This is a genomic window from Algoriphagus sp. (assembly GCF_039969895.1).
In the GTDB taxonomy this organism is placed as follows: Bacteria; Bacteroidota; Bacteroidia; order Cytophagales; family Cyclobacteriaceae; genus Algoriphagus.
On record NZ_JBDVMZ010000021.1, the window covers coordinates 230,687 to 346,029 of the forward strand.

96 protein-coding genes (2 of these 96 running past the window's edge) are annotated in these 115,343 nt (G+C 41.8%); 46 read left to right on the forward strand and 50 right to left on the reverse strand.

What is annotated here, in order from left to right:
* Positions 1 to 466, forward strand: the end of a protein-coding gene (locus ABJH64_RS15700) for an AAA domain-containing protein (protein WP_348274408.1). The gene continues 3,416 nt to the left of window position 1, outside the view; 466 of the gene's 3,882 nt are visible here — the last part of the coding sequence; its start codon lies beyond the left edge, outside the window; the stop codon is at positions 464 to 466.
* Here the strand turns inward: ABJH64_RS15700 and ABJH64_RS15705 are convergent.
* Both ABJH64_RS15705 and ABJH64_RS15710 read right to left on the reverse strand, forming a co-directional pair.
* Positions 455 to 1,582, reverse strand: coding sequence for an ATP-binding protein (locus tag ABJH64_RS15705; RefSeq protein ID WP_348299023.1), 1,128 nt, complete (start codon positions 1,580 to 1,582; stop codon positions 455 to 457). The genes ABJH64_RS15700 and ABJH64_RS15705 overlap by 12 nt on opposite strands.
* Positions 1,583 to 1,685: 103 nt before the next feature.
* Positions 1,686 to 2,456: a YdcF family protein gene (locus tag ABJH64_RS15710; protein ID WP_348274009.1), complete on the reverse strand. Its 771-nt coding sequence runs from the start codon at positions 2,454 to 2,456 to the stop codon at positions 1,686 to 1,688.
* Between the two features lie 176 nt (positions 2,457 to 2,632).
* Between ABJH64_RS15710 and ABJH64_RS15715 the strand changes: the two genes are divergently transcribed.
* A complete protein-coding gene (locus ABJH64_RS15715) occupies positions 2,633 to 5,578 on the forward strand; it encodes an FAD-linked oxidase C-terminal domain-containing protein (RefSeq protein WP_348274010.1) in 2,946 nt (981 codons plus the stop codon).
* 89 nt (positions 5,579 to 5,667) lie between these two features.
* Here ABJH64_RS15715 and hutG read toward each other — a convergent pair whose 3' ends face one another.
* Entirely contained in the window at positions 5,668 to 6,624 is a 957-nt protein-coding gene (gene hutG / locus ABJH64_RS15720; RefSeq protein WP_348274011.1) for a formimidoylglutamase, read from the reverse strand.
* Between the two features lie 122 nt (positions 6,625 to 6,746).
* Here hutG and ABJH64_RS15725 point away from each other — a divergent pair, with 122 nt between their 5' ends.
* The gene (locus ABJH64_RS15725) at positions 6,747 to 7,367 is read left to right on the forward strand and encodes a Uma2 family endonuclease (RefSeq protein ID WP_348274012.1); all 621 of its coding nucleotides are present in this window, start codon (positions 6,747 to 6,749) and stop codon (positions 7,365 to 7,367) included.
* A 6-nt stretch (positions 7,368 to 7,373) separates the two neighbouring features.
* Here the strand turns inward: ABJH64_RS15725 and ABJH64_RS15730 are convergent, their stop codons facing one another.
* The 3 genes from ABJH64_RS15730 to hutH form a co-directional block, all read right to left on the reverse strand.
* Entirely contained in the window at positions 7,374 to 9,374 is a 2,001-nt protein-coding gene (locus ABJH64_RS15730) for a urocanate hydratase (protein ID WP_348274013.1), read from the reverse strand.
* A 160-nt stretch (positions 9,375 to 9,534) separates the two neighbouring features.
* Entirely contained in the window at positions 9,535 to 10,767 is a 1,233-nt protein-coding gene (gene hutI / locus ABJH64_RS15735; RefSeq protein WP_348274014.1) for an imidazolonepropionase, read from the reverse strand.
* A 149-nt stretch (positions 10,768 to 10,916) separates the two neighbouring features.
* Complete coding sequence (hutH, locus tag ABJH64_RS15740) at positions 10,917 to 12,482, reverse strand: histidine ammonia-lyase (protein WP_348274015.1); 1,566 nt, start codon at positions 12,480 to 12,482, stop codon at positions 10,917 to 10,919.
* Between the two features lie 101 nt (positions 12,483 to 12,583).
* On the opposite strand from hutH, the gene ABJH64_RS15745 reads away from it, so the two are divergent.
* Both ABJH64_RS15745 and ABJH64_RS15750 read left to right on the forward strand, forming a co-directional pair.
* Positions 12,584 to 13,450 carry a LysR family transcriptional regulator gene (locus ABJH64_RS15745; RefSeq protein WP_348274016.1) on the forward strand — a complete coding sequence of 289 codons (867 nt, stop codon included), beginning with the start codon at positions 12,584 to 12,586 and terminating at the stop codon, positions 13,448 to 13,450.
* A 371-nt stretch (positions 13,451 to 13,821) separates the two neighbouring features.
* A complete protein-coding gene (locus ABJH64_RS15750) occupies positions 13,822 to 14,625 on the forward strand; it encodes a hypothetical protein (protein ID WP_348274017.1) in 804 nt (267 codons plus the stop codon).
* Between the two features lie 167 nt (positions 14,626 to 14,792).
* Here ABJH64_RS15750 and ABJH64_RS15755 read toward each other — a convergent pair whose 3' ends face one another.
* The 5 genes from ABJH64_RS15755 to ABJH64_RS15775 all read right to left on the reverse strand — a co-directional run bounded on the left by ABJH64_RS15755 (position 14,793) and on the right by ABJH64_RS15775 (position 18,694).
* Entirely contained in the window at positions 14,793 to 15,134 is a 342-nt protein-coding gene (locus tag ABJH64_RS15755; protein ID WP_348299026.1) for a DHHA1 domain-containing protein, read from the reverse strand.
* Between the two features lie 98 nt (positions 15,135 to 15,232).
* Complete coding sequence (locus ABJH64_RS15760) at positions 15,233 to 15,670, reverse strand: PIN domain-containing protein (RefSeq protein ID WP_348274019.1); 438 nt, start codon at positions 15,668 to 15,670, stop codon at positions 15,233 to 15,235.
* Positions 15,667 to 15,870 carry a hypothetical protein gene (locus ABJH64_RS15765; RefSeq protein WP_348274020.1) on the reverse strand — a complete coding sequence of 68 codons (204 nt, stop codon included), beginning with the start codon at positions 15,868 to 15,870 and terminating at the stop codon, positions 15,667 to 15,669. Before ABJH64_RS15765 ends, ABJH64_RS15760 begins: the two co-directional genes overlap by 4 nt.
* A gap of 108 nt (positions 15,871 to 15,978) precedes the next feature.
* Positions 15,979 to 17,322 carry an ATP-binding protein gene (locus tag ABJH64_RS15770; protein ID WP_348274021.1) on the reverse strand — a complete coding sequence of 448 codons (1,344 nt, stop codon included), beginning with the start codon at positions 17,320 to 17,322 and terminating at the stop codon, positions 15,979 to 15,981.
* Positions 17,312 to 18,694, reverse strand: a complete 1,383-nt coding sequence (locus ABJH64_RS15775; protein ID WP_348274022.1) for a sigma-54 dependent transcriptional regulator — start codon at positions 18,692 to 18,694, stop codon at positions 17,312 to 17,314. Before ABJH64_RS15775 ends, ABJH64_RS15770 begins: the two co-directional genes overlap by 11 nt.
* A 182-nt stretch (positions 18,695 to 18,876) precedes the next feature.
* On the opposite strand from ABJH64_RS15775, the gene ABJH64_RS15780 reads away from it, so the two are divergent.
* Positions 18,877 to 19,302: a peptidylprolyl isomerase gene (locus tag ABJH64_RS15780; RefSeq protein ID WP_348274023.1), complete on the forward strand. Its 426-nt coding sequence runs from the start codon at positions 18,877 to 18,879 to the stop codon at positions 19,300 to 19,302.
* A 121-nt stretch (positions 19,303 to 19,423) separates the two neighbouring features.
* On the opposite strand, the gene ABJH64_RS15785 is transcribed toward ABJH64_RS15780, so the two are convergent.
* The 4 genes from ABJH64_RS15785 to rsfS form a co-directional block, all read right to left on the reverse strand.
* Positions 19,424 to 20,254, reverse strand: a complete 831-nt coding sequence (locus tag ABJH64_RS15785; protein WP_348274024.1) for a hypothetical protein — start codon at positions 20,252 to 20,254, stop codon at positions 19,424 to 19,426.
* Positions 20,251 to 21,027 (reverse strand): UDP-2,3-diacylglucosamine diphosphatase, encoded by a 777-nt coding sequence (locus ABJH64_RS15790; RefSeq protein WP_348274025.1) that lies wholly within the window; start codon positions 21,025 to 21,027, stop codon positions 20,251 to 20,253. Before ABJH64_RS15790 ends, ABJH64_RS15785 begins: the two co-directional genes overlap by 4 nt.
* A 63-nt stretch (positions 21,028 to 21,090) precedes the next feature.
* Complete coding sequence (gene ftsH, locus ABJH64_RS15795) at positions 21,091 to 23,163, reverse strand: ATP-dependent zinc metalloprotease FtsH (protein WP_348274026.1); 2,073 nt, start codon at positions 23,161 to 23,163, stop codon at positions 21,091 to 21,093.
* 65 nt (positions 23,164 to 23,228) lie between these two features.
* Positions 23,229 to 23,576: a ribosome silencing factor gene (rsfS, locus tag ABJH64_RS15800; protein WP_348274029.1), complete on the reverse strand. Its 348-nt coding sequence runs from the start codon at positions 23,574 to 23,576 to the stop codon at positions 23,229 to 23,231.
* A 63-nt stretch (positions 23,577 to 23,639) separates the two neighbouring features.
* On the opposite strand from rsfS, the gene ABJH64_RS15805 reads away from it, so the two are divergent.
* Positions 23,640 to 24,398 carry a biotin--[acetyl-CoA-carboxylase] ligase gene (locus ABJH64_RS15805; RefSeq protein ID WP_348274027.1) on the forward strand — a complete coding sequence of 253 codons (759 nt, stop codon included), beginning with the start codon at positions 23,640 to 23,642 and terminating at the stop codon, positions 24,396 to 24,398.
* An 83-nt stretch (positions 24,399 to 24,481) separates the two neighbouring features.
* Positions 24,482 to 25,801, forward strand: a complete 1,320-nt coding sequence (gene ahcY / locus ABJH64_RS15810) for an adenosylhomocysteinase (protein WP_348274028.1) — start codon at positions 24,482 to 24,484, stop codon at positions 25,799 to 25,801.
* A 75-nt stretch (positions 25,802 to 25,876) separates the two neighbouring features.
* Here the strand turns inward: ahcY and ABJH64_RS15815 are convergent, their stop codons facing one another.
* The 9 genes from ABJH64_RS15815 to ABJH64_RS15855 form a co-directional block, all read right to left on the reverse strand.
* Positions 25,877 to 27,280: a tagaturonate reductase gene (locus tag ABJH64_RS15815; RefSeq protein ID WP_348299027.1), complete on the reverse strand. Its 1,404-nt coding sequence runs from the start codon at positions 27,278 to 27,280 to the stop codon at positions 25,877 to 25,879.
* Between the two features lie 20 nt (positions 27,281 to 27,300).
* Positions 27,301 to 28,335, reverse strand: a complete 1,035-nt coding sequence (locus ABJH64_RS15820; RefSeq protein ID WP_348274449.1) for a LacI family DNA-binding transcriptional regulator — start codon at positions 28,333 to 28,335, stop codon at positions 27,301 to 27,303.
* Between the two features lie 40 nt (positions 28,336 to 28,375).
* A complete protein-coding gene (locus tag ABJH64_RS15825) occupies positions 28,376 to 29,161 on the reverse strand; it encodes a gluconate 5-dehydrogenase (RefSeq protein ID WP_348274450.1) in 786 nt (261 codons plus the stop codon).
* Between the two features lie 96 nt (positions 29,162 to 29,257).
* Entirely contained in the window at positions 29,258 to 30,103 is an 846-nt protein-coding gene (gene kduI, locus ABJH64_RS15830; RefSeq protein ID WP_348274451.1) for a 5-dehydro-4-deoxy-D-glucuronate isomerase, read from the reverse strand.
* Between the two features lie 46 nt (positions 30,104 to 30,149).
* Positions 30,150 to 31,313 carry a DUF4861 domain-containing protein gene (locus tag ABJH64_RS15835; RefSeq protein ID WP_348274452.1) on the reverse strand — a complete coding sequence of 388 codons (1,164 nt, stop codon included), beginning with the start codon at positions 31,311 to 31,313 and terminating at the stop codon, positions 30,150 to 30,152.
* Between the two features lie 45 nt (positions 31,314 to 31,358).
* Positions 31,359 to 32,525: a glycoside hydrolase family 76 protein gene (locus ABJH64_RS15840; protein WP_348274453.1), complete on the reverse strand. Its 1,167-nt coding sequence runs from the start codon at positions 32,523 to 32,525 to the stop codon at positions 31,359 to 31,361.
* Positions 32,526 to 32,591: 66 nt separating this feature from the next.
* Complete coding sequence (locus ABJH64_RS15845) at positions 32,592 to 34,097, reverse strand: RagB/SusD family nutrient uptake outer membrane protein (RefSeq protein ID WP_348274454.1); 1,506 nt, start codon at positions 34,095 to 34,097, stop codon at positions 32,592 to 32,594.
* Between the two features lie 19 nt (positions 34,098 to 34,116).
* The gene (locus tag ABJH64_RS15850; protein WP_348274455.1) at positions 34,117 to 37,149 is read right to left on the reverse strand and encodes a TonB-dependent receptor; all 3,033 of its coding nucleotides are present in this window, start codon (positions 37,147 to 37,149) and stop codon (positions 34,117 to 34,119) included.
* A 316-nt stretch (positions 37,150 to 37,465) separates the two neighbouring features.
* Positions 37,466 to 37,642 (reverse strand): hypothetical protein, encoded by a 177-nt coding sequence (locus ABJH64_RS15855; RefSeq protein ID WP_348274456.1) that lies wholly within the window; start codon positions 37,640 to 37,642, stop codon positions 37,466 to 37,468.
* 121 nt (positions 37,643 to 37,763) lie between these two features.
* Between ABJH64_RS15855 and ABJH64_RS15860 the strand changes: the two genes are divergently transcribed.
* The 3 genes from ABJH64_RS15860 to ABJH64_RS15870 all read left to right on the forward strand — a co-directional run bounded on the left by ABJH64_RS15860 (position 37,764) and on the right by ABJH64_RS15870 (position 40,312).
* On the forward strand, positions 37,764 to 38,147 hold the full coding sequence (locus ABJH64_RS15860) for a VOC family protein (RefSeq protein ID WP_348274457.1): 384 nt from the start codon (positions 37,764 to 37,766) through the stop codon (positions 38,145 to 38,147).
* Between the two features lie 114 nt (positions 38,148 to 38,261).
* On the forward strand, positions 38,262 to 39,275 hold the full coding sequence (yiaK, locus tag ABJH64_RS15865) for a 3-dehydro-L-gulonate 2-dehydrogenase (protein WP_348274458.1): 1,014 nt from the start codon (positions 38,262 to 38,264) through the stop codon (positions 39,273 to 39,275).
* Positions 39,272 to 40,312, forward strand: coding sequence for a Gfo/Idh/MocA family oxidoreductase (locus tag ABJH64_RS15870; RefSeq protein WP_348274459.1), 1,041 nt, complete (start codon positions 39,272 to 39,274; stop codon positions 40,310 to 40,312). The genes yiaK and ABJH64_RS15870 overlap by 4 nt, the downstream gene beginning before the upstream one ends.
* 252 nt (positions 40,313 to 40,564) lie before the next feature.
* On the opposite strand, the gene ABJH64_RS15875 is transcribed toward ABJH64_RS15870, so the two are convergent.
* On the reverse strand, positions 40,565 to 42,211 hold the full coding sequence (locus tag ABJH64_RS15875; protein ID WP_348274460.1) for an altronate dehydratase family protein: 1,647 nt from the start codon (positions 42,209 to 42,211) through the stop codon (positions 40,565 to 40,567).
* Positions 42,212 to 42,589: 378 nt separating this feature from the next.
* Between ABJH64_RS15875 and ABJH64_RS15880 the strand changes: the two genes are divergently transcribed.
* The 7 genes from ABJH64_RS15880 to ABJH64_RS15910 all read left to right on the forward strand — a co-directional run bounded on the left by ABJH64_RS15880 (position 42,590) and on the right by ABJH64_RS15910 (position 48,289).
* Positions 42,590 to 43,576 (forward strand): TRAP transporter substrate-binding protein, encoded by a 987-nt coding sequence (locus tag ABJH64_RS15880; protein WP_348274461.1) that lies wholly within the window; start codon positions 42,590 to 42,592, stop codon positions 43,574 to 43,576.
* 23 nt (positions 43,577 to 43,599) lie between these two features.
* Complete coding sequence (locus ABJH64_RS15885) at positions 43,600 to 44,088, forward strand: TRAP transporter small permease (RefSeq protein ID WP_348274462.1); 489 nt, start codon at positions 43,600 to 43,602, stop codon at positions 44,086 to 44,088.
* Positions 44,088 to 45,383 carry a TRAP transporter large permease gene (locus ABJH64_RS15890; RefSeq protein WP_348274463.1) on the forward strand — a complete coding sequence of 432 codons (1,296 nt, stop codon included), beginning with the start codon at positions 44,088 to 44,090 and terminating at the stop codon, positions 45,381 to 45,383. The genes ABJH64_RS15885 and ABJH64_RS15890 overlap by 1 nt, the downstream gene beginning before the upstream one ends.
* Before the next feature lie 118 nt (positions 45,384 to 45,501).
* Positions 45,502 to 45,729, forward strand: a complete 228-nt coding sequence (locus tag ABJH64_RS15895) for a hypothetical protein (RefSeq protein WP_348274464.1) — start codon at positions 45,502 to 45,504, stop codon at positions 45,727 to 45,729.
* A gap of 79 nt (positions 45,730 to 45,808) precedes the next feature.
* Positions 45,809 to 46,357, forward strand: a complete 549-nt coding sequence (locus ABJH64_RS15900; protein ID WP_348274465.1) for an RNA polymerase sigma factor — start codon at positions 45,809 to 45,811, stop codon at positions 46,355 to 46,357.
* A complete protein-coding gene (locus ABJH64_RS15905) occupies positions 46,344 to 47,714 on the forward strand; it encodes a hypothetical protein (protein WP_348274466.1) in 1,371 nt (456 codons plus the stop codon). Before ABJH64_RS15900 ends, ABJH64_RS15905 begins: the two co-directional genes overlap by 14 nt.
* A gap of 194 nt (positions 47,715 to 47,908) precedes the next feature.
* Positions 47,909 to 48,289 (forward strand): VOC family protein, encoded by a 381-nt coding sequence (locus ABJH64_RS15910; RefSeq protein WP_348274467.1) that lies wholly within the window; start codon positions 47,909 to 47,911, stop codon positions 48,287 to 48,289.
* A 190-nt stretch (positions 48,290 to 48,479) separates the two neighbouring features.
* Here ABJH64_RS15910 and ABJH64_RS15915 read toward each other — a convergent pair whose 3' ends face one another.
* Complete coding sequence (locus tag ABJH64_RS15915; protein WP_348274468.1) at positions 48,480 to 49,154, reverse strand: DUF4397 domain-containing protein; 675 nt, start codon at positions 49,152 to 49,154, stop codon at positions 48,480 to 48,482.
* Between the two features lie 351 nt (positions 49,155 to 49,505).
* Here ABJH64_RS15915 and ABJH64_RS15920 point away from each other — a divergent pair, with 351 nt between their 5' ends.
* Entirely contained in the window at positions 49,506 to 50,312 is an 807-nt protein-coding gene (locus tag ABJH64_RS15920; protein WP_348274469.1) for a helix-turn-helix transcriptional regulator, read from the forward strand.
* Here ABJH64_RS15920 and menD read toward each other — a convergent pair.
* Genes menD through ABJH64_RS15935 form a run of 3 tightly spaced genes read right to left on the reverse strand, consistent with a single transcriptional unit; the run spans position 50,290 to position 53,611 of the window.
* Positions 50,290 to 51,975, reverse strand: a complete 1,686-nt coding sequence (menD, locus tag ABJH64_RS15925) for a 2-succinyl-5-enolpyruvyl-6-hydroxy-3-cyclohexene-1-carboxylic-acid synthase (RefSeq protein ID WP_348274470.1) — start codon at positions 51,973 to 51,975, stop codon at positions 50,290 to 50,292. The two genes, ABJH64_RS15920 and menD, sit on opposite strands and share 23 nt — an antisense overlap.
* Positions 51,972 to 53,189 carry a chorismate-binding protein gene (locus ABJH64_RS15930; protein ID WP_348274471.1) on the reverse strand — a complete coding sequence of 406 codons (1,218 nt, stop codon included), beginning with the start codon at positions 53,187 to 53,189 and terminating at the stop codon, positions 51,972 to 51,974. The genes menD and ABJH64_RS15930 overlap by 4 nt, the downstream gene beginning before the upstream one ends.
* Positions 53,189 to 53,611: a hotdog fold thioesterase gene (locus tag ABJH64_RS15935; RefSeq protein ID WP_348274472.1), complete on the reverse strand. Its 423-nt coding sequence runs from the start codon at positions 53,609 to 53,611 to the stop codon at positions 53,189 to 53,191. The genes ABJH64_RS15930 and ABJH64_RS15935 overlap by 1 nt, the downstream gene beginning before the upstream one ends.
* Before the next feature lie 52 nt (positions 53,612 to 53,663).
* On the opposite strand from ABJH64_RS15935, the gene ABJH64_RS15940 reads away from it, so the two are divergent.
* Complete coding sequence (locus ABJH64_RS15940) at positions 53,664 to 54,284, forward strand: histidine phosphatase family protein (RefSeq protein WP_348274473.1); 621 nt, start codon at positions 53,664 to 53,666, stop codon at positions 54,282 to 54,284.
* Here ABJH64_RS15940 and ABJH64_RS15945 read toward each other — a convergent pair.
* The 3 genes from ABJH64_RS15945 to ABJH64_RS15955 form a co-directional block, all read right to left on the reverse strand.
* Complete coding sequence (locus ABJH64_RS15945) at positions 54,271 to 54,684, reverse strand: hypothetical protein (protein WP_348274474.1); 414 nt, start codon at positions 54,682 to 54,684, stop codon at positions 54,271 to 54,273. The genes ABJH64_RS15940 and ABJH64_RS15945 overlap by 14 nt on opposite strands.
* Positions 54,685 to 54,790: 106 nt before the next feature.
* A complete protein-coding gene (locus tag ABJH64_RS15950) occupies positions 54,791 to 55,579 on the reverse strand; it encodes a C4-type zinc ribbon domain-containing protein (RefSeq protein WP_348274475.1) in 789 nt (262 codons plus the stop codon).
* A 3-nt stretch (positions 55,580 to 55,582) separates the two neighbouring features.
* The gene (locus tag ABJH64_RS15955; protein WP_348274476.1) at positions 55,583 to 56,683 is read right to left on the reverse strand and encodes a Nif3-like dinuclear metal center hexameric protein; all 1,101 of its coding nucleotides are present in this window, start codon (positions 56,681 to 56,683) and stop codon (positions 55,583 to 55,585) included.
* Positions 56,684 to 56,876: 193 nt separating this feature from the next.
* Here ABJH64_RS15955 and lpxK point away from each other — a divergent pair, with 193 nt between their 5' ends.
* The 12 genes from lpxK to ABJH64_RS16015 all read left to right on the forward strand — a co-directional run bounded on the left by lpxK (position 56,877) and on the right by ABJH64_RS16015 (position 72,030).
* Positions 56,877 to 57,932, forward strand: a complete 1,056-nt coding sequence (gene lpxK, locus ABJH64_RS15960) for a tetraacyldisaccharide 4'-kinase (RefSeq protein WP_348274477.1) — start codon at positions 56,877 to 56,879, stop codon at positions 57,930 to 57,932.
* Complete coding sequence (locus tag ABJH64_RS15965; protein ID WP_348274478.1) at positions 57,933 to 59,897, forward strand: putative porin; 1,965 nt, start codon at positions 57,933 to 57,935, stop codon at positions 59,895 to 59,897. It begins immediately after the preceding gene.
* Position 59,898: 1 nt separating this feature from the next.
* A complete protein-coding gene (locus tag ABJH64_RS15970) occupies positions 59,899 to 60,510 on the forward strand; it encodes a tRNA-(ms[2]io[6]A)-hydroxylase (RefSeq protein WP_348274479.1) in 612 nt (203 codons plus the stop codon).
* A gap of 106 nt (positions 60,511 to 60,616) precedes the next feature.
* Positions 60,617 to 61,861 carry an ABC transporter permease gene (locus ABJH64_RS15975; RefSeq protein ID WP_348299722.1) on the forward strand — a complete coding sequence of 415 codons (1,245 nt, stop codon included), beginning with the start codon at positions 60,617 to 60,619 and terminating at the stop codon, positions 61,859 to 61,861.
* A 479-nt stretch (positions 61,862 to 62,340) separates the two neighbouring features.
* The gene (locus tag ABJH64_RS15980) at positions 62,341 to 62,589 is read left to right on the forward strand and encodes a Rho termination factor N-terminal domain-containing protein (protein WP_348275241.1); all 249 of its coding nucleotides are present in this window, start codon (positions 62,341 to 62,343) and stop codon (positions 62,587 to 62,589) included.
* Positions 62,582 to 63,469, forward strand: a complete 888-nt coding sequence (locus tag ABJH64_RS15985; RefSeq protein WP_348275243.1) for an SDR family oxidoreductase — start codon at positions 62,582 to 62,584, stop codon at positions 63,467 to 63,469. The genes ABJH64_RS15980 and ABJH64_RS15985 overlap by 8 nt, the downstream gene beginning before the upstream one ends.
* A 104-nt stretch (positions 63,470 to 63,573) precedes the next feature.
* Positions 63,574 to 64,344 (forward strand): Ku protein, encoded by a 771-nt coding sequence (locus tag ABJH64_RS15990; protein ID WP_348275240.1) that lies wholly within the window; start codon positions 63,574 to 63,576, stop codon positions 64,342 to 64,344.
* Positions 64,344 to 66,767 carry a DNA ligase D gene (ligD, locus tag ABJH64_RS15995; RefSeq protein ID WP_348275239.1) on the forward strand — a complete coding sequence of 808 codons (2,424 nt, stop codon included), beginning with the start codon at positions 64,344 to 64,346 and terminating at the stop codon, positions 66,765 to 66,767. Before ABJH64_RS15990 ends, ligD begins: the two co-directional genes overlap by 1 nt.
* A 135-nt stretch (positions 66,768 to 66,902) precedes the next feature.
* A complete protein-coding gene (locus ABJH64_RS16000) occupies positions 66,903 to 68,231 on the forward strand; it encodes a sorbosone dehydrogenase family protein (RefSeq protein ID WP_348299720.1) in 1,329 nt (442 codons plus the stop codon).
* 145 nt (positions 68,232 to 68,376) lie between these two features.
* Positions 68,377 to 68,877: a DUF6789 family protein gene (locus ABJH64_RS16005; RefSeq protein WP_348275237.1), complete on the forward strand. Its 501-nt coding sequence runs from the start codon at positions 68,377 to 68,379 to the stop codon at positions 68,875 to 68,877.
* Complete coding sequence (locus ABJH64_RS16010) at positions 68,874 to 70,175, forward strand: M23 family metallopeptidase (RefSeq protein ID WP_348275236.1); 1,302 nt, start codon at positions 68,874 to 68,876, stop codon at positions 70,173 to 70,175. Before ABJH64_RS16005 ends, ABJH64_RS16010 begins: the two co-directional genes overlap by 4 nt.
* Positions 70,176 to 70,338: 163 nt before the next feature.
* Positions 70,339 to 72,030, forward strand: coding sequence for a GMC family oxidoreductase (locus tag ABJH64_RS16015; RefSeq protein WP_348275235.1), 1,692 nt, complete (start codon positions 70,339 to 70,341; stop codon positions 72,028 to 72,030).
* Positions 72,031 to 72,246: 216 nt separating this feature from the next.
* Here the strand turns inward: ABJH64_RS16015 and ABJH64_RS16020 are convergent, their stop codons facing one another.
* The 5 genes from ABJH64_RS16020 to mtaB all read right to left on the reverse strand — a co-directional run bounded on the left by ABJH64_RS16020 (position 72,247) and on the right by mtaB (position 77,623).
* Positions 72,247 to 72,873: a YdeI/OmpD-associated family protein gene (locus ABJH64_RS16020; RefSeq protein WP_348275234.1), complete on the reverse strand. Its 627-nt coding sequence runs from the start codon at positions 72,871 to 72,873 to the stop codon at positions 72,247 to 72,249.
* Positions 72,874 to 72,895: 22 nt separating this feature from the next.
* On the reverse strand, positions 72,896 to 73,570 hold the full coding sequence (locus ABJH64_RS16025) for a hypothetical protein (RefSeq protein ID WP_348275233.1): 675 nt from the start codon (positions 73,568 to 73,570) through the stop codon (positions 72,896 to 72,898).
* A gap of 114 nt (positions 73,571 to 73,684) precedes the next feature.
* A complete protein-coding gene (locus tag ABJH64_RS16030; protein ID WP_348275232.1) occupies positions 73,685 to 75,694 on the reverse strand; it encodes an alpha amylase C-terminal domain-containing protein in 2,010 nt (669 codons plus the stop codon).
* A gap of 195 nt (positions 75,695 to 75,889) precedes the next feature.
* On the reverse strand, positions 75,890 to 76,243 hold the full coding sequence (locus tag ABJH64_RS16035) for a DUF805 domain-containing protein (RefSeq protein WP_348275231.1): 354 nt from the start codon (positions 76,241 to 76,243) through the stop codon (positions 75,890 to 75,892).
* Between the two features lie 60 nt (positions 76,244 to 76,303).
* Positions 76,304 to 77,623 (reverse strand): tRNA (N(6)-L-threonylcarbamoyladenosine(37)-C(2))-methylthiotransferase MtaB, encoded by a 1,320-nt coding sequence (gene mtaB / locus ABJH64_RS16040; RefSeq protein WP_348275230.1) that lies wholly within the window; start codon positions 77,621 to 77,623, stop codon positions 76,304 to 76,306.
* A 232-nt stretch (positions 77,624 to 77,855) separates the two neighbouring features.
* On the opposite strand from mtaB, the gene ABJH64_RS16045 reads away from it, so the two are divergent.
* The 5 genes from ABJH64_RS16045 to ABJH64_RS16065 all read left to right on the forward strand — a co-directional run bounded on the left by ABJH64_RS16045 (position 77,856) and on the right by ABJH64_RS16065 (position 88,266).
* Complete coding sequence (locus ABJH64_RS16045; protein WP_348275229.1) at positions 77,856 to 80,021, forward strand: glutamine synthetase III; 2,166 nt, start codon at positions 77,856 to 77,858, stop codon at positions 80,019 to 80,021.
* Between the two features lie 670 nt (positions 80,022 to 80,691).
* On the forward strand, positions 80,692 to 83,817 hold the full coding sequence (locus tag ABJH64_RS16050; RefSeq protein ID WP_348275228.1) for a SusC/RagA family TonB-linked outer membrane protein: 3,126 nt from the start codon (positions 80,692 to 80,694) through the stop codon (positions 83,815 to 83,817).
* A 31-nt stretch (positions 83,818 to 83,848) separates the two neighbouring features.
* On the forward strand, positions 83,849 to 85,414 hold the full coding sequence (locus ABJH64_RS16055; RefSeq protein ID WP_348275227.1) for a SusD/RagB family nutrient-binding outer membrane lipoprotein: 1,566 nt from the start codon (positions 83,849 to 83,851) through the stop codon (positions 85,412 to 85,414).
* A gap of 133 nt (positions 85,415 to 85,547) precedes the next feature.
* Positions 85,548 to 86,405, forward strand: coding sequence for an ROK family protein (locus tag ABJH64_RS16060; RefSeq protein ID WP_348275226.1), 858 nt, complete (start codon positions 85,548 to 85,550; stop codon positions 86,403 to 86,405).
* A 16-nt stretch (positions 86,406 to 86,421) separates the two neighbouring features.
* The gene (locus tag ABJH64_RS16065; RefSeq protein WP_348275225.1) at positions 86,422 to 88,266 is read left to right on the forward strand and encodes an FAD-dependent oxidoreductase; all 1,845 of its coding nucleotides are present in this window, start codon (positions 86,422 to 86,424) and stop codon (positions 88,264 to 88,266) included.
* 37 nt (positions 88,267 to 88,303) lie between these two features.
* On the opposite strand, the gene ABJH64_RS16070 is transcribed toward ABJH64_RS16065, so the two are convergent.
* From ABJH64_RS16070 to ABJH64_RS16085, 4 genes are all read right to left on the reverse strand, one after another.
* Positions 88,304 to 88,801, reverse strand: a complete 498-nt coding sequence (locus ABJH64_RS16070) for a nuclear transport factor 2 family protein (protein WP_348275224.1) — start codon at positions 88,799 to 88,801, stop codon at positions 88,304 to 88,306.
* Between the two features lie 203 nt (positions 88,802 to 89,004).
* The gene (locus tag ABJH64_RS16075; protein WP_348275223.1) at positions 89,005 to 90,333 is read right to left on the reverse strand and encodes a vanadium-dependent haloperoxidase; all 1,329 of its coding nucleotides are present in this window, start codon (positions 90,331 to 90,333) and stop codon (positions 89,005 to 89,007) included.
* Positions 90,330 to 93,617 (reverse strand): VCBS repeat-containing protein, encoded by a 3,288-nt coding sequence (locus tag ABJH64_RS16080; protein WP_348275222.1) that lies wholly within the window; start codon positions 93,615 to 93,617, stop codon positions 90,330 to 90,332. The genes ABJH64_RS16075 and ABJH64_RS16080 overlap by 4 nt, the downstream gene beginning before the upstream one ends.
* A gap of 21 nt (positions 93,618 to 93,638) precedes the next feature.
* Positions 93,639 to 94,880 carry an ROK family transcriptional regulator gene (locus tag ABJH64_RS16085; protein WP_348275221.1) on the reverse strand — a complete coding sequence of 414 codons (1,242 nt, stop codon included), beginning with the start codon at positions 94,878 to 94,880 and terminating at the stop codon, positions 93,639 to 93,641.
* Between the two features lie 217 nt (positions 94,881 to 95,097).
* Between ABJH64_RS16085 and ABJH64_RS16090 the strand changes: the two genes are divergently transcribed.
* Positions 95,098 to 95,619, forward strand: coding sequence for a phosphoheptose isomerase (locus ABJH64_RS16090; protein ID WP_348275220.1), 522 nt, complete (start codon positions 95,098 to 95,100; stop codon positions 95,617 to 95,619).
* A 184-nt stretch (positions 95,620 to 95,803) separates the two neighbouring features.
* On the opposite strand, the gene ABJH64_RS16095 is transcribed toward ABJH64_RS16090, so the two are convergent.
* The 6 genes from ABJH64_RS16095 to ABJH64_RS16120 form a co-directional block, all read right to left on the reverse strand.
* The gene (locus tag ABJH64_RS16095; protein ID WP_348275219.1) at positions 95,804 to 95,965 is read right to left on the reverse strand and encodes a Lacal_2735 family protein; all 162 of its coding nucleotides are present in this window, start codon (positions 95,963 to 95,965) and stop codon (positions 95,804 to 95,806) included.
* Positions 95,966 to 96,004: 39 nt separating this feature from the next.
* Positions 96,005 to 97,579, reverse strand: coding sequence for a hypothetical protein (locus ABJH64_RS16100; protein WP_348275218.1), 1,575 nt, complete (start codon positions 97,577 to 97,579; stop codon positions 96,005 to 96,007).
* Positions 97,580 to 97,699: 120 nt separating this feature from the next.
* On the reverse strand, positions 97,700 to 98,254 hold the full coding sequence (locus ABJH64_RS16105; protein ID WP_348275217.1) for a hypothetical protein: 555 nt from the start codon (positions 98,252 to 98,254) through the stop codon (positions 97,700 to 97,702).
* Positions 98,255 to 99,253 (reverse strand): beta-ketoacyl-ACP synthase III, encoded by a 999-nt coding sequence (locus tag ABJH64_RS16110; RefSeq protein WP_348275216.1) that lies wholly within the window; start codon positions 99,251 to 99,253, stop codon positions 98,255 to 98,257.
* A gap of 84 nt (positions 99,254 to 99,337) precedes the next feature.
* The gene (locus ABJH64_RS16115) at positions 99,338 to 100,036 is read right to left on the reverse strand and encodes an SOS response-associated peptidase (protein ID WP_348299680.1); all 699 of its coding nucleotides are present in this window, start codon (positions 100,034 to 100,036) and stop codon (positions 99,338 to 99,340) included.
* A 28-nt stretch (positions 100,037 to 100,064) separates the two neighbouring features.
* Complete coding sequence (locus ABJH64_RS16120) at positions 100,065 to 101,024, reverse strand: alpha/beta fold hydrolase (protein ID WP_348275098.1); 960 nt, start codon at positions 101,022 to 101,024, stop codon at positions 100,065 to 100,067.
* Positions 101,025 to 101,144: 120 nt separating this feature from the next.
* On the opposite strand from ABJH64_RS16120, the gene ABJH64_RS16125 reads away from it, so the two are divergent.
* The 6 genes from ABJH64_RS16125 to ABJH64_RS16150 all read left to right on the forward strand — a co-directional run bounded on the left by ABJH64_RS16125 (position 101,145) and on the right by ABJH64_RS16150 (position 108,665).
* A complete protein-coding gene (locus ABJH64_RS16125) occupies positions 101,145 to 102,785 on the forward strand; it encodes a pyruvate dehydrogenase complex dihydrolipoamide acetyltransferase (protein WP_348299678.1) in 1,641 nt (546 codons plus the stop codon).
* A gap of 141 nt (positions 102,786 to 102,926) precedes the next feature.
* Positions 102,927 to 103,469, forward strand: a complete 543-nt coding sequence (gene hslV, locus ABJH64_RS16130; protein WP_348277259.1) for an ATP-dependent protease subunit HslV — start codon at positions 102,927 to 102,929, stop codon at positions 103,467 to 103,469.
* Between the two features lie 769 nt (positions 103,470 to 104,238).
* On the forward strand, positions 104,239 to 105,414 hold the full coding sequence (locus ABJH64_RS16135; protein WP_348277257.1) for a DUF4221 family protein: 1,176 nt from the start codon (positions 104,239 to 104,241) through the stop codon (positions 105,412 to 105,414).
* A gap of 4 nt (positions 105,415 to 105,418) precedes the next feature.
* Positions 105,419 to 106,459: a hypothetical protein gene (locus ABJH64_RS16140; RefSeq protein WP_348277256.1), complete on the forward strand. Its 1,041-nt coding sequence runs from the start codon at positions 105,419 to 105,421 to the stop codon at positions 106,457 to 106,459.
* Positions 106,460 to 106,676: 217 nt separating this feature from the next.
* Positions 106,677 to 107,342: a TetR family transcriptional regulator C-terminal domain-containing protein gene (locus ABJH64_RS16145; protein ID WP_348277255.1), complete on the forward strand. Its 666-nt coding sequence runs from the start codon at positions 106,677 to 106,679 to the stop codon at positions 107,340 to 107,342.
* Positions 107,343 to 107,345: 3 nt separating this feature from the next.
* Positions 107,346 to 108,665: a lipopolysaccharide core heptose(II) kinase RfaY gene (locus tag ABJH64_RS16150; RefSeq protein ID WP_348277254.1), complete on the forward strand. Its 1,320-nt coding sequence runs from the start codon at positions 107,346 to 107,348 to the stop codon at positions 108,663 to 108,665.
* 39 nt (positions 108,666 to 108,704) lie between these two features.
* On the opposite strand, the gene ABJH64_RS16155 is transcribed toward ABJH64_RS16150, so the two are convergent.
* Positions 108,705 to 109,901 carry a PQQ-dependent sugar dehydrogenase gene (locus ABJH64_RS16155; protein ID WP_348277253.1) on the reverse strand — a complete coding sequence of 399 codons (1,197 nt, stop codon included), beginning with the start codon at positions 109,899 to 109,901 and terminating at the stop codon, positions 108,705 to 108,707.
* A 93-nt stretch (positions 109,902 to 109,994) separates the two neighbouring features.
* Between ABJH64_RS16155 and ABJH64_RS16160 the strand changes: the two genes are divergently transcribed.
* Both ABJH64_RS16160 and ABJH64_RS16165 read left to right on the forward strand, forming a co-directional pair.
* Entirely contained in the window at positions 109,995 to 111,923 is a 1,929-nt protein-coding gene (locus ABJH64_RS16160) for an ABC-F family ATP-binding cassette domain-containing protein (protein ID WP_348277252.1), read from the forward strand.
* A 40-nt stretch (positions 111,924 to 111,963) separates the two neighbouring features.
* Positions 111,964 to 113,241, forward strand: coding sequence for a type IX secretion system plug protein domain-containing protein (locus tag ABJH64_RS16165; RefSeq protein WP_348277251.1), 1,278 nt, complete (start codon positions 111,964 to 111,966; stop codon positions 113,239 to 113,241).
* A 360-nt stretch (positions 113,242 to 113,601) separates the two neighbouring features.
* Here ABJH64_RS16165 and cas6 read toward each other — a convergent pair whose 3' ends face one another.
* Positions 113,602 to 114,498, reverse strand: a complete 897-nt coding sequence (gene cas6, locus ABJH64_RS16170) for a CRISPR-associated endoribonuclease Cas6 (RefSeq protein WP_348277249.1) — start codon at positions 114,496 to 114,498, stop codon at positions 113,602 to 113,604.
* Positions 114,499 to 114,595: 97 nt separating this feature from the next.
* A protein-coding gene (ychF, locus tag ABJH64_RS16175) for a redox-regulated ATPase YchF (RefSeq protein WP_348277248.1) crosses the window boundary here: on the reverse strand, positions 114,596 to 115,343 show its 3' portion. It continues 350 nt past the right edge of the window; only the last 748 of its 1,098 coding nucleotides appear in the window; its start codon lies off the right edge, out of view — the gene reads right to left on this strand; the stop codon is at positions 114,596 to 114,598.

The following is a 115,343-nucleotide window of genomic DNA, read 5'->3' on the forward strand; positions in this document are numbered from 1 at the left end:
AGCTGGTGCTGAAAATCGACTGAATGTTGCGATCACTCGTTCTCGAAAGATGATGCATGTGATCTCAAGTATTGAACCATCCGATTTCCAGCCAAATCAACTCAAAAACCCGGGTTTAGTATTGTTGAGGGAGTTCTTAGCTTTTGCTCAAGAACAAAGTATAGCCCCTTCAATTCATTCTCCAGAGGTTAGAAGTAAGGGGTATCAGATTGATTGGAGTTTAAAAAACAGCTTGTGTGAGCGTGATGAATCTTATTCCAAAGAAATTCCTTCAACTGTAATGGATTTGATTTTTATGGTTTCAAATGCTGAGCAGAAAGCTATTTTGACCGATGATCAGCGATTTTTCAACGCATCAATTGCAAAAGCTGCTTTAGCCTATCATCCTATTTTGTTGGAGCAAAAGGGATGGAACTACGAGTGGAAGTGGAGTAGAGATTGGTTTATGAATGGTTCAGATACCTAGAGTTGCCATCCACCTCGCCAATTGAACTTCGTGAACCAAATAATTTCCTTCGTCTTTGATGACCAATTCTAATCTTTCCAGTGCTTTCAATGCTGTGCTTACGGTACTCGCTGCGCCTAAATTATGCTTTGTAAGGAAGTCTTTACTGAGTGGGTTCTGTAGGGGTTCTTCCTTTGCAATTGCGCGAAATACATTCCACTGAGTCCTAGTCAGCATTTTCTGAAAATTAGCATAAATCGCCTGTTGTTGAACGAGTATTTGATTGAAGACAATGTCCACATCCGAATCCATTACTTTTTTATTGTTGGCAAAAAGATGATTACAAACCAACTGCACGGTGTAGGTTTGACCACGACTCCATTTATAAATTTTTTCAATTGAAGCTGGCTCTATCTTCTTTTTTGCATTTTGAAAATGCTGAGTAATAAATTCTGTATATGCTTCTAGTGAGATGGGCTGAAGTGATTCCAACATCGAACTTTGATAGAACGGCCTTTTCTTCTCCGTAAACATGGCCTCCATCAGCGTGCGATGACTCCCGCAGAAGATGAATCTGACTTCAGGGATCTGCTGCACCCAGGCCCGAAAGATTGCCTCGGCGTTCGTTCCTTCGTAGTCCGTAATTTGTTGAAATTCATCTATGGCGATTACGATTCGCTTTTTTCTGGATAGCAAAAAATCTCCTAAAGCCGCGAGCGACTGGCTAGGTTGATCGGATTTATTGACCCCTAGCGTGAGCTCGGGTGTTCCGGATAAGGCATTGAAACTGATCGTTGCTCCAATAGCCGCCAGTAATTTCTGGATGCTTGCAGAGATTCCACTGCTGGTTTTTCCATACTTTTCATAAATGGCGGAGGAGATTGCCTGAATGGCTTCGTCAATATTTTGAGTAGCAAGTAGATCGATATAGAGCGTTTCGTAGTCTTTGGAAGTTTCTAATTCATCAAATAATCGATGAATAAGTGCGGATTTTCCTAGTCTTCTCCAGGCATAAAGCACCACATTTCTATCATTTTCTATATGAGAAATGAGCATTTTTAGATCATTTTCTCTGTCACAGAAGTAATCTTTTCCTTGATAGGTGTTGATTACGAATGGATTGAAGGGTTCTTTCATGATTTCTCTATTTTTCCATTACGCATTATGCGTTACGCAAAGTACGTTACGTAAAGTACGTAATAAGATTAGAGAGTTACAAACCTTAAGTAGGGTTTTTGATTTACAGGTAGCCAACCATTTTATAGACTAAGATCCCGATCCACTCCTTAGCAAGTTTATGCCACATGAAAATCGAATAAGGGTCGGGGAAAAATAGGGTAGGAATATCAAACTTGGTGTCTGTTGAGTAGTAATCTGTAGGGAAAGTAACTGTCTGCAAACCTACTTTATCGAAGCATCCCTTGGACCTCTGCATATGAAAGGCAGAAGTGATCAAAATGAATTCCTGATTGATATCAATTCCTTTTTCTTCCAAAAAGACCTTAGTAAACATCGCATTTTCACGGGTGTTTTTAGACTGATCCTCGATCATGATATCGGATTGAGGAACTCCCGTCATCAGAAGAAATCGTTGCAACACCTCTGCTTCGGATTGAGGGTTGACAGGATTCAGCCCTTGGCCGCCTGTGATCAGGATTTTCTTGATTTTCCCTTCTTGGTAGAGTTGAAGTGCATGAGTGATCCTATCTGCACCCTTGTTGAAAAAGGTTCGGTCAAAGGCTGTTTTACTCAAGTTGGTTACTCCGGTAAGTACGATCCCAATTTCGTGATCCTCAATATCATTGAAAGGCTTAAAATCAGGTTCCCAAGCTTGCATCGCTTGATTGGCGATAAACTGGTTGGAGAAAAACCAGAGCAGAAATATCCCTATCCAAAGACATCTTGTTCCCCATTTTTTTTTCACATATAAAGCTCCAATTACGATCAACAAACTGATGATGGTTAGCGGCATGGCCAAAAAACTTAGAAACTGTGAGAGGTAGAAGAACATGGATAGAGAAGGTTTGGGACAAAGAAAAGGGGGAAAGCTTAATTTTCAAATTCAAGCTTTCCTAGTCAAGTAGGCAAAACCTTGGGGATTGAGCATTGATTATGTTCCATGGTTCATTTATAAATTCTTTTCCCTCAACATTTCCTTAAATCCATCTCCTCGGGTTATTTTTGAGCATGAGTTCAAACCTACCTAACCTATTGCCTTTGCTTCAGGAGCTTTCTGCCCAGTTGGAAGGAACACTAAAAGTTGATTCTTTAACTAAGACTCTTTACGCCACCGATGCATCCGTATATCGCGAGATGCCTTTGGCGGTTGCTTTTCCAAAAACAGAGTCAGATATCCGGAAACTAATACTTTTTGCTTCTAAAAATGGCACCTCATTGATTCCTAGAACTGCCGGTACTTCCCTTTCCGGGCAGTGTGTAGGTAACGGAATTGTCGTGGATGTCTCCAAGCATTTCACCCAAATATTGGAATTAAATGTAGCTGAACGATGGGTTCGAGTACAGCCAGGTGTGGTGCGTGATGAACTCAATCGCTATCTCAAGCCTCATGGACTTTTCTTCAGCCCGATCACTTCCACTGCTAATCGAGCAATGATCGGCGGGATGGTTGGGAATAATTCTTCAGGCACCACCTCGATTGTCTATGGAGTAACACGCGATAAAGTGATTTCATTGGACACCGTTTTGAGTGATGGAAATGCTGTGAAGTTTGAGGCACTTACCAAAGAGGAGTTTAAAGAAAAGGCAAAACTTCAATCCCTTGAAGGTGATATTTACAGGAAAGTTCTGGAGGAATTGAGTGATGCAGAAACTCGTGAGGAGATTCATGCGCAGTTTCCTAAGAAGTCCATTCACAGAAGAAATACAGGTTATGCAGTAGATGAGCTGTTAAAATCTGAAATTTTTGAAGGGGAGGAAAAATTTAACTTTTGTAAGCTTTTGAGTGGCTCAGAAGGCACTTTAGCTTTTACTACAGAGATCAAAATCAGCCTTGATCCGCTTCCCGAACCTATAGAAATCGTGGTGGCAGCGCACTTTGCCACCATCCATGAAAGTATGGTTTCCGCTCAGACGGCTATGAAGCATCCAGCTACTGCCGTAGAGTTGATGGACAAAATCATCTTGGACTGTACCAAAGAAAGTATTGAATATTCCAAAAACCGCTATTTCGTAGAAGGAGATCCCGAGGCTTTACTGATGGTTGAGTTTCGTGGTCATTCCCTGGAAGAAGCTATGGCAAAAGGGGAGGCCTTAGTTGCAGACCTTAAAGCTGCGGATTTGGGATATGCTTATCCTATCATCGAGCCAGAGAAAGTAGCTTCGGCTTGGGCACTACGTGCAGCTGGTTTGGGACTTTTGGGGAATATTCCTGGCGATCCCAAGGCTGTTGCTTGTATTGAGGATACTGCGGTCGATATTGAAGACTTGGCTGACTACATCGATGAAGTTGATGAGATGATGGCTGGTTTTAATCAGAAGCCAGTGCATTATGCGCATGCAGGAGCAGGAGAGATTCATTTGCGGCCAATTTTGAATTTGAAAAAGTCCAAAGACGTAGAGGAATTCTACCAGATTTCAAAAGCTTCAGCTGAGTTGGTGAAGAAATATCAAGGTTCGCTTTCCGGCGAGCATGGAGATGGTCGAGTGCGTGCGGCTTTTATTCCGCTGATGGTTGGGGAAAAGAATTACCAGCTTTTTCGAAGGATCAAATATACCTGGGATCCCAAGAATATCTTCAATCCAGGCAAGATCGTGGATGCTGCGCCGATGAATAAATTCCTACGCTATGAGCCAGAAATGGAAACCCCAACTCATGACACCATGCTGGATTTTTCCAATGTCGGCGGTATTCTTCGCTTGGCAGAAAAGTGTAACGGTTCGGGCGATTGTCGCAAACTTCCAGAATCAGGAGGTACTATGTGCCCAAGCTACATGGCCACACGAAATGAAAAAGATACTACGCGTGGTCGAGCGAATACCCTTCGTGAGTTCCTGACGATGGACAAAAAGGAAAATGCTTTTGATCATCCTGAGATCAAAGAAGCATTGGATTTATGCCTTTCCTGTAAAGGCTGTACCGCTGAGTGTCCATCCAATGTGGACATGTCCAGTATGAAAGCTGAATTCTTGTATCAATATCAAAAAACGAACGGCATTCCCCTTCGCTCCAAGGCTTTTGCCTACATCAATGAGCTAAATGAGGTAGGTTCAAAAACTGGTGGGCTGGCGAATTTTATGCTTGGCAATAAACTGACAGGTGGGATGATGAAGTCTATTTTGGGAGTAGCTCCGCAAAGAAATCTTCCAAAAATAGCTAAAGTCAGTCTTCGGAAATGGTTTAATAAAAATTACAAAGCTCTTCCCGGAGCAGAAAAGCAGCTTAAATCTGTTTACTTTTTTATCGATGAGTTTACAAATTTCAACGACACCGAGATTGGGATCAAGGCAATTTCACTTCTGAAAAAACTGGGATACGATGTGAAAGTGGTGGCGCATGAGGAAAGCGGACGCTCGGCACTTTCGAAGGGACTTTTGCCGAAGGCGAAAAAACATGCCGAGGCCAATGTGCGCATCTTTGACAAATTAATCGATGGAAACACTCCTTTAATTGGGTTGGAGCCTTCGGCAATTTTGAGTTTCCGAGATGAATACCCACGTATAGTGAAACCTGAGCTGGTTGATGCAGCAAAGAAATTGAAATTCCATGTGAAGCTGATTGATGAGTTTTTAGCTCAGGAGATTGCTGCCGGCAATATTTCTGCTGACTCCTTCACTACCAAAACTCAGAAAATCAAACTTCACGGACATTGTCATCAAAAGGCTCTTTCTTCTATGACTTGGACGCAGAAGCTATTGTCTTTGCCGGCAAATTATACAGTAGAAACGATTCCTAGTGGATGCTGTGGTATGGCTGGGAGCTTTGGCTATGAAGCTGAGCATTACGAGGTTTCGCAGCAAGTGGGAGAGTTGGTGCTCTTTCCAGCGGTGAGAAAAGCAGAAGCAGAGACGATAATTGCAGCTCCTGGAACCTCCTGCCGTCATCAAATCGCTGATGGGACAGGCAGAAAAGCCAAGCATCCCGTGGAGATTTTGTGGGAGGCGCTGAACTCTTAATTGAATTCAGTAGTAAGATTTATATCGCACTTCTCGTTCTTTTGAAAGGAAAGTAAAAACCACTCGTGAGTTTGGGTGGTTTTTTTTGATTATTTCAAAACCTTCCTAGCCACATACTCGGCACATCTCGCTGCCAATCTGGAAGTTGCCTGGTCATGGTCGAAAGCCGGGTTGAGTTCCGCCACATCCATAGAAATAAGCTTTTTGCTAGAAGCAATTAATTCAAATACTTTGAAGGCAAATTCGGGCCTGTAACCCATGGGAGATGGTGCTGAAACTCCGGGAGCAAAAGCCGACGAAAATCCGTCCATATCCACACTGAGGTAGATTTTATCCACTGAATCCAAAAACCAAAGGATTTTTTCCTGAATTACTTCCCAATTATTCATTCTGAAATCTTCCATCACCATCCATTTTGCGCCTATTTTATCAGCAGTCTGGAAAAGAGATTTTGGGTTGACGGAGCGCTGTACGCCCAGGCACAGGTAGTTGAATTCACTAGCATTTTCCTCGGCAAGTTGGAGAAAAGGTGATCCAGAATGCCCCTTCCCGTCCAAAGTAGGGCGAAGGTCAAAATGTGCATCCATGTTAATGATGCCTAGGGTTTGATTTTTGGTATCTAAATGCTTGTATATTCCTCTTCCGTGGGCCAAAGCCACGTCATGACCACCACCCAAAAGAATTGGAAAATGCTTAGTTTCGAGCAAATTATAGACAGTCTCAGAAATCAATTTATGGCTAGACTCTAAATCATCATTTTCCGTGTAAACATCCCCATAATCGAATATTTTGGTGTTTTCAGGAAGGTGAAAAGCCAAGGTTCCTAGGTTTTTACGAATAGCATTTGGACCTTCTGCGGTTCCCAGGCGTCCTTGATTTCTTTTAACCCCCTCTTCGCCTGCGTATCCTAAAATTCCAACTTTAGGAGTTTGCTGATCTTTGTCAAGTTTGAGATCCCTAACCGAAATTGTTGCTTGATGCCAGTATTCAATTTCTTCAGATTTTCTACCAGACCAAAGGGAGGGGTTTGGATTTTGATGGAGCATATTGAGTATAGTGTTATTTTGTAGTAACTTAAAAACAGTGCTTTGATAGATTTAATATCAGAAACAATGTATCCTGTTTTCAGGTAAAATTCAAAGTTCATTTGGGATCAAATTATATGGTTATGAAAGAATATAGAATTCCACAGAAAGAGAATATTAATCTCGATGCATTTGAAGAGCCAAGTAGTTCCTTCGCAGGGTATTCCTATGCAGACTATCTCAAATGGGATTATGAGGAAATTGTAGAATTGATCAAGGGAAAGATTTTTGCCAAAGCAGCAGCGCCTAATCGAAGGCATCAGGAGGTTTCAGGGAATATATTTTATAAGATCTTTAGTTTTTTGAAACTACACCCCTGCAAAGTTTATTCAGCACCATTCGATGTCCGATTATCCAGAAATCCTGAGTATTCCAAAACAGACTCGGTAGTTCAGCCGGATATTTCTGTGATTTGTGATCTCAGCAAATTGGATGATAAAGGTTGCTGGGGAGCTCCTGATTTAATTGTAGAGATTCTTTCACCGGGGAATAGCCGAGTGGAAGTTCAGAATAAATATGACTTGTACGAGGAATATGGTGTGAGAGAATATTGGGTGGTTCATCCTACCGACTGTACTCTTTTGATCTATACCCTGGTCGAAGGTAAATTCCAGCCTTCCCGACTTTTTACTTCGGGAGATAAAGTCCGGTCTATTGTTATTGAAGGCTTTGAGTTGGATTTGGAAGAAGTATTTAACTCGTAAGATCTCTTAACCCAACTCTTTCAAAATATCCTCATCAACCAAATTGGGTATCGTTACTTTCAATCCTGGGCTGCGCTCCATTTCCCGCTGAATAGCCTCCAAAGAACCTGAATTTCTTGCCCACGCTCTTCTCGCTATTCCATTAGTTACGTCGTACAAAAGCATAGACTTCAGCTTTCTATCCGCGTCTTCTGAGCCATCTAGCACCATCCCAAATCCTCCATTCATCACTTCGCCCCAGCCTACGCCGCCACCATTGTGGATAGAAACCCAAGTGGCACCTCGGAAGCTATCACCGATCACATTGTGAATGGCCATATCAGCCGTGAACTTACTTCCATCGTAGATATTGCTTGTCTCGCGGTAGGGGGAATCCGTACCGCTGACATCGTGATGATCGCGTCCTAGGACGATAGGGGCAGAGATTTCGCCCGATGAAATAGCATCGTTGAATGCCTGAGCAATCTTTGCTCGACCTTCTGCATCCGCATAGAGAATTCGAGCCTGAGAGCCAACTACTAACTTGTTTTTCTCTGCTTCTTCTATCCAAGTGATATTATCCTGCATTTGTTGCTGAATAGAAGCAGGAGATTTTTGCATGATTTCTTTCAAAACCCGAGCAGCGATCTGATCTGATTTCCTTAAATCTTCCGCTTTTCCAGAAGTACAAACCCAGCGAAAAGGACCAAATCCATAATCAAAGCACATGGGGCCTAAGATGTCCTGTACATAGGAAGGATATCGGAAATCAATCCCATTTTCTGCCATGACATCCGCTCCAGCTCGAGAAGCTTCCAGCAAGAACGCATTTCCATAATCGAAAAAGTAGGTTCCTTTTGCCACATGCTTGTTGATTGAATCAGCTTGGCGTCTTAAGGTTTCCTGAACTTTAGCCTTGAACTCGGCGGGATTTTCTGCCATCAGTTGGTTGGATTCTTCGAAAGAAATCCCAACTGGATAATAGCCTCCAGCCCAAGGATTATGAAGGGAAGTCTGGTCAGACCCTAGTTCCACGAAGATGTTTTCTTCGTCAAATCGCTCCCAGACTTCTACAATATTTCCAATGTAAGCGATGGAAACTATCTCCTTATTCCGCTTGGCCAGATGAGTTCTGAAAATCAATTCATCTATATTTTCGATCAACTCATCTACCCAGCCTTGTTTATGTCTTTTCCTTGCGGCAGCAGGATTCACTTCAGCACAAATGGTAATGCACCCAGCGATATTTCCGGCTTTCGGCTGTGCGCCACTCATTCCGCCAAGACCTGCCGTCAAAAAAATCTTACCCGCTGGATTTTCTCCAGCTTTCAGTTTTTTGCGAAAAGCATTCATTACCGTAATCGTAGTTCCGTGCACAATTCCCTGAGGACCGATATACATAAATGAGCCCGCAGTCATCTGTCCGTATTGCGTCACTCCCAGTGCATTGAATTTCTCCCAGTCATCAGGCTTGGAATAGTTCGGGATCATCATTCCGTTGGTTACTACCACTCGTGGAGCTTCCGCAGAAGATGGAAAAAGTCCCATGGGATGACCGGAATAAATGTGCAAGGTTTGCTCTTCAGTTATCTCCGAGAGGTATTTCATCACCAAAAGGTATTGCGCCCAATTCTGGAAAACTGACCCGTTTCCACCATAAGTAATCAACTCCTCGGGATGCTGAGCTACAGCCGGATCTAAGTTGTTTTGGATCATCAGCATAATGGCGGCTGTCTGCGGGCATGTGGAAGGGTATTCTTCTATGCCTCTTGCGTACATCGCATAATCCGGCATAAATCTGTACATATAGATTCTGCCAAATTCCTTCAGTTCGGCTGAAAATTCCTCCGCTAATTCAGCATGCCATTCCTTGGGGAAATAGCGTAACGCATTCTTAAGAGCCAGTTTTTTCTCCTCAGTACTTAGGATATCCTTGCGCTTGGGAGCATGGCTCAAAGTTGTATTTCTGGCTTTTGGTTTAGGAAGTTGAGTAGGAATGCCTTGGGATATTTGCTCTTGGAAAGTCATGGGATTTACGAATGTTTGATTATCTCGCGGCGGCGCAGAAATGCAGCGAAAAAGGGATTTTGACAGATGATTTTAAAATTTTCCTGCAAAATGGCTTAGGCGTAAAGTGTCTTGATTCATGGGGCTAACATCTTATTTCTACTATTTTGTATCTAAAAGCTCAAGTCTTTTTTCCTCTTTTCCACACTTGCTCAGGCTTCAATTTGCCCTGCTGATAAAGTATTTCTTGATAATTTTCAGTTGGGAAAAGGTTGAAATCTGCTAGAAAACCTGCTTTCAATTTTCCCCGATCCTCTAAGTCTAATGCAGCAGCTGACCTGAAAGTCAAGGCAGAGAGGACTTCGGCGGTACTGAGTTTTTCGAAGGTTGCTAAAATGGAGGCTTGAGTCACCAAGTCACCCATAGGAGCGGAGCCTGGGTTCCAATCGCTTCCAATGGCCAATGAACCGCCCAGATCTAAGATTTTTCTTGCTGGCGTAAAGGCACAACCCAAACCTAGAGAAGCACCCGGAAGAGCGACAGCTATTGTTTCAGATTTGGCCAAAAGTTCAATTTCCTTCTCACCGGAAACTTCCAAATGATCCGCTGACTTTGCGCCATATTTCACTGCAACTTTAGACCCTCCAGCTGTGAATTGATCTGCATGAACGGTCAGTTCAAATCCTTGGTCTTTAGCTTTTTGATAATAAGGTTCGATTTCTTCCGGTGAAAAAGCACTTTTCTCAATGAAGGAATCGATTCTATTTGTGAGACTCTCTGACTTCAAAATCGGAAAAAGTTCCTGAGCAATCAATTCCAGGTACGCTGCATTTGTTCCTTCAAAATCGCGGGGCTTCATGTGAGCGGCTAGGCAAGTTGGGATCAAATCGGCTGTAGTTTTCTGGTCGGCTTGCTTGATGGCGCGAAGCATTTTTAATTCCTCTTCAACAGTCAATCCGTAACCACTTTTCACTTCAATGGTAGTCACACCTTCACTGAGATGCCGATTAGCATTTTCAACAGCTCTATTTGCAAGTTCTGTTTCAGTAAGTTTCCGAGTTTGAGTTACTGTATCCCAAATCCCGCCACCAGCTTCGGCGATTTCCAGGTAGGTTTTCCCAGCATTTCGCATTGCAAAATCTCTAGCTCTAGTGCCTCCAAAGCAACTATGAGTATGACAATCGATCCAACCGGGAAGAGCTACAAAATCACCTTTTAGTTCGATGATTTCAGCATTGAGCGCCTTGGCTTTTTTCAAAAGTTCAAGAAAACTTCCAACTTCTAGAATTCTTTCTTCTTCAATCAGAATCCCAGCGTTCTCCAGAATTTCCAATTTCTCATCTTTCAAGGCACCTTTGAGTAGGAGGTTATCTAGTGTTAGAAGTTGAGTTATTGGGCCGATTAACTTTTGCATGATTTGGTTTTTATAACAGTTTCCTATGATTTCCCGCAGCATTTCGATGATAAGGGCGCAGATAAAAACGCAGCTTTAATTTGCTGATGTTAAGAATTAATCTTTGACTTTCAGCGTACTTTTTCTTCGTAAAGCTGCGGGCTACTTATTTAACAGGTAAATAGTTCACTCCACTCCGTCTCAAAAGGCAATCCTTCTTCTATTGCAACGCGATTTGCTAGCTCAATCAATTCACCACTTTGGATCATCTCGATCGCTGCTTCCATGTCTTCGGTCATCACACGGTCGTTTATAACAGGTGTTATACTTTTTCTAACATGTTCATGAATTGCAGTCATCACCTTTCCTGATTTCAGCGGAGCATGGAAATCCATCGCCTGGGCTGCATAAAAAAGCTCAATTCCCAGGATTTTCTCCACGTTTCCAATCACCTGCAGAGCTTTCCTCGCACCTATAGAACCCATACTCACATGATCTTCCTGACCCAGTGAAGTAGGGATGCTATCCGCAGATGCAGGGAAGCAAAGTCCTTTGTTTTCCGAAGCCAAAGCTGCGGTCGTGTACTGTGGAATCATCAAGCCGGAATTCAAACCGGTCTCTTTCAAAAGCAATTTTGGTACGCCCGGCGTGTCACCCTCAAGGGAAAGATAGATTCTCCGGTCTGAAATATTCCCCAATTCTGAGGCGGCGAGGCAAGCATAATCCAATGGCAAAGCGATAGGCTGACCGTGAAAACTTCCTCCCGAGATCGTATGATCTTCGCTAAAAATAACAGGGTTATCTGTAACCGAATTGATCTCGGTTTCGATGGCGTCTTTCAGGTGTAACCAAGCATTACGCGAAGCACCATGAACCTGCGGCATGCAGCGCAAAGAATAAGGGTCCTGTACGCGAGCGCAATCCAAATGTGAATTGACTATTTCTGATTCATGAAGTAAGTTTAAAATCGTCTGAGCTACATGCTGATTTCCTTTAAACCGTCTTAGCTGATGCAATTCAGGCGAAAAAGGTTTGATCGAACCCATCAAGCCTTCGATCATCATGGCTCCGGTGATGTCTGCATGAACTAGCAGATTATGCAGGCGATCCACGATTTTCACTCCGTAGGCAGCCATAAACTGAGTTCCGTTTATCAAGGCCAAGCCTTCCTTTGGGCCAAGGGTAAGGGCTTCCATTCCAAGCTTTGCGAATACTTCAGCAGTTTTGACGATGCTTCCTTCATAATGCACTTTTCCTAGGCCCAATAACGGCAAGAACAAGTGTGAAAGTGGAGCCAGATCACCTGAAGCACCTACCGAACCTTGAATAGGCACTACAGGAATCACCTCGTTTTCCAGCATCCAAAGCATTCGCTCCAAGGTTTCCAGTTTAATTCCTGAAAATCCCTGAGCTAGTGCCTGAAGTTTCAGTACTAGCATAAGTTTGGAGATTTCTATGGGGACAGGTTCGCCCAAACCTACAGCATGACTCTTCAAGAGGTTTTCCTGTAAAGTTTGGGTGTCAGCCGCCGAGATTTTGCTGGTACAAAGTGGGCCAAATCCTGTATTAATTCCATAAACAGTTTTTTCTCCTTTGGCGATGTTTGCAACTGCCAAAGCAGAAGCTTTTATTTTTTCTTGGGTATCAGTATTGAGAATTCCTTTAATTTCTTTCCGCGCTAGCTTTAAAGCTATTCCAGAAGTCATGTGGTCTTCGCCGTAATTGAATGTGTCCATTACTATTTGGGTAAACTATTCTAGGGTCTTCACAAAGATACCAAGCCCTAATGATAATTTTTGATATCAATATTGTCAATATGTGATACCTTTTAGGCATCATGGAATTAAGACATTTGAATTACTTTAAAGCTGTAGCTGAGGAGTTAAATTTCCGAAAAGCAGCTGAGCGCTTATATATTTCGCAGCCGGGCTTGAGTAGGCAGATCAAGCAATTGGAGGAAATGCTGGAGGTCAAACTTTTTGATCGGGATCAGAAGCATGTGGAGCTGACTGCGGCTGGAGCCTTTTTTAAAAATGAAGTGGAGTTCGTGTTGAATCACCTGGATCTGACTAGAAGTCAGTTGAAGTTAATCGCAGCAGGAAAAATAGGGGAATTAAGAGTAGGGTTTTTAGGGTCGGCATCGAATCAGATTCTGCCAGATTTGCTAGGGAAGCTTAATGCAAGTCATCCCTTGATTAGCACGAGTTTGGAAGAACTGAGTAATGCCGTACAGGTGGAAATGATAGAAAAGGACAAGTTGGACTTGGGCTTTGTCCGCTTGGCTTCCGTGCCCAATGACCTGGAAATGAAGGTGGTTTTGAGGGATAGTTTTTCCCTGGTGGTGCCAAAAAATCATGCTATTCAGGAAAACGATTTTACTTCTGTAAATCAGTTTAAGGACGAGTCCTTTGTTCTTTTTTCCTCAGATTACAGCAATCTGTATTATGAGCAGATTATCGGTATTTGTAGAGATGCTGGATTTTCACCCAAGATCAGACATAAATCTGTCCATGCTTTGACGATTTTCAAACTGGTGGAAAACGGGTTAGGCGTGGCTATTGTACCGACTTCTTTGAAGGAAGGCTACGAACTGAATGTACGTTTTATGGAGATACCAGACATCGGGCAGTTCACGGAATTATCAGCGATTTGGAAGGGGGGAAATCGTAATCCAGCACTGAAGCAAGTTTTACCTTTATTATAATCAAAAATTTTTGGGCTAAGATTAGCTACTTTAAGTACTTGTTTTTCCATTTCGCTTAAATGAAAACGAGTCGTAAAAAGCTCTTAGATCCCCATTTTGGGAATATATTACACGTTTTAAGGAATTAGAATTTGTTATTTTACCTTTTTTCAGGTGAAGTACTGACTTGGGGGTAGAGGTGATTTGTATCCTAACTTTCCTGACTTTAAGCGTTGAAGACACTTATGGAGGATTTTGCGGCTAAATCTACCTGATTGGCTCGTTGAATCTTTGATGATATGCATACCTTTGTGTATCAATTTCACCGCGATTTGGGTTGGAATGGCATTTGAAGCACTATAAAATAAACTATTACACAAAATCTGAAAATTATGAACTTTAGAATAGTAGGAACAGCTGCATTGGCACTTATGATTGCGGTAAGCTGCCAGCCGAAAAAAACAGAGGAGCAAGAGGTAGTGGTGGGCGATACTGAAATGGTAGCGAAGGAGGTAATCTCGCTTGAGAAATTCACAGACTCCCCAGCGTATGCGTCTTCCTCTTTGACGATGAAAAACCCAGCCAACACCACTATTGCGAAGGCTGGAGAAGTTGATTTTGCCTTTGAAGTGAAAGATTACAACTTGGGTGAAGTAACCGAGCGTATGGGCATGGCTGAGAAATTGGCTAACTCAGACAAAGGTCAACATATTCACTTCATCCTTGATAATCAGCCTTACTCAGCGCACTATGAGTCAGAATTCAAAAGAGAAATGCCAGAAGGAACGCATTATTTGGTTGCTTTCTTGAGCAGATCTTATCATGAGTCTGTTAAAAACGCTAACTCATTTATCGCTAAGAAAATGGTTGTTGGTAATGCTAGTGATGACATTAATGTTGACTTTGATAAGCCAACGATGATCTACAGCCGTCCAAAGGGAGAATATACAGGGGCGGATACAGAGAACTTATTACTTGATTTCTTTTTGCTAAATACTACGCTATCTGAAACAGGGAATAAAGTAAGAGCTACGATTAACGGTCAAGAGTTTATGATCACTGAATGGGCGCCTTACGTAATCAAAGGCCTAGTGAAAGGTGAAGTGACTATTCAATTGGAATTGCTTGATGCTGATGGAAATCTGATTCCAGGTGATTTCAATGACGTAACCAGAACAGTGACTTTGAAAGACTAAGTAAGAGTTAAAAACCACCAAAGAGTTAAACTCCGTGTGATTGATTTCATACGGAGTTTTTTTAACCACTGAGCGCACAGAGGGAGTCGCAGAGGGCGCAAAGTAAGTTGACTTGTTTTAAGTTGTCCTGCTTCTCCAGAAGCCGGACAAAATCTAGGGTTTATTGACTAATAGGATGGAAAATACTCAGCCACGAGCCGTCTCATTTTATCCAGAGTTTCTGATATAGAGAGTTCACTCATTCCTCCAGCAGCATTTGCATGTCCGCCGCCATCGAAGTGGGTTGCAGCTAACACATTGACAGGTTTGTCTTTTCCTTTGGAGCGGAAGGATATTTTGATGATTCCATCACGCTCGGAAAGTACAATTGCTGCTTTTATTCCTTTGATGGATAGGGCAAGATTTGCCAGACTATTGGTATCCCCTTTTTTATAATCATATTTTTCCAACTCTTCTTTAGTCAGAGATATTTCCCGTTCACTGATGTCATCTATAGATTCTCTCCCCAAAATCACATTTTTGATTTCTCGACTCAGATCTATCCAATTGACATAGTATGCAACACGGCTAAGGCCTACAATTGTTTGGATTAGGTTTAATGTTTCGATTATGCTTTTCTTAAATCTAGAAGTTCAGCCGTATTGACGAGTTTATTGAAACCTTGACTTTTCAATCCTTTATATAATACCTTATCTCCAGTCCATAAAACTGCTTCTAAAAATTCTGCTAGAGCCACAAAATCGATATCGTCAGGATCGATTTTTTCAAGCGTTTTTTCAGAGGCTAGCCATGTTTCCACTGGTATAATTTCTTCATTTATGAACTTCAGTGAGGAGAGAACCAGTGTAAACGAAGTTTGTAATTGATCTTCTGAAAGGTTTGAGATCTTTTTAAGTTTATCCCAATGAGTTCGTATTTCGTTACGCATGTAAGCACAACTATAGAATTCAAATTTTCTCTGAGAGTTGAAAATCAGGTCACCAATACTGCTTTCTGAGTTTAAGAGAACGCTAAAAATTATATTGGTATCAATGACCACTTTCATTTAATGAGGCGGCCCTTGTTTTTTTTCCACCAACCAGCTTTTACTTCCTTAGCCAAGGCATCCACATCTGTCTGTTTAGCATTTGAATTGGCAGTAGCTTCCTTGTAGGTCAAGTAATCAATAAGATTTTGAAGACCTTCTGTATTTACATTGGATGGAAGTCTGATAATTACCTCGTCATCTGTTCTTTCAATGATCATGGTTAATATTTTTAGATTAAAGGAAGTTACTAATTTTTGGTTAAATGAAAATCATTCTTTTAATCCATTTAAGACTGTTTTTCAAAAATGATTTGTTTCCAATAAGTATCACCCATTAAATATCAACTTGAAAGTAGTTCCTTCGCCTTGGGTAGTTCGCACTTGTATATTGCCCTTATGGCGGCGCATGATTTGTTTGGAGAGGCTCAGGCCGATTCCAGAACCTTTCTTTTTGGTGGTGAAGAATGGAATGAAAATCTTACTTAAGGCTTCCTCGTCGATTCCTTTTCCGGTGTCAGCCACTTCCAGGATGATTTTACCTGCCTCATCGATGAATGCTCGCAGGATAATTTGCTTCACTTCAGAATCCTCCACCGCCTGAATTGCGTTTTGAGTTAGATTGATGAGCACCTGTTCGATCTGAGTTTGGTCACCAAATAGAATCAGTTCTTTTGGGCTTATTTCTTTGATCAGGGCTATGTCTGAGGTTTCTAATTGATGATGAAGCAAAACCTCTAATTGGTCGAAGAGCTTTGCGATGGCAATACTGCTGAACTTCGGCGCTGGAATATGTGCCAAGCTTCTGAAGTCAGACACAAAACTGATCAATCCCTGACTACGCTTTTCGATCGTGCTGATTCCCATCAGGTAATCCTCCATTTCCGAAGGCGAGATTTGCTCCACGTTTTCTATTTTGCTTTCCATTTCTCCTTGGATAGTTCCGGCCAAAGAGGAAATAGGAGCGATGGAATTCATGATTTCATGTGTCAGGATTTTGACTAGATTTTGCCAAGCTTCCATCTCTTTTTCTTCCAGTTCGGACTGGATGTTTTGAAGGGAAACAAGCTTAAATTTTTCACCTCGCATCAGCAATTCAATCACATAGACAGAGATTTGCATTATTCCGTCTGGATGGGCAATTTTGATCAATTCAGATCCGCCCGTACGAAGATTGTTGATCGCCAGGTGTAATTCCTTGTTGATGCTTTCTATATCGCGAATGTTCTTTAGCTCTTCTACATCGAGAATACGTTTGGCAGCGGTATTTACAATTTGAATTCCACCATTTTCCCCAAACGTGATCAAGCCAATACTCAGGTGTTTGAACACTGAGCGAAAGTACTGGTAATTAGCCTCCTTTTCCGCTTGATCTTCTTTCAGTTTGGCGAGGATAGCATTGAATTCTATATGCAGATCGTCTGTTTCGGTGCCATCAAACTTCACAGGGTAGAGCTGAGAGTAGTTGTCTTGCTTGATATTGTCAAGAAAAACACGCACTTTATTGAATGAGCCTTCTGAATAGCGTAGCAAAAATATGATCTGAAATACGACTAGAATGATGAAAAGGGAAGTCATAAATACTCCCCAACTATCGATGATAGCGTATGCAAGAAGAAAGAGGGATGCTGCTAAAAAGGCAATCCGCCCGAGTAAACCAACTTTATAATCCATATTTTTCCAGCCTTCTGTAGAGTGAAGCTCTAGTGAGGCCAAGCTCCTTAGCTGCTTTGGAGATATTTCCTCCGTTTTTGTCAATGGCGCGCTGAATGGTTGTTTTCTCCATGTCATCTAGGTTCAGAGTGACAGCAACTGGTGCCTTGTCCGAAGCAGGTTTGGCAGATAAAAAGAAGAAATCTCGCGAATCTAACTCCTCACCTTCGGCCATGATGATGGCTCGTTCGATGGCATGCTGAAGCTCTCGGATATTTCCAGGCCAGGCATAATGTTGCAAGAGATCCATGCCTGTACTCGTGAAGCCGGTGAAGTTTTTGCGGTACTTCTGGCTATAAATTTTCAGGAAATGCTTGGCTAAAAGCGGTATGTCATCCTGTCTTTCACGAAGTGGCGGAAGGAAAATCTCCACGGTATTGATTCTGTAAAGTAGATCTTGACGGAAATTATTGTCGGCTATATTCTCGTGGATTGGCATATTGGTGGCGCAGATGAGGCGAATGTCCACCGGGATCGCTTTATTGGTGCCTATTCTGGTTACCTCTCTTCGTTGCAAAACCGTCAACAGTTTTGATTGTAGCGGGAGAGATAAGTTTCCGATTTCATCCAGAAAAAGCGACCCTTGATCTGCCACTTCAAACCTTCCCGCTCGGTCATCTTTGGCGTCTGTGAAGGCTCCTTTTTTGTGACCAAAAAGCTCTGATTCAAACAGCGTTTCTGTGATGGCACCCATATCCACACCTACAAAAATCTCGTCTTTGCGTAGCGATCTATCATGTATCGCACGCGCTATCAATTCTTTACCCGTACCGTTTTCCCCCAAGATTAACACGTTTGCATCGGTCTGAGCCACCTTGTCTATGATAGAAAAAATATTTTTCATGGAAGCACTATGGCCTATGATGTCCGTGTAGGGCTTTTTCATGTCCGTCTGCATCTGCTTTTGCTTCTTCTGCAGCTTGTCCACTTCATTGTAGCTCTCCTTCAATCTAATAGCTGACGAAAGTGTAGCGATCAACTTCTCATTCTGCCATGGCTTTAGGATGAAATCCGTAGCTCCCTCTTTTAGTGCTTGAACGGCCATTTCCACATCTCCAAAGGCCGTGATTAAGATGACCACAGCTTTAGGATCGATCTCTTTGATTTGCTTTAGCCAGTGAAAACCTTCTTTGCCTGAGGTGGTGTCCTCTCTGAAATTCATATCGAGGAGGATCACATCGTAGTTGTTATTATTGATCAAAAAGGGAATCCTTCTAGGGTCCTTTTCTATCATGACTTCTTTGGCGTGCTTTTTTAAAAGCATTTTGGCGGCAAATAATAAGTCTTCGTTATCGTCGATAATAAGGATCTTGCCTAATTCTTGAGTTTCCATGGTTGAGTATTTGGACGTGTTTACAGCAAAATGATGCCAACCCAAATATAGCCTTTAAACGCATGATTTTGAACCGAAAATGTTCGAAAGTGTACGGTTTTATACTAAAATCGGACAGTCTTGTTGAGGTTTTCTCCCTTGATAGATTTTTGTACCTTTGAGCTTTACTAAAACGAATGACTATGCAAGCTAAAAAAGGGGATGCAGTTCAAGTGCATTACACTGGAAAATTAGAGGATGGAAGTGTGTTTGACTCTTCTGCAAACCGCGAACCGCTAGGATTTACCGTAGGCGATGGCAATATGATTAAAGGTTTTGATACAGCCGTAGATGGAATGAAGCTTGGTGAAAAGGTCACGGTGACTATTCCGGCTGCGGAAGCATATGGAGAGCGTCGTGATGATATGATGATCGATGTGCCTATAGATCAGGTGCCTGCAGACATCAAGCCTGAAATCGGTTTGAATCTGACTCTTCAGGGAGGTAACGGTCAGCCTATGCCAGTGACGGTAGTAGGTGTGGACGCAGAAAAGATCACCTTGGATGCCAATCATCAGCTAGCAGGTAAAGATTTGATCTTTGATATTGAGTTGGTGAAAGTCAACTAACGATCGCAGTTTCTATTCATTTGAAGAGGCTATTTCAGAGATGAAGTAGCCTTTTCTTTTATCGGTACTTGGAATGAAGAAAAGCCATAGCATTGCCCCGCGATGAGGTTGATTTTTTAGCTTACCTCCAAGCCTTCAGCCAGTCTGGAGTGACAAAGAGGCTTACCTTGTCTCCAGAAACTATCCCTAATCTTTCTTGCCCTATTTGTAAATAAGAAGCGTTTGGAATAGCTAGCTGGGCTAGGGTAGAGGTTTCGTTGGTGGTTAAGGATAGCGCCATTAGCTTTTGCCCATCTATCCAAAGCAGATGCTCGTTATAATAGCATAATTTTTTGATGCCTGTCACATCTATTTTTCGCATCAGATTACCTTGATTGTCAAAAATATAAACACCTGACTCCGGCACGTTCATGAATAATCGGTTTTTGAATTCCCTGATTTCAGAAACATTCAGATCTTCAGAATTCACAATCAAATTGAGTGGCTGAGACTGAATAACTACGTTACGCAGATAATCCATTGATTTCAGACTCAGGTCAGATTCATCCCAAACCCAAACCACGTTATTGTTGCCCATGGTGGCGGCTTTGGCTAGGTTGATTTCAGCTAAGTTAAATCCTTCTTCGGCTAGAGGGTTTAGGAAGCGGTCGAGGATTCTATACTCTTGGAGATCTGCCGAAAAGCTGAAAATTGTAACCGTCCAGCTCGCTTCCAACTGTGCTAATCTTCCCTGACGAGCTGGAGAAAATACGTTGATTTGCTTGCCATTTTGGCTGTAGAGATAGATATCACCTGCTATCGTACTGGCGAAGAGCTGGTCTTTGGTGTCAAAGGAAATTAGGTCAAGATTATCGAGTGTGATTTCTGCAAGTGGATTACCTAGTTTTCCAGCATCTTGTCCTGGTGCTAAAAATGGAAAAAAGATAAGTACCAAAAGTGCGAACGTTCTCATCCTTCGAAGGTGGCAAGAGTGGCTTTTTTCCCATCAAAGGACAAAAAGGTGTTTTGTGTCACCCATTCCCCAAGGTTAAAATACGTGGAATCACTAGCTACTGCCAGCTCCAGAGGCAAATGGCGATGACCAAAAATATAGAAATCGTGGTGACGCTTTTCTTCCAACTCTTTGCAGTACGCCCAGAGCCATTCGTCTTCGCCTAAGAAGCGATTCTCATCTTTCGCCAGATTGGTGATTCGACTATGCCCTGACCAAGATTTTGCGATTTTGACACCTAGGTCTGGATGAAGCCACCTGAAAAGCCACTTGGCAATGGGGTTAGTAAATAGTTTTTTAAGGAATTTATACGAGTTGTCGCCTGGCCCAAGCCCATCGCCGTGGCCTACCAAAAATGATTTCCCCTCTACTTTCAATTCTATAGGATGCGTATAAACTGGAATTCCAAGCTCCTTGGTAAAGTAGTCTTTCATCCATAGGTCATGGTTGCCCGTGAAAAAGATAATGGGAATGCCACGCTCTCTCAACTGATGAATTTTTGAAATAAATGGAATGAAACCCTTCGGGATTACTTGGCCATATTCAAACCAAAAATCAAAAATATCCCCTACTAACAAAATGGCAGCGGCATCGCCCGCTATGGAATCTAGCCAGCGGATGATACGTTTTTCGCGAATTTTGCTTTCTGAATCAGTTGGTGCTCCCAGGTGAAAGTCAGACGCGAAATAGAGTTTTTTTCCATTCAGTGGAAAATCCAACGGGGTTGATTGCATGACTAAAGATAAACGTGCAGAAGTAAAATCAAAAAAAGCCCCGAGCTGTTCGGGGCTTAATTTTTAGATGATTCGGTTATCAGAATTGGGCTCCGGAATAGGATCTTTTAAGGGATCAGAAGATTCTGGATTAGATTCTTCCTCTTTTTTTGAGATCAATTCTGGCTCCTGCAATTTGTCTTTTTTGTTGGTGAAAGCCTGATAAGTAGTTTCTTTATCGAATGGTCTTTTACCTATCAATCTTTCCAAATCAGCCTGGAATAGAATTTCTTTTTCCAGAAGTTCCTTCGCCAGAATATCAAGTTCTTTGATCCGGTGGGTAAGCAATTCTTTGGTTCTTTCATACGCTGATGCAATTAGCTTTCTAACTTCATCATCGATGACTTCTGCAGTAGTTTCTGAATAAGGCTTGGTCATTTTATAACCGTCCTGTTTAGAATCGTAGAAAGAAACATTACCAATTTTATCGTTCATACCGTAAACGGACACGATAGAATAAGCCATTTTGGTCACACGTTCCAGATCGCTTAATGCTCCTGTGGAGATTTTCTTGAAAATGATCTCCTCCGCGGCACGACCTCCAAGAGTCATGCACATTTCGTCCATTAGCTGTTCAGTTTGATATAAGAACTGCTCTTTTGGAAGGTATTGGGCATAGCCCAAAGCTGCTACTCCTCGTGGCACTATGCTCACTTTTACCAAAGGATCAGCGTGCTCCAAGAACCAGCCAGCCACTGCGTGACCTGCTTCGTGGAAGGCAACGATTTTCTTTTCCTCAGGAGATATGATCTTGTTTTTCTTTTCCAAACCACCAATTACACGATCTACAGCGTCTTGGAAATCCTGCATATCCACAGCTTCCTTATTTCTCCTAGCGGCTATCAAAGCAGCTTCATTACATACGTTAGCGATCTCCGCTCCTGCAAAACCCGGGGTCTGTGCAGCGCATTTCTTAGGATCTACGTCGTCAGCTGTTTTGATAGGCTTCAAGTGAACTTTAAAAATAGCTTCTCTGCCGACTATATCTGGTTTGTCAATAGAAATCTGACGGTCGAAACGTCCCGGTCTCAACAATGCGCTATCCAATACGTCTGGTCTGTTGGTAGCAGCTACCACGATAACACCAGTATCAGTACCGAAACCGTCCATTTCTACAAGTAGGGAGTTGAGCGTATTCTCTCTTTCGTCATTTGAGCCTGGCATTTGGCCTTTGCCTCTAGATCTACCGATGGCGTCTATTTCATCTATGAAAATGATACAAGGTGCTTTTTCTTTAGCCTGCTTAAACAAGTCACGCACTCTGGCTGCACCTACTCCGACAAACATCTCTACGAAATCAGAACCCGAAAGCGTAAAGAAAGGTACGCCAGCTTCTCCTGCTACAGCCTTAGCTAAAAGGGTTTTGCCTGTACCTGGAGGTCCTACAAGTAGTGCGCCTTTAGGTATTTTACCGCCTAGTTTGGTGAATTTTCCTGGGTTTTTGAGGAATTCAACTATTTCCTGAACTTCTTCTTTAGCCTCATCTAAGCCTGCCACATTGTCAAACGTAATTTTGACTTTGTTTTCAGCATCGAACAATTGAGCCTTAGATTTACCAACGTTGAATATTTGTCCGCCTGGGCCTGAAGGGCCAGCCATTCTTCGCATCATAAACCAGAAGAGTACGAAAAGTAGGATTAGAAAGCCGAAACTGCTGAAATAGCTACCCCAGTTTTCTTCAGTAGCTACAGACAGCTCAATTCTATTCTCTTGGGGAACTTGCTCCTTTAATGCGTCAAAGTCATTGGCGAATTTCTCTACCGAAGCCACTTGAAATGAGTAATGCGGGCCTTGTGGATTGAAGAAGGTGGAATTTGCTTCTAATTCGGTCTTGTACTTCTCAGTGGACAAAGAAGTGGATTTCAACGTGACATCCACTCGCTCCATGTTTTTCACCATGGTTACTTTGGAGACATCTCCTGCCAAATACATGTCCTCAAACCTCTTTTGGGTGATATCAACTACAGCATTCCGGTTTTGGATCCAAGTAAGACCTAGCAGAACAGCTACCGCAGCAATAATCAACCAAAGTTGAAAATTGGGTTTTTGAGGGGTCTTTGGTGTAAACTTTTTATTCTTATTTGTGGTGTCGCTCATTTCGTGTTAGGGTATTTTCATAAACTTTAGGTAAAACGGAGTGTCAAGCTGAAAGTTCAAACCTTTTAGCCTATACGGGTAACTTTTGCATCGCCCCATAGATCTTCCAATCCATAAAAAGCTCTCTTGTCCTTAAGGAAAATATGAGCAACAACGTTCACATAATCCACCAAGATCCACTGTCGGCTACTTTTGCCTTCGCTTTTCCAAGGATTTCCTTGCCCGCTTTTAAAAACCTCTTCCTCAATAGAATCGGAAATAGCATCAAGTTGTGTATCAGAGTTGCCCGAGCAAATCACAAAAAAATCGGTCACTGTATTTTTTATGTTTCTTAGATCCATCACTACAATGTCAGAAGCTTTTTTCTCCTGCATCCCTTTTATTATTACTTTGCTCAGCTCTTCTGCTGTCATATTATTCATTTAATTTTGCAATGTCTAGGATAAAAACCTCCTTTTTAGACGAACTCAAAATTTATGTATAAAATTCTTGCCAACACGATTTTTTTAGGGAAAGATGTTCATTTCCTGTCAGAGTGTCACTCGACTAATGACATCGCTTTAAATCTGGTCAGGCAGGGTAAGGCTTCGGAGGGCAGTGTAGTGATCTGCTCTAATCAAACTAGAGGCAAGGGCCAACGAGGGAATGTATGGCAATCCGAGGCAGGTCAAAACTTAACTTTCTCTCTGGTGCTTCGGCCTGATTTCTTGGATATTTCTGAGCAGTTTTACCTGAACATGGCTGTGTCTAATAGTCTCAGGCGTCTGCTCCAAGACTACGTTCCTGGATTACAGGTGAAATGGCCAAACGATTTGCTCGTGCCAGGATATGGCAAAATAGGCGGAATATTGATTGAAAATACGTTTTCGGGCAAGGAATGGGAGTATGCGGTAGTCGGTATTGGGTTAAATATCAATCAACTTAGTTTCGGTTCTTCCCTCGCTTCCTCCATCCGAGCTATCACCGGGAGTAAATTTGAATTGGAAGAAATATTCAGACTTTTGATCACGCAGCTTGAGCAAGGGTATATTCAGTTGAAAAAAGGAAAATGGAAGGAGATCAAGGCCGAGTATATGATGCATTTATACCAAAATCATTGTTGGGCAAATTATTTAAGTAATGAGGAACAATTCTTGGGAAAAATAGTTGGAATCAGTGCGGAAGGGAAATTGGAAATGGAACTTGAGACAGGTGATTGCGTTGTTTTTGGATTGAAAGAGATATCATTTCTCTAACTACGTACTATTTTCGATTCCAAATTTTATACGGTACCTTTGCACAAGTTTTAAGTGAAATCAATACATTAACTATCAATATTATGTCAGAAATTAAAGCTGAAAAGTACCTTCAGTACAAGGTAAAGGACATTTCCTTGGCAGAGTGGGGAAGAAAAGAAATTAAATTAGCGGAAGCTGAAATGCCAGGCTTGATGGCTCTTCGTGACGAATTCGGAGATGCTCAGCCACTAAAAGGTGCTAGAATTGCAGGTTGTCTTCACATGACTATTCAAACTGCTGTTCTGATCGAAACGCTAGTTGCTCTTGGAGCAGAAGTGACTTGGTCTTCTTGCAATATTTTTTCTACGCAGGATCATGCTGCTGCTGCAATCGCTGCCGCTGGCATCCAAGTATATGCTTGGAAAGGTCTGAATGAGAAAGATTTTGACTGGTGTATCGAGCAGACGCTATTTTTCGGAGAAGATCGTCAGCCATTGAATATGATCTTGGATGACGGAGGTGATTTGACCAACATGGTTTTGGATCAATATCCTGAGCTTGTAGGTGGCATCAAAGGTCTATCTGAGGAGACTACTACTGGCGTGCACAGATTGTATGAGAGAATGAAAAAAGGCACGCTTCCAATGCCTGCTATCAATGTGAATGACTCTGTGACTAAATCCAAATTTGACAACAAATATGGATGTAAGGAGTCATTGGTAGATGCGATCAGAAGAGCTACCGACGTGATGATGGCTGGCAAAGTAGCTGTAGTGGGCGGATATGGTGATGTTGGGAAAGGTTCTGCTGCTTCATTAAGAGGCGCAGGAGCTCGAGTGATTGTCACCGAAATCGATCCAATCTGTGCGCTACAAGCAGCAATGGACGGTTTTGCAGTGAAGAAAATGGTAGATGCGGTAAAAGAAGCTGATATCGTAGTGACTGCTACAGGTAACAAAAACATCATTACTGAGGAACATTTCCGTGGAATGAGAGACAAGACAATCGTCTGTAACATCGGTCATTTCGACAATGAAATCGACATGGCGTGGTTGAATGGAACTTACGGAAGCACTAAAGTAGAAATCAAACCACAGGTCGATCTATACAATGTAGATGGAAATGAGATCATCATTTTGGCTGAAGGCCGTTTGGTGAATCTTGGTTGCGCTACAGGTCATCCTTCTTTTGTGATGTCCAATTCATTTACGAATCAAGTGCTTGCGCAGCTTGAACTTTGGAACAATACAGATGATTACAAGCCAGGTGTCTATGTGTTACCTAAGCATTTGGATGAGAAAGTTGCAGCTTTGCACCTTGCCAAATTGGGCGTAGATCTGGAAGTTCTTTCGCAGGATCAAGCTGAATATATCGGTGTTACGGTAGAAGGGCCATTCAAGCCTGACTATTACAGATATTAATAGACTTTAAAAAGTCGAACATAGAGCCCCAGTTTTTACTGGGGTTTTTTTTGGTTTCAATTAAAAATGATTTTATTAGTCCTTCAGTAGGTCATCTACCGCCTCAGTCACCGCAGCCACCAAGCCTTCATAACCTATCAGGTCTTCTCCCCAGTAGCTTCTCGAACTCAGCAATTTTTCTACAGTTTCAGCAGTAGAGCCAAGTGCCCAAGCCGATTTGAATTCTTCTTTGATCACCGCATTGTCATTGACTGGAGTTTCTACGCCCTGGTAGTTTCCTTTATAAAACACTAAAAGTGCTGCAAAAGAAAGAATCAATTTTTCCGGCCATTCCTTTTTCAAATCATGATAAGCCAAAAGAGATGGAAGCACACGAACTTTGAATTTGGAGATGCTATTCAGCGCGATCGACTTAAGCTCGTGGACTATAAATGGATTGGCAAAGCGCTCCAATACGTCAGCTGCAAACCGATTCAATTCCTCCTGAGACATATCAAGCGTAGGAATTATTTCCTCGTAAATCGCAGCTTTCAGAAAAGCCCCGATCTCTGGGTTTTCTACAGCTTCTCTTACCGTTCTCAATCCTTTTAAATAAGCATATGGAACCATGGAAGTATGGCCTCCATTTAGGATTCTTACTTTTTGAGTACGGGAAGGTGTAAGATCACTTACGAACTTTACGTTTAGGTCTGCTTTATCTAGTGGGAATTCCTCTTTAACTACTTCGGGTCCTTCGATTGCCCAGAAATGATACGGTTCTACCATTACAGCCATGTCATCTTTGTAACCGACTTTTTCCTGAATCTCCTCGATAGAGCCTTTTGGGAAACCAGGCACAATTCTATCCACTAGCGTATTGCAAAAAGTGTTTTCCAAATCAATCCAGTTGGAGAACTCCGCCGGCAATTGCCAATAGGAGATGTATTTCTGAATGCATTCTTTCAGTGCTGCCCCGTTTTCCTCAATTAATTCGCAAGGAAGAAATACAAGTCCTTTGGATGCCTCACCCTGAAAGGTTTTGAAGCGATGAAGAAGCAAGGTGGTCAGTTTGCCGGGAAAAGTATTGGGAATGCGATCAGGAGAAGAATCACTGGGGTCAAAAACAATCCCAGCCTCAGTTGTATTCGAAACAACAAACCTTAAGTCTGGATTTTCGCCCAACTTCAAGTAAGCCTCATAGTCCTCAAAAACATTTGTAATGCCAGCTACACAGGCAACTAATGTAGTTTCTTGTATTAATTCACCTTTTTTCAACCCTTGCTCTATCACATGAAAAAGACAATCCTGATCCATCATGGGATTATTAGCTGACTTACTGTGAACCTGCACGATGTGTATGTCGCCATCAAATACTCCCGCTTGATTTGCTTTTTCTATCATCCAATCCGTAAATCCCCGAAGAAAATTTCCATTTCCAAACTGAAGTATTTTAACAGGACGAGAGGCGGAAGTTCGGTTCGATCTGGAGAGGAGTTGCATTACATCGGAAGGGGCTAGAATTATTGTTTTTTTATATTGACTGAGGAGTTGCGAATAATTAACTCAGGTTTGAGAATGGTTTTCTTCGGGATATTAGTGGCATTATTTTTTTGATTTAGAATTTCAAAAAAGGTCTCTGCTGCGATTTTTCCCATAGGAATACTCTTTTGATCTACCGTGGTGAGTGTTGGCTCTGTGAAAGATGTGAATGGCTCATCGCCAAAGCCGACCAGTTTGACATCTTGGGGAATTTTAAAGTTATTTTCTTTCAAAACCTGCATGGCGCCCATGATCGAATAGTCGGATGCAGAAAATACAGCATCAAATGGTATTCCTGCATCAAGCACCTCTTGCATCGCTTGTCGTCCATCTTCCAGTTGAAGTTTACTGAACTTGATTAGTTCTGGATCTATAGTTAGGCCATATTTCAATAATGCGTCTTCGTAGCCTCGTTTTCGTTCTTTGTAGATATTGATGTTTTGAGAGTTGGAAAAATGGACAATTCTTTTGCATCCTTCATTGATCAAGTGCTCAGTTGCCTGGAAGGCGCCGTAGTAATCGTCAATTACCACCTGACTGACATCCAGTTCATTTGTAACCCTATCAAATAGAACTAGCGGAATGCCTTTCTTCAGTATTTTTCTATAGTGATCTATGTCCTCAGTGGTTTTACCGATAGAGGCAATTACCCCATCTACTTGCACATTTAGCAGTGCTTCTATGGTTTGCATTTCCTTTTCGTAGTCGTCATAGGACTGAGATATGACTACTTTGTAATTCAACGAATTAGCGATTTCTTCAATGCCTCGGATTACGGAGGAAAAGAAATTACGATTTGCCGTAGGTACCACTACTCCTATCAGTTTACTTTTTCCACTTCTCAGTGCAGAGGCAATATTGTTTGGTTGGTAATTGAGTGCTTTGGCTGCCTTTTGTACTCTTTTCTTGGTGGCATCGGAAATTCTCGGGTTATTATTAAGCGCTCTAGAGACAGTGGAAGCTGTTATTTGAAGTTTTTCAGCTATGTCATGAATGGTTGTTTTTCCATTTCTCATTGATATTTGGTAGGGTTAAAGATTGAAAAGGCAATACTAACTATTCTCCTGTAGGCTTTCCTATTGTTGCTAAAATACCCCCGTCAACATAGATAATCTGCCCGTTTATAAAATTACTTGCTTCACTTGCCAAGAATACTACCGTTCCGCCCAGATCATTGGGATCACCCCATCTTCCTGCAGGAGTTCTGTTGATGATAAACTCATTGAATGGGTGGCCGTCCACCCGAATCGGTGCTGTCTGTTCTGTAGCGAAATACCCGGGGCCAATGCCATTGACCTGAATATTGTATTTGGCCCATTCGGTAGCTAGGTTTCTGGTTAGCATTTTCAATCCGCCCTTTGCTGCTGCATAAGCACTGACGGTATTGCGGCCAAGCTCGCTCATCATGGAGCAAATATTGATGATTTTTCCTGAACCATTTTTCACCATGGTCTTGGCTACTCGCTGCGAAACGATGAATGGAGATACAAGATCAATGTCAACAACTTTGCGAAAGTCTGCGGGATCCATCTCCAATGCAGGAACACGCTGGATCATTCCGGCATTATTTACCAAAATATCAATTGCCCCAATTTGTTCTTCGATGTTAGTGATGGCTTCATCCACTGCTCTCGCATCGCTGACATCAAACAAGTAGGGATGTGCCTCTATATTCTCTTCTGAATAGTATTTGATTGCAGCTTCCATTTTGGCAGGCGTATGGCCATTGATGACCAATTTAGCACCTTGGTGAGCCAATGCTTTTGCCATAGCCATACCCAAACCATGAGTGGCGCCTGTGACCAAAGCGATTTTTCCTTTCAGTTCAAAATTTGGTTTCATTTCTGTAGTTGTTTTCTTTTTTACGCTTCGGTCACCCTGCCTAAGCTATCATGACTAGTTCTCTGCCTTAGCGGTTAGTCGCTACTCGTGTTGTATTTATCTTAGTTCTGAAGGAGCCACTACGTCCATGTCTCCATAGTCCAGGTTTTCCCCAGCCATACCCCAAATGAAGGTATAGCTCGCGGTACCTGCTCCGCTATGGATAGACCAAGGCGGAGAAAGCACGGCTTGCTGATTTTTTATCCAAATGTGTCTGGTCTGTTGAGGATCACCTAGAAAGTGACATACCCGCTGCTCGGCCGGAAGGTCAAAATAGAGATAAACTTCCATTCGCCTATCGTGGGTATGCGCTGGAAATGTATTCCAAACACTCCCGGGTTGAAGTTCTGTCAAACCCATTTGAAGTTGGCAAGTTTGCACTACTGAGTTGACAATTAGCTTTCTGATTTTTCTATGATTAGATGTTTCTTGTGCTCCTACCACTACTTTTTCCGCATCGCTTTCACTGATTTTTTTGGAAGGATAGGAGGCATGAGCAGGAGCAGAGTTGAAATAGAATACAGGCTGCGCCTCGCCGTCAGAAGCTTTGAAAAGCACAGATTTGACTCCTTTACCTAAGTATAATGCTTCTTTGTTGTCCAGTGTGTAGGTGACTCCGTCGGCAATTACTTCACCCGTGTCCCCTATATTAATTATTCCTAATTCCCTTCTCTCCAAGAAATAATCTGATTTCAGTGGATCAATGGTATCGAGACTAAGGTCTTGATGAACCGGTAAAGCTCCACCTACAATCACTCGGTCATAATGCGTATAATTCATGTTAATCTTATCTTCTCCGAAAAGATTTTCCATCAAAAAAGACGCTCGTAATTCCTCCGTGTCCAATTTTTTAAATTCCTTGGGACTTATAGCGTATTGACTGGTGTATGATTGGTGCTTCATAAAATTGGGGATGTATTTTCCAATAAAATGGAAATGAAATTTTTATTTAATTAAATGTTACAGTTAGTGGGGAAAGTAACTTTCTGGAAAACTGTGTAAGGTGCAGATTCCATTCAGCTGCCGACGAAAATTCTCCCGCCTTCTCCCATCCAAATCCTGCAAAGTAGCTTACTTTTTTTCTGGGATCTAGACTTAAGTAGCTATGGCTTTGATCTTTTGTAAGAGATTTATGCTCAAACTGCTCCAGAATATGCGCTGGATAAGTCACTATGCCCGTGCCAAGCTGAGCATCGTCTATAGTCTCCCAGTAGCTGATCCACCCAGAAGTGGCATCAGCATAAGCCTTACCTTTGCCTTCATGCAATGTAATTCCTGTTGTTACATTCGGGAGAGGCTCATCGCTTTCCAGAAATTCTTCCATATGATAAAACTGAGAGCCAAGATCTATGGATATTTTTTTGGTTTCCTTTACTGTAATAGTTCCTGCTTTCCAGGGAGCATAGTTTAGTTGGATGATAGTCCTCAATGGCCCATTTGCCAAGATTTTATATTCGGTGAAGTTTCTGGAGACATAGAGGGAGTCGTCCAGCCAGACACCTATTCCTCCTATTCCTCTACTATCACCCACATGGTAAGGATCATATCCCTCTCCAGTATCTTGATGATAGCTTCCGCCAGCTACATGTTTTTGGTACCATTTGTCTATAATAGGATAGCTGACGCGCTTTAACCAGGCATCTATTCCACTGGTGAGGGTTCCGCCAGGCTTTTTCTCAACTACTATTCTTTCTGCTTCTGGACCATAGGTTCTGAATGCAACCTTGTCGTTTTCCCAAGCGATGTCGTCAATTCGCTCTGGAACAAATCTGGCAAAAGTTCTCTCATCGGGTTCAGAAGTTTGAGTAGGAGTAAGGCTTAGACTTATCTTATAGCTCTTGATTTCATTCTCTTTCAGGTTGGCCCAGAAAAGCATTTCTTCCATTTGGCCATCTTGATTCTCATCTACCCACTGGATGAGGACTTTTTGGTTAGAAGTCTTGTCTTCCAACAAGACCTTAGCTGGATCTGTTTTTTCACCAAGGATCTGTTCTATTTTCTCCATGGGAATACTGACCACTTCCTGTCTGGGAAGATCCAGTTTATTCTCGATTGAGAATGTTGCACTGGTTTGGAGTACCTGAAAAGCAACTACTACAAATTGAAGGATCATATTGGGTCTTTTGGTTGGAGTTTGCTTTACGCAAATCGTAGGGGATTACTGGTTGAGCATTTTATACCTTAGCAAAGCCTCCAGGTAATAGTAGTCAGCGTAGTTGATAGCCGTATCTATCTCAGAGTCTTTGGGCAAATGCCCTGTGCTATGCATCAGAATGAATCCTTGATTGGTATTAGGTTTGGCGAGATATGCCGGGCTGCTAAGGCTGATGAGGATTTTCTCAGCAGCATCAAAGTAAGTAGAGCCAGTTTTAGAATATCTGCCTAGTTCCAGCAGGGCTGATGCTGTGATTGCGGCGGCGGAAGCATCTCGAGGTGCATTTGGAATGTTAGGGGCGTTAAAATCCCAATACGGCACCATGTCTTCCGGTAGATTTGGGTGATTTAGAATAAAGGCAGCAATTTTTTCTGCAAGATCTAAGTATTTTTCATCCCCTGTCTCTCTATACATCATGGTGAACCCATACAATCCCCAAGCCTGACCGCGTGACCATGCTGACTCATCGGAGTAGCCTTGATGCGTTTTTTTGGCTTTGATTCCACCTGTGAGTGTATCGTAATCCACTACATGGTAGCTGCTATAATCTGCCCGGAAATGATTCTTCATAGAGGTGTCTGCATGCTTCACGGCAATGTCGTAGAAAGTAGAATCTCCAGAATATTTGGTTGCCCAAAAGAGCATTTCGAGATTCATCATATTGTCTATGATCACTGGGTATTCCCATGGTGCAAAATCCCAAGAGCGGATACTTCCGATTTTAGGATCAAATCTTTTAATCAATGTTTGAGCTCCTTGAAGGAGAATTTGTGCGTATTCGGGGTTTTCGGTCAGTTTCAGTCCATTTCCAAAAGAGCAATAAAGTACAAAACCAAGGTCATGGGTATGGGTATTGAACTTCACACTTTCCAGACCGGCATTCCTAGCGGCTGCGGTATCAGCCCAACTTTGATCATTGGTATAGCTATACATATACCACATGCTGCCAGGGTAGAAGCCACTGGTCCAGTCTCGAGAAGGCACCAAAAAAGTACTTCCATCAGGATTGATTGATCTTGGATAGGTGGTTTTGTCAGGATGAAGTTTCAGGCTATAGTTGAGCTGGGATTCAGCTGTTTTCATGGCTTTGTCCACATTGAGATTTGCGGCAGTTTTGCAGCTGAAAGCTAAAAAGCTAATTCCTAAGCCTAGTAAGACTAATTTTTTCATGGGTTGATTGGTGAAGGAAATGGATCGGCAATGGTTAGTTACCGATCCATTTTTTAAAAATATTTATTAATAACCAGGATTATTTGGAGCCAAATTAGGATTGATCTGAAGCTCGGAATCTGGCAAAGGCATCAAATAGTCTCTTGCCGGATCGAAAGTTGGCTGAGGCTCAAGGCTATTTGGGCCAAGGAAAACTTGACTTCCAAGGTTTCTTCGCTTGATGTCGTACCATCTTTTCCATTCGAAGGCAAACTCAAGTCTTCTATCTTCAATGATCAAATTAATAAATTCCTGCTTATTCATAGTTGGCATTACATCAGCAGGAAAATCTACTTGGGTACCAGCCCAGTTTCTAGCCCTAGCCCGAATCTGATTTAAGTAGCCTGCAGCTTCTGCATTTGGCCCATTGATCTCAGCGGATGCTTCTGCTGCAATCATTAACACCTCAGCATATCTGAAATCCGCAATATTGTGATCTGAATATCTTCCGATTGCATTGGCATTGCCAGGAAGTTTCACCCATTTACCTACGTGCGGCCTTGGAGTAGAGAAGTCTGTGTAGGGTCTTTTAACACCATTTACGACTAGGGTATCGATGAAGCTTACTTTTTTGCGATAGTCTCTTGCATCCCAAGTGTCGTAAACGGCTTTCGTAGGAACAGAAACCCCGTATCCACCTGTCAGATTAAGAACTGCTAGCATAGGGACCAAGGAATCGTCATTTTGACCATTTGAGCTACTGATCTGACCTAGAAAGTCAAAAGCAAAAATGGTTTCTTTCAGATTATCAGCGATGGTAGCATTGAAGTTGTTTTCGAAATCGGGCTCTAATGCGTAGCCAAATAGATCTTTATTATCGATTACATATTTTGCTTCTGCATAGGCCTTAGGGAAATCACCTAAGGTCAAATGAACTGAGGCCAAATAAGAAGCTGCCGTACCGGCCGAAGGTCTGGTTCTCACGTCATTCTTCTGCTTATTTGGAAGCCATTGCTTGGCAAACTCTAAATCTGCTATGATTGCACTGTAGATGTCCGCCTCGGATGTTTTCGAGATAGATTTGAGGCTGGTAGGATCGGTCACCGCAAAATTGATGTAGGGAAGATCCCCGAACACACGTACAAGATGATAGTAAGCGAAAGCTCTCACAAACCTAGCTTCTGCTATTAGGTAGTTTATTTCATTTTCCGGTAAGCCAAGGCTCATACCTCCGGCTTCTGCTGAGTTGGCGGCATTGATAGCCTGAAACCACTGCGGCCAGAATCTACGAATCATCCCGTTATTGGAATCCATGTTGAAATCGTTCAGTTGGATTCGCTCAGCTGAAGTGGCACGGTTCCCAATGGAGATCATATCACCTCTGAATTGTAAAGCACAAATAAACTGTCTGCCAAACAAGTTCTCAGATGCGATCACACCGTAAGCGCCTAAAATTGCGGTTTCTACATCTCTAGGAGTTTGGAAGAAAGTCTCTGGAGCGAATACTCCTATTGGTTTTTCCTCTAAATCTGCACATGAGCCTAACCCTAGAATGAGGCCAATGGATAGGAAGATTTTATGTATGTTTTTCATGTTTTTTGGAGTCTAGCGATTAAAAACTAAGGTTAAGTCCTACAGTGTAGGATTTTGCGTTTGGATAGCTAGCATAGTCTAGTCCAAGATTTCTGTTTGAGGCTGCACCTCCGCCGGAGTTGTAATTGACCTCCGGATCATAGCCTCTATAATCGGTAAATGTCAGAATGTTCTGAGCACTTACATAGAACCTTGCTTTTGAAATGGATAATTTTTGAAGCACAGAAGAAGGTAAGGTGTAGCCAAGTGAGATGTTTTTCAACCTTACATAGCTTCCGTCAAACAGCCAACGAGTAGAAACCCGCTGAGACCTTTGAAGGCTGCGTTTTGGTACGTTTGTATCTGTGTTTTCAGGAGTCCATCTGTCCAAAGCCACAGTGGTAGAGTTGTTTGAACCCGACAAAGTTTCGATTTCTAACAAGCTATAGCTAAGAATGGTATTGCCCTGAGATGCCTGGAAGAAAATATTCAAATCAAAACCTTTAAAATTGAAGTCATTGTTTAATCCCCAGATGAACTTAGGTTGTCCATTTCCAATGACAGTTCGATCAGCGGCATTTAAAGTTCCATTTGGAACGTTGTCACCTGCATTGGTGCTGATATCTCTGAATTTTTCTCCACCAGCTACTTGTTCAAAACCACCTCCTGGAATAAAATCATCTCCTTCCTGATATACACCGTCGTAAATCCATCCAAAGAAACTACCTACAGGTTCACCCACTCGTAATACTTGGGTTTGGCCTAAGCCGATTAAGTGACCAGGACCACTTCCATAGAATATGTCATTGCCGTCTGGCAACTCGAGTACTTTGTTCTTATTATTGGATATATTGAAACTGGTGTTCCACTTCAGTTCGCCAGTTGTATTTATAGTATTCAAAGTGAATTCAACCCCTTTGTTCTCTACTTTTCCGAGATTTTGAAGTTGGCTGGAATATCCTGTGTAGCTAGGTAAAGGAACAGAGAAGAGTAGATCTGAGGTGACACTTCTGTAATAATCTAATGTGACGTTCACTCTGCTGTTGAAGAAGGACATATCTGCACCTATGTCAAATTGGCGAGTGGTCTCCCAGGTCAAATCGTCATTAGCTACTGTAGTAGGACGTACTGCATTCACCGCCACCCCATCTATGATGGTGTACGAGTTAGAAAACCGCGCTAAAGTCTGGTATGGGCCTATAGCTTGATTTCCAGTAAGTCCATAGCTTGCTCTCCATTTGAAATCGGAGATGAAATTTACATCTTTCATAAAGCCCTCATCTTTCATATTCCAGGCGATTGCTCCAGAAGGAAAGAAGGCGTACTTATTGTTTTTACTGAAGTTTGAAGACCCGTCATATCTCGCATTGACGGTGAATAAGTACTTGTCGTTGAAGGAGTAGTTTACCCTACCGAATACTGACTGAATTTGAGTTTCGGCGAAGTTAGAACTAGGGATTTTCTGTACAGCTCCTCCTTGGAGGTTCCAGTAAGAAACTGAATTGGTGATAAACGATTGAGCACCTGCAGAATAATTCGTGTCGTCAGATTTTTGAAAAGAATACCCTGCCAGGAAATTGAATTTGTGCTTTGGATTCAGTTCTAAATTGTAAGTAAAATAGTTCTCACTGATTAGATCGGTGTTTTTTGAAGAGCTAATTGTTGCGTCTCCTCCCACATTTGCTCCTGCATATAAGGTAGTGGGGATGAAAGTACCTGTTCTGTTATTGTCCACTCTGAAACCTAATGTGGATTTGAAGGTCAGGTTTTTAGTGATGTCAAAATTCAGGTAAAAGTTGCTTTGTAGTAAATCGCCGATAGTTTCTTGCTCTCTTTCTGTGGCCACAGCAAATGGATTGTCAATAGGGTCACCGATCGAAGCAAGAGTGAAAGTCCCATCTTCGTTTCGCACCGGAAGATCAGGCATAAATCGAAGAGCCGAGCCTACTACGCCCGCTCCGCCTGCTCCACCTGAACCTTCCTGAGTCACTACGCCATCACGTCCTGTTCTTCTAGCAAGCAAGTTGACACCCAGAGAGATCTTATCAGATACCTTCACATTCAGATTACTGGTGATTGCATACCGATCAAAGCTTGAGTTTTTAATGATACCTTTTTGATCAAAATACGATCCTGATACATAATAATTAACAGCATCGGAACCGCCTGAGACCGATACTTGATAGTTTTGGATACCACCTGTTCTGAAAATTTGGTCTTGCCAATCTGTATCAGCTCCATTATCTACGTAGTTAGGAATCACTTCTCTGGTGTAGTCCAAGAATTGATCTGCGTTTAGCAGGTCGATTCGGTTGATTACTTCTTGACTACTGTATGAGGTATTAAAATCAACTTTTGCTTTGCCGGTTTTCCCGCGTTTGGTAGTCACCATGATTACTCCATTAGCACCTCTAGAACCGTAAATGGCTGTTGCAGATGCATCTTTTAAGACTTCTATGGATTGAATGTCTTCTGGCGCTGGCAAGCTACCTCCTATAAAACCATCCACCACATAGAGTGGGTCGCTACTTGCATTGATGGAGTTACCCCCTCTGATTCTTACTTTTAACGCCCCTCCCGGGTCACCGTTGTTAGAGGTTACACTGACTCCAGCAGCTCTACCTTGAAGTGCTTGAGTAGCATTTGCTACCGGGAAGGCTGTGAGCTCAGCAGCTTTTACGGAGGATACAGAACCTGTTAGGTCACTCTTTTTGGTGGTGCCATAGCCTACCACCACTACTTCATCCAACTGAGAAATGTCGGTTGCAAGTACAACGTCATAAGTGTTGGAAGAAGTTATTGAGATCTCTTTGGTTTCCATTCCTATGAATGAGAAAACCAACACATCTCCAGCATTTGCATTGATGGAATACTTTCCATCAAGGTCCGTAGTGGTACCTACTGTGGTTCCTTTGAGTAGGATACTTACACCAGGCATGGTTTCACCTGTATCTGAGGTGACTGTGCCTGAGACAGTCTTACTTTGAGCGAGAATAGACTCAGAACTCAAGAGTAGCATAAGTATGAAAACCCATAAGAATCCTTTTCTTTTCGGGATTAAAAGTTTCTGCATGTTGTTTTAGTTTAGGTTGTTACTGTTAATTTTGTGCAATCGATTGCATTTTACACATTTGTGAAATCTCATCAAAATTATTTTTATAATTTCTTTTCCTAGGCTCTAAATGACCTTTAGAGAAATAGCAACAGTAAGGATTTTAGGACCTTAGCTTTCAAGTCAATACTTTATTAGGGCTTGATAAGAGGAATTATTCTTTTGGTGTGTGTAGTTTTTCAATCTCTCTTTAATGAGCTTTGAGGTAGTTATTCAATTGGATTCCCTCTATTTTTCATAGATGGGCGATATCTTGTCAGCATAGCTTTAACCAGTATTACTGATTATCTTGCTTAGATTGAACAATCGATTGCTCACTATATCTAACTGTTAAAGAATCATTCATTAGAATCTTAGGTTGTTTTTGGCGTTGATAATAAGCTATGGCATTGATTTCTTCTAAAAAGCTCTGTTTTATCTTCACAATTTCAAAATCCTTACTTTCACTTCTCATCTTGAGCCGAGATAGCTACTGTACTTTGTGAGTACATCTAGTTCATTGTCGCCGCACATTTCACAATCACGTAGCAGATTTAAGAACCAAGTATCTGCAATTAAAAAACCACAAATACCTTATGAAATTTGAACATTTTGCACTGAACGTAAGCGATGCTGTCGCGGCTTCTTCCTGGTATGAGGAGCACTTGGGTTTGACCGTAGTAAAAAAGATGGCAGATCCGCCCTTTATGACATTTTTGGCAGATGACAGCGGTACGGTGATGCTTGAGATTTACACTAATCCAAAAGGTGAAACCTTAGATTTTGATTCCCTCCATCCGCTTGCTGTTCATTTGGCTTTGGTATCAGACAACCCAGATTCAGATCGCAATCGACTTGTGATGGCGGGCGCGCGAGTGATTACAGATGATCTAATGCCAGATGGATCCCATTTGGTCATGTTGAAAGATCCGTGGGGAATAGCATTGCAGCTCTGCAAACGCGCCTTACCTATGATCTAGGCTGAGCATAGCATGGGTAGAATTTCGCCGAGCTTTGTTAGCGTACGCGTTTCTACGGAAAATTAATTTTACATGTTTATCTTAGAAAATCACTCCTTAGAACCCTGCTAATAAATGATTGACGTTCAGATTCCTTTTGAGAAGCTCAAAGATATGCTTCAAGAGATTTTACTTTCCCATGGTATTTCCCAACAGCGGGCAGGCCGTTGTGCCTATCTTTTTGCACAGGCTGATCTGGACGGCGTTCGCTCACATGGAGTTAATCGCTTTTTTCTTTTCCTAGATTTCATCAAAAAAGGCTTAGTTGATCCAAAAAAAGAACCAACTGCCCTGAGCCAACTTGGAATGTTTGAACGATGGGATGGACAAGGTGGGATCGGAAATTTAAACGCTGACTTTGCTATGAATCGAGCGATTCAGCTTTCTAAAGAGTTCGGAATCAGTTGTGTCACATTGCTAAATACCAATCATTGGATGCGTGGAGGAAATTTCGGTTGGCAGGCCGTGGAGGCTGGATGCATCGGGATTTGCTTTACCAATACCATTCCCAATATGCCAGCTTGGGGTGGGAGTGAACCTAAGATCGGCAATAACCCGCTCGTGATAGCCATTCCCCGAGCAAAAGGTCCTGTCGTTTTAGATATGGCTTTCTCTCAATTTGCTTATGGGAAAATGAGCATTGCTCAAGCCAAAGGAGAGCAGATGCCTTTTGATGCGGGTTTTGATGATCAAGGTAATCTCACCAAAGACCCTGGTACTGTGATTAAGAATCATTTGGGATTGCCGGCAGGGTTATGGAAAGGATCAGGACTTAGCATGCTTCTGGATGTGCTCGCATCAGTTTTATCTGGCGGTAATGCTTCTTTCGAGGTGGGTAAATCAGGTCATGAAACTGCAGTTTCGCAGGTTTTTCTTTGCTTTGACCCAGATAAACTCGAACTCACAGACTGGCTAGATACCAAAGTTGATGCAGTCATAGAAGATCTTAAAACTTCTTCGACGTTTGGTGAGAAATCTGTGCGATATCCAGGAGAAAGTACATTAAAAATACGAAAAGTTAATCTGAAAAATGGAGTACCTATCTCAGAATCAATTTGGGAAAAACTTCAAAATGAATTGAACAAATGAAAAAATTCAACATTGGGATCATCGGGACAGGCGCGATCACTGGCAAGCATGCTGACGCAATCGCAGAATTAGAAAATGCTGAATTGGTGGCATTATGTAGCAGTTCATCAGAGCGCGCTAAAGCCGCTCAGGAGAAATTTGGAGTTCAGGCTTACGCAGATGTTTCTGCTTTTTTGACACATCCCGAACTCGACATTGTCTGCATTTGCACAGCGAGCGGACATCACATGGAAGCTGGATTACTCTCGGCGAAGGCTGGTAAACAGCTGCTCATCGAGAAGCCGCTGGAGATAAATCTAAATCGGGCAGACCAATTGATAGCTGTCTGTCAGGAATATGGGGTGAAGCTCGGAGTGATTTTTCAAAACCGATTTTCGAAGGATTACATGAAGCTCAAGGCGGCAGTACAAGAAGGTAAATTCGGAAAGCTTCTCATGGGTAATGCGCATGTGAATTGGTATAGATCACCAGAATATTATAGTGGGAGCCCTTGGAAAGGTACGCTGGATGGAGACGGTGGAGGTGCTTTCATGAACCAAGGGATTCACACGATAGATTTGCTTTTAGATGTGATGGGGGATGTGAAGACAGTTTTCGGCAAAGTGAAAACGGCACTTCATCCGATCGAAGGAGAAGATTTGGGTGCCGCTTTGCTGACTTTTGAAAATAAGGCTTTGGGGAATATTACAGCTTCCACGGCACTTTACCCTGGTTTGCCTGAGCGGCTGGAGATTTTTGGGAAAAATGGCTCAGCTGTTTTAGAAGCTGGGAAATTAGTTCACTGGAGTATTCAGGGCGAAAATTCAGAACCTATCTTGACGGAAGCTACTGAGGGGTCGGGCGCTGCAGATCCTATGGCGATAGGTCATGCTTTGCACAAAACCCAGTGGGAGCACTATTTGAATGCTTTAGAAAATAATGAGCAGGTAGTGGTGGAAGGGAATATAGCCCGTAAATCAGTGGAGCTGATCCGAGCCATTTATAAATCCTCAGAACTAGAGAAGGAAATAGTGTTGCCTTTTCTTGACCATGGATAGATCTTTAAAATCTATTAACTAGGCAAATTAGTGGACTTAAAATCTTCTGATTTTCCTTTTAATCCAATATTTTTGAACTATTTCATGTGCCAATCAGCGGGGATTTTCTGATGGATGATAAACACTGGCTTTGCCGCAGCTTCGGTCACCTGTCATCCCTGCCTGCAGTTCGGGCAGGGGTCTTCCAGCCTGATAAGCGAGGCAAAAAACGCAGAGTCATTTTTACGGATAAAAAGATAGAGAGGAATTGAATTACAATGAAACCCCTCTTTTCCATGGAATGAAGTCATCTTGGCCGAGTATCATTGCTTTGGACTTCTCTTCACCGCTGGCCACTTTGATGACTTTCTCCAGAATTTCCTCACCCATCTGCTGAATGTTTTTCTCTCCAGAGATTACAAATCCTGTGTTGATATCGATGATGTCCGGCATGCGTTCAGATAGTTTGTGATTAGAGGAAACTTTGATCACAGGTGTTATGGGATTTCCGGTGGGTGTGCCTAGTCCCGTGGTAAACAAAATCATATTGGCACCAGCTCCCGCCATTGCTGTGGTACTTTCTACATCATTTCCTGGAGTGCAGAGCAAGGTCAAACCTGGAACGCGTACATATTCACCATAGTCAAGTACGTCTGTGATGGGCGAGGTGCCACCTTTTTTGGCTGCGCCAGAAGACTTCATCGCATCTGTGATTAGCCCGTCTTTGATGTTGCCTGGGCTGGGGTTCATATCAAAACCAGATCCTGAAGCCTCAGCGGCGGCGGCATAAAGTCTCATTAGCGTGGCAAAACGATCTGCTTTTTCATCCGTAACGCAGCGATTGATTAACTCCTGCTCAACGCCGCAGAGCTCTGGGAATTCTGACAAAATCGTGGTTCCACCCAAGGCCACAACTAAGTCAGCGGCATAGCCAACAGCTGGATTAGCAGATATTCCGGAGAATCCGTCTGATCCGCCGCACTCCAAACCAACTACTAATTTGCTCAATGGGGCTGGTTTTCGGGTTTGCATATTGGCTTCTGCCATTCCAATAAATGTCTCTTTGATAGCTCTGGTGAGCATCTGCTGTTCCGTACCTTCTACCTGCTGCTCTAGAATGATCAATGGCTTTTGGAAATCAGGGTTGATCAGGCGGAGTTTTGCTTCCATATAGGAAGATTGGGCATTCTGGCATCCTAGGCTAAGGATCGTAGCTCCAGCTACATTTGGATTGTTGATGTAGCCTGCGATAAGTGCACAAAGCGCTTGAGAATCCGTCCGAGTCCCACCGCAGCCTAGTTGATGATTGAGGAATTTGATTCCATCAATGTTTTCAAAAAGCTTTTCTTCCCTTTGCTCGGTAAGAGTCTCGACAGAAACGCTTTCGAAGGAATCTTTTTTGCCAGCCTTATAAAGTCCAGCCAGTTCTCTCACCATTTTTTTGAATGGATTTGGTTTACCGAAGCCCAATTCCTCGAGGAATGCATCTTTGATGATGTCCACATTTCTGTTTTCACAGAAAACCATTGGAACCACCAACCAATAATTCCCTGTTCCCACCTGTCCGTCTGGTCGATGGAAACCCATGAATGTCCTGTCTCTAAATTTAGTGGTGTCTGGTGCCTCCCAGTGGTACACTCCTAATTTTTCTCCGAAATCAGATGCTTCATGGGTTACATTTTGCGTGCTGAGTACACCTCCGGCAGGAATAGAGGAAAGAGCTTTGCCTACAATTCCTCCATACATATAGATTAGACTACCTTTTGCCAATTCATGGATGGCAAACTTATGCTTGGCGGGGACGCTGTCCTTAAGCGTGATTTGTAAGTCTTTATGCTGGATCGTGTCGCCTAAAAAAAGATCTTGAAGTGCAACCAGAACATTGTCTTTGGGGTGAATTTGCAGGGTTTTATGATTCATCAGAATTACTTGAATAGGTTATGCGATCTTTTGCATCGTGGCTTGAGTAGGTATGCAATTACGAGAATCATCCGTTTAATTAAAAGTTCTTTGAGCTCGGCACTTCGATAAGCTTTTAGCTGATTAAGACTAACTAGCATAAATTTAGGCTTTTTGACCTAATTTTTTACAAAGTGCTCTGCTTTCTTTATAAATCACTAAATCGATTCCGTAAATCAACCTGTAATATGAGTGCAGAAAGAGCTATACTTGTGTAGTATGTTTTAAGCAAAATGAACCCACGAGATTGGGAATTTCGAAAAGCGCCATGAATTGCTTGGGAAGATTTCACCTTCTCTCCACCCTAGTTATAGCTTGGAAGATTGAAAAAATAACCAAATGAAAATCAAAAAACTTCAAACCCTTGCTTTGGGAGTTGTCCTATCGCTCTTTTTTTCGTGTCAGGGTACTGGCGACAAGCGAATTATCAAACTTGGCCATGGCCTAGGCATCACCCATCCTGTACATGAAGCGATGCTCTTTTTGGCTGAAAAGGTAGAAGAGAAGTCGGGCGGGAAAATGGTCGTGAAGATCTATCCAAACCAGCAATTGGGTTCTGAGCGTGAGCTTGTAGAACTTCTTCAAATAGGAAGCCTAGGCATGACTAAGGTTTCTTCAGCGGCATTGGAAGGATTTGCGCCTACGATGCAGGTGTTTGGCATGCCCTATTTATTCAGAGACGACGCGCATCAATTGGCAGTATTGCAGGGGGAAATAGGAAAAAAATTATTGCTCGATCCGCAGAAATACCTCTTACGAGGGCTTTGCTACTATGACTCAGGTAAAAGAAGCTTTTACACCAAAGACAAACCTGTGGAAACTCCTGAGGATCTAGCAGGACTCAAGATCCGGGTAATGGAAAGTAATACGGCATCCAATATGGTGAAAGCACTCGGTGGTTCACCGACTCCAGTTTCATACGGGGAACTGTACACCGCTTTGCAGCAGGGGATTGTGGATGGAGCTGAGAATAATGCGCCTAGTCTCTACACATCAAAGCATTACGAAGTCTGTAAATACTACAGCATAGATGAGCATACCGCTCTGCCAGATGTGATGATTGTGAGCACAAAGGTGTGGGAAAGTCTCAATGAGCAAGAGCAACAATGGCTCCAAGAGGCTGCTGATGAATCAGCAGTCTATGAGTATAAAGTTTGGGCAGAATCTGTGGAGGAGTCATTAAGAGAACTGGAAAAAGCAGGTGTGAAAATTAGCTATCCAGATAAAGAACCGTTTCGTCAAGCGGTGGAATCGATGTACACAGATCTGAAAGTGCAGCAGCCTGAGATCTATAAAATTGTGGAGCAAATTCGCGCCGTCAACTAATCATAAACCCAACGTTTTAACCTATGTTTTCACCCCGAACCAAGTTATATCTGGATAAATGGATCGCACATTTGCTGGTCATCCTGATGGCACTGATGGTCCTCAATGTCACCTGGCAGGTTGTTTCCCGCTATGTTTTTCAAAGTCCTAGTTCATTCACAGATGAACTATCGCGCTACATGCTCATCTGGATAGGAATGCTGGGAGCAGCCTACGTCGCAGGTAAAAATGAACATTTGGCAATAGATATTCTCCTTACCAAACTAGATGAAAAAGCGCAGGATAAATTGATGATTCTGATCAATTGCTGTGTTTTATTCTTTGCATTGGTGGTAATGGTGATCGGAGGGTCAAACCTAGTTTACCTAACGTTTGTGCTGGAGCAGAGGTCCGCTGTTTTGCAGATTCCTTTGGCTTATATCTACGGAATTATACCATTTAGTGGGGTGCTGGTGATTTATTACCAAGTCGTTGCAATTAAATTTTTGACAAGTCTTAAAGCCACAGTGTAATGGAGATTTTAAGTGTATTAGTATTAGTGATTTCCTTCTTATTCTTTTTGGGGATAGGAGTGCCGGTCGCTTGGAGTCTTGGACTATCAAGTATGTTGACTTTGATGGTGACGGTTCAAACTATGCCGGCTATTACTACCATTGCACAGCGAATGGGGACTGGATTAGATAGTTTTTCTTTGTTGGCTATTCCATTTTTCATTCTGGCGGGTGAGCTGATGAACAGGGGAGGAATCGCGAATCGTCTGATTGAATTTGCGAAAGCTTTGACTGGAAGAATGCGGGGAGGTTTGCTTCACGTGAATATCATTGCAGCTATGCTGATGGGAGCGATTGCAGGTTCCGCTGTAGCAGCAGCCTCTTCCATGGGCGGAATTTTGGGAAAAAGAATGGAGAAAGAAGGCTATCCTAAGGAGCTGGGTGCGGCTGTGAACATTACTTCATCTACGACTGGCTTGATCATTCCACCTTCCAACGTGCTGATTGTTTATTCTCTTGCTTCAGGTGGAGTTTCGGTGGCAGCTTTATTTGTAGCAGGTTATCTGCCAGGATTATTGGTCGGTGGGTTGCTGATGGTGACCGCGGCGATTATGGTACGAGTGCATAAGCTTCCCGCAGGTGAGGGTTCTTCTCTAGGTGTTATTTTGAAAACATTCTGGGCAGCAGTACCAAGTTTATTTTTGCTGATAGTAGTCATAGGAGGGATAATTGGCGGTGTATTTACCGCAACTGAAGCTTCAGCTATTGCGGTGGTGTATTCCTTAGTTTTATCACTGATCTACCGTGAGCTGAAGGCAAAAGATTTGCCTGCAGTGTTATTGAAGTCTGCGGAGACTACTGCTGTGGTGATGCTGCTGATCGCTACTTCCATGGCCATGTCTTGGGTGATGTCTAGCGAGGATATTCCTCAGAACATCTCCAATGCACTTTTAGGATTGAGCGACAATATTTTTGTGATCTTGATTATGATCAATTTGCTGCTGCTTTTTGTCGGGATATTTATGGATATGACACCTGCCGTGTTGATTTTCACTCCTATATTTCTTCCGGTGGTGACAGCGTTGGGAGTGGATCCGGTTCATTTTGGAATTATGATGGTACTCAATCTTTGTATAGGACTGTGTACACCACCGGTAGGTTCTATACTTTTCATAGGAGTGGGGGTAGCCAATACTACCATTCAAAAAATCATGAAACCCATGTTGCCATTCTATTTTGCTATGGTCCTGGCATTGATTCTAATAATGCTTTTCCCTGAGATTTCACTTTGGTTGCCAAGAGTATTTGGGGTGTAGGAAGGGGTGACATCCGTGAGCAAAAGACAGAAAAACGGCAGTTGTACGACTGCCGTTTTTTATTTTTGAAAGCCCAGTAGCGTTTGCCTTACTTTTTCCGTCAGGATAAAAAAGCATCATGAAAACGCTCCTTCGATTCTATTTGGTTTTGATATTTGCGAGTAGCGCGCTAAATGCCGGCTCAGTGAATGAGACAAACCAGTCAGAGTTCCCTGTAGAAGCGCCTAAATTTGCGATGAATTCGAACCCCGCACAGAATCAAGTTGGAGTTTCGGACTGTGAAGATTCCTCTGTTTGGAGGGAAAATACGAGGAGTGAGGAAGGAGTTTCAGATATCTCGAAATGAGATTTCTATTTAGAAAATAGCTAATTAGAAGGATTAACGGCTCTAGTCTGAGTCGTCACCATAGATTAAAAGGTTTGAATTGAATTGGACTGATCAGGAGCTGATTGAAGGTTGCAAACGACGATCAGCGAAGTACGAAGAGGTATTCTATAAAAAATACTATGGCTATGTCATGGGGATTAGTCTGTCCTATTCCAAAGATAAAATGCTTGCGGATGAGATTACCAACGACTCATTCATCAAGTTTTTTGGATCAATCAAGAAATTCGATGACTTCCAGTCTGTCAAAGCTTGGCTGCGCAGAATCACCGTAAACACAGCCATAGACTATTTCAGAAAGCAGAAGAAATTCCAAAATCAAAGTGACGTAGCTGAAGAAACCGGAGTTTTTCACGAAGTGAATGCACTTCAGGATTTGGCATTTCATGATATTCTAAATCTGCTAAATCTTCTTCAGGAAGATCACAAACTCGTCTTTAACCTCTACGAGATCGAAGGGTATAGTCACAAAGAAATTGGCGAGAAGCTGGGGCTCAACGAAAGCTCCTCACGAGTCTATCTGGCTCGTGCCAAAGCTCATCTCCGCGAATTGGTATCATTACATTTGAAAGAATATGAAGGAAGATAAGCTGGATAAAGATATCGCTGCTTCCCTTAAAAAGAAGTTAGCGGAAGCCTCCGTTCCCTATGAAATGGGTGCTTGGGAAGGGTTTCAGAAAAAACGTAGGCAGCGTCACCTTAGAGATATCTCCTATTGGGCTGCAGGAATCGCCGCGTCTTTGCTTTTGCTAGTCATAGGACTGAACTCAGTGGATTTGACAGAAAATCAAAACAATCTACCCACTGAACTAAAATTGGCGGACGAAGCGAAAGACCTACCTTCTTCTGAGCCCGAAACGCTTCCTACTCCTGATACACAGGAGTTGGATGTGATCAACGAAAACTTAGCTGAGGCAAAATCAATTTTGCCTGATACTTACGATGAATCCTCAGTGAATATCAAGCTAAAATCGAATCAATATCCACCGGAGAAATCTGAAGTCAACACATTGTTGACTGATACAGCTAATGGGAAAAAAGGAGCAGATGGAAAAGTAGAGGTAGCTACTGAAGCACCTTTGGCACCTCAAGTCAATAAGGAAGAGGTCAGAAATACTGTAGGTACACTCCAGCCTCCGCTCATCGCGACCACTGAAGAAGTGGGTAAAAAGTCGGAAGAAAAGTCGGCTGAAGAGCAGCTAGGGTCTTTGCCTAAAGTTGAAGAATCTACTAAACTTGAGACAAATCAAAATCTGATCGCTGAAAGTGATTTCCCAGAAATACCTGCGCAAAAAACTACACTTGGGCTCGGCATGGGCTTGTCGCCGGGTTTTGGCGCAATGCAAAATGACAATCAAATGGCTACCGCTCAGACTATAGGCCTTGGAGTTTTGCTGGATATTAAATTGCCGGGCAAGCTGACACTGGGTTCTGGACTTGGTCTGAACTACCTCAGTCAGAATACGGAGCAACAAAGTACGGTCATGGCTTTTGGGAATACCTATCCACAAACCGAAAAGCTAGAAGTTCGTCAGATGCAGGTGGAGGTGCCTGTATTTGTCAAGTATCCGTTGACTAGGAATAACGCTATTTCTGTTCAGGCTGGTTTTTCAAATTTCTATGCGATTAATGAAAGTGGCAGTCAAGAAAACACTTTCGATAGACAAGTGGCGAGCTACAGCACCAACGCTGATGGGCTGTCTTCTGTCACCTTATCTAAGCAAGCTGTAAACAATAGTTCTGAGCTGGAATCTACGGGTAGCAAATTTTATCCTTTTGCCACGTTGAATTTTGGTCTAAACCTGAGGGTTCTGGAAACCAAGGGGGCAAATTATGTCATCATGCCGTTTTATAATTACCAATTGAAGCAGGTCTCAGGTTACGGAGAGACGTTTGGTTTGTTTGGAGCTAGTTTCAAGATGAATTTTGGGGGAGGAGATAAATAGGAAGATTAGATCTGTACTCACTTCCAATTCGGTTTGTTATTTTACAGCTTAAAAAAAGCCTTTCTGCTCTCAGAGAGGCTTTTTTTGCTCATGCAGAGTTTTCTGCGAGCAGTTAATTTTTTTGTAAAAGGCATAGAATTATACGATTTTAAACCCTTGAGAATCATACTCCAAACACACAAACCACTCCTGTCATGTTTAAAAACTCTAAAGCTTTCAGTAGTTTCTCTGTCGATGATATTTCTAAAGCCAAATCTTTCTATCAGAAAATTCTTGGTCTTGCTGTAGAAGAAGATGAAATGGGAATTCTCAACCTTCATCTCACCGGTGGTGGTGAGGTTATTATTTACCCCAAAACAAATTTTGTAGCTGCTTCATTTACAGTTCTAAATTTTCCTGTTGCAGATATTGACGAAGCAGTTGAATATTTGATAAGAAAAGGTGTCACTTTTGAACAGTACTCGGGTGAAATTACAACCGATGAAAAGGGTATTTGTCGCGACAGTAGAGGTCCCCAAATCGCCTGGTTTAAAGATCCAGCTGGGAATATTCTTTCTGTGTTAGAGGAGGTTTAAAGTTTCGAATTCCTTGTTCATACTGTGGACGATTGTTTTTTCACACCCACAAAAAACAAAACATATACGATCGAGAAAGCTCAATGGAAAATAGTTTGTCACGATTTCTGAGTTACCTACTTGCCCTTTTGGTCAAAAAAAATCCCGATCTGATTCAGATCGGGATTTTGCATTGTGGTGTCTTGATTACTTAGAAATCGATATAGTTGGTTATTAATTGCAAATCAAGCTTTTTGGAATTGTCTGGTGAGACCACATAGCCTCTTACCACGAGGGTATAAACTCTATTTTCTTTCAATTCTATAGATGTTGCCGTGGCAAGAGTTTCGCCAGTGCTAGAGATTACCTTTAGCGTGTAAACTTTGTTGTCCAGGCTTTCAAACGCTGTATTGGATTTGAACGCTACATTGCTAAACAAAGGAGTTTGTGCCTCATCTATGATCAACGAGACTGAACCAGCGTCCGGGGATAAGTTGATCATTCGGATTTGAGCCTCAGCGGCAGATGGCTCTGACCAGTCGTCATCTACCAAAACTGCATCCAAAACACCGGCGTCTTCGAGCATAAACATAGAGTACACCGAGTCCACTTTGATTTCAAATTCTTTTTCCAAAAGGGAAGTCAGAGAATTTGGCTCGGAGAATTTGAACGTTCTATCGCCAGGGAAGAAGTTTTTGTAAGGCAGTACTTCTGAATAATCCAGAGAGAAATCGTTTACTTGGTTTTGATCGGCATAGACTATTACGCCATTATTATTTGGCGCGCCATTGTAAATAGAAATGTAACCCGCATCTGGGTATTCGATAGGATCATTGTCATCCAAGCAGCTCGTTAATCCTACGGTAGCGGCTAGTGATGCAAGCATTGCTAGTGACTTTAGATTTTGTGTCGCAAATGATTTTCCACTCATCATGTTTAATTGTTGGTTTTAGTTTTTAATCATTGCCAAGACGCATGCATTTGCTTTTTCGCTACCGAGAAAAGGAGATTTTTTAAAAAAGGAAAGACTTTCATCAGTGAAACTGGCCTGTACGTGTGGATTCACTTTTCATCAATAAAAAGCCTCTAGAATTGGCTTCTGGAGGTAAGCTCATTTTTCATTAGTTTAGCTGTCAAACCAAATGTCGGGCAAATGTCGGGTCAAAACCGAGCCTATTTCGCCTTAAGTCACAAACCAATCCGAGAAATTGCCATGGTAAATCAAAAACTATTTGAAATGAAACAACCAGAACTTGGCAAGAAAATCTCTGAAATGAGAAAGGCAAAAGGATTGACTCAGGAAGAGTTGGTCGAACTGTGCAACCTGAACGTGCGAACAATTCAGCGCATTGAAGCGGGAGAGGTTACCCCGAGGAGTTATACGATCAAAGCTTTATTTGAAGCGCTGGGAGCGCAATGGGAGAAGCCCGAACCTGAAGTCACTACCGAACATCCTAAGTCAATAGTCACCTGGCTCTATACGGGTTTAGGAGCGGGGCTGGTTTACTTTTTTTTGAGCTATTTTGATATCAGTATGGAGGTAGAGTGGATGGAAGGAAGCTTCACCAATGCCTTGAGTTTTGGGCTGGTGAAAGTTGGAGTTTGGATTACTTTTTCAATTTTCATAGTAGGATTGATCAAGATGACTGTAGCTTTTCCAAATAAGGTTCTTCACATCGCGCTGTGGGTGATGCTCATTGCAAATGCTATTTGGTATGCTATTGATTTGGTATCGATCAGTACTTCTATCTTTCAAATTGAAGATTACTATTTCGTGAAGCTGGCCACTTTTGGGGTTGCTTATGGCTTTATGGGCGCTGGCTTCCTGATGTACAAAAATCTCTGGTCCACTATCCCACAGGTGATCGGGGGGTTGGGAATTGTCTCAGGAATTATGCTCTTCACAGTGATCGGAGCATTGTTTGCAATGATACCGCTTACGTTATTTGAGTTAGGAGAACTAGGCTTGATGATTTGGGCTATCAACAAAATCGGGAGAACTTCTTCTCCCGATTCTACTTTCAGTTCTCAAGCGACAGCTTGATTTTTTCTTTGACTGACTTCAAAATCTCAGCGTTAAGTGGACTAGAGGTCTTGATTTCCAGAATTTTGGGATGAAGTGATTCTTCATAAAAATCGGCTAGTGAATCTTCCAACTCTTCCCGATTCACCACTTTGGAATAGAAGAAGCCAAATTCTGTAGCCAGATGCTGTGCAGTTAGTTTTTGTTTTGTCTCGAAATATTCTTCTAGTTCAGGCTGGTTTTTTGGCCCGTCGATCAACCTAAATATTCCGCCAGCGTGGTTGTTGAGTAGAATAATCCGAAGATTCGGCATCGCGTAGTTATGCCAAAAGGCATTGCGATCATAGAAGAATGCCATGTCTCCAGTGATTAGCGTTACGATAGCCTTGGTCGTAAATGTACAACCAACAGCAGTAGAATTTGAACCGTCGATTCCACTCGTGCCTCGGTTGCAGATCACTTCCTGGCTTCTTTTTCCCAGTAAATTCAAATAGCGAACAGCCATACTATTGGCTACGTGGATTTTGGACTGGGCAGGCACTTTTTCCAGACAAAAAGCTAAAGCCGAATACTCCCCAAAACTTTGCTTCCGTAGCACTTGACTGAGATCTTTTGCGACGGCTTTTTCTAAGAAATGCCAGGCTTCAAAGAACTGCTTGTTCTGAGTACCAAGGTTTTCATTGAGCCAGTTGAAGAAATACTGCGGAGTAGCTGGGACATTCCTGGTTAGTCTTTGGAACGTATCCTTCGCATTTCCGTCGGCTTGCACATGCCAGTGTGAAGCATGGGTTTTTCTCAGAAAGATCTTGAGAGACTTTGAAATTACGGACTTCCCAAAACTGATAATCAGATCAGGCTTTAGATTCTCTGAAACTGCTTCATTTCCCAACCAGTGATCATGAAATGAGATGGTGAGATCAGATTGAAGATTGCTGATCGTGTCAGTGACGATTACCGCTTTTTTGTTTTCAGCGAGCTTATCGAGTAAGCGTTGGAGCTGATCATCAGGTCGCTGCTGTCCCGTGATGATCAAAACTCGTTGGACTATCTCCAATCTATTTTTAAGCTTGATCAGTGATTCATCCGTTGGCTGAGTTTTACTTTTTAGAAGATTGAAAACTCTGGGTTTTTCTGGGAAAACAAATTCCTCGCCTTTCTCAGGATAGAATGGTTCTCTAAGTGGAATATTGATATGAACTGGTCCGGCAGGAAATTGGGTGGATAGATTGATTGCCTCGTTGACGATTCTGGATGAGTGCCATAGCTGATCAGGATTACTTGCCGTGTCAGGTAACTGAAAACTTCCTTTCACATGCTTACCATATACCTCAGGCTGAAATATCGTCTGTCCATCGTATTGGTCTATCCACTCAGCCGGTCGATCTGCCGTCAAAATCAACAAAGGAATTTGTTGGAAAAATGCTTCCGCTACTGCAGGAAAATAATTCAGTGCTGCCGAACCGCTTGTACAGACCAAAGCTACGGGTTGATCCAATTGCTGAGCCATTCCTAATGCTATGAAAGCCGCAGAGCGTTCGTCAGAGATTGTTCGGGAGTGAATTTCGGGATGTCTGGCAAATGTCAACGTCAAAGGCGCACAGCGTGATCCAGGGGAGAGGATTGCATTTTCAATGCCCTTTTTGGCACAAATGGCCACTAAGTCGGTGATCTGAGGAAGAATCAAGAGCTGGGATTTTGGATGAATTTACCGATGATTTGACACTTGAGTTCTGTTTCTTCCCATTCTTTTTCAGGATCAGAATCTTCTGTGACACCCGCACCTGCATACAGCGTGGCTTCGTTGGCATGCAAACTTGCAGTTCTCAGATTGACATAGATAGAGGTGCTTCCCTGAATATTTACCGGCCCGATAAAGCCAGCGTAAAAAGATCTGTCAAAGCCTTCAAATTCCTGAAGGAAATCATGTGCTTCCCTTCTCGGCATCCCACATACTGCAGAAGTGGGGTGGAGGAGACTTAGCATTAGGGATCCGAGATCTGGAAATCCTGTTTCCCGCATGTTGATTTTAAAGTCTGACCTCAAGTGAAGAAGATTTCCAGCCAAGACAGTTTTAGGGCCATGCTCTTCGTATTCCCGCAGTCGTATTTTCTTAAAGCAAGACACAATGTATCTGCTCACGAGTGCTTGCTCCTCTATTTCTTTCTGCGTCCAAGCTACTGATTTCAGAGGATTGTCACCACTTGCTTTTTGAGTTCCTGCCAAAGACATAGTGGTGAAAATATCTCCTTTAGTTTCGATCAAAGTTTCGGGAGAAGCGCCGATCCAAGTGCCCACCTTCGGCAAATGAAAGAAGTTGATAAAGGCATTGGGATAAGAATTCATCAAACTTACTACTGTGTTTCCCAGATTGAAGTTGCTCGGAATGGGGATGGTTTTGGTTCTTGCGGGCACGACTTTTCCCAGGTGATTGGCCTGAATTGCCCTTATTCCTTTTCGCACTAGTTTCGTGAAGTGCTCTTTATCTTCACTTAATTTTGAAGCTTTTGCTTTATTGGTGAACGTTTGTTTGCAGAGCAATTCGCTGATAGCTTCAGAAGTTAGCTTCTCTTGGTTTTTCAACTGAATTTTTGCCCACTCAGGAAGTTCATCTTCTTCCAGCGGTTGGTCCAAGTCAAAGGAGAAGTAGTTATTGGCTTTTATGAAAAATGCCTTTTTGTCCTCCTGATCGGCAAAAGGATGCACTATAAATCCTGGTTCTAGACTTTCCAGATTTAGGTCAACTTTTGTTGCCTCTGCGGTGTCATTTAAAACGATTTCAACGGTATTGGATTTTGGTTTTCGCCAAATGGCGAAAGAACCTCCGGAAGTCAAACCCAATTGAAGCAGGAGTTGCAGGATTTCCGTTTTGGTATGAGTTGTAGCTACGTTAGTATGCATTACTTTTTGTCTAAAATGGCCATGGTAATCCGGCTGATGCAGCAGAGTTGCCCTTGTTCATTTGTGATCTTTATTTCCCAGACTTGCGTGCTTTTTCCTAGGTGAATAGGCTTGGTAGTTCCTGTGACCAAGCCTGATTTAACACTTTTCAAGTGGTTAGCGTTGATTTCTAATCCCACGCAGACTTGCTTGGTCAAATCTAGTGTGAAGGAACTTGCTACACTTCCAAGCGTCTCGGCTAGAACTACATTGGCTCCTCCATGCAACAAACCCATAGGTTGTTTTGTTCGCTCATCTACCGGCATGGTGGCAGTGAGGTAGTCCTCGCCAATTTCTGTAAAAATTATTCCTAGAAAGCCCGTCATTGTGTGATTACCACTCTTATTGATCTGATCTAATGAAGGCTTTTGAATGAATACCATGAAAATTGATGTAAATGGGTTTTCTTTGGGGTGCAGACAAAAATAGAGAATCTTGAATCGAAAAAAAATTTACTTAGTTAGGCACGGGCAAACCGATTTTAACCTCAAAGGAGTAGTACAGGGGAGTGGGATAGATGCTCCGATCAATGAGAATGGTAGAAGACAGGCAGAGGCATTTTTTCAAGCATACCAAAATATCCCGTTTGATCAAGCTTATTATACTGGTTTACAACGCACCAAACAATCAATTCAATCATTTTTGGACTTAGGGATCCCTGCGATTTCCACCACTGATCTCAACGAGATTTCCTGGGGAGATTACGAGGGGCTTCCCATGTCTCCTGAGGAAAGCAAGTACTATAAGCATATGCTTACAGAATGGCAAAATGGAAATTTGGATTACTGCATCGCAGGTGGAGAAAGTCCTAATATCGTGGCTAAAAGGATGCAGCGCGGAATCGATGCTATACTAAGTGGGCCTGGAGAAACTATCCTAGTGTGCATGCACGGACGTGCGATGAGGATTTTTCTGAGTTTAATTATGAAGCAGGATTTGTGTCACATGGATATGTTTGAGCACCAAAACTTATGTTTGTATTTACTTCAAGAAACAGAGGGAGGGAACTTTGAGCTCCTAAAAAGAAACGATACTGATCACCTTAAGGAGCTGTAGTATTCCGCTTGTCGCTCTTATCTTTTTTCTGATTTTCTTCGAAAACTGAGAGGTAGGTGTCCAAAGACTTTTTATTAGCAGTCATGTCAATTAATCTGAAGGCAATTTCTTGTAGTTTGATGTCTTCACCTTTGTCTAATGAGACTAAGAATTGTCCAAGGTAGCATGCATCAAAATCACAATTAGGGATATCAATGATCATAGCTAGCTCGGAGTTGCCGGCATAGGACCTTATCTTGAAAGCAGGAGAAAATTGCGACTGAATCTCCTTCATGGAGGTATTCAGAGATTTTAATTCTTTTGATTTGAATAACACCAAAAAAGTTTTGGATTCAGTCTCTTTTGCAAAGACAGAAAGAGTTAGAAATAGGGAGATAACTAGGATTCCAATACTTTTCATAGCTGTCAATATAGAAAATTTAACCTGTTCTAAGCAAAAAAAAATGAACAAAAATAAACCCCGAACTGCAAGTCCGGGGTTTATTTTTTATAACTAAAATCTCTGATTATGCTTTGGAAGCTTTAGTCGCTTTAGTTGCTCTTTTCTTTTTTGGAGCTGCCTCTTCGACTACTTCGTCTTCAACGCCAGCGAGGATTCTACCGCAGTGTTCACAGACGATTAGCTTTTTCTTCTCACGAATATCAGCTTGTCTTTGAGGAGGAACGGTATTGAAGCATCCGCCACAAGCACCTCTTTTGACCATCACTACCGCTAGACCATTCTTTGCGTTAGCTCTGATTTTGGTGTAAGATTTAAGAAGTCTTTCGTCCACTTTCTTCAATGATTTTTCACGATCATTTTTAAGTTTGGCTTCATCTGACTCACTTTCTGTGACAATCGAGGTAAGCTCGCTGTTCTTTTGATCCAAGTCCTTCTGACGATCCTTTTTCACAGCACTCAATTCTTCCAAATCTGCTTTTTTAGAATCGATTCTATACCCTGCCTCTGTGATTTTCTTTTTCGCCACCTGAATCTCTAAATCCTGAAGCTCTAGCTCCTTAGTGATTGCATCGTATTCGCGGTTGTTGCGAACGTTCATCTGCTGCTCCTGATATTTCTTGATCAGTTTTTCAGAGTCTTTGATGCTTTCTTTAAGTGCTTTTATTTCGTCTTCATATGAGTCTATCTCACTTTGAAATTTCTCCAAACGTGTTTCATATCCAGCGATTTCATCCTCAAGATCCTGAACCTCTTCTGGAAGAGCTCCGCGAACTTTAATGATGGCGTCTAGTTTTGAATCTAAAAGTTGAAGGTTGTGAATAGCTTCGAGTTTCTGTGCTACTGTACTTTCCATGTACTATCGGTAGGATGAGGGATTTGTAACTACTTTTGTCAAATAGAGTGCAATATTAGGGAAATTTTGTGACAATAACTCGTGGAGTAATTCTTTTGTGAAAATTTCGCTCTCATAATGTCCGATGTCACAGAGAATTAATGCTCCATCAGCGTCAAAAAATTCGTGGTATTTTACATCTGCTGTCACAAATACATCCGCTCCGGCTCTTTTAGCATCGCTCAGCAGAAATATTCCTGCACCACCACATACGGCTACTTTCTTGATTTTCCGGGAAATGAGTGCCGTGTGCTTGATGACACTCAAATTCATTTTGATTTTGAGATAGTCCAGGAATTCTTCTTCCTCCATTTCTTGCTGAAGGCTTCCAATCATCCCAGCGCCTACTTCCTGATTTTCATTTTCAAGACTTTGTACATAATAGGCTACCTCCTCGTAGGAGTGAGCATCGCGCATTTTCTTCAGAACAGTGGGTAGCAGATGATTGGCTACTAATACTTCCACTCGTATTTCAGCCTCTTCCTGTGGCCTTCCGCGCTCGCCGATGGTTGGATTTGCTTGTGAAGATGGCGTGTATGTTCCTACTCCTGCCAGCTGAAAAGAGCAATCAGCATACTCACCGATTTTTCCGGCTCCAGCTGAATAGACGGCTTGGAGTACCTTGTCTTTTTCTGCAACAGGCACAAAGAAAACCAGCTTACTAAGCAATTGCTTTTTAGGCTGTAAAATCTTCGTGTCCACTAAGTTTAATCGATCCGAAATGCGCTTGTTTACCCCATTAGCCACATGGTCGAGGTTGGTATGAATAGCATAAATAGCGATGTTATTTTTGATTGCTTTGATGATGGTTCGCTCCACGTAATTTTTTCCTGTGAGGCTTTTCAAACCCTTAAATACGATAGGGTGATGAGCTACAATCATGTTGGCTCCCAGGCTTATAGCTTCTTCCACAGTGGATTCTAGACAATCTAGAGAGCAAACTATTCCGGTCACTTGGGCATGTCTGTCCCCTGTGATCAATGTGGCATTATCGTAGGACTCCTGATAGGATGGAGGTGCGATTTGCTCCAGGTAGGAAATCACTTCGCTAATCTTGTATCCCATAATTTTTCTGTTTATTTGACATGTATATCCGCTTTGATACCAGTAAAAAGCCAAAAGTACAATAGGATTTGGTCAACTTAAGAATTGAGGCTCCCTCGGTCACTAGCATTCTTTCCTGTTGAGCAGGGGATTTTAAATTCTGGCATCATTACAGATAATCACATTTTATTTGATCAAAAATAGTAATTCTCCAATGCGCTGGTACGCTTTTTTGCTTTATCCTTTCGCTTTACTGTACAAGTTGGTCACTAGCCTTCGGAATTGGTTTTTTGATATGGGCTGGCTGAAAAGTGCCCATTCTCCTATTCCAAGTATTGTGGTTGGTAATCTCAGTGTGGGCGGCACAGGCAAAACTCCCATGGTGGAATTCCTAATTCGAATGTTGCAAAAGGAGAAAAGTACTGCTGTACTCAGTAGAGGATACGGGCGTAAGACCAATGGTTTTCTTCAGGCAAATTGGATGCTATCTCCTGATGATATTGGGGATGAGCCCTTTCAAATTTTCCAGAAATTTGGACAAGATATCTCAGTATTCGTGGGAGAAAACCGAGTAAACGCATTGAATAAAATCGCTGCACTGCCAACCTCCCCCGAGTTGATAATTTTAGATGATGCTTTTCAGCACAGGTATGTAACAGGCGACCTGAAGATTCTGTTGACTACCTATCAGCGACCATTTTATTCGGATTTTTTACTGCCTATGGGCCGAATCAGAGAAAGTAGAGCTGGTGCAAAAAGAGCAGATGTTGTAGTCATCACTAAATGTCCCGAGGCACTTTCAGCTTCTGAAAAAACTAGACTAATTAGCAAGGTGTCTCCTAATATTAGGATGGGTACTCCTGTTTTGTTTTCCTCAATTACCTATGGAAGGCCTTTTGGGCTGATGAATCAAACCTCTATTACTGGCAAAATACTGCTGCTTACGGGTCTGGCTAATGATCAGCCTCTTGTGGACTATGTACGAACAAAGTATGACTTGCTTGAGGTGATGAGTTACCCGGATCATCACGATTATGGACTTTCGGATTTTGAGAAAATTCGCTCCAAAATGAATCAATATGCGGCTCAAAAGCCTGTGGTGTTTACCACTGAAAAGGACGCCGTGAAAGTTAAATCGAATGCACCCAAAGGTTTTCTGGAAGAAATTCCGATTTTTGTGCTGCCTATAGAAGTGTGTTTTTCTCCAGCTGATGAGCTAGCTTTGGCACAACTAATCCAACAAAAAGTCTTCAAAAGGGATATTATCTAAGTGAATAAACGGTTACTCTGCATTCTATTTTTACTCTGCGTCGGGACTATTCCGTTCACATTTGCGCAGCGTACCGTTCCTCCTACGACTCAAAACCCAAATCAGCGAAGAACTGGCGAAGTGGTGGATCCAGAAGAAAATGAAGAAGATGGGATTAGGAGAACTCTTTTGGATGATAGTACCAGGATGGTGTATGGTCCGAAAACAAGTCTTTACTTTTTCGAGAAGGATATCAAGCGAAATAACCTGATTCTCTATCCCCAGGATACAGCCCTGAATAATTTTCACAATTATGATCCAGTTGCCAAAAGCAATTGGAAATACCAAGACCTAGGCAATATCGGTAGTGCTACTAAACCAATGTTTTATGAGATTCCTGATGTAATCGGTACTAGAGCAGGTTTTTCAGTGTATGATCTGTACTACCATGCGCCGGAGGACAACAAGTATTTCGATACCAAATCACCGTTTACGGAGATGTCCGCCTTTTTTGGAGGAGGACAGCGAAACATGCTGGACATCGCTTTTGCGCGAAATATCAATTCTAGGTGGAACGTGGGCTTTGATTTTCATACGATACGAGCTAGAAAAACGCTCAACCCGGTGGCTCGCGATGATAATATGGTCGTGCAAAATTCATATTCTCTCCATACCAACTACCGTTCTGAAAACGGGAAGTATTGGCTGCTGGGAAATTTCTCCAGAATGCTTCACAAGGTGAACGAAATCGGAGGAATTATTCCTCCATCTGTGGATTCTACTTCTTTGTATTTCACTTACGAAGATGCCAAAGTATGGCTCAGCAATACACAGGCTAGTGATCTAAGACAGGAATATAGATTCTATCATGAATACAGCATACGAGATGAATTGCAGATCTATCACATTTTCGATCAAAAGAATAGAGACAACACCCTTTCAGCAGCGCTGACTTCCAGTGATTCTCTTTTCTATCCCAAAACGCGATTCAATGCCAGTCGTGATAGCTCTCAATTGGACACTACGAGGAATTATAATGATTTCAAAGAATGGGGCAATGAGGTTGGGTTTAAAGGGAGTTTTAAGGGGTTCTATTACAATGCTCACGCAAAATTCAGAGCTGGTCGGATGAAAAGCCCCTTTTATCCAGACGGAGAGAAAAATAATTTTAACGAAGTTTATATAGGTGGGGAACTCATCGGTAAAATCTCGGAGAATTGGTCGTTAAGTGCAGATGGAGAATACCTTGTTCCTGGTGCCTTTAGATTACATGGATTGTTTGTTTCGCCGTGGCTAGAGGTAGATTATACCAAAGCTGTGTACAAGCCAACTGCTATGGAACAGCTATACTATGGCAATCATTATCAATGGGACAATGACTTTGATAATGTAGGAGTGGATCAGCTAAGAGGTGTATTCAAACTGAATTTTAACAAAATCCAGCTCAGGCCTTCCTTGACTATTAACCGCATAAATAATTACGTGTATTTCAATGAAAAACGTATAGCAGAACAGGCTAGCGGTGAGGCTTTTATGCTGATTCCAGGAGTGAAAGCCAGCGTTCGTATTGGCCGAAAGTTTCAATGGGATACGGAGTTGATTTACACTCAGATCTCTGGTGAGTCTAGCGACAAGTTTAGAATTCCAGAATTCTATGCTAATACCAAATTTTACTTTGACAGTCCGCTCTTCAATGACAATGTTTACGTACAGATCGGCTTAGATATTCGCTATCATTCAGACTATTTTGCGACAGCCTATTCACCTGCCACGCAGCAGTTCTATTTGCAAAATGATTTCAATGTCTATGCATACCCTGTGGCGGATGTGTTCTTGGATTTCCGTATCAATAGAACCCGTGTTTTATTGAAATTCAATCATTTGAATAGTGGATTGATGCAGGAAGAAGGATACTTCGTCACTCCAGATTACACAGGATATAAGTCATTCATCGATTTGGGAATCACATGGTATTTATTTGATTAGGATGAGTTGGGAAGAAAGTACAAGGGAAAAAATGCTGCATTTGAAACTACCCACAGATCCGCGCTGGGTACGGGTGGCGGAGATGAGACTTGAAGATGTCCTCACAGATCATGCATACTGTGAGCAGAAGGCAGCTTCTTCTTGCATAAGTTTGATCGTGAGGTATAACGATCATATAGAATTAGTAGATACGCTTACACCTATTGTAGCAGAAGAATGGGGGCATTTCGAGCGCGTTCTTGAATGTATTCGCGCCCGAGGCTTGACCTTTGGGCCCGTTAGGAAAGACGAGTATGTCGTCCAGCTTACGGATTTTGTGAAAAAAGGAGGCAGCAGGACGCAGCAGCTCATTGAGCATTTGTTGCTGAATGCGTTAATTGAAGCTAGAAGTTGTGAGCGGTTTAAATTACTCTCCAAACATCTGGAAGACAAAGAGCTTCAGAAGTTTTACTATGAATTAATGGTTTCTGAAGCAGGGCATTACGTTACGTTCATAGAATTGGCCAGAAAGTATCAAAATCCAGATTTAGTAAATAGCAGATGGCAGGAATGGCTCAATTACGAGGCTGAGGTGATGCAAAATCTTGACGTTCGGGGAGACCGAATTCATTGATAAAATCTTAATTTTTATAACCGGATAGTCATTTCACGAGGAATTATCTATACTTGATACCACTAGGCAGAATTGATCAATAATTTTGTACTGATACGAACAATTTATGAATCTGATCGAAAACGTACGTGAAGCGGTACGCTCCATTAAAGTTAATTTATTAAGAACTGTACTTACAGGTGCTATAATCGCCATAGGGATCTCTTCGCTAGTCGGAATGCTGACCGCTATAGATGGGATAAAAGCGCAAATCGCAGATAGTTTCTCTGGATTGGGAGCAAATTCATTTGATCTTCGAAATAAGGGCTTCAGTGGTGGTAGAGCCATTCAGGATGGTAAAACAGAGAAAACTTATCCTAGATTGACGTTTAGAGAAGTCATGGACTTTAAAGAGAAATACACTAGCGTAGGTATAGCTACTGTTTTTACTCGGGTGACCGGAAGTGCGGAAATAAAGCGAGATTCTAAGAAAACTAACCCAAACGTCCGGGTGCTGGGGGCTGACGAAAATTATTTGAATATTAAGGCACTGACGCTTGATTTTGGACGGAACTTCACCAGCATGGAGATCCAAAATGGGTATAACGTCTGTATCATTGGAAAAGAGCTTGGAACTACCCTTTTCGAATCGAATGAAGATCCTTTGAATAAAAAGATTACTGTTCTGGGTATGCCCTATACTATTATAGGCATCCTCGAAGAACAAGGAGGTATGGGGCCTGATCAAGGTGCCGACAGGCAGATTTTGATTCCCATTGAAAATGCCAGCCGATTGGATAAAAGAGGAAGTTTGACATACAGTGTGACTGGTGTAGCCTCTGGACCAGAGCGAATAGATTATGAAATGGGTCAGGCAATTGGCATGATGAGAGAAATCAGACAAGACCGCGTAGCTCAGGAAGATTCTTTTGATTTGACCAAAAGTGAATCAGTGGCAGAAAGTCTCGAGGAAGTAGCTGGATATCTTAGGATAGGAGGTTTTGGAATCGGGTTTATTACCTTGTTGGGAGCGTCTATTGGCTTGATGAACATCATGCTCGTATCGGTGACGGAGCGAACACGAGAGATCGGTATCCGAAAAGCATTAGGTGCTACTCCATTAAGAATCAGACAACAGTTTTTATTCGAAGCTATTATGATTTGTATTCTGGGAGGAGCTATGGGTGTGGTTTTAGGTATTTCTATAGGAAATATCATAGCACTGGTTATTGGGGTTGGAGGTTTCTTGATCCCATGGCTTTGGATGATTATTGCTTTTGGGATTTGTATTTTGGTTGGATTAATGTCTGGATATTTCCCGGCTTACAAAGCTTCCAAACTTGACCCGATTGAATCGTTGAGATACGAGTAGGTTTATTTTTCTACTCATGAAAAAGGCTTCCAATTTGTAAAATGGAAGCCTTTTTCTTTTAGATGACTAGGTTAACCACTTGAAATCCTGCAAGTGCAAAAGGTATCATTGCCCGTCCATCTATTAATCTGGTGAATGCAGCGGCTTATGAATTTGAGTCGTCAAATGACAACCGTAAGAAGTTACTTTGCATCCTTATTTTTTGCTGCTAGCTTCTAGAAGAAGTTGTGCTTTTTTTCAGCAAACACGTTGAAGTTCTTCACTCCACTACTTAGGTGTTTTTTATCAGCTTGAGCGCAGCGTTTCATTAGGTGGAAAAATAGAAGCCTATTTGTTTTTGAAAGTCACCAACGTGAGTTCGGCATTTTTTGTGAATTATTACTAGAAGGAGACGTTGTTTCCAGCAGGAGAAAACGATCAAAATCACAATCTCCAACTCTTGTAAAACGATCAAAAACAACCTTTAAACCCTAGAAATCATGACAAAAGACCATGGACCAAGCATCAAAAATGATGAGAAATATGAAGCTCTGCGCAGAGACGGAATGAGTAAAACTAAAGCTGCTCGTATAGCAAACACCCCCAATTCGGGCAAAAAAGGTGGCAAAGCAGAGAAGTACGAAGATAGAACCAAACAGGAACTTTATGATCAGGCTAAAAAAGTCGGTATCGAAGGCAGAAGCAAAATGACTAAGAGCCAGTTGATAGATGCCTTAAGGAATTCCTAATCAAAAAGACACTTACCAAACCACAACAACAATGAAAAAGCCAAGCGAATTTCCAGAACAAAAACAGTCCCTTCCTGGACAACAAAGCAAAATGAAGCCAGAGCCTGAGGTAATCCGGAAAGGATACAAGGGAAGCGGAAAATTAAAAAATAAAGTAGCACTCATCACCGGAGGAGACAGCGGGATCGGTAGAAGTGTCGCCGTGCATTTTGCCCGAGAAGGAGCTGATGTGGCGATAATTTATATCAGTGAAGACAAGGATGCGAAAGACACCCAAGAACTAGTAGAAAAAGAAGGCAGAAAATGTCTGCTAATCGAAGGAGATTTGAAGTCTGAGAGTTTCTGCAAAAAGGCACTCGACCAATGTGTGAAAGAATTGGGAGGTATTAATATTTTGGTGAATAATGCAGCAGTGCAATTCCCTAAAAATGACTTGAAATCCATCACAACCAAGCAATTGCATGAGACTTTTGAGACCAACATTTTCTCATTTTTCCACCTTGCAAAATTAGCGATCCCACATTTCAAGGCTGGCGATTCCATTATCAATACCAGTTCAGTGACTACTTATCGTGGAAGTGAGCATTTAGTAGATTATGCGAGTACCAAAGGTGCAATTGTTGGATTTACTCGTTCATTGGCGCTGATGCTTGCCAAGGATAAAATCCGTGTCAATGGAGTGGCACCCGGTCCAATATGGACTCCGCTCATCCCTGCTACATTTGATGATGTCACAGATTTTGGTCAAGATACTGCACTGGGCAGGGCGGGTCAACCTAGCGAGGTAGCTCCTGCTTACGTTTTTTTGGCAAGTGAAGATAGCTCATACATTACAGGACAGTTCATCCATGTAAATGGAGGTGAAGTAGTTGGCGGTTAATCGGTAAAGTGTTTGGGTGATTCTTCATGAAGAAATATCTGAACCAGGTTTATGACTTCACCATCAAAAAATCTAAATACGTCACAATACAAATCCAATAAATCATGAAATCAATATGGAATGGCTCGCTAGGTTTTGGTCTGGTCAATATCCCGATAAAAATGTATTCTGCTTCTGAAGATCGAAGAATTGATCTGGATATGCTTGATTCAAAGGATCATGAAAGGATTCGTTATCAAAGAATTAATGAGAAATCTGGTAAAGAAGTAGAGTGGAAAAATATTGTAAAGGGCTACAAGCTTGATGACAAGTACATCATCCTCGAAGATGAAGATTTTGATCAAGCAAATTCCAAAAAGAGCAAAGTAGTAGAAATCGAAGCTTTCGTAAATGAGACGGAAGTAGCAGATATGCTTTTCAAAAAGCCGTATTTCCTAGAACCCCAAAAGGGTGGTGGCAAGGCTTACAATCTTCTTCGCGATGCACTAAAAAAAACTAAGAAGCTTGGTTTGGCCACTTTCGTCATGAGACAAAAGGAAAATCTTTGTTTAATAGGGATTTACAAGACCGTATTGGTTCTTCATGTTATCAGGTTTTCAGATGAGATCAGAAGTCCTGAGGATCTAAAAATTGCGACCTCCAAAGCCACAGCAAAAGAAATTGAAATGGCGGAGTCGCTGATCAAGCAGTACAGTGAAAAATTTGACCTGTCTAAATACAAAGATCAGTATAATGAGCAATTGATGAAGGTGATCAAAGCCAAATCTAAAGGAAAAAAGGCTGTGGTTAAGAAATTTGAGCCAGAAAAAACGAATTCTAAAGATTTGATGGCGCAGCTGAAAGCAAGTCTGGAAAAACGCAAGAAGGCATCCTGATGGCATTGGATGATTACAATAAAAAACGTGATTTCAACAAAACGAATGAGCCGAAGGGGGAATTCGCCAGAGATACCAGTGAACTCCGTTTTGTTGTTCAGCGGCATCATGCCAGCCGCTTACACTTTGACCTGAGACTTGAAATAGGTGGCGTGCTGAAAAGTTGGGCAATTCCCAAAGGTCCTTCTTTAAATGCCAACGATAAAAGATTGGCCGTCCAGACAGAAGATCATCCGTTGAAGTATTTGGATTTTCAGGGCACAATCCCCCAAGGTAATTATGGGGCAGGGGAAATGACAATCTGGGATTCGGGCACTTTTACTCCTATGTCAGATAAGAAGGATGCATTACAGGAGATGTTGGATGACGGAGATTTGAAGATTACTTTTTTTGGAGCAAAGTTGAGAGGGGCTTTTGCTTTAGTGAGAACAAAATTTGAGGGAAATCTTACTCAATGGTTATTGATCAAAAAGAAGGATGAATTTGCCTCCGAGTTAGACTACGATGCTAACCTTCACCTTAATGATATAAATGTTGAGGAGACTTCCACTCCCTCAAAAACCCTCTCAATTAATCAACAAGTCCAGCCAATGCTAGCCTCTAGCAGCAAAGATTTGAAATTCAGTACTTCCAAAAATTGGTTCTATGAAATCAAATGGGATGGCTATCGCATGCTGTGCAATCATTCCTCAAAAGCCACAATGCTTTATTCTCGCAATGGAGTGGATTATTCGAGAATTTTCCCCTCGCTACTAGAGAACTTGAAGAGCCTTCCTAAACCTGCGATTCTAGATGGGGAGGTTGTGACTTTGGATAAGAATGGGGTTTCAAAATTTCAATGGTTACAACATTACGATGAAGAACCGAGGGGAGAGTTGATTTATATGGTTTTTGATTTACTCTTTCTAGATGGTCATAGTATCGTGCATTTTTCTTTGGAAGAACGAAAGGAACTTCTAGAAACCTTAGTAGAAGATATGCCGGGGATACGATACAGTAATCATATAGTAGGAGGAGGGAAAGCTTTTTTTGAGGAAGCAAAAGCTAAAGGTCTTGAGGGTATCATCGGCAAAAAGTCTGATTCGTTCTATTATCCTGGTGCGCGTACAGAAGATTGGATGAAATTTAAGACACATGAAAGCTTGGAAACTCTCGTATGTGGCTATACTATATCGGAGAATAGACCCTTTGGCTCCTTGATTCTAGGTATGGAGAAAAAGGATGAACTTGTGTATGTAGGTAATTGCGGAACAGGTTTTTCAATTGCTTTGCAAACGGAGTTAGTCGATAGGTTTTCGAAAATCATACAATCCAAATCGCCTTTAAGTGAGAAAATCAATCTAAATGGAAGGGAGCCTGTATGGTTAAAACCTGTGATAATAGCTGAAGTTACGTTCACAGAATGGACCGAAAACGGGCGACTTCGTCAACCTGTTTTTAAGGGATTGAGAAATGATAAGTACCCGCCCCAACTAAGAATAAATAAGATAGAAGCGCCTAAAAGCAAAAGTGAATCTGCTGAAAATTCTGTGGAGATAGACGGGATAAATGTTCAGATAACCAACTTGGAAAAAGCACTTTGGCCTAAGGAAGGAATCACCAAATACAATCTCATTGAATATTATCTTTCTGTCTCGGAGTACATTTTGCCTTTCCTCAAGGACCGTCCACAAAACCTCCATCGTCATCCTAATGGAATAGACAAAAATAGTTTCTACCAGAAAGATACTCCGGAGGGATATCCGGATTGGATCCAGAAGACACGTATTCATTCTGAATCATCGGATAAGTACATTGATTATATGCTTTGTCAGAATGAAGCTACACTTATATATATGGCAAATCTAAGTTGCATCGAGATCAATCCATGGAATGCTAGAATGGGCTCACTTGATAGACCTGATTATATCGTGATTGATTTGGACCCCTCTGACAAAAACAATTTTATTCAGGTTATTGAGGTTGCACAAGCTTTTCATCAGCTGCTGAATGAGCTTAATATTAAAGGTTACTGTAAGACATCGGGATCAAGTGGACTGCATATTTATGTCCCGATGGGAGGGAAGTATAGTTTTGAGGAGGGGAGAAATTTCTGCAAGTTGTTATGCAGTATTATCCAGGAGCAACTTCCCAAATTGACTACCATGCAAAGATCTCTTAAGGCTAGAAAAGGTAGAATCTATTTGGACTATCTCCAAAATCGATCTGGCCAAACACTAGCGTCAGTCTACTGCGTTCGTCCGCAACCAGGCGCTACAGTTTCCACCCCTTTGCTTTGGAAGGAGGTTACTGGCAAACTCGACAAGAATGAGTTCACTATTTTCACAATGAAAGAGAGAATTAAAAAACACCCAAAACTTTTTCTGGAAGTACTAGGGAAAGGAGTTGATATCTCTAAGGTTCTAGAGCGATTAGAGACCTAACTTATCTTTAAAAACAAACAGCCCAATTTGAGTAGTTTTATTCTCAGATCTGCAGATCGGTTTCGTCCTTGCCTTTACAAACATGGCTTTAATCAGCCTAATACGCATAAATTTTTAATACTCTAGCTTGGCTACATGATTGATACTAGTGAGGTGAAAATCAAATCTAAACCGATCATGTATTTAAAACCTTCGCTAGCAATCTCACTTTTAATTTCAGGCTCAATCAGCTTGGCATCTTGTCAGGAAAAAGTATCTAATAAAGAGAAGGAGGAAATTTCACAGACTAGTTCTGATACTGTTCAAACTGCAGTTGGAGAATTGATTTTGCCTGCTCCTTATTCTTCCGAATCTGTTAAGAACCACAGTAAAGTAGTGGGATGGTCTGATGATAAAATGCCTGTAGCTCCGGCAGGATTTACCGTTTCTAAGTTTGCTGATGAACTTGATAATCCAAGAAATACGTATGTAGGGCCGAACGAGGACATTTTCGTAGTGGAAAGTAACACCAAAGGTAGCGCTGACCGGATCACTATTTTCAGAGATGGAGATAAGAATGGCGATTATGAAATCCGTGAAATTTTCAATGAAGATTTGAATAGTCCTTATGGGATGCTAATACTTAATGAATTCTTCTATATCGCAAATACAGATGGTTTATACAGATTCCCTTATAAAGCAGGCCAGCTGAAATTAGAAGGAGAAGGAGAGAAAATAGTGGATTTGCCAGCAGGAGGTTACAATAACCATTGGACAAGAAATTTGATTACAAATGAAGACGGTTCAAAAATCTATATTTCTGTGGGTTCAGCAAGTAATAATGCGGAACACGGCATGGATGAGGAAAAAAGAAGAGCAGGAATTTTGGAAGTTAACCCTGATGGAACAGGAGAAATTATGTATGCAAGTGGCTTGAGAAATCCAGTTGGGATGTCATGGAATCCTGCTAATAATGAGCTGTGGACAGCAGTGAATGAGCGAGACGAATTGGGTGACAATTTGGTGCCAGATTACATTACCAGTGTCCAAAAAGGAGGTTTTTATGGATGGCCGTATTCATATTTTGGTCAAATAGAAGATCCAAGAATGCAAGGTGAGGCTCCCGAATTGGTAGCTAAAGCAATTATTCCCGATGTTCCTGTGGGTAGTCATACTGCATCATTGGGATTAACTTTTTACGACGGATCAAACTTCCCGGAGAAATATAAAAATGGTGCTTTTGTAGGTCAACATGGATCGTGGAACCGTAAAAATCTTTCAGGATATAAAGTAGTTTTTGTTCCTTTTGCAAATGGAAAACCGACTGGTAAACCTGAGGATTTTCTAACAGGATTCGTATCTGATGCTGATAACTCTGAGGTTTATGGCCGTCCTGTGGATGTGACGGTTTTGCCTGATGGTTCATTATTGGTAAATGATGACAGCGGAAATACCTTATGGAAAATCAAGCATACTGGGAATTAAAATTGTCCTTCAAGTAGCACCACCTGATAGAATAAGGCTTATTTGATACAAATAATGATTATTGATCTAAGTAACCAGGTTCATTGAATCTATAGTTAGTGCCTATTTAAGGTATTATAGATTTGATGATCTTAATTTGCAAATTATGGATAGTAAGCATTTCTTGATCACTATTGTTGCTGGAGTAGCGGGTACCATTGCAATGACACTAGTGATGTACTCTTATTCATACATTACAAAGAAGTTTACCATGGTGATTCATGTTTTGGGCAACTTGTTGGTTGCGGAGCGAAATTATTACAGTCCTAGCAAGAACGCCTTAATTATTGGCTCACTAGCCCATTTTGGAGTTGGGATACTCTTTTCGTTTGCATATTTCTTGCTTTGGAATTGGGGAGTTTTTAGAATCAATTTTCAAGATTCAATACTAATTGGTGCGATTAGTGGAATATTGGCGATAGTAGTTTGGTATGGTTATCTAAGGTTTCACTCGCACCCTCCAAAATTCTCCAAACTTCATTATTTCCTGGCTTTATTTATTTCACATATCGTATTCGGGATAGTCACCGTAAATGTTTTTCAACTGATCACTGATAATCCAGAACTATGGTATCAACTTATTGATCAAGCTAAACTTTCTCCATGAAATCATTAAAATTAACATTTTCGGTTTTTGCTATTTTGATGATTTTCATTTCATCTTGCAACAATCAAACGCTAAAAATTTTTCAATCCAATTCAGCCAGAGCTCAGTATCAGAATACTCTTAAAAATTCCGGTATCGCTACTACTAAAATAGGTCTTGAGTGGCAAAGCTCCGCCGATGATGCCATTTTAACGGCTTCTGAACTTGAAGTTCCTGTTGCCATTCAAGGAAGTTTCCTGTCTAAAAGCGTAGAAGCTAGAGCTTGGAGTATTCAACTTGATCAGGGAGCTTCCGTCAATATTATTGTTAATTGGCAGGCAAGTGATAGCAGTAAATTAATAGTGGATTTATTGACTGGATCAGACCTTAAAGAGATAGAATCCTATACTGCGAAAAATGATCCTTTGAAGTTTGAGGCCGATAAGACTGGCCAATACTTACTTCGAATTCAACCGGAATTATTGGGAGAAGGAAATTTTCAGGTGAGAATCACCGGTACGGCTACTTATGCAGTTTTCCCAGTTGAGGGAAAAAATAGCGCTGCTATTCAAAGCGTATGGGGCGATGTGAGGGATGGAGGAGAAAGATCTCATGAAGGAGTGGATATTTTTGCAAGTCGTGGTACTACGGTTTTGGCTCCGGTGGAGGGAGTTGTTACTGCAGTTCGAGATCGAGGGTTGGGGGGCAAGCAAGTATGGGTAAGAGATACTAAGCGGGGTTGGAACCTTTATTTTGCACATTTGGATAGTCAATTGGTGAGCAATCTTCAGCGAGTAAGTCCTGGAGACACCTTGGGTTTGGTTGGAAATACAGGAAACGCGAGATCTACAGCCCCACATTTGCATTTTGGAATATACCAGAGTGGCGCAATCAACCCATTTCCAGCAATTGAAACTGAATTTGATGCTGCACCTGAGTTAGAAGTTCAACAGTTGGCTACGATCATGAGAGTAAATACAGCAAATTCAAATATAAGGTCCCAACCCACCACCAAATCTGAAGTCATCTCCAAGCTCGAAGTAAATACTCCAGTTTTCATCCTTGCCGCTACTTTAGATTGGTTTCAGGTTAAGACAGTAGAAGGAGTCAATGGCTTTTTGTATCGAAATTTGCTTTCAGCGGTAGATTCAATAGCCTTAGAAGAAAAGGAAACTTATGCTTTCACTCAAGCTAATTCTACCTCTGATAGTCTGAGCGTAGATTTAGCACATTTTTCTTCAATAGGGTATTCTGGAAATGGTCGAAAGTTGATCATAGACAAAGATGGAAACCTATTGTATCTGACTTCTGCTGATTAAAATTAACCGATTGCGTGGTTAAATTAGATTAGGTATATCTACTAAATAATGCCGAAGAGGCTTATCCGATTTTATTATGTTTTTACAACCTTAAAAATCAGATGTTACGGGACTTTATAGAAAATCTTATCAAAGTCTTGGTTTATTTCTATATTTTTCACCCATGAAAGCAAATGAATACGATGCAATTGTTATTGGTTCCGGAATTAGTGGAGGGTGGGCTGCCAAAGAATTCTGTGAAAAAGGGTTGAAAACACTGGTGTTGGAGCGTGGAAGAGATGTAAAGCATCTTAAAGACTACCCGACCATGACAGCAACGCCTTGGGATATGCCCCATCGTAATCAAATTCCAAGAGATCAAAAACTTGCCGACCCCGTGGTCAATCGCTGTTATGCTTACAAAGAAGATACGCAACATTTTTTCGCCAAGGATTCAGAGCATCCTTATGTTCAAGAAAAACCCTTTGACTGGATTAGAGGCTATCAGGTAGGAGGTAAGTCCTTGATTTGGGCTAGGCAAACCCAACGCTGGAGTAGATATGAGTTTGAAAGGCCAGGGCGTGATGGCTATGGGATAGAGTGGCCGATCGGTTACGAAGATATTGCTCCTTGGTATAGTCACGTGGAGAAATTTGTCGGCATTAGTGGAAGCTATGAGGGGCTGGATACGCTACCGGATGGGGAGTTTTTGCCAGCCTGGGAGTTGAATTGCGTGGAAAAAGAATTGCAAAAACGCATGAAAGCTAGCTACCCCGATAGAGACCCGATCGGAGGTCGATGTGCGCATCTCACCAAACCCAATGAAGTTCACCTTCAGCAAGGTCGTGGTCAGTGTATGGCTAGGAATCAATGCTATCGTGGTTGTCCATTTGGAGGATACTTCAGTAGTAATTCCGGAACTTTGCCGTGGGCTGCGAAAACTGGGAATTTGACCCTCAGACCCGATTCAGTCGTTCACTCGATTATCTATGATGATGAAAAGGGAAAAGTCACCGGAGTGCGGGTGATAGATCGTGTGACCAAAGAGGCTACAGAATATTTTGCAAAGGTTATTTTCTTAAATGCCGCAGCACTCAATACGAATTTGATTTTACTAAATAGCACCTCCAAACGCTATCCTGATGGGTTGGGTAATGATTCGGGGGTTCTAGGCAAATACATTTCTTTTCATAATTACAGAGGCTCCATCAGCGCGGATTTTGAAGGGATGGAGGATAGTTATTATTATGGTCGTCGTCCGACTACGATGATGATGCCGAATTTCAGAAATGTGAAAAAGCAGGACATGGATTTTCAAGGTGGGTACATGCCTTTTTTTAACGCCTCTAGATCACGCGGAAATGGAGTAGCAGAAGCACCGTTGGGTGCTGACTTAAAGCAGGCACATACAGAAGTAGGGCCATGGCATGTCTGGATGATGATTCAAGGTGAGACGATCCCCAAGGCAACGAACCACGTATCGCTCAGTAAAGAACTGACAGACGAGTGGGGGATTCCTCAGCTGAAAATTGATGTGAGTTACGATGAAAATGATGAGAAGATCCTGGCGGATTTCTATGCTCAGGGCCAAGAAATGCTAGAAAAGGCAGGCTGTAAAAATGTCAGAACTTCAGATAGTGGCCAAAACCCAGGGCTGGATATTCATGAAATGGGAGGTGCTCGCATGGGAAAAGATCCAAAAACTTCCATCCTCAACGCACATAACCAATTGCATGATTTGCCAAATGTTTTTGTGACTGATGGAGCAGCTATGTCTTCTACAGGAGTTCAAAACCCATCTATAACCTATATGGCGCTGACAGCCAGAGCAGTGGATTATGCCGTCAAGGAGATGAAAAAAGGGAATATTGGCTAAAAAATAGTATGATTATCCGCAGGCAAGAAGTCCTTCATTCTTTATAGGCTGGAAGACCGAAGTCGTAGGACTGAAGCAGACTCCATGCTAGATCTTACCAATCATTAAGTTGCTTTTATCTTTTTACCGGTAAGAGCGGATATCCATAATTAAGCTCTAGAAGGTCTTTTGTAGTTAGGAATTATTAAGAAAATAGGATTTGGATGATTGATGATGTCAGCGATCATTCAATCCTTTTCCTTCAAGGATTTTTGGAATGCATTTTTCTATCCTCGATTCCCTGGTTTTTGATTGTTTGGCCGCTGAAAAATATAGGTTATACCCTCTTTGCCGACCTGGCGTCAACGCTTCGAACGCTGTTTTGAAACTTGGGTCATTTTCAAAATAAGCTTGCAATTCACCCAGGATTGGTTCTGGATTCTTTTTGAGGATCACTTCCAGTCCTTGCTTTTCGGCTTCTATTGCTTCAAAAATATAGGCCTTAATTGTTGATCTCAGCGAGTCAATTTGCTGCACTTGGGTGAACTTCATTAGCCTGGCTGCCTGTGTGTTTGCACCAGGTTTGGTGAGTATTCCTTGCTCATCGCTCAATAAGGCTCCTTTCAAAAAGCTGATGGAGCAAAATTCTTTGAACGCTGCTAAAATCAAAACATTACTTTTCTGAAACGTATAGGTGGGAACTCCCCACTTTGACTCTTCTGTCAGTCCGCATTCCTGTATGATTTTTCTCAACAGATTTAATTCTTTCGTCCAGGTATGGACTTTACAGGCTGGAGTACCTCCGAGAGGACAGCGACCACAGCCTTCGGTGAAATAGGTTTCTACATTCGTAGTCATTTTCATAAATACGGTTTAACTACTAGATCTAGTACGTGTGCACCCAAGTCGAAGAACCAATGATTTCATCTTTGCCAGAATAAATGGGCGCAAGAGAATCTGTGGTGATCCACCAATATCTGGTTTTTGGTAGATTCATTCCGTCAATTTCGATCAATTCCTCGGTTAGGATTTCTTCAGCTTTTACCTCAAAGTTTTTGTTGAAAGCAAATCCTACGAGGTGATAATCTACTTTATCAAAATAGAAATGCCAATTTTCTTTCTCAAAATCTATCGCTACTCTATAAGATGGGATGCCATGAAAAGTTGTGTCTAAAGTTAATTCATGGATTATTCCGTCATCATTTTTGAGAGTCATGGGAAGTCCCAGAATAAAATGGTAGAAATTCTTTGTCCAGGCTGCTTGCTCGCAAGTTTTGTCTCCACTGATCACAGTGCAAGTAGAGTCAGTAAAAAGAATTTCTTGATCGAAAGATAAATTGTAATAAGAGACTAGTTGCTTTGCGTTATCTAAACCTATCATCAATCCATCCAGCGAGGTGTTTGGATAGACAAAATCACTTCTGACCCGGATTTTTTCCTGCAATTTTCCCCACTTTTCCTCAGGGTCATGAAAGGTTATACTTTTCCTCAAAATCTCTTCCCCAGACTGAAGACTGCCGCAAGAAAACAAAATAAAAACGATGAAAAGGCTGCGAATCATTAGACTAGTATAACTGAAGTCACTCGAAGGTAGTAGATTAGAAAGTAAGAGATGTGCTGTTGTTTCTTAGGTTGAGTCGCTAGTAATTCCTTTGCTAAACAAGCGACCAGACACTCACTCCATTTTTAAGACCACTGCTGTTCGATTAGGTACATACAATTCTAAGCGCTGCTTTTTATCTGTGGGGTAAACAATCTTTTGATCCAGTCTTTGGAAACCGCCATATTCCTTTTCATCGGAATCTAGCAGGATCTTATATTTCCCAGCGACAGGCACATGAACAGGAAGCCCAAGTATTGACTCGGTAGGGTGGAAGGAGAAAACGAAGATTAATCCGCCCCTTTCGTACGCCAATATCTTTTTATCCGGATCCAAGTACAGCTGCACAGCAGGTGCTAAAGCTAGAAGCATATACTCATTCGCAAGTTTGATGATGGCTTTGTCCCAGGCGTCGAGATGCCCATAGCGAAGCAAAGGATCATCTACGAGTGACCATTGCCTACGTGCATGCATGTAGCTCCAGTCGTTCCCAGCTCTAGGGAAATCCACCCAATCCGGATGTCCAAATTCGTTTCCTATGAAATTCAAATAGCCTTCACCACCGAGAGTGAGCGTGATTAGCCGTATGAGTTTGTGAAGCGCAACTCCTCTATCTACTGCTAGATTTTGCTGGAGTACAGACATGGAGAAATACATTTGCTCCTTCATCAGCCGGAAAGCTAAGGTCTGATCGCCCACCAGTGCCTGATCGTGACTTTCTGCATAGCCTATAGAGCGCTCTGCCTGTGGCCGATTGGTCAGCTGATGCCAGAGCTCAAACATATCCCACTCCTCATCTTGCTTATGCTTTAGGGTTTTGATCCAAAAATCGGGTACTCCCATCGCCATACGGAAGTCAAATCCGATTCCACCTTCAGCGATCGGTCTGGCTAGGCCAGGCATGCCGCTCATGTCCTCTGCTATGGAAATGTTTTCAGGTTTGAGAGTATGGATTAGTGTGTTCGCGAGCTGCAAGTAAAGGATGGCATCTTCATCTACATTATGGTCAAAATACAGATCAACTGAGTCAAAGTCCATAAATAAACCATGATGCAAATACATGATAGAGGTCACTCCATCGAAGCGAAATCCATCGAAATGAAACTCTTCCAACCAATACCGAATATTTGAGAGTAAGAATTGCTGCACTTCTCGCTTGGAATAGTCAAAAACTTTGGAGTCCCAGGCCTCATGATAACCTCTTTCGCCTGGATGAAAATATTGGTGCTGGCTGCCATCAAACTCATTCAATCCTTCATTTACATTTTTGATGGCATGAGAATGAACGATATCCATTACCACCGCTATGCCCATTTGATGCGCTTTATTCACCAGTGACTTTAGCTCCTCTGGAGTCCCAAACCTAGAGGTGGGCGCAAAGAAATTAGAGACATGGTAGCCAAAAGATCCATAATAGGGATGCTCCATCACGGCCATCAGCTGAATAGTATTGTACCCAGCGGCTTTGATACGAGGCAGTGTGAACGCTTCGAATTCTTGGTAGGTACCTACGCCCATTTTCTCTTGTGCCATACCCACATGGCATTCGTAGATCAGCGGTTGTTCTAAGCTTTTCTTTGTGCTAAAAGACTGATCAGACCACTTGAACTCCTCTGCAAACCACAGCTGACCTGCTACATCGTACGTTGTCTCGTCTTGAATAACTCTTCGTATGTATGCGGGGATTCTATCAAGCGCATTTTTTTCAGTGACTACATGGACTTTGACTTTACTCCCATGGATAAAATGATCTTTGTATTGCTCATAGGGTAAAAATATCTCCCAGTCGCCACGACCGCTTTTTTTCATCGGATGGGAGCTGCGATTCCAGCCATTGAAATCACCGAAAAAGTAAAGTTGCTTAGCAGCCGGTGCCCATTCCCGATACACCCAGCCTTTTCTCCAGGCTTCGAAGTGTATTCCGAAAAAGTTATGGACAGAAGCGTATTCAATAATATTGCCACTGAAGTCCTCTATTTCTCGTATTGCCTCCTGATATCGGTCAAATCTTCTCTGGATTTGAGGTTCATATTGAGTAAGCCATTTTTCTTCTTGGACTAAAGCGAGTTTTGATGATTCTTCCACGTAGTATATTATTAGCTGATCTGAATTTATAAAAATGTGGGTGGAAATCAGCAATTATGAACTTCTGTGGTTGTATTCTTTTTTACTCCTTTAAAAAAAACAGGTGCTATCAATAAACAAAGACTTAATGCGATAGCAAATTCTATCCAGGTCGTTTGGAAAGTTACTTTTTTCTCCGAAGGCAAAAGACCATTTTCATACAATGTCAGTTACCCTCGGGTCTGATCCGTATTTATTTTCACCATCCTGCCCTTTTTTTACCGCTAGCCAGATAAATCCAATGAAATTAACGGGAGGTGGAATTAGTAGGTACAAGGCGTATTTCCAATCTAGGCCTATATCGTGAAGTCTTTTGATTGCCTGGATCAGTAATACACTAATAGATGCAATTAGAGCTACTGCAGCTCCATAAAAGATTGCCCATGATTGGGAATTGTAGCTGTCCCAGATCAATAGTAAGCATAAGATGTTGATGCAATAGAAGATGATGAAAAACACTAAATATAATCTTCTGGTGATTCTTCCGGTCGGTCTAAATATTGAAGTCATATTTATACAACAGGTTGAATCCCTTCTTGTTCAAAGATTAATAAAGACTTGATAGTAGTCTTAGTGCTTTTCGAATACCATCTCAGGCTCAAGTACCTCTACATTTCCTTTTTCATTGATTTGATCGAGTTTTACCAGCTTCAATTCGTTGATTAGCATGGGGTCATACTTAGCAGCAACTCTGATGTAATTTTCGGTGAAGCCATGCATTTTTCCATCTTCCACGTCTTCTTCAAATAGTACGGTGAAGGTTTTTCCTAGATTTTCGGTATAGAACTTCCTTCTTTTTTTCTCCGAAAGGATACGAAGCATTTTTGAACGCTCATTTCTTTTTTTGATAGGCACAACATCGTCCATCTCCGCAGCTCTGGTATTAGCTCGCTCGGAGTAGGTGAATACGTGTAGATATGAAATTTCGAGCTCATTCAGAAAATTATAGGTTTCGAGGAAAAGTTCGTCCGTCTCGCCCGGGAACCCTACGATCACATCTACTCCAATGCAAGCGTGAGGCATGAGCGTTTTGATCTTCGTCACCCGATCTACATAAAGTTCGCGCAGGTACCTTCTGCCCATTTTTCTCAAAATAGTATTTGAGCCAGATTGAAGCGGAACATGGAAGTGGGGCACAAATCTCTTGGATTGAGCAGCAAAGCTGATGATCTCGTTAGTGAGCAGGTTAGGTTCAATGGATGAGATTCTCAGACGGTTGATTCCATCTACTTCATCGAGCGCATAGACCAAATCTGCAAAACGCTCATTTCGCTTTCCTTCCACTATTCCGAAATCACCTATGTTCACGCCCGTCAGCACAATTTCATTTACGCCAGTCGCGGCGATTTCTTTCGCAGATTGGATCACACTCTCGATGGTGTGACTTCGGCTTTTTCCTCTAGCCAGGGGAATAGTACAGAAAGCGCAGCCGTAGTTGCAGCCGTCCTGCACCTTCAGAAAAGTACGCGTGCGGTCATTGATCGAGTAGGCATTATTAAATACAGTGGCTTCTTGGATCTCGGATGCTAGGACTTTGGTCTCCTGTGCTGTTGCAAAATCATCCAAAAGCTCAATCAAGCGAAATTTCTCTGCAGCACCCAAGACTGCATCTACTCCATCGATCTCGGAGATCTCTTGTGGTTTGAGCTGAGCGTAGCAGCCGATGATGGTCACATAGGAGTTGGGAGAAATCTTCTTAGCCTCTTTTACGATCTTCTTACATTTCTTGTCGGCATTCTCGGTGACCGAGCAGGTGTTGATGATGAAAATATCGGGGTTTTCCTGAAATTCCACTTTTTGGTAGCCTTTTTCTTCAAATTGGCGACTGATTGTGGAGGTTTCAGAGAAATTTAGCTTACATCCTAAGGTATAAAAGGCTACTTTTTTCACAATTATGCTTCTGACAATGAGATTGCAAAGGTAATTAATCTCTGCTTGTTTTCAATTCTCCAAAAATCTGGGGGGAAATGAGAGTTTTGAGGTGAAATGGTATCTTTTTATCATGATTTTTTGAAAAAAGTGTAAATTTTTTCAAAAGTGAGGTCAAAAATGAGTCAAAAGCATTTTTGGAAACATATTTTTCTATTTTTGTGAGTATAATTTTAAACCACATATTGTAGAAATGGCAACACTCAGACAACAAGCCTTATCATTGGTGCAGACTAGACAGAGAATTCCTAGTAAAGTACCGCCATCCACTAAGATTTCAGATTATTTTGGTGTGAACACTTTTGGAACTGCTCAAATGAAGGTGTCCTTAGCTCCTTCAGCTTATAAAAGAGTGATGGAGGCAATTGATAAAGGCACCAAAATAGACGCTGCCACTGCTGAAGAAGTAGCATCTGCTGTGAAAACCTGGGCATTGTCCAAGGGCGTCACTCATTATACACACTGGTTTCAGCCACTCACAGGATCTACAGCTGAGAAGCATGATTCGTTTTTTGATGCGCTGGGAGGAATGGAGAAATTCAAAGGCAGTGCGCTAGTTCAGCAAGAACCAGATGCGTCTTCCTTCCCAAATGGTGGTATCCGCTCTACTTTCGAAGCGAGAGGCTACACCGCATGGGACCCAACTTCTCCTATTTTTATATTTGAAAATACGCTTTGTATTCCAACCATCTTTGTGTCTTACACTGGTGAAGCATTGGATTATAAAACTCCACTATTGAAATCTGTGGAGGCTGTCAATGATGCTGCAGTAGCCATCTGCCAGTTGTTTGATAGAAATGTTCGAAAGGTACAGCCTTCTTTAGGTGTAGAGCAGGAGTACTTTGTGATAGATAAAGCACTCTATGCCGCCAGACCTGATTTGGTCATGGGTGGTAGAACAGTTTTCGGACATAGCCCGGCGAGAGGTCAACAGTTAGACGATCACTATTTCGGATCCATCCCTACACGAGTGAAGGACTTCATGGTTGACTTCGAGACTGAAGCGTTGAAGTTAGGTATTCCTGTAATGACACGTCACAACGAAGTGGCTCCAGGTCAATTCGAGGTGGCACCGTTATTTGAAGAAATAAACAAGGCATCCGATCACAACCAATTGCTTATGGATGTGATGGAAAAAGCAGCCGAGAGACATGATTTGAAAGTTTTGCTTCACGAGAAGCCTTTTGCTGGTGTGAATGGAAGTGGAAAGCATAACAACTGGTCACTCATCACGGATACAGGTATCAATCTTTTCCAACCAAGCAATTCAGCAAGAGAGAATCTCCAATTCTTGACTTTCTTGGTTGCGACGGTTAAAGCAGTTCACGATCATGCGGATTTGTTGAGAGCAAGTATTGCTTCTGCAGGAAACGATCATCGTCTCGGAGCTAATGAGGCTCCACCTGCAATCATTTCTGTATTCCTTGGAGCTACTTTGACTGAGGTACTGAATGAACTCGAGAAAAATGGCAACATCAAGATCGAGAAAGGTGACAACATGTATATGAAGTTGGGAATCTCCAAGATTCCTGAGATCATCCTTGACAATACTGATAGAAACAGAACTTCTCCATTTGCTTTCACGGGTAACAAGTTTGAATTCCGTGCAGTAGGTTCTCAAGCTAACTCAGCGGGACCAATGACTGTATTGAATGTGATCGTAGCAGATGTATTGTCTAGTTTGTTGAAAGACATCGAAAAGGAAATGAATGCCGGTAAGGAAAAGAAAATTGCAATAGTCAATGTCTTGAGAAAATACATCAAAGAAAGTAAGAAGGTGCGCTTTGAAGGAGATGGATATTCTGATGAATGGGCTGCTGAAGCTCAGAAAAGAGGTCTTTCTAACTTAAAGTCCACGCCTTTAGCATTGGATGTGTATTCTTCCAAAGCCACGAAGGAGCTTTTCGAAAGACATAATGTAATGAACGGTGTAGAAGTACATGCTCGTCACGAGATTATGCTTGAGAGCTTCATGAAAAAGATACAGATTGAAGGTCGTGTGATGGGTGATTTGGCGCTAAATCATATTATCCCTACTGCGATTCTGTACCAGAACAAGATTATTCAAAATGCAAATGGCCTGAAGGGGCTTGGATTGGACAATACTGCTGCAGTAGAGACAATCAAGGAAGTGTCCAGACATATCGAATCTTTGAAAGCGAATATTACCGCAATGGTGGAGGCTCGTAAAAAGCTGAATAAGGAGACTGATATTGTGAAAATGGCAAAAGGATATCAGACAGAAGTGAAAGAAGCTTACTTTGACAAAATCCGATACGCAGTCGATAAGTTAGAACTGTTGGTGGACGATGAATCTTGGCCACTGGTGAAATACAGAGAAATGCTTTTCTTAAGGTAGAACTAAGCTTATCTAATACAACTTTTAAAACCATTCCTTAGGGAATGGTTTTTTTTTGGTTTAGGCACTTTTTAAGTTTTTATGGATCTGATAATCCACTTTCCTGCCCTTGTAAAGAGAAAGATAACATAGGAAATGTCTTTCATAAAAGTTGAGACCACTTCGGTATTCCGACTAGTTAGCAGGTAAGCAGATAGATTTTAAGAGATAGTTATATGATTTATACATTAAATAAAATAACAATACTAAGAATTAGACCATGCGCCCTATTTTATTCATCAAAAAATACCAATGAAACATATAGGTTAAATCAAATTTCTTACTCTCAGAATCAACATGTTTAAAATCTAGCCAAAAATTGCCAGTAATATGCAAAAATGAAGCTTTCGGTATGATACTTAACAAAAAAAATACATCAACTTATCTATTTTATAAAAAATAATTTATTTATAAGTTTTGATAGAAACTTGTTTTTCATAGCTTTATATCGCGATGCATTTTGGATGAAAACCATTTTAATGAGCATTTCAAGTCTTTGTGTCGCAGTTCATTACTATAAACCCTATATACAATTGAGTATGGAGCAACCTTTACCTCAGATTTCAATCAAGGATCAAAGAATGATGCTTGGTGCAAAGTTTAGTTTATTGTTAACCTCAAATCACAAACTATGAAAAAAGTTTTACCAATTGCATTTGCACTGGTATTGATGCTTGGCCTCACGGTCTCTGCACAAGCTCAGCAGCGAATTTTGAAAGGGGTAGTTACTGCTGCCTCAGATGGTCTGCCATTACCTGGCGTGACTATCTTAAACAAAAGTACCAAAGCTGGAACCACCACTAATGCGGATGGAGAGTATTCTCTTTCAGTGGATGAGAATACAGTTTTGGTGTTTTCATTTATTGGTTTCACTAGCCAGGAATTTACTGTAGGAAATCAGACGGAATTGAATGTAGTGCTTGAAGAAGATGCTTCCGACCTAAGTGAGGTAGTAGTGACTGCCTTTGGTATGGAGCGTGATAAGAAAGCATTGGGTTATTCTGTCACACAGCTTTCTGGTGATCGATTCACAGAATCACGAGCAATTAACGTGGGAAATGCACTAACTGGTAAAGTTGCCGGTGTGAATGTAACTCCTACAGCTACTGGAGCTGCAGGATCTACTAGAGTTGTGATTCGAGGTGGATCTTCTCTAACGGGTGCTGATCAGCCACTTTATGTAGTAAACGGTGTGCCTATCGAATCAGGTAACTTAGGTAATGCTGGTATGTGGGGTGGAAGTGATGCCGGTGACGGACTAGCTTCTATCAATGCTGATGATATCGAAAGCATGTCTGTATTGAAAGGTAATACTGCTGCTGCACTTTACGGCGCTAGAGCTGCGAATGGTGTAATTATGATCACTACCAAAAAAGGTAGAGCTCGTAAAGGAGTTGGTGTAAGCTTCAATTCAAATTTTACAGTTGATCAGGTAGTAGATCGCACTGAATTCCAGAGAATCTACGGTCCAGGCCAAGATGGTCTAAGACCAACGTCTCAAGATCAAGCTATAAACAATGCGACAAATGGCTGGGGTGCAGTTTACGATGGAGCGAATTCCATTCAGTTTGATAACGTGGAGCGCCCATACAGGTATTTGGGAGAGGATTTCAATGACTTCTATAGAAACGGAACCACTTGGAACAATTCAATTGCTCTATTCGGTGGAAGTGACAATACTAACTACAGATTTTCTTTTTCTAATCTAGACAACAAGGACGTGATCCCTGAAGCAGGTTACAAAAGAAATGTAGCAAGTATCAATGTGAACAGTCAGCAAGGTAAATTTACGCTAGCCGTTTCAGGTCAATATTCAAAGCAAGAAGCTGAAAACAGACCTAGACTATCTGACTCACCAGGTAATGCCAATTTCTCTATGGTTGTAAAGCCTGGTAATATTCCATTGGATGTGATCAAAGGAGACCCTAATAATCCAGGTGCTTTACCTGATGGAAATGAACTAAGGTATCAAAGCAATACCTTCCAGACTAATCCATATTGGGCAGCCTACCAGTGGAAAAGAGAGGACATTACCGATAGAGTATTTGGTAACATGTCTCTTCGCTATGATTTCACAGACTGGTTATTTCTTCAAGGTAGATATGGAACTGACTTCCAGATCCGTGATGATTTCAGCTATGAAGCATACGGAACAGCCTTCAAGCCAAGAGGTAGCTATAATACTTCTGCCAGAACTTCTAGAGAGAATAACGCGGATATTATGCTTGGCTTCAATAAATCCTTCGGAAACTTTGACGTAGATGCATTTTTAGGTGGAAGTACGTTGAGAAGGACTATTGAAAGCAAGTCTGGTGGAGGTAATGATCTAGTAGTACCTTTCTTTGCTTCTGTGACGAACGTGGCCGCACCAACTTTCGGTTATGGATTTTCTGAATTTGGAATTAACTCCATCTACGGTTCTGCAAATATTGGCTATAAGAATTTAGTTTTCTTGAATGTGACAGGAAGACAAGATCAGTTTTCTACGCTGGCACCAGAAAACAGTAAAATATTTTACCCTTCTGTTGGTCTAAGTGCAGTGATTTCTGACATGGTTCAGATGCCTGATTTCTTCACTTTTGTGAAATTAAGGGGTGGATGGGCACAAGTAGGCGGTGGAGCACCAGACCCTTATGCACTTAACCTTACGTATGGTCTAGTAGGAGCGGGTCACCTAGGTGCTAACCTTGGTCAGATCAACAATGGATCTATTCCAAATTCAGGCCTTGGCCCTTACCTTTCTAGCGAATGGGAAATTGGTACCGATTTAAGATTCTGGGAAAATAGAATTGGTTTGGACTTCGCTTATTACAACAGAAGAACAAATGATGATATCCTAAATACAGGTATTTCTGCCCTTTCGGGATTTGGTTCTACGACTGTCAATATTGGAGAGCTATCTAACAAAGGAGTTGAAATTCTCTTGAATGTTTCTCCTTTTATAGGTGATTTCAAATGGGATATCTCTTTCAACTATGCTAACAACATCTCTGAGGTGCTTAGCTTAGGTACTAACGCAGCTGGAGACCCTATAGAATTCATCAACTTAGATGAGTCCAGAGTGAGAAGAGAAAGAATCAGACATATCGTAGGCGAGCCTCTAGGTATGATTGCAGGATTTAAGCACAAGATGATCAATGGTCAGCCGGTGTATGATGCAAATGGATTCCCTGTTACTACTGATGGCTATGAAACTATCGCAGAAGGTCGTCATCCTATTTCGGGTGGTTTGACAAACACGTTTTCATACAGAGGATTCAGATTGATGTTCCTAATTGACTTTAGAGCAGGTGCTTCTATGATGTCAGGTACTAATTACTTCGCTTATCAACTTGGCTTACATGAAAATAGCTTAGTGGGTAGAGATGGCAATCTTTCAGTATCTGGAGTGAATGCTGAAGGAACTCCAGTCAACATAACTATACCAGCAGATACTTCAGACCCAACTAAGTATCTGATTGATAACTACTGGCAACGATATTCTCAGGTAACTGAAAATGTGGTTTATGATGCTTCATTTGCTAAGTTGAGAGAGTTTTCATTTGGATACACCTTCCCGGCATCATTCATCGAGAACACTCCATTCCAGTCCCTTTCTCTCTCTTTGGTGGGTAGAAACCTAGCCTTGCTTTGGTCTAATGTGCCAAACATAGATCCAGAAGCTGCTTACAGTACTGCTGGGAATTCTCAAGGTTTGGAGTTCTTCTCTGTACCAGCAAACAGAAGCTTTGGTTTTAATTTATCTGCTAACTTCTAACTAGAAGGTATAACCTTAAATAAAAGAAACGATGAAGATATTTAATAAATTTTCCGGTCTAATGGTCGCAGCAGCTCTTCTAGCTACTTCTTGCAATGAGCAAGACCTTTTAGACCTGAACGTAAATGACAATGCTGTAGAAAGTATTGACATGCAGTACTTATTCTCTCTGGGTACCCTACGTATTGGAGGTGAATATGAAAATACACGTGCCAACATGCTTTATGCCGCGACGATGATCCAGCACACTGCATCCACAGCTGGATATTTCAGTGGTGATAAGTATTTCTACAATGCAGGCTACAGCGGAGCTTATATGGAGAGACATTTCACAGATGTGATTAGACTTTTCAGCCAAGTAATCTCCGAGACTAATGATTTGCCAAATGAGGCAAATGTAAATGCAGCAGCCACTGTGTTGAGGGTATATGATTTGTTGAGAATCACAGATATGTACGGTGATATTCCTTACTCTCAGGCTGGCTACGGTCTTGAAAGTGAAGAAAACTGGTTTCCGACCTACCAGCCTCAAGAAGAAGTGTATAACTTGATGATCGAAGACCTGAAGGCGGCTAGAGGTAAATTCTCTGAATCAGCTCGTCCTCTTGGAATTCAGGATTTCATCTACGGTGGAGATATTGCCAAATGGAAGAAGTTCACGAACTCACTCCTAATGAGAATGGCTCTTAGAATGAGTAACGTAGCTCCTGCTAAAGCTAAAGAGGTATTCACAGAAGCATTTAATAGCGGTGCATTTGCCTCCAATGATGATTCAGCAATAATTAAGTATGCTCCAGGCCCACAAGGCGTAAATAGAAATGGCCTAAATGACGGCTATTGGAATACATATAAGTATTCAAGAGATGCTAAATTGTCCAAGACATTTGTCGATTGGATGAAAACCAACAAAGACCCAAGATTGATGATTCTTTCTGGTGGTCTTGGTAATCCTGAGAATGCTTCCACTTGGATCACTGATCCGGCTAAGCAAATTGGTCTGCCAAATGGATACAATGCAACTAACCTTGTGACAGCAGTTCCTCCGGGGACGTTGGATGGCTTTACTACTGTTCAGCAAAACTTCTCTATGCTTAACCTGAAGTATTTAGATTGGGAAGATCCTTATTACCTACAGTCTTACGCTGAAGTTGAGCTAATGAAAGCTGAAGCTGCCGTGAAAGGTTGGATCTCAGGTGATGCTGCTACTTTCTTCTCTAATGGTGTGAAAGGAGCAATCAATTCTTGGGTGAAATTTGACCCATCTTTTGCAAGATCAGCTCAAGAAATACAGGCTTATGTAGATGGTCGTGGCTTCGCAGCTGCTTCTCAGCAAGATAAATTGAGATTGATCGGTGAGGAATTCTGGGCTGCTACTTTCTTAAATGACATTGAATCTTGGTCTAACTGGAGAAGAACTGGATACCCAGCCTTGACTCCTACACAAGATCCTAATGCATTTGAAGGGAATTTTATCCCTAGAAGATTGAGATACTGGGAATCAGAAATCGGAGCTAACCCTGAAAATTATGCCGCTGCAAAAGCGCGCATGGGAGGTGATGAATTTGCCACTAGAGTATGGTGGGATGGCGGGAATTAATTCCTGATCATTGATTTACTAACTAATACTAGAGGCTTTGATTAATTTCAAAGCCTCTTTTTTAAGGAATCTGTTTAAGCTTTTCACTCTTGAGTTTGATGTGTATGTTTATAGCCAAGAAAAGAATTGAGTTTTGAAGAAACTGATAGGAATTGACATTGGAGGCTCACACATTGCCGCTGCTCAAGTTCAAATCCACGCACGAACGACTACTTTAAGTCATTTTTTTGAAAGCGACGTGGATACCTTTGGTTCAGCTGAAAGTATCATTGCTGCTTGGACCGAAACCATCATGAAAACAGCCGGTGCAGCAACTGATTATTATGTTGGCATCGCCATGCCAGGTCCTTATGATTATGAGAATGGAATTTCTCTAATCAAAGATCAAGGAAAAATGGCCTCCCTGCACCAACTTTCGGTCAAGAATATGCTTGCCGAAAGTCTTGGGATTCTTCCTCAGCAAATTGCATTTACCAATGACGCTGAAGCTTTTCTCATTGGAGAGAGTTATGCAGGCGCAGGTCGGGACTTTCAGAATTCTATCGGAATCACCCTAGGTACAGGCCTTGGCTCTGCGATCAAGGTTCATGAGGTAGTGAAAGATGCCAAGCTTTGGACTGCGCCTTTTCGCGATAGCATAGCAGAAGATTACTTGGGTACGGCTTGGTTTAGAAGCTATGCACTGGAAAACTTCGGTTTGCAAATTTCTGGTGTCAAAGACCTTATTACCCCTACTATTGATGCAGAAATATCCCGTAAGATCTTTAGTGTTTTCGGCCGTTCCTTAGGAGAATTTCTATTTCCCTACCTCGTTCGACTGCATACCGAGGGAGTGGTAGTGGGAGGGAAAATAAGCCTGGCTGCGGCCAATTACCTGCCCGAAACCCAAAATTACCTAGAAACTATGGGCTACTCCGTTCCTTTCAAAATTTCTGAATTAGGCGAAAAATCTGCTTTGATTGGAGCCTGCTTCCCATTTATCCAACATTAAACCTCTATCAATACCTATGAAAACATTCGTTATTTGGCTCTCCATGAGCTTATTTTCTACAGCTATTTTTGCGCAGCAGCAATACGATCTAATCATCGTCGGTGGCGGTGCCAGTGGTACCGCTGCAGGGATTTCTGCGGGAAGGCTTGGAGCGAAAACTTTAATCATCGAACCTACCACCTGGCTAGGCGGTATGCTTACTTCGGCGGGAGTATCGGCGATTGATGGAAACCATCGTCTGCCTTCTGGCGTGTGGGGGGAATTCAAGGCCAAACTTGAAAACTACTATGGCGGTCCGGCCAAACTTGCGACTGGATGGGTGAGTAACACGCTTTTTGAACCCAAAGTAGGAAATCAGCTGCTCCAAGAAATGGCTAGCTCGGTTGATTTGTTGACGGTTTCTTTTGAAAGTGACTGGAAAACTGCTTACTATTCTGACGGAACTTGGACTGTATCTTATGTCAAAAACGGCAAAACATTAAAAGTAACTGCGCCTTATGTGATAGATGCGACAGAGCTGGGAGATGTAGCAGCTGCACAGGGTCTTCCATACAGATTGGGAATGGATGCACGCGATGAGATTGGTGAAAGTTTTGCGCCAGCAGAAGGTAATGATATCATCCAAGACATGACCTACGTAGTGACGCTTCAGGATTATGGTAAAGGGACCAACAAAACGATCGCTAAACCTGCCAATTACGACCCGGCGGAATTTGAATGCGCCTGTGCCCACTCAGATCCTACGACTGACTTAGCAGCAACTTCCGACTGTGACAAGATGCTGGCTTATGGCAAATTGCCGAATGGGAAATACATGATCAATTGGCCAAACTGCGGCAATGATTACTACCTGAACATCGTGGAAATGACGCCAACTGAACGTGAGCTAGCTCTGCAAGAGGCCAAACAGGCTACACTGAGATTTACTTATTACATTCAGCATGAGTTGGGATACACCCATTTAGGAATCGCAGAAGATGAATATCCAACAGCCGATGATCTGCCGATGATCCCTTACCATCGGGAATCAAGACGCTATGTGGGAATGGTGGATTTCACTTTGCCTTTCGTGAGAACTCCTTATAATGCTCCATCTCCGCTTTATAGGACTGGTGTAGCGGTGGGTGATTATACGATTGATCACCATCACAAAAAGAACCTAGAGGCGCCGGCTATAGATTTTATTAAAATCCGTGTGCCATCCTATAACGTGCCACTAGGAGCTTTGATTCCTCAAGATCATCCCGCTTTAATTCTTGCTGAGAAAAGTATTTCAGTCTCCAATATTGTCAATGGAGCTTCAAGATTGCAGCCCGTGGTCTTGGGAATCGGGCATGCTGCTGGAGTTTTGGCAGCCGTTGCAGTTAGGCAAAAGAAGGAGTTACAGGCTATTTCAATTCGCGAAGTTCAAGCTGCGCTCCTTTCTCAAGGTGCTTACATCATGCCTTTTATAGATATGAATCCAGCGGATAAGAATTTTGCAGCCATGCAGAAAATCGGCGCTACGGGCATTTTCAAAGGCGATGGAGTGCCTTATCTCTGGGCAAATCAAACTTGGTTTTACCCTGATCGTCTGGTGACAGAATACGAGTTGGTGGACGGTTTAAGACCACTTTATCCAGCGTTGAAAGAGTATTGGGGAGCTTCTGGAGCGTATTTGACAGGGGATAGGTTTCAGAAAATTCTTGAGTTGATTCAACCGGATATTTCCCTGATGAAAATTGCTGAGATTTGGAAAAAGCGTGAGCTGGATGGGGGTTTTACGACCGATAGGCAACTTAGCAGACAACAGGTGTCAGTCTTGTTGGATGATCTCTTAGATCCATTCTCTGTGGAGGTTGATTGGAAGGGAGATTATTGAGCTAACGCCAAGCTGAGGCTGGGCTACAGCCAGTGATTTATTCAGCTGTCAACAGGGTATAATGGCCATGAATGCAAAGCCATTTTCCATCTTCTTTTACAAAAATTCGAGTTGATTTGCCGGTTGAAGCGAAAGCTTCACCGGCAGTTTCTCCTTCGTCTTTCCAATAGTAAGTAATCCAAGCGACGTCCCCGTTCACCGTGACATTAGGGTTAATCATCTCCGTATGAATGTCTTGAGAGTCTGCAATCCATTCAGCTATGCCTTTGATCTCGGCTTCTTTTCCCTCACGAAGTACAGGGTCATACTCGCCAAATTGCGTGAATTCGGGATGAATATGTGCAGCATACCTAGCTATATCACTTTTCTCAATCGCATCCCACATATCAATCAGGACGTTTTTTATAGCGGCTTCCTCGGTAGCATGATCCGCTGATTCATGAGAAAGGTTTGTGGTATCCTTTTCCTTTTTTCCGCAGGAGAAAATAGTCAGTATGACAAAAATAGGAAGTAGGAATTTGAGTTGATTCTTCATAAGGATAGCTGCTGATTTTTAGCTAGGTAAATTCGCTTTTCTACCAGGATAGAGACAAAAGTTACAAAGGGAATTTCAAACGTAAGAATTGAGGCGGCTAGGGTCACCGGACTTCCGAACTGATCGGCAATGAAATTAATGAAACCTATTTCTCTGGGAATCACCATGGAATAGAAGGAGTGTTTTTCTAGATTTGGTTGGGATTACTGCCCCACCTTCTCCCAGATCATATCACCAATCTTCTCCCCTTGACTAACCCCATTTTCTATCGCATCCCGAAAGTGAATTCCTCCATATAGTCTGGAAATAGCAGCTTCCTCAGAAGCGTACAGAAAGGAAGGAAAAGGCCTTTCTGGTAAGCCGAAGTAAGTTTCTGAGCTGTCGATGAAATCAAAATTTCCCCCGAAATAACCTGTCAAAACCACGGCTGAAGCCCTGCTGATCACAGAGTGTCCAGAAGTGTATTCCGGGAAAGGTGGAGTTTGGAGCAAAGGTCTCCAGGTTTGATCCATCTGCTGATTGATCACCGTTTCTGGTCGAATTCTATCAGTTTCGTACTTAGCTTTCCAGCAGGAAATAAAGGCATCGTGAAGTGTCATTCCCACCAGCGCATGAATGTATGCCGTCTCAGCAAAGGTGAGTTTGGCTTTTTCAGCCGCAATGCCAGCAATTCCTATCCAGTGACCTCCGGGAGAGATTTTCTTGACGCCTATAGCCATATGTCCCGAAAACTCAACCTTAAAAGGATTGCAATCCCAGAAATTAGCAATCAACTTTTTTTCCTCATCCAGTTCTTTGGTCGTGGTATAAACTTCCATCAGTTGGGTATGAAAAGAACTTCCTTCGCTCATGTCAAAGGGGGCCATCGGAGCAGGTTTGTAGTCGTCGAGGTTTTGGATGAAAAAGGGCTGAATCGTTTTCCACTCAGGCTCCACCGCCGCGATGTAGGCAGGCGGTGTGGGATACCAGAATCCTTCTCCTTGCTGGGGCGTGTAGCGCGTCAAGGTAGAAAGTTGCAGATAGCCATCTTGCTTTGCCACTTCTATGATTTTATTGGCCACAGCTGACGCAAAATCAAGATGAATTTGAAGCGATTTTTTGGTGATAATTTTTTCTTTCAAAGCCTCTTCAATCCACTCTAACTGCTTTTCTTTCAATAAATATCCTGATGGCATAATTGCCTCGCCTACTTTCAGCATTGCATAAACTCCTGCAAACTCTGGAGAAGCAAGGTCTGATTCCGAGATTTCCCAATTTTGGTTCACCAGGTAAGATTGACTTAAAATATCCTGATGTTTGAAGCTGCTGCCTGTTTCTCTTGCCACGAGATAGGTAGCCAGCGTGGAGTAGGCGTATATCCTAGCGGCTACGGGCGGGCTAGCTACATCCGTGACCATGACTTCGGTAAGGTGAAAAAGCTCCTCAGCATACAGTTTAGGCCAGTTGATTTCTTTAGGCTTCGCAAAAGAGGATTGTATCATCACCATGATGAGTACTAAGGAAGCGATTACTGTATTAAGTCGTTGGCTCATCTGATTTGGTAACTTTTCAAAGGTTGCTGGTTGATTCCAAAAAGCAGTTGAATTCCTTTTTCGGTGTTGACGGGAAGAATAGATTTGATGTCTCCCTTGATTGCCAGACCGGATTCGCTAGGATTCAGTGGAGTAAAATTTCCCTTTCCATCACCAATCATCACTAAACCCAATCCAGCGTCCATCAAACCTATTCGAATTCTTGCATAGGTTTGATTTCCACCCAAGATCAAATCCATTTTTCCATCTTTATTCAGGTCTATAGGAAGTATGCTGAAGATAGGGAAAGCCTGAGCCATTCTTGGAAGAGATTTTACTGAGAAATTATTCCCCTCATTGATCAATACCACGGATTCCAAGGTGTTTGCTTCGAGGATCTGTGCATTCTCTAGTTCATTAGCAGTGAAAAGATCAGTCATCTCAGCCTTGGAGTAAGAGGCATAATCTGTGAATTTGCTTCGCATACTCACCATCTGATCCAGCAATTCATCTCTGCTTGGATAAGGGTACATTTTATCTCCCACAAAGCATTCTAAGATCGGATCGATGGAACCGTTTTGGTCAAAATCAGTGGCGAAGAGACGTAGCTTTTTGTCTGGATTCACTTCAAATTGAGAATTGAGGCCGTAATTCCCAGCAATCAAATCCATGTCTCCATCTCCGTCCACGTCTGCTTTGGCAAGGGTATTCCACCAGCCGGATAGCGAAGAGCCTATTAGTATCGAAGATTGATTTTCCATAGTAGCGCCGGTATTGACGAGCGCAGTGATGGACATGTACTCTCCTGCGAGTACGAGATCCATTTTTCCGTCGGAATTCAAGTCTATCAATTCAGAGGAAGTGATTAATCCGAGCTTCCCCATAGTTGGGAGGTAGCTTTTACTTTGATCTGTGAAATTTCCTTGGCCGTCATTGATTAATAACTTGCTCTCTGGTATAATCGGATAGCGACCCGGGATCATCCTGGCCCCTACAAATAAATCTAGCTTGCCGTCGGCATTTACATCAAGAGCTTGCGCTGTTCCAGTACTGAATTTGTAAGCTGGAAATGTCGATTGACGTGTCAGTTTGCCAGTTCCATCATTTAGATAAAGCCTGTCTTGAAGCGCTTCATCAGAGCCCAGGTAATCGTGATACCCACCACTTCCGAGGAATAAATCCTGATGTCCGTCTCCATTAAAATCGGCAAAAATTGCCACAGCATCCGTGAATTCATCAGAAGATTTAAAGCCAGTGTAATCTTTCCAAGCTCCATTTTCATAGGACATGATCTTACCAGCCTGACCTTTGGAACCGCCGATGAAAACTTCAGGATTGCCATCCCCATCTAGGTCTCCCTGAGACAAAATCGGACTGATGTAGCTTGGCATAGTGAGCATAAGCGGCTGACGCTTGAAGTCGTTGTACTGGCTAAGAATAGGCTGATATGCTGGCGCAAAATCGCTGGGTGTTAAAAAAGGAGATGGTTTTGAATCAATAGCTGCGGCTAGCATGCTTTCTTTTTGGATGGTAAGATGCTGATTGCTACTGATGTTTTGTAGGAATTGCTGCGAGCCATCTGGCCAAGTAATTTGAATAGAAGGGACCAGGTCAATTTCTCCTAAACCAAAGTGAAGTCTGGGACTGACAGAAGATTGAAAACCTCTTACAGGTTGCAGTTCCAGCGTTTGATTTTCTACGCCTGTGAATATTTCTACTTTAGCTCCGATTCCAAACGTATTACCGGAATCATTTTTTAGTGAAATTTGCAACCAATTCCTCTTCGGGCTTTTATTTTCATAAATAGAAGCCAGTTCATTCAGGTTATTTACCACCAAATCCAGATCTCCGTCGTTATCCAAGTCTGCATAAGCTGCTCCACTAGAAAATCCTTTTTCCTCGAACCCCCACTCTCTCGATTTGTCTGTAAAGTCTAAATTGCCCGTGTTTTCGAAGATGTAGTTAGGAATAGGAGTGGAGGTCATTGAAGTGACCAGGTGCAAGGTGTCCGCCTTTTCGGAAGCCACAGCTTGCTTGAAGTAGTAATCTCCTTTATATTTTAGAAAGTCCCGATTGGTGTAGTCTCGATAGTACCCATTAGTGATAAACAGGTCTTTTTTCCCATTATTAGTGGCGTCAAAGAACAGCGCCGACCAGCTCCAATCGGTGTTAGAAATATTTGCCAGCTGTCCGACTTCCGAGAAAAAACCATTGCCTTGGTTGAGTTGAAGCACGTTTCGCATGCTTTGATGATAGAAGCCCTGCTTGATCATTAGTGCATACTGCTCGTAATTCTCCGGACCATAGAGTAATTTCTGGCGCTCGTTGTCCTCAGGAAGCATATCCAAGGTGAAAATATCAGGCCTGCCATCGTTGTTGATATCTGAGATATCAGCGCCCATAGAGAAGTGGGAGATGTGCTGAAAATACTCCGGCATTTGATCCGTGAATGTCCCGTCGCCATTGTTGATGTATAGGTAGTCAGGCTCTATGTAATCGTTCGTGACAAGGATGTCCAGCCATCCATCTTGATTAATATCTGATGAAATCACAGCCAAACCAAAACCCAGTGCTGAGCCTTTTATGCCTGCTTGCTCACTTATATCGGTGAATTTGCCTCCGTCATTCCGGAACAGTTTATCTCCGGCATAGGGATGTCGGATTTTTTTTGTGTCGCTGAATTCCAGCTCATTGATCACCTGAATGTGGTGATTGAGTAGGTAAAGATCTAGGTCTCCGTCTTTGTCAAAATCAAAAAATAAGCCTTGCGTGCTATTGGATGGATCGGCTAGGCCATAGGCTTTTGCTTCGTCAGTAAAGGTGAAATTGCCTTGATTGATCCAGAGTTCGTTTTCTCTTTCGGCAGGTTTTCCTTTTCCAGAATAACAGACATAAATATCCAGGAACCCATCCCCATTGACATCTGCCATACTGACACCAGTGGTCCAGATGTTTTTTCCTGCTACTCCTGCTGCTTTGGTTTTATCTTCAAATTTCCAATTTCCCAGGTTCCTATAGACTTTATTGTCAGCCATGTTTGCCGTGAAAAACAAGTCTTCCAGGCCATCATTGTCTAAATCACCGACGGCCACGCCGCCTCCATTATAGAAATACTCATAGCGAAGTATATTATTCTTCTCATCCTCTTTCAGCTGATTTTTGAAAGTGATTCCAGCCTTCTTGTTCGAGACTTTTTCAAATCCACCAGAAGCAGATTGAGCGATTAGGTAGTTTCCTGACTGTAGAAATAAGAGAGATCCTAGAATCAGCTTCGCGACTGTTTGGGATTTTAATAGGAAACGCATGAGAGTTTAGGGTGCTATAGATTAGCCCATGATTAAATCCTCGAAAAGCTTGTCATTCACTACCGCCACTCCTCCTAATAGTCCCACATCTTCACCGAGTTGGTAAAGGGCTAGCTGGGACTTTTCGCGGGATTTGGCCATGCTGTAGATGTTCAAAGCTTGTTGGATAGGGGTGATAAGATATTGATTTGCCTCGGCTACAGATCCGCCGATGATTATTAACTCTGGGTTGAGCAGCTGAATGAGCATGGATATTCCTCTGCCTAAGTCCAAACCAGCTTCTGAGAGTATGGTAATGGCCCGTTGGTCTCCGGAAAGGGCCGCTTCTACCACTAAGTTTGGCATGATGCTTCCTTCTTGATTTCTAGCCAACCTAGCCAGTATGCTGTCTTTGTCAAGTTTGATGGCTGCCTCAGCCATTTTGACTATAGCTGTTCCAGAAGCAACAGCCTCCAGACATCCTTTTTTTCCACACGTGCAGGTCACGTCTCTGGATTCAAAGATAGGAGAATGACTGAACTCTCCCGCAAAACCCGACGCACCTTGGTACAATTTGCCGTCGATGATGATCCCCAAACCTATTCCCCAGCCAATAAAGAGACCGAGCACATTTTTGTAGTGATGATCAGTGGCAAACTTAAATTCGGCTAAAGTCATTGCCCTAGCGTCATTTTCCAGAAAGATTTTCTTTGAAAACCTCTGCTCCAGATTTTCAAGCAGCGTTTTTTCCCCAAATCTTAAATAGGTATAATTAACGCCACCTACTGAGTCAGTCAAGCCTGGCATAGAAAATCCTATTGCAATTATTTTTTCAGCTGGAATTCCTGTTTTAATCAAATAGGAATCAATTAGACCACAGATCTGCTCAAAGGTCTCCTTTTCATTATCTAGGTTGATCCTGTGGGATGCTTTCTCAGTGACTATTGTGTGGTTACAAGAGTACAGTGCCATGTTCATGTTGAACTTTGATATGTCAACAGATAGCACATAAAACGCGTCTGGAGCTAGTCTGTATAAGTCTGGCTTGCGTCCACCTTGGGACTCCGCTCGTCCTTGCTTGATTACTTCTCCGCTGGTGATCAGGTCGCTCAGTAAGGAATTCACTGTAGGAAGAGATATTCCCACTTCAGCACAAATCTCGCTGGCGGTGTTTGCGCCTTTCGTATATAGGTTCTTAATAATCTTAATTTTGTTCAGGTAGCTTTTTATTTCTACCACTCCATCCATTTTGTCGATTACTTCTTGAGGGTTAATTAAGTGCATAGGTCTAAGTTATTCCTGAATTACGGCAATTTTTAATTTTCAAAAAAATACTTTTTTAAAAAAATAAGATAACATCAGTTTAATTTGTTAGAATTCATGGAATTCTTGTGAAGAGGCTACCTGTTTTTCCTAAAAGATTCCGAATGTAAGGGAGTTGTATGAGATTCGTTTTTCAGGATGATTTATTTATTTTTGAACATTATAAGAAGAAGAAACTATGAATTTGATAGACATAACTAATGGCCTGAGCAAAGAAGAAGTTTTCAAGAAGGCGGAAGATTTTCTTGTTGAAAAGGGATTTAGAATTTCAAAAATCGACCAGACTAGGCCCTGGGGTGGTTTTTTTGTGCTGGACGAGAGTCAGATCAGAGAATTTAGAGCTATGTTTTTTGCAGACGTAGTCTTGTCTGAGGAGCAGCTTGAGCAGAAGTTGAGCCCTAAGTTACTGTTAGTAGCTCCAGACGCGCGCCTCTCATGGCAATATCACTTCCGTAGGGCTGAGCTTTGGAAGTTAATCAGTGGAGAATCGGGTATTGTGCGAAGCGACACGGACGAGGAAGGGGATTTGGTTAAAATGGACCTTGGTACCACTATTTCACTGACACAAGGCGAGCGCCATCGTTTGGTAGGCTTGGGTGCTTGGGGGATTGTAGCAGAGATATGGATGCACGTAGATCCTGAGAATCCTTCTAATGAAGAAGATATTGTAAGGTTGCAGGATGACTATGCTAGAAAATAAAAAATATGATTATCCGCACTAATGCCAGTCACCTTATATTCCTTGCTAATCTGGTTGGAAGACCGATGACCGAAGCGGTCTCAATTCTTAAGTTTAACATTTGCTACATTGCTTATTCCACCTTACTGGTAGAAAAGCGGATAATCATATGAAAAAACTCGGGATTTGCCCGAGTTTTAAACTATTACAATGCTTCTATTTTTTTCGCTATCTCTTCAGCTTCTGCGGCTAGGCGGTCAGATTCTTTTCTATTGACCAGTGAGGCTTTGTGAACTTCAGCTAATTTTTTAGCATAAGCTTCTTGAAGTTTCTCTTTTTCTGATTTCTTTTTGAATAATCCAAACATAAGGTCTTTTGGAGGTAAACAGCTTGAAGAAGCAAAATGTTATTGGTCCATCATTTTTATCAAATTAGTCAATGACTCCTCTTGGATTTCGTCGTTTTTAAAGTTGATAAGATCCTCAAGTCGTCCAGCTGGATTATAATATCTCCATGGTCCTTCTTTCCTTCCATCTTTCATTTGGCCTTCAGAAGCTTTTCTTCCATTCTCGTGATAAAAAATCCAGTTGCCATCTGCTTTTCCAGCTACGTATTTGCCTTCTGATTCTTTTTTACCATTGACGTAATAAGTAATTCTGGTACCGTTTCCGTCTTTCAACGTACCAGGATCTTGCTTATCACTTCCGTCGTAAGAATTGTAGGCACTGACGTTCATCAAGCGGCCATTGTCCCAGAATTCCTCTTGAGTGAGTTGTTTGTTGTCGTAGAAAAGACCCCAAATCCCGTCCTCGAAGCCAATCTTATAGCTTCCGACAGATTTCAGTTGACCACCATCGTAATAGTAAACCCACTGACCGTCCTCTAATCCGAGTATGTACTCACCTTCCGCAACTAAAATTCCTATTTTGTTAAAATACTTCCAAAGGCCTGTTTTGAGGTCGTTTCTGTATTCACCGATAGAGTATATTTCCCCATCGGGAAAAAAGTTTTTCCAAATGCCCGTCTTCATACCGGTTACGTATTGGCCGGAGACTGAAACATTCCCTGAGCTGTGGTACTCTACATAATCCCCTACTGGAACTCCCAGTTCGTACGTTTTACGTTTTGCTATTTCCTTATTTGGAAAGTATTCCTCCCAAGTACCCACCGCAATGCCATTTTCATAACGCTCAATCCTGGCTAGTCGACCGTTGTCATAGTAATATTTCCAAGTACCAATACGATTGCCATTGTTGTCATAAAACTCCTCTGACTCCTTGGATTTGGTGCCTACAAAATACCGTGTCCATTCACCTACTTTTTTTCCATTGGAGTAATTGCCTTCTTCCACCACGAGGTTGGGGTAGGTCAATCGCTTAAATGAACCTTCCAGTTCTCCTGCTTTATAAACTCCTTCTGTAATTAATAACCCTTGAGTATCATATTCTAAATAAGGTCCCTCTTTCAATCCCTTGACAAAAAACTCTCGGACTGCAACCTCTCCGTTGTCATAGTATTGAACCCATTGACCAGTTTTCTTACTATTTTCATATTGCCCTTCTATCATGACTTGGGAAGGATCGATGTAAGACGGCATGCCGGTTTTGCCGAAATATTCCACGTATTTTCCGACTATCAAGGAGTCCTGAAATATCATTTCTTTTTTCAGCGCTCCATCAGCATCATACATTTTGGAAGGTCCAAAGAGAATTCCTTCTCTGTATTCTGCCACTACTTTTCTTTTTCCATCAGGGAAAAAACTTGTCCAATTCCCATCTCTGACGCCATTTTTGAAAATACCTTCGGTCAACAGGGTGTTAGTTTTAGGGTTGAAGTATTTCCATAAGCCTTCCCTCGATGAGCCTGTCATGATCCCTGTAGCCATCAGTGTGGAATCTGAATTGTATTGTCTGACGAGGTTGCTTTCTTGGCCAAAAAGAGGCGTACTGAAAATCAATAATGCGAAAAGGATGTATTTCATATGTTTGTTTTTTTAGGATTCAGCGGGTTTTCTGAATCCTTCAAAAGATTAACCAGAATAGTGTACGATTGAACACGATTCCTGTTTAAAAATAAGTTAATTCTCAATTTATCTCATTGTTTAGGATAATAAGAATATCAATTTATTTAGTTCATACGCAATGCGCGATTGAATCAAAGAGATTTGATTTGAACTTTGGATGGGTTTGTGCCATTGACAAAAGTTAGAATTTTTAAATTGCTTTGCCGTGGGATTATTGGTGGACGCCTTGTTGAGTATTATTTCTGAATATTCCCAAGGAGTCGATGAGAGGTCGAATGACCACTTGTATTCTGCAAGTTGGACTAAGGGAGCTTTTGGATGATTCTTCCCAACCAAAACGAAAAGAAATAAACCGTGTCCAAACCAATTCAATACCCGGATATTCAAACCCATAGCTGGATCAAAATCCCGAATTAAATCTAACACTTGATAAGGGCATCCTTCGAGCTCATTGCCTTTGGATAATTTGACACCACGACTTTCCGAGTGAAGCTGAGTGAGTGTGGTCGCATCATAGGAATTGCCTATATCATTCAGCATATCCCAAAATATAGACTTTAGTTTGTTTTGTCGAGCAAATATTTGGTTGTCAAGCCACAGGTCAAGGTCAATAATTTCGGGGTTTTCAGCCATTTACCATTGAAGTAACGCGGATGCCCAAGTGAATCCAGAGCCAAATGCAGCTAGACAAATCAAATCGCCTTCCTTGATTTTTCCTTGTTCCCAAGCTTCACTCAGTGCAATCGGAATAGTAGCTGCTGTGGTATTTCCTTTGGTCATGATGTTGTTAAACACTTTTTCGTCAGGAAGTCCCAATTGCTTTTGGATGTATTGACTGATGCGAAGATTTGCTTGGTGAGGAACGAGTAAATCAATAGCAGATTGATCTAAGTTATTTGCGTCTAGAGCTTCCTTGATCACTTCCATAAATCGTACTACGGCATGTTTGAAAACCGCATTTCCGTTCATTTTCAAAAAGAAATTTCCATTTTCAATCATTTCAGGTGAAATACGCACTTCTCTGCTACTGCCAGGATCGCTGCAATACAATTCTTCGGCATATTCGCCTTGTGAATGTAAATGAGTAGAAAGAATTCCAGGCTGATCGGATTCTACGGCTCCAAGAACAACTGCTCCTGCTCCATCGGCAAAAATCACTGAGCTAGAGCGACCTTCGTCACTTTTATCCAAAGCGGAAGATTGGATCTCAGCACCTACCACCAGGATTTTTTTGTACATCCCTGTTTTGATGAACTGGTCAGCAATGGAAAGTGCATAGATAAATCCTGAACAGGCATTGCGTATATCCAAGGCACCGATGGTTCCCACGCCCAGTTCTCTCTGAAGCAAAACGCCGTTTCCAGGGATAAAATAATCCGGAGTGATGGTAGCGAAAACAATAAAATCTATCTCTGAGGCTTGTACTCCAGCTCTTTTCATAGCCATTTCAGAAGCGATCTTAGACATACTTGTGACCGTGTCCACCCCTGGAGTGAACCAATGACGCGACTCTATGCCTGTTCTTTCGACGATCCACTCATTATTAGTATTCATCATCTCAGAGAGTTCGTGATTAGTTACACTTCGCTCTGGTACATAGTGGCCAACTCCTAAAATCCGGGATTTTTGCATGTCTATTTGGGTTTTCTTTCAATGGACTGCCAATATCGCTAGATCAATTTAGTCTAGCAAAAAAGGGAATGATCAACGGTAGAATTAACCGAAGAGCGTGTAATTCCCATGCTGATCCATAGGGGAGGTCTTGCGGATGATAGCGGGACTGTCATTTTGCACTGAGTTTACCAAAGGAGAAACGGTGTAACTCAACATAGCATCAGCAGGATAGGGTTGGAGCAAGCTGAGCAGGTCAGTTTCATCCGTGTAGGAATCAAGCCATTTTTTCTCAGCATTTCTGTCTAAAATTACGGGCATTCTGTCGTGAATCTCCGACACTACAGAATTTGGCTGGGTAGTCAGAATCAAAAAAGTATGTTGGGATTCGCCGTTTACCGTTTCAAATTCCTCCCATATTCCAGCGAAGGAAAAAAGCTCATTCTCCCGCAAAGTAAACCGATAAGGGACGGAAGTTTTCTTGCCTAGTCGCTTCCATTCGTAAAATCCATCTGCAGGAACAATGCATCTTCGCTGTCTAAATGCAGTTTTAAATGATATTTTCTCATTAACGGTTTCTGCTTTTGCATTGATGAGTTTTTGAGCGACAGGTCTATTTTTTCCAAAGTCGGGCGTGATACCCCAATAGAAATACGAAAAACCTTTGGGGCTTTGCGAAGTGATTACCGGTACCAATTGGGTGGGAGCGATATTGAATCTGGGTTTGGGATCTGTTAGCATTTCTGCTTCAAATCGCTTTTCTAGTTCTTCTTTACTTTTGCTAAGGGAATATCGTCCACACATAATTTATAGCTATATAATTGGCAGGAAGTTAGATAACCGTGCTTATAAATTCAACTGCCCGACACTCAGAGTAATAAGCTTTTGAGGAATTTTCCGGAGAAAAACCCACATGGCCTCCATGGTTTGGGTATTCGAAATACACTTGATCCAGTGATTTTGCCAAGGTTTTTGGAAAGCATTGCTCGCTCAAAAATGGGTCATTTACTGCGTTTAGAATCAATGTGGGGACTTTGATTCGATCCAAAAAGTAAAGAGAAGAGTTCTCCTCATAATATTCCTGTGCATCGGCAAAGCCATGAAGTGGTCCGGTGAAAAAATCATCAAAATCAGCCAAAGTTTTAATATTCCTAAGCGCATCTACTGGGATTTGGCCGGGATGAGCGGATGATTTTTCGATTACTTTCTTTTTTAAGCTTCGCAAAAAACGCTGGGAATAAAGGGTATTGGCAGTTTCAGATATTTTTTTGGAGGAACTCGCCAGATGCAAAGGGACAGATATTGCTACTCCTTTTCGAATCTTGGAAATTGTATCTCCTTTTTCACCTAAATATTTTAAAGTCAAATTACCTCCTAAACTAAATCCGACTAGACTTATCTCCTCGTACTGATCATAAGCATGGCTGACGATCTGATCCAAATCATAAGTAGCGCCTGAATGGTAAAAAATCACCTGCTTATTCATCTCCTCGCTACAGCTGCGGAAGTTCCAGGTGAGGACATCATATCCTTCTGCAAGAAAAGTTTTGACCATTCCTAGCATGTACGCTCGCGTGCTGTTGCCTTCGAGACCATGGCTTATGATGACCAATTTTGATGTGTTTTGCCTATACCAATCCAGATCTAGAAAATCTCCATCATGAGTGGATATTCTCTCTTGGACAGGAGGTTGAACAGAAACTTTGCGAAATAAGGAAGGGTAAATAGTCTCTAAGTGTCCGTTAAACAGCCACTTGGGCCTAGTATAGATGCTGTTTTCTAATAAAGGCATATCAGATGGATAGGGTTAGAAGACTGAAATGCTTGGGGAAATTACTAGTTTTAAATTTGAATAAAGCCATTATAAAAACTATTTTTGGACACTTTAAAACGAACTAGCGCGGAATAACCTATGGCCGAAATAATAAGAATGCCTAAAATGAGCGACACCATGGAAGAGGGTGTGATTGCTGCTTGGTTGAAAAAAGTTGGAGATTCAGTGAAACCAGGAGATATTCTGGCTGAGGTGGAGACCGACAAAGCAACTATGGAGCTGGAGTCCTACGAAGAGGGTGTGCTTCTATATATTGGAGTGAAAGAAAAGGACGCAGTGCCTGTGAATGGTATAATCGCTGTGATCGGAGAGAAAGGAGAGGATTATCAGCATCTACTGGATGGTGGTGATGCACCTAAATCAGAAAAGAAAGAGGAAGCTCCAAAAGCTGAAGAGAAAAAAGCTGAGCCTGCCAAAGCTGAATCCAAAGAGGAAAAAATCGATGTGTCAAACATCAACGCCACGGTGATCACGATGCCAAAAATGTCCGATACCATGCAAGAGGGAACGATTGCGACTTGGTTGAAGAAAGTAGGAGATGAGGTCAAGTCTGGAGAGATCATCGCTGAGGTTGAAACCGACAAAGCAACTATGGAACTGGAGTCTTATGATGACGGCGTGTTGCTTTATATAGGAGTAGAGGCAGGAGATAGTGTAGCTGTGGATGGTGTAATCGCTGTAATCGGTGAAAAAGGAGCTGATTTTGAAAAGCTTTTGAAAGCTCAAAAATCTGAGTCTTCCGAAGCACCAGCTGAAGCGAAATCAGAGCCAGCTAAAGAAGAGAAAAAAGAGGAAGCACCTAAAGCTTCTGCTGCATCTACTGCAAGCAGTGCTCCGAGCACTACAGCGGACGGTGATAGATTGAAAGCATCACCTTTGGCCAAGAAAATGGCTGAAGATAAAGGCATAGATATCCGCACAGTCAGTGGTTCTGGCGAAGGGGGGAGAGTGGTGAAAAGAGACGTGGAGAATTTTGTTCCTGCTGCTGCCCCTCAAGGTGGACAAGCTGTAGGAACTGCAGCTCCTGGTCTAGGAGTGGAAAGCTTCAAAGAAGAGAAGGTTTCTCAGATGAGAAAAGCGATAGCAAAGAGACTTGGCGAAAGTAAGTTTGGTGCACCGCACTTCTACGTGACCATGGAAATAAACATGGACAAGGCAATCGAAGCTAGAAAAAGCATGAATGAAATCTCACCTGTGAAGATTTCATTCAACGATATGGTGATCAAAGCTACAGCAGCAGCTTTGCGCCAGCATCCTAAAGTGAACTCTAGCTGGCTAGGCGACAAGATCAGATACAATGACCATATCCATATCGGTATGGCAGTAGCTGTGGACGAAGGTCTTTTGGTTCCGGTGATCAGATTTGCTGACAGCCTTTCACTTTCACAGATTTCTACACAGGCAAAAAGCCTAGGTGGAAAAGCTAAGAATAAAGAACTTCAGCCAAAGGATTGGGAGGGAAATACCTTCACGATCTCTAACTTGGGCATGTTCGGAGTGGATGAATTCACAGCCATCATCAATCCGCCAGATGCCTGTATCCTAGCAGTAGGAGGTATCAAGGAAACTGTAATCGTGAAAGATGGCCAGATGCAAATCGGTAATTTGATGAAGGTGACTTTGTCTTGCGACCATAGAGTAGTAGATGGATCTATAGGAGCTGCATTCTTGATCACGTTGAAAAACTTGCTAGAAGATCCAGTAAGAATACTGGTTTAGGAAATATATCAAACTGCCAAAAAGTCCTGATTTCAGGACTTTTTGCTTTTTGTACGCTTTTAGCTAGATGAGAAGACTTGAGTTTTAGGGGAATAATTTTTCTAGGATAACAAGCTAATTGACCACGAGAAAAAAAATCACATGACAAGAATAAAATCAACAACCGTAGTAGCGATCAGACATAATGGAGAAGTAGTGATCGGAGCAGACGGTCAGGCGACTTTAGGGAACACAGTCGCTAAGAGCAGTGTAAAGAAATTGAGAGTTTTGCAAGGCGGTAAGATCGTTACAGGTTTTGCAGGATCGACTGCCGATGCATTTACATTATTAGAAAAATTCGAGGAGAAGCTCGGAGCTTTTGGTAATAATATGAAGCGCTCTGCGGTGGAGCTTGCCAAAGAATGGAGGACGGATCGTATGCTTTCTAAGCTGGAAGCCATGATGATCGTGGCGGACAAGGACGATATTTTGATTATTTCTGGAAATGGTGACGTGATCGAACCAGATATGGAAATAGCGGCTATTGGATCAGGAAGCATGTATGCACAATCTGCAGCTCGAGCCATGAAGCAGTTTGCCTCTCACATGACCGCAGAGGAAATGGTCCGTGAAAGTCTCAATATCGCTGCGGATATCTGTATTTACACCAATCATAATTTGGTGATAGAAAAAGTGAAGGGATAACACTTTCCCAACCAATATTTCTAAACCGAAGCTCATCACTTCGGTTTTTTTTTTAACCGCGGAGCACGCGGAGGGTGACGCAGAGAAAAGCAGTTACAATGATATATTTTTGTAATATTAAACTGAAAGCCCTAAATAATATGACCTGACTCGAAGGGTTGGATTAAATAATGAGTGTGTATTTAATCGAGCCATGAAAGAGTGGGACGGGGGATTTTGATTTGTGAATTAGGAGTTACTTGATACAACAAATCTTGATTATAAAGTGTGGGTAGGTTTTTAATTTTTCCAGTTCCTATCAATAATTTGCCTATTGTAATCAGTTATGAATAAGGTTTGTAGATGTTTGAAAACTAATCATTAAAAAATAAATTCACTGATTTTCAACTAGTTAATCTTTCGAATAAAAAATTATTTTGGTTGAAAGGAAATAATTTATAGATTTTAAACTGTATTCTTATTTTTAACCATTTAACATTATTTTATCAGAAAAATCCTAGTTGTGGAGTTTGTTTTCGCCCTCGCGCTTTCATTCAATATGAGCGACAGCCAAAAAGTAGAAGCTGGTCCATTTTTGCAGCAAGGACATAAAGTTCCTGTTCCTAATGGAGGAGAAGTGTGTATGACACATTGGTGGTTAAATCAATGTAGAGTTGGTGACGAATTTCCAGCTCAAAGTTAATTTATAATTAAGATAGGTCGGGATATTCTCAACCTATCTTTTTTTTAGTTCAACTAGCTCACTTTACCATATAAATAAATCTTTCCTATGACTTTAGATAAAAACACAATTTCTATTGTTTTGCTCCTTTCGTTGATGATGTTTTCTTGTTCCGACAAGGAAATTCAAGATGAGGGAGAGTGCAATTCGAGCATAGAAGTTTCACAATTTGAGCAGGTATCTGATCTTGACATACTCGCCCCAGATAATTTTGGAGGTGCGATTCGAAGCTCATATCTCTATCAGGATTCCTTGCTTTATGTACTAGCGGATAAGCCTAAGATGAAAATAAAGATCATAGATTTGAGAAATCGTCAGTTTATCGGTGAAGTGCCATTGGATCCAAATTTTTTTGATTTCCCCTCGGGTATTCAGGTTGTAAGTAAGGATAGTATTTTTGTCAGTGATTTTCATTTCCCTTCGATTCACTTGATCAATAGTGGCGGAGAGCTTTTGGATACATACAATCTATATGTGGAGGATCTGTGGGAAATGCCGATGGAAGGCTTCTCCAACTTTGGTTTGTATGGAGGTTTTGGGATGGATTTCGAATATATTCCTGACCGAAATAGTTTTATCATCCCGCTGAGGCAGCAGGATCAATGGTATTTCACCAAAGAAAAGAAAGATTTTCCAGCTATTGGAGAGTTTAGCTTGGCGACAAAGGAGTTTGTCCAAGTGTTTGGTAAGTATGAGGGAATGTACGCGAGTGAGGAGAACTATCTTTTGCCTTTTTACCTCAGTCATCCTATTGTAGAGAGAGTTGGCGATTTTATTGTGTTGTCTTTTTCCATGGATCCAAACCTATATCTCTACTCATTGGAGGGAGAGTATCTGGGAGAGAAGTGCGGTAGCATTCCAAGTTTCATCCTTGGGGAACCTTTGCGCTATGATATGAATGATTTCGATCAGGAGGGTATCATGAATTATAATAAGTTCAATTCATATTATGGAGATTTTTTCTATGTAGCCAAGGCGGTTCACTTCGTACGAATGTATTGGGAATGTGAAAAAGGACTAGAGGGAGAATGTAAGTCCAAAAAAGCTTTTGCCATGATCTTTGATAGCAAACTGAATCTTCTTGAGGTGAAGGAAACTGACGAGGTCTTTGAAGGGAACGCATTTATGCATCAAATTCCTTTTGAGCAAGGCTTTTTGTCCAAACTTTCAGATCGCAGCAGTGACGATCAATTTATTATGAACAGGTATTATTCTATCTTCTAAGGCTATGCAAAAGTACTTTCTCTATGTCTTCGTACTAGTGTTCTTTAAGTCGTATGTAAGCTTCGCTCAGTCCGATTCGGAATCTTTAGAACTCAAGCTCGTACCATCTTTGGATAATATGTTCTACGGAAATGTCAATGAGATAATCACCAACATGATGTGGGTAGATGAGGATTATGCCATTGGCCTACGGTACAATGCCACGAGACCTAAAGATCTTGTTCTTTTAAATAGAAATAATTTGATCGTAGATAGTCTAAGCATTAATCTGCTTTTTTTAGATAAAGATCGGGTTGAGCAAGGAAGTTTTATATCTATTCAAATGATAGTTGAAGCGTCAACCAATGAATTTATGATTGTGCATAACTATGGTACATCGCTCGTTAGTGTGGATAGTGGTAAATTTGAACTTTTAGAAAAGAAAATCTCAAAAGAGAAGCCTTCTATCCCAAAGTCCTTTTTGGAAGATCATGTATTAATCAACTTAGGCAGATTCACTATAGGTTACCGAAGTGAAATGAAATACTTGAATCATGCTGATTTTTGGGTGTATGATTGGGAACTTGGAACACATGAATTCTATGAAGATTCGAAGTATAAGGAAGCTTCTAAAAATTGGTATTGGAAATTGAAAGGTACTCCTGAAACCTATAGCTCAACAAGTATTTTTCGATATAGCATCATTGCAACAAAAGATGGATTTATTTTCAACCTTCCATTGAAGAATCGCTTTCTTACTTACACTACGGACACAGGTAAGTTCCAAAGTCATACTTTTCCTCCGCTGGAAAAGAAAAGTCAGGCTTGGTTTGCCTTCTATGACCGAAAGCTAGATAGAGTCTATGCTGTGCTGGACACAGGGAAAGAATATAGAATCAATGCCTTGGACACTGAGCTGAGAAACTTCTATTTCTTAGCTTCCTCGATTGAGCAGCCATTTGGAGTCCTAGACGGAAGGGTATATCTGCGGGAAGTAGAATTTAAGGAGAAGAACAAAACCTGGTTTTGCAACCATTATTTGGTGAATTTGTATCCGAAGTTGTAAGGATTTTTAATCAATAGTACAGTAATAGTTGGATTTGACCTTTGAGAATCACCGCATTAATCCCGGAGTTTTTTTGAATTAAGCTTACCGTTCCTTTCTTTAACCACGATTCTCCTCATTCCGATTCGGAAAATTCAATCCATATCCCAATGTTTTTTATCTATTTCTAAACCTGTTAGGGCTCTTGCCTGTTACGGAATTGTATAAATGAAATACCATGGAAAGTACCACAATAAAGAAAACTACCAAGAAGGACTATAGAAAGCTGATTTTAGAAGGATTTAAGAATCATGTGCTCGAGCATGGTGATTTGCCTAAGTCAGTATTCAAATTTGCCAAGGATTTGAAGATGAAGGAAGAGGATTTCTATACCTACTTCACTTCTTTTGAATCCATTAAATCCACAGTTCTGGTAGATATTTTTGACGAAACGCTAGCAGCAATTGAAGCGCAAGGGGTCTTCAATGAATATTCTGCGAGAGAGAAGTTCTTGAGTTTTCTATTCACTTGGATAGAGGAATTGAAAAAGAACCGATCTTACCTGCTTAGCCTATACCATAATAAGCCCATGTCCTTAGCCAGTTTGCCAAAGGAGACAAAGGAGTTCAAAGCGAAATTTAAGGACTTTGCCAACGAGATAATTCTTGAAGGCAAAGAAACAGAAGAGATAGCTAGCCGACCTGTGATCTCTGATCGATACGATGAGGCACTTTGGATTCAGGTAGGTTTTGTGTTCAAGTATTGGTTGGATGATCGCTCACCGAGGTTTGAAAAAACAGATGCTGCTATTGAAAAGTCCGTGAATTTGGCCTTTGACCTGATGGGTAAAAGTGCGCTAGATTCCTTTTTGGATTTTGCGAAATTCATGTATCAGTCCAAATAAACTATGACAGATCAATTAAATGAACAACAGGCGATTCCTGTTTCAAAAGTGCAGAGAGCTGCCAAGTTTATCTCGACAGGAGCAAAAGTAGGCGGCAATTACGTGAAGCATTACGCCAAGAAAATGGTGAATCCTTCCATGGATAAGGAAGAATTGCATCTGAATAATGCCACCGACATTTATGCTTCTCTCAGTCAGTTGAAAGGCTCGGCGCTAAAAGTTGCTCAGATGATGTCCATGGATAAGAATCTTCTACCAAGGGCATATCAGGACAAATTTACCATGGCTCAGTATTCTGCGCCACCGCTTTCTTACCCATTGGTAGTAAAGACCTTTCAGAAGTATTTCAGCCAATCCCCAGAGCAAATTTTCGATACCTTCACCAAATCTGCGGTAAATGCGGCTTCTATTGGACAAGTTCATCAGGCAACTTTGGGAGATAAAAAGTTGGCAGTGAAGATTCAGTATCCCGGTATCGCGGATTCGGTAAGCTCGGATTTGAAACTTGTGCGTCCCTTCGCTTTGCGACTATTGAATATGAACGAGCGTGAGCTTGATCATTACATGGAAGAAGTGGAGGAGAAGCTGCTGGAGGAAACGGACTATGTGCTGGAAGTCAGAAGGTCTAGAGAGATCTCAGGAGAATGCAGTCATATCGCGAATCTAAAATTCCCGAACTATTACGATGACCTAAGTGCTGAGCGAATCATCACCATGGATTGGATCGAAGGGCAACATATCAAAGAATGGCTAGAAACTAATCCTAGTCAGGAATCCAGAAATCAGATCGGTCAGGCGCTTTGGGATTTTTATCATCATCAAGTTCATAACCTCAAGACTGTTCACGCAGATCCACATCCGGGTAATTTTATCATTCAGGAGAATGATCAGCTTGGAATTATAGATTTTGGATGTGTGAAGGTGATTCCGGAGGAGTTCTATCAAGGATACTTTGCCTTGATCAAAAAGGAATTGTTGATTAACAATTCAGAATTGGATCAGATATTCTTTGACTTGGAATTTATTTCAGCGAAAGACAGCCCTACTGAGCAAGCATACTTCAAATCTATCTTTAGGGAGATGATCACCTTGCTCGGAAAACCTTTCCATGTCGATACCTTTGACTTTTCGGATGATAGTTTCTTTCAAAGGATATTTGAGTTAGGAGACAGAATCTCCAACGACAAGATGTTCAAAAAGTCAAATCAAGCTCGTGGTTCCAGACATGGACTCTACGTGAACAGAACCTACTTTGGCTTATATAATCTGCTAAATCAGCTTCAGGCTGAGGTGGTGACTACCAAGCCGGATTGGTTGAAATAATCAAAAAAGGGGAGCAAATCGCTCCCCTTTTTTAATGGATTATTTCGCTGAGTAAGTGACTCTATAGATCACTCCAGCCATATCGTCGGAAATCAACAAACTTCCATCATTCAATTCTTGCACATCCACTGGGCGACCCCAAGCTTTTTGAGATTCTTCGTCTAGCCAACCCGTAGCGAAATCCTGCTCATCTGAGGCATTGTTACCATTTACTTGAAGGGAAGTAACCACATAGCCGGATTTTTTGCTTCTATTCCAGGAGCCATGCTTGGCGATAATCACTCGGTCTTTATATGGCGTAGGAAACATTTCACCTTCATAGAATCTCATTCCCAAGGGAGCTACGTGAGGGCCAAGCTTGGCGGCAGGAGCTATATACTCACTAGCTGGCCCACCTTTATCCCCGAAGTCAGGATCTTTTACAGTTCCTTCATGCCAATAAGGGTAGCCAAAATGCTGGCCGTCGCTGCTGAGATGATTTAGTTCACATTCCGGTATATTGTCGCCCATCATATCACGTCCGTTGTCGGTGAACCATAGATCTCCTGTTTTGGGGTCCCAGTCGAATCCCACGGAATTTCTCACACCATGCGCTACTATCTCAGGAGTTGGATTTGATGAATCTACATCAATTCTCGTGATCGATGCGAATATCTCCTCTGACTCACAGATATTACAAGGAGCGCCTACCGGCACGTACAATTTTCCGTCAGGACCAAAAGCAATGAATTTCCATCCATGATGCGCTTCTGTAGGATATCCTTCATAGATCACCTCATAGGATGGATTTTCTAAATTATTTTTAATGTCTTTAAATCTCAAAATTCTGCTTACTTCGGCTACATAGAGATCGCCGTTCTTATAAGCGACACCATTGGGCATTTGCAGGCCATCGGCCAAGGTATATTTTGTGTCCGCCTTACCGTCACCATCCTCATCGACGACCGCATAAACCTTTTTCCCCTGACGATTTCCTACGAAAACAATTCCATCTTCAGATAGAGCAAGAGATCTGGCATTCGGAATATCCGCTGCCCAGACATCTATTTTGAAATTTGGTGGGAGGATGATTTTGTCAAGCTTTACCTCAGCTTTAGCATTACTGATATTTTCTTTGCTAGCGCCATCAGCGTTGATAATGCCTTGTGCTTCAGATCTTTGTTCGTGGCCACAGCCAAAAGTCCAGAGCGTAATGGCTGCTCCTAGTATGATTGAATTCTTTGATAAATATTTCATAATTGGTCGTTTCATATTTGTACTAAGTTAAGAAACATTCAGAATGTTTGGGATTGAAAAGGTTATGAGCGGGTTAATGGTTAATTTTGCGCCATGTTATCGATTTCCAATCTTTCTTATTTCATCGGAGGGCGTCCGCTCTACGAAAATGCCAACCTGCACATCAAGCCTAAAGACAAAATCGGTCTTGTGGGTCAAAATGGTACAGGAAAATCCACCTTATTGAAAATTATTAACGGGGATTATCAGCCAAGTTCTGGTGAAGTCCAGAAGGCGAAAGACTGTACCATTGGATTTTTGAACCAGGATTTACTTTCTTATCAGTCTGATGATAGCATTTTGAATGTGGCTTTGGCAGCTTTCAAGGAAACTTTGGCACTTCAGGATGAGATCGATGAGGTCTTGAAAAAGATGGAAACCGACTACTCGGAGGAGATTATCAATAGGCTGGCTTTTCTTCAGGAAAGATTTGAAGCGAATGAAGGTTACACGATTAAAGCTAAGGCTGAGGAAGTTCTAGAAGGTATTGGGTTCAAATCGGCTGACTTGAATAAACCTCTCCGTACTTTCTCTGGAGGGTGGAGAATGCGTGTGATGCTAGCGAAGTTGTTGCTCGAAAAGCCATCTCTTCTCATGCTCGATGAGCCTACCAACCACTTGGACCTGCCTTCCATCGAATGGGTGGAGAACTACATGAAGAATTATGAAGGTGCCGTGATTGTGGTTTCCCACGATCAGACCTTTTTGGATAATTGCATCTCTAGTACCGTGGAGGTAGCGAGCAATACGCTGACTTTGTATGCGGGGAACTATTCTTTCTATAAAGAGGAAAAGGTGGAGCGGATGGAAATCCAACAGAATGCCTATGATAATCAACAGCAGATGATCAAGCAGACCGAGAAGTTCATCGAGCGTTTCCGGGCTAAAGCTACCAAATCCAATCAGGTTCAGTCGCGAATCAAGGCACTAGATAGATTGGAACGAGTGCATGAGGTAGTGAGCGATGAGGTTTCGGTGAATTTTAAATTCAAATTTTCGAAGCAATCAGGTAGAGATGTAGTGACATTAGATAATATCTCCAAGGCTTATGGGGATAATGTAATTCTAAAAAATACCACAGCCCGTATCGAAAGAGGGGATAAAATTGCCTTGATCGGAGCCAATGGTAAAGGGAAATCCACTTTGCTAAGAATCATCGATGGCTCAGAGAAAGATATCAAAGGGAGAACTGAAGGGTATAATGTGGTCAAATCGTTCTTTGCGCAACATCAGCTGGAGGCGTTGACCTTGGATAATGAGATCCTCCAAGAGATGGCTCAGGCGGGGAGTGCCAAATCAGAGATGGAGCTTCGGGGAGTATTGGGATGCTTTCTATTTACCAATGAGGAAGTTTTCAAAAAGATAAAGGTACTTTCCGGAGGTGAAAAATCACGAGTTGCTTTAGCTAAGACCTTGATCTCAGAATCTAATTTTCTGCTACTCGATGAGCCTACTAATCACCTGGATTTTCAGTCGGTTAATATCTTAATCCAAGCACTTCAGCAATACGAGGGAACATTCGTAACTGTATCTCACGATAGACATTTCATTCGTGGCGTAGCGAATAAAATCTGGTACATTGAGAATCATGAGATCAAGGAATACTTGGGAACTTATGCCGAATACGAAGAGTGGAGAGCGCGACAAGTAGCCGCTCCACTAGCTTCTGCGCCTAAGGAAACCAAAAAAGAGCAGCCAAAACCTAAAGCTCCTGTGAATAATCCGGAGGCTCAGCTGGCAAAAAAAGAACTTCGCAAGCTCGAAGAGGAACTTGACCGTGTAGAGAAAGAAGTGGAAAAATTGGAGGAGAAAAAATTGGATTTAGAGCGTAAAATGGCAGATCCTGACCTATATTCTCGCGAAGAAGAAGCCCAAGAAGTACAGGAGAATTATCAAAGTATTCAGGCTAAACTTTTGGGTTTTAATGAGCAATGGGAGGTTTTGGTTGACAAAATTTCTAATCTTCAAGAAGTCCTTTCTTAGTAAATTTTAGAATTGGTCTTCATTTTGCCTATTTTTCAGCATGAAGACCAAATTCTTTTTTTTAAGTTTTATGCTCAGCGTGCTGGCTTTTTCTCGGCTTTTTGCGCAGCAGCTAGAAGACAAAGTATATAAAGAGCACATTCAGTCAGTGAGATTGTTCCCAGCGGGAGTGACTTTTGATGCGTCGCTGGATGCTCCTGTAGTGTCGATAAGATCAGAAAAACCCTTGGTGTTATTGTTCGATGATCTGGCGTTTGATCCAGAATTATATCGAGCTAAGTTGATCCATTGTGATGCTGATTGGCAGCAGTCTCAATTAAAGGATAATGACTTTTTACCCACTTTCAATGAGTTTAATATTCAGGATTATGAATATTCAGTAAACACTAGAATCCCATACATTCACTATCGTTTTGAACTTCCCCGTGTCACCAAATCTGGGAATTACCTGGTGAAAGTATATAAGCAAAGTGATGAAAATGACGTGATCTTGACCAAGCGGTTTATGATTTATGAGGAGATTTTCAAGGTGGGAGCTGCGATAGTTCCGCCTTCCCAGACAGCAAATCGTCAGAAATCTCAGCAAATAAATGTGGTGGTCAATTATTCTGCTGGGGAAGTCACTAACCCAGATGGGCAGATCAAGGTGCTGTTGCGGCAAAATCAACGATGGGATAATGCAAAGTTTTTGGCGAAGCCAACCTTTATGAATGAAAGCTCAAAAATTCTTCGCTATGAGTCGTTCGATGGTTCAAATTCCTTTGATGCTGGTAATGAATTTAGGTTTGTGGACTTAAGATTTATTAGAGCAAATGGTGTGAACGTGGCAAATATGCGTGTGGAAACAGACGTGATATTTGCCGAAGGAAATATCAATGCTCCAAGGCCAGAAACGGTTTATTCTCAATACTTGGATCTAAATGGGCAGTACCTCATAGAAACTATGGATAGACCAGGCGGAAATCCCGAGATAGAAAGTGAATATATGCTGATGACCTTCAGACTAGCAATGGAGCAGACTTCTAATCCGATTTTTCTGTTAGGTTCCCTGACCAACTGGGGTAAGGATCCAGAGGCAAAGCTAGAGTGGGATCCAAAGATGGGAGTTTATACTACCTCGATTTTGGTCAAACAGGGCTGGTACGATTACCAATATGCCTATTCAACTAATGGGGAATTTGATCCTGAACCATTTGAAGGAAGCTATTTCGAAACAGAAAATGAATACGAAGTGCTTGTTTATTTCAGGAATTTGGGATCTAGGTATGATCAATTAGTAGGGTATATCTACCTACATCCAAATCGTCGTAGATTGTGAGAAGAGGTCTCTCAAACGCTTTGTGAAAATGCGATGTCTCGGCAATAGTTTGTCGATGAAATAAAGATAGATGAAAAGTAGAAGGCCAAATCCTAGGTCTATTGTACATGTAAACTGTGTGCTCTTCGAAAAAAAAGTGAGATTTTTCCTCTTTCCTTTATAAAGTGATATGGGTATCCGCAATCTTGCCAGTAGTTTAAATCTCTCTGTATATCCGGATGGAAATCAGAAGCCCGGTGAGCGAAGAGCATCAAATTTTAAGTTCACCAAATCCTCTTTTGCTTTAGGCTTTTTACTGGTGACAAATCGGATATCCATGTAAAGAGAAATTCCCTTCCAATTTGGAAGGGAATTCATTTTTTATGATTCTTCAGTTGAAGGGGAGTCTTCTTGATTCTCCTCCGCAGCTGGTGCAACATTCTCGCGAACTCGCTCAGTTGGTTTGTAAGGAACAAATCCCTCTCTTTTGAATTTGTAGGTGGACGTTCTAGGACCTGTAGGATGGTTAGCTAGATCTAGCATACCAAAACCCTTGTGAGTGAAGGCACCTAGACCGCACTTGAATACGAAATCTTGAACTTCTGGAGCGGCGTAAAGTGTGATAGGAAGCGTATATCCTCTCACTTCGTACTTTACATCCATGTCATAAACGGCATAGATCCTAGCGAATTTTTTCTGAGCCTCCTTTAGTTTGTTGACATAGACCATGTCAGGAACTACCTGGAACTTGTAGAAAGTTTCCATTTGCTCGGCAGTGTACCAGCCAGATCTTTCCATTCTCGTAAGGGTTGACTCATAGAGCAAATCAGAAAACTCATCGCTGTCAGGGCTTATGAATCGCTTACCCGCCTCCTCGTTGAATGCAGGTGTGATTAATACGAGCGGGGAAATACAAACAAACTTGTTTGAAGTCTCCAGAACTGGTTCTACCTCTATTTCCGTGTATTCTGGAACTAGGATAAGATTACCAAGCTCGATTTTGGGAGTGGCGAAAACTTGCTCAAGCAAGTAATCCATGAAGTCTTCACTTTGGGAAGACAATACTAGGGTAACTAAACTGGAATAATAATGCAATCCACTTCTACTTACTTTAGTCTGACCCTTCAGGCCAGAGAAATTGAAGTAGTTATAGTTGTAAAATTCTTCTCTTCCACCTTTAACAATTAATCCTTTGAGGAATTGCGCCAGTATGTACTGATGGTGAAATGGTAAGTAGGAACCCTTGTTTTTTAGGGAAAATATTAGTCTAACTCTCACGGTAAATTAAAAATAAAATGAGACAATAAATTAGATAAAATGGTAACGATTGGGGTGAATCAACAATTACAAAATTATCATTTTTTTTGAGAAATCGTTATACATTGAATCTAAAATGCATAATGTCACCATCTTGAACTACATATTCTTTACCCTCGATGGCGATTTTTCCGTTTTCTCTGCAAGCTGCTTCAGTTTTGAATTTTTGATATTCAGCTAGTTTTATTACTTCAGCTTTGATAAATCCTCGTTCAAAGTCTGAATGTATTACTCCGGCTGCTGCTGGTGCTTTCCAACCTTTTTTGATAGTCCATGCTCTCACTTCCTGTACTCCGGCGGTGAAATAGGTTATCAGGTTTAAAAGAGAATACGCACCATAGATCAATTTGTTCAAACCACTTTCTTCAAGACCGTACTCTCCAAGGAACATTTCTTTCTCCTCGGGATCTTCAAATTCAGCAATCTGAGCTTCTATGGCTGCACAAAGTATAATTACCTCTGCGTTTTCGTCTTTTACTTCTTCCTTCAATTGGTCAACATACTTGTTTCCGCTTTGAAGGCTACTTTCATCTACATTAGCCACGTAGATGACCGGCTTAATAGTCAGTAGATGAAGATCAGAGACAGCTAGCAACTCCTCTTTATCCACATCTACAGATCGTGCATTTCTACCGGCAGTCAGTGCTTCTTTGAATAACAGGAGTGTTTCGAGTTCTTTTCTAGCTTTAGCATCTCCAGCTTTGGCAACTTTCTCCGTCTTCTGGATTTTTTTCTCCACAGATTCTAAGTCTTTCAATTGAAGTTCTGTGTCGATTACCTCCTTGTCAAAAACTGGATCAACTCCA

Bases quoted from the DNA above. Each gene is read 5' to 3' on its own strand.
- ABJH64_RS15705 (WP_348299023.1), bottom strand. From the start codon at position 1,582: ATGAAAGAACCCTTCAATCCATTCGTAATCAACACCTATCAAGGAAAA.
- ABJH64_RS15710 (WP_348274009.1), bottom strand. From the start codon at position 2,456: ATGTTCTTCTACCTCTCACAGTTTCTAAGTTTTTTGGCCATGCCGCTA.
- ABJH64_RS15715 (WP_348274010.1), top strand. From the start codon at position 2,633: ATGAGTTCAAACCTACCTAACCTATTGCCTTTGCTTCAGGAGCTTTCT.
- hutG (WP_348274011.1), bottom strand. From the start codon at position 6,624: ATGCTCCATCAAAATCCAAACCCCTCCCTTTGGTCTGGTAGAAAATCT.
- ABJH64_RS15725 (WP_348274012.1), top strand. From the start codon at position 6,747: ATGAAAGAATATAGAATTCCACAGAAAGAGAATATTAATCTCGATGCA.
- ABJH64_RS15730 (WP_348274013.1), bottom strand. From the start codon at position 9,374: ATGACTTTCCAAGAGCAAATATCCCAAGGCATTCCTACTCAACTTCCT.
- hutI (WP_348274014.1), bottom strand. From the start codon at position 10,767: ATGCAAAAGTTAATCGGCCCAATAACTCAACTTCTAACACTAGATAAC.
- hutH (WP_348274015.1), bottom strand. From the start codon at position 12,482: ATGGACACATTCAATTACGGCGAAGACCACATGACTTCTGGAATAGCT.
- ABJH64_RS15745 (WP_348274016.1), top strand. From the start codon at position 12,584: ATGGAATTAAGACATTTGAATTACTTTAAAGCTGTAGCTGAGGAGTTA.
- ABJH64_RS15750 (WP_348274017.1), top strand. From the start codon at position 13,822: ATGAACTTTAGAATAGTAGGAACAGCTGCATTGGCACTTATGATTGCG.
- ABJH64_RS15760 (WP_348274019.1), bottom strand. From the start codon at position 15,670: ATGAAAGTGGTCATTGATACCAATATAATTTTTAGCGTTCTCTTAAAC.
- ABJH64_RS15765 (WP_348274020.1), bottom strand. From the start codon at position 15,870: ATGATCATTGAAAGAACAGATGACGAGGTAATTATCAGACTTCCATCC.
- ABJH64_RS15770 (WP_348274021.1), bottom strand. From the start codon at position 17,322: ATGGATTATAAAGTTGGTTTACTCGGGCGGATTGCCTTTTTAGCAGCA.
- ABJH64_RS15775 (WP_348274022.1), bottom strand. From the start codon at position 18,694: ATGGAAACTCAAGAATTAGGCAAGATCCTTATTATCGACGATAACGAA.
- ABJH64_RS15780 (WP_348274023.1), top strand. From the start codon at position 18,877: ATGCAAGCTAAAAAAGGGGATGCAGTTCAAGTGCATTACACTGGAAAA.
- ABJH64_RS15785 (WP_348274024.1), bottom strand. From the start codon at position 20,254: ATGAGAACGTTCGCACTTTTGGTACTTATCTTTTTTCCATTTTTAGCA.
- ABJH64_RS15790 (WP_348274025.1), bottom strand. From the start codon at position 21,027: ATGCAATCAACCCCGTTGGATTTTCCACTGAATGGAAAAAAACTCTAT.
- ftsH (WP_348274026.1), bottom strand. From the start codon at position 23,163: ATGAGCGACACCACAAATAAGAATAAAAAGTTTACACCAAAGACCCCT.
- rsfS (WP_348274029.1), bottom strand. From the start codon at position 23,576: ATGACAGCAGAAGAGCTGAGCAAAGTAATAATAAAAGGGATGCAGGAG.
- ABJH64_RS15805 (WP_348274027.1), top strand. From the start codon at position 23,640: ATGTATAAAATTCTTGCCAACACGATTTTTTTAGGGAAAGATGTTCAT.
- ahcY (WP_348274028.1), top strand. From the start codon at position 24,482: ATGTCAGAAATTAAAGCTGAAAAGTACCTTCAGTACAAGGTAAAGGAC.
- ABJH64_RS15815 (WP_348299027.1), bottom strand. From the start codon at position 27,280: ATGCAACTCCTCTCCAGATCGAACCGAACTTCCGCCTCTCGTCCTGTT.
- ABJH64_RS15820 (WP_348274449.1), bottom strand. From the start codon at position 28,335: ATGAGAAATGGAAAAACAACCATTCATGACATAGCTGAAAAACTTCAA.
- ABJH64_RS15825 (WP_348274450.1), bottom strand. From the start codon at position 29,161: ATGAAACCAAATTTTGAACTGAAAGGAAAAATCGCTTTGGTCACAGGC.
- kduI (WP_348274451.1), bottom strand. From the start codon at position 30,103: ATGAAGCACCAATCATACACCAGTCAATACGCTATAAGTCCCAAGGAA.
- ABJH64_RS15835 (WP_348274452.1), bottom strand. From the start codon at position 31,313: ATGATCCTTCAATTTGTAGTAGTTGCTTTTCAGGTACTCCAAACCAGT.
- ABJH64_RS15840 (WP_348274453.1), bottom strand. From the start codon at position 32,525: ATGAAAAAATTAGTCTTACTAGGCTTAGGAATTAGCTTTTTAGCTTTC.
- ABJH64_RS15845 (WP_348274454.1), bottom strand. From the start codon at position 34,097: ATGAAAAACATACATAAAATCTTCCTATCCATTGGCCTCATTCTAGGG.
- ABJH64_RS15850 (WP_348274455.1), bottom strand. From the start codon at position 37,149: ATGCAGAAACTTTTAATCCCGAAAAGAAAAGGATTCTTATGGGTTTTC.
- ABJH64_RS15855 (WP_348274456.1), bottom strand. From the start codon at position 37,642: ATGAGAAGTGAAAGTAAGGATTTTGAAATTGTGAAGATAAAACAGAGC.
- ABJH64_RS15860 (WP_348274457.1), top strand. From the start codon at position 37,764: ATGAAATTTGAACATTTTGCACTGAACGTAAGCGATGCTGTCGCGGCT.
- yiaK (WP_348274458.1), top strand. From the start codon at position 38,262: ATGATTGACGTTCAGATTCCTTTTGAGAAGCTCAAAGATATGCTTCAA.
- ABJH64_RS15870 (WP_348274459.1), top strand. From the start codon at position 39,272: ATGAAAAAATTCAACATTGGGATCATCGGGACAGGCGCGATCACTGGC.
- ABJH64_RS15875 (WP_348274460.1), bottom strand. From the start codon at position 42,211: ATGAATCATAAAACCCTGCAAATTCACCCCAAAGACAATGTTCTGGTT.
- ABJH64_RS15880 (WP_348274461.1), top strand. From the start codon at position 42,590: ATGAAAATCAAAAAACTTCAAACCCTTGCTTTGGGAGTTGTCCTATCG.
- ABJH64_RS15885 (WP_348274462.1), top strand. From the start codon at position 43,600: ATGTTTTCACCCCGAACCAAGTTATATCTGGATAAATGGATCGCACAT.
- ABJH64_RS15890 (WP_348274463.1), top strand. From the start codon at position 44,088: ATGGAGATTTTAAGTGTATTAGTATTAGTGATTTCCTTCTTATTCTTT.
- ABJH64_RS15895 (WP_348274464.1), top strand. From the start codon at position 45,502: ATGAAAACGCTCCTTCGATTCTATTTGGTTTTGATATTTGCGAGTAGC.
- ABJH64_RS15905 (WP_348274466.1), top strand. From the start codon at position 46,344: ATGAAGGAAGATAAGCTGGATAAAGATATCGCTGCTTCCCTTAAAAAG.
- ABJH64_RS15910 (WP_348274467.1), top strand. From the start codon at position 47,909: ATGTTTAAAAACTCTAAAGCTTTCAGTAGTTTCTCTGTCGATGATATT.
- ABJH64_RS15915 (WP_348274468.1), bottom strand. From the start codon at position 49,154: ATGCTTGCATCACTAGCCGCTACCGTAGGATTAACGAGCTGCTTGGAT.
- ABJH64_RS15920 (WP_348274469.1), top strand. From the start codon at position 49,506: ATGAAACAACCAGAACTTGGCAAGAAAATCTCTGAAATGAGAAAGGCA.
- ABJH64_RS15930 (WP_348274471.1), bottom strand. From the start codon at position 53,189: ATGCATACTAACGTAGCTACAACTCATACCAAAACGGAAATCCTGCAA.
- ABJH64_RS15935 (WP_348274472.1), bottom strand. From the start codon at position 53,611: ATGGTATTCATTCAAAAGCCTTCATTAGATCAGATCAATAAGAGTGGT.
- ABJH64_RS15945 (WP_348274474.1), bottom strand. From the start codon at position 54,684: ATGAAAAGTATTGGAATCCTAGTTATCTCCCTATTTCTAACTCTTTCT.
- ABJH64_RS15950 (WP_348274475.1), bottom strand. From the start codon at position 55,579: ATGGAAAGTACAGTAGCACAGAAACTCGAAGCTATTCACAACCTTCAA.
- ABJH64_RS15955 (WP_348274476.1), bottom strand. From the start codon at position 56,683: ATGGGATACAAGATTAGCGAAGTGATTTCCTACCTGGAGCAAATCGCA.
- lpxK (WP_348274477.1), top strand. From the start codon at position 56,877: ATGCGCTGGTACGCTTTTTTGCTTTATCCTTTCGCTTTACTGTACAAG.
- ABJH64_RS15970 (WP_348274479.1), top strand. From the start codon at position 59,899: ATGAGTTGGGAAGAAAGTACAAGGGAAAAAATGCTGCATTTGAAACTA.
- ABJH64_RS15975 (WP_348299722.1), top strand. From the start codon at position 60,617: ATGAATCTGATCGAAAACGTACGTGAAGCGGTACGCTCCATTAAAGTT.
- ABJH64_RS15980 (WP_348275241.1), top strand. From the start codon at position 62,341: ATGACAAAAGACCATGGACCAAGCATCAAAAATGATGAGAAATATGAA.
- ABJH64_RS15990 (WP_348275240.1), top strand. From the start codon at position 63,574: ATGAAATCAATATGGAATGGCTCGCTAGGTTTTGGTCTGGTCAATATC.
- ligD (WP_348275239.1), top strand. From the start codon at position 64,344: ATGGCATTGGATGATTACAATAAAAAACGTGATTTCAACAAAACGAAT.
- ABJH64_RS16000 (WP_348299720.1), top strand. From the start codon at position 66,903: ATGATTGATACTAGTGAGGTGAAAATCAAATCTAAACCGATCATGTAT.
- ABJH64_RS16005 (WP_348275237.1), top strand. From the start codon at position 68,377: ATGGATAGTAAGCATTTCTTGATCACTATTGTTGCTGGAGTAGCGGGT.
- ABJH64_RS16010 (WP_348275236.1), top strand. From the start codon at position 68,874: ATGAAATCATTAAAATTAACATTTTCGGTTTTTGCTATTTTGATGATT.
- ABJH64_RS16015 (WP_348275235.1), top strand. From the start codon at position 70,339: ATGAAAGCAAATGAATACGATGCAATTGTTATTGGTTCCGGAATTAGT.
- ABJH64_RS16020 (WP_348275234.1), bottom strand. From the start codon at position 72,873: ATGAAAATGACTACGAATGTAGAAACCTATTTCACCGAAGGCTGTGGT.
- ABJH64_RS16025 (WP_348275233.1), bottom strand. From the start codon at position 73,570: ATGATTCGCAGCCTTTTCATCGTTTTTATTTTGTTTTCTTGCGGCAGT.
- ABJH64_RS16035 (WP_348275231.1), bottom strand. From the start codon at position 76,243: ATGACTTCAATATTTAGACCGACCGGAAGAATCACCAGAAGATTATAT.
- ABJH64_RS16045 (WP_348275229.1), top strand. From the start codon at position 77,856: ATGGCAACACTCAGACAACAAGCCTTATCATTGGTGCAGACTAGACAG.
- ABJH64_RS16050 (WP_348275228.1), top strand. From the start codon at position 80,692: ATGAAAAAAGTTTTACCAATTGCATTTGCACTGGTATTGATGCTTGGC.
- ABJH64_RS16055 (WP_348275227.1), top strand. From the start codon at position 83,849: ATGAAGATATTTAATAAATTTTCCGGTCTAATGGTCGCAGCAGCTCTT.
- ABJH64_RS16065 (WP_348275225.1), top strand. From the start codon at position 86,422: ATGAAAACATTCGTTATTTGGCTCTCCATGAGCTTATTTTCTACAGCT.
- ABJH64_RS16070 (WP_348275224.1), bottom strand. From the start codon at position 88,801: ATGAAGAATCAACTCAAATTCCTACTTCCTATTTTTGTCATACTGACT.
- ABJH64_RS16075 (WP_348275223.1), bottom strand. From the start codon at position 90,333: ATGAGCCAACGACTTAATACAGTAATCGCTTCCTTAGTACTCATCATG.
- ABJH64_RS16080 (WP_348275222.1), bottom strand. From the start codon at position 93,617: ATGCGTTTCCTATTAAAATCCCAAACAGTCGCGAAGCTGATTCTAGGA.
- ABJH64_RS16085 (WP_348275221.1), bottom strand. From the start codon at position 94,880: ATGCACTTAATTAACCCTCAAGAAGTAATCGACAAAATGGATGGAGTG.
- ABJH64_RS16090 (WP_348275220.1), top strand. From the start codon at position 95,098: ATGAATTTGATAGACATAACTAATGGCCTGAGCAAAGAAGAAGTTTTC.
- ABJH64_RS16095 (WP_348275219.1), bottom strand. From the start codon at position 95,965: ATGTTTGGATTATTCAAAAAGAAATCAGAAAAAGAGAAACTTCAAGAA.
- ABJH64_RS16100 (WP_348275218.1), bottom strand. From the start codon at position 97,579: ATGAAATACATCCTTTTCGCATTATTGATTTTCAGTACGCCTCTTTTT.
- ABJH64_RS16105 (WP_348275217.1), bottom strand. From the start codon at position 98,254: ATGGCTGAAAACCCCGAAATTATTGACCTTGACCTGTGGCTTGACAAC.
- ABJH64_RS16110 (WP_348275216.1), bottom strand. From the start codon at position 99,253: ATGCAAAAATCCCGGATTTTAGGAGTTGGCCACTATGTACCAGAGCGA.
- ABJH64_RS16115 (WP_348299680.1), bottom strand. From the start codon at position 100,036: ATGTGTGGACGATATTCCCTTAGCAAAAGTAAAGAAGAACTAGAAAAG.
- ABJH64_RS16120 (WP_348275098.1), bottom strand. From the start codon at position 101,024: ATGCCTTTATTAGAAAACAGCATCTATACTAGGCCCAAGTGGCTGTTT.
- ABJH64_RS16125 (WP_348299678.1), top strand. From the start codon at position 101,145: ATGGCCGAAATAATAAGAATGCCTAAAATGAGCGACACCATGGAAGAG.
- hslV (WP_348277259.1), top strand. From the start codon at position 102,927: ATGACAAGAATAAAATCAACAACCGTAGTAGCGATCAGACATAATGGA.
- ABJH64_RS16135 (WP_348277257.1), top strand. From the start codon at position 104,239: ATGACTTTAGATAAAAACACAATTTCTATTGTTTTGCTCCTTTCGTTG.
- ABJH64_RS16140 (WP_348277256.1), top strand. From the start codon at position 105,419: ATGCAAAAGTACTTTCTCTATGTCTTCGTACTAGTGTTCTTTAAGTCG.
- ABJH64_RS16145 (WP_348277255.1), top strand. From the start codon at position 106,677: ATGGAAAGTACCACAATAAAGAAAACTACCAAGAAGGACTATAGAAAG.
- ABJH64_RS16150 (WP_348277254.1), top strand. From the start codon at position 107,346: ATGACAGATCAATTAAATGAACAACAGGCGATTCCTGTTTCAAAAGTG.
- ABJH64_RS16155 (WP_348277253.1), bottom strand. From the start codon at position 109,901: ATGAAATATTTATCAAAGAATTCAATCATACTAGGAGCAGCCATTACG.
- ABJH64_RS16160 (WP_348277252.1), top strand. From the start codon at position 109,995: ATGTTATCGATTTCCAATCTTTCTTATTTCATCGGAGGGCGTCCGCTC.
- ABJH64_RS16165 (WP_348277251.1), top strand. From the start codon at position 111,964: ATGAAGACCAAATTCTTTTTTTTAAGTTTTATGCTCAGCGTGCTGGCT.